The organism is Pseudomonas sp. MF6776 (genome assembly GCF_016613125.1).
GTDB classification, from domain to species: Bacteria; Pseudomonadota; Gammaproteobacteria; order Pseudomonadales; family Pseudomonadaceae; genus Aquipseudomonas; species Aquipseudomonas iridis.
In genome coordinates, this window is the sequence record NZ_JAENSQ010000002.1 from 229,565 (window position 1) to 344,907 (window position 115,343).

The 115,343-nt window shown below is 57.0% G+C and carries 85 protein-coding genes, 3 tRNA genes, 1 other RNA gene and 2 pseudogenes (2 of these 91 running past the window's edge); 37 read left to right on the forward strand and 54 right to left on the reverse strand.

Going from position 1 to position 115,343, the window contains the following annotated elements:
* On the forward strand, positions 1-1,142 hold the 3' portion of the coding sequence (locus tag JJD74_RS03125; protein WP_200611247.1) for a TonB-dependent receptor. Its footprint begins 1,168 nt before the window's first position; the window shows 1,142 of its 2,310 coding nt (coding positions 1,169-2,310); the start codon falls outside the window, past its left edge; the stop codon is at positions 1,140-1,142.
* 233 nt (positions 1,143-1,375) lie between these two features.
* Positions 1,376-3,904, forward strand: coding sequence for a PepSY domain-containing protein (locus tag JJD74_RS03130; protein ID WP_200611490.1), 2,529 nt, complete (start codon positions 1,376-1,378; stop codon positions 3,902-3,904).
* Between the two features lie 109 nt (positions 3,905-4,013).
* Here the strand turns inward: JJD74_RS03130 and JJD74_RS03135 are convergent, their stop codons facing one another.
* The 4 genes from JJD74_RS03135 to ptsP all read right to left on the reverse strand — a co-directional run bounded on the left by JJD74_RS03135 (position 4,014) and on the right by ptsP (position 11,274).
* Positions 4,014-5,555, reverse strand: coding sequence for an alkaline phosphatase D family protein (locus JJD74_RS03135; RefSeq protein ID WP_200611250.1), 1,542 nt, complete (start codon positions 5,553-5,555; stop codon positions 4,014-4,016).
* Between the two features lie 171 nt (positions 5,556-5,726).
* Positions 5,727-7,460: a PTS fructose-like transporter subunit IIB gene (locus JJD74_RS03140; RefSeq protein WP_200611252.1), complete on the reverse strand. Its 1,734-nt coding sequence runs from the start codon at positions 7,458-7,460 to the stop codon at positions 5,727-5,729.
* 11 nt (positions 7,461-7,471) lie between these two features.
* The gene (gene pfkB / locus JJD74_RS03145; RefSeq protein ID WP_042557608.1) at positions 7,472-8,413 is read right to left on the reverse strand and encodes a 1-phosphofructokinase; all 942 of its coding nucleotides are present in this window, start codon (positions 8,411-8,413) and stop codon (positions 7,472-7,474) included.
* On the reverse strand, positions 8,413-11,274 hold the full coding sequence (ptsP, locus tag JJD74_RS03150; RefSeq protein ID WP_200611254.1) for a phosphoenolpyruvate--protein phosphotransferase: 2,862 nt from the start codon (positions 11,272-11,274) through the stop codon (positions 8,413-8,415). The genes pfkB and ptsP overlap by 1 nt, the downstream gene beginning before the upstream one ends.
* A gap of 307 nt (positions 11,275-11,581) precedes the next feature.
* Between ptsP and cra the strand changes: the two genes are divergently transcribed.
* Both cra and JJD74_RS03160 read left to right on the forward strand, forming a co-directional pair.
* Entirely contained in the window at positions 11,582-12,577 is a 996-nt protein-coding gene (gene cra / locus JJD74_RS03155; protein WP_200611256.1) for a catabolite repressor/activator, read from the forward strand.
* Positions 12,578-12,580: 3 nt separating this feature from the next.
* Entirely contained in the window at positions 12,581-13,357 is a 777-nt protein-coding gene (locus JJD74_RS03160) for a TatD family hydrolase (protein WP_200611258.1), read from the forward strand.
* Positions 13,358-13,477: 120 nt separating this feature from the next.
* Here JJD74_RS03160 and JJD74_RS03165 read toward each other — a convergent pair whose 3' ends face one another.
* From JJD74_RS03165 to JJD74_RS03180, 4 genes are all read right to left on the reverse strand, one after another.
* A complete protein-coding gene (locus tag JJD74_RS03165; protein WP_042557604.1) occupies positions 13,478-15,508 on the reverse strand; it encodes a methyl-accepting chemotaxis protein in 2,031 nt (676 codons plus the stop codon).
* 221 nt (positions 15,509-15,729) lie between these two features.
* A complete protein-coding gene (gene ampE / locus JJD74_RS03170) occupies positions 15,730-16,569 on the reverse strand; it encodes a regulatory signaling modulator protein AmpE (RefSeq protein WP_042557603.1) in 840 nt (279 codons plus the stop codon).
* On the reverse strand, positions 16,566-17,126 hold the full coding sequence (gene ampD / locus JJD74_RS03175) for a 1,6-anhydro-N-acetylmuramyl-L-alanine amidase AmpD (protein ID WP_042557602.1): 561 nt from the start codon (positions 17,124-17,126) through the stop codon (positions 16,566-16,568). The genes ampE and ampD overlap by 4 nt, the downstream gene beginning before the upstream one ends.
* A 64-nt stretch (positions 17,127-17,190) precedes the next feature.
* A complete protein-coding gene (locus JJD74_RS03180; protein WP_200611261.1) occupies positions 17,191-19,377 on the reverse strand; it encodes a DUF1631 domain-containing protein in 2,187 nt (728 codons plus the stop codon).
* A gap of 393 nt (positions 19,378-19,770) precedes the next feature.
* Here JJD74_RS03180 and nadC point away from each other — a divergent pair, with 393 nt between their 5' ends.
* On the forward strand, positions 19,771-20,619 hold the full coding sequence (nadC, locus tag JJD74_RS03185) for a carboxylating nicotinate-nucleotide diphosphorylase (protein WP_042557600.1): 849 nt from the start codon (positions 19,771-19,773) through the stop codon (positions 20,617-20,619).
* 89 nt (positions 20,620-20,708) lie between these two features.
* Here nadC and JJD74_RS03190 read toward each other — a convergent pair whose 3' ends face one another.
* Positions 20,709-21,008 (reverse strand): DUF6388 family protein, encoded by a 300-nt coding sequence (locus JJD74_RS03190; RefSeq protein ID WP_042561953.1) that lies wholly within the window; start codon positions 21,006-21,008, stop codon positions 20,709-20,711.
* 274 nt (positions 21,009-21,282) lie between these two features.
* Here JJD74_RS03190 and JJD74_RS03195 point away from each other — a divergent pair, with 274 nt between their 5' ends.
* Positions 21,283-21,777: a hypothetical protein gene (locus JJD74_RS03195; protein WP_047299741.1), complete on the forward strand. Its 495-nt coding sequence runs from the start codon at positions 21,283-21,285 to the stop codon at positions 21,775-21,777.
* Positions 21,778-21,786: 9 nt separating this feature from the next.
* Here JJD74_RS03195 and JJD74_RS03200 read toward each other — a convergent pair.
* The 16 genes from JJD74_RS03200 to rlmE all read right to left on the reverse strand — a co-directional run bounded on the left by JJD74_RS03200 (position 21,787) and on the right by rlmE (position 37,342).
* Positions 21,787-21,859: transfer RNA gene (locus tag JJD74_RS03200), tRNA-Thr, on the reverse strand.
* Between the two features lie 157 nt (positions 21,860-22,016).
* On the reverse strand, positions 22,017-24,122 hold the full coding sequence (gene pnp, locus JJD74_RS03205) for a polyribonucleotide nucleotidyltransferase (protein WP_042557598.1): 2,106 nt from the start codon (positions 24,120-24,122) through the stop codon (positions 22,017-22,019).
* Positions 24,123-24,315: 193 nt separating this feature from the next.
* A complete protein-coding gene (rpsO, locus tag JJD74_RS03210; RefSeq protein WP_003177875.1) occupies positions 24,316-24,585 on the reverse strand; it encodes a 30S ribosomal protein S15 in 270 nt (89 codons plus the stop codon).
* A 142-nt stretch (positions 24,586-24,727) separates the two neighbouring features.
* Complete coding sequence (truB, locus tag JJD74_RS03215; protein WP_042557597.1) at positions 24,728-25,645, reverse strand: tRNA pseudouridine(55) synthase TruB; 918 nt, start codon at positions 25,643-25,645, stop codon at positions 24,728-24,730.
* Positions 25,646-25,649: 4 nt separating this feature from the next.
* Positions 25,650-26,051, reverse strand: coding sequence for a 30S ribosome-binding factor RbfA (rbfA, locus tag JJD74_RS03220; RefSeq protein WP_042557596.1), 402 nt, complete (start codon positions 26,049-26,051; stop codon positions 25,650-25,652).
* Positions 26,052-26,210: 159 nt separating this feature from the next.
* Positions 26,211-28,742 (reverse strand): translation initiation factor IF-2, encoded by a 2,532-nt coding sequence (gene infB / locus JJD74_RS03225; RefSeq protein WP_042557595.1) that lies wholly within the window; start codon positions 28,740-28,742, stop codon positions 26,211-26,213.
* A gap of 27 nt (positions 28,743-28,769) precedes the next feature.
* On the reverse strand, positions 28,770-30,251 hold the full coding sequence (gene nusA, locus JJD74_RS03230; protein WP_042557594.1) for a transcription termination factor NusA: 1,482 nt from the start codon (positions 30,249-30,251) through the stop codon (positions 28,770-28,772).
* Positions 30,252-30,298: 47 nt separating this feature from the next.
* Entirely contained in the window at positions 30,299-30,757 is a 459-nt protein-coding gene (rimP, locus tag JJD74_RS03235) for a ribosome maturation factor RimP (protein WP_042557593.1), read from the reverse strand.
* A 138-nt stretch (positions 30,758-30,895) separates the two neighbouring features.
* A tRNA-Met gene (locus JJD74_RS03240) sits at positions 30,896-30,972 on the reverse strand.
* Positions 30,973-31,068: 96 nt separating this feature from the next.
* Positions 31,069-31,154, reverse strand: a tRNA-Leu gene (locus JJD74_RS03245).
* Positions 31,155-31,175: 21 nt separating this feature from the next.
* The gene (gene secG / locus JJD74_RS03250; protein ID WP_042557592.1) at positions 31,176-31,562 is read right to left on the reverse strand and encodes a preprotein translocase subunit SecG; all 387 of its coding nucleotides are present in this window, start codon (positions 31,560-31,562) and stop codon (positions 31,176-31,178) included.
* Positions 31,563-31,566: 4 nt separating this feature from the next.
* Positions 31,567-32,322: a triose-phosphate isomerase gene (gene tpiA, locus JJD74_RS03255; protein ID WP_042557591.1), complete on the reverse strand. Its 756-nt coding sequence runs from the start codon at positions 32,320-32,322 to the stop codon at positions 31,567-31,569.
* A 65-nt stretch (positions 32,323-32,387) separates the two neighbouring features.
* Positions 32,388-33,725 (reverse strand): phosphoglucosamine mutase, encoded by a 1,338-nt coding sequence (gene glmM, locus JJD74_RS03260; protein WP_200611263.1) that lies wholly within the window; start codon positions 33,723-33,725, stop codon positions 32,388-32,390.
* 16 nt (positions 33,726-33,741) lie between these two features.
* The gene (gene folP / locus JJD74_RS03265) at positions 33,742-34,593 is read right to left on the reverse strand and encodes a dihydropteroate synthase (protein WP_042557589.1); all 852 of its coding nucleotides are present in this window, start codon (positions 34,591-34,593) and stop codon (positions 33,742-33,744) included.
* A gap of 8 nt (positions 34,594-34,601) precedes the next feature.
* Positions 34,602-36,509: an ATP-dependent zinc metalloprotease FtsH gene (gene ftsH, locus JJD74_RS03270; RefSeq protein ID WP_042557588.1), complete on the reverse strand. Its 1,908-nt coding sequence runs from the start codon at positions 36,507-36,509 to the stop codon at positions 34,602-34,604.
* Positions 36,510-36,712: 203 nt separating this feature from the next.
* Entirely contained in the window at positions 36,713-37,342 is a 630-nt protein-coding gene (gene rlmE / locus JJD74_RS03275; protein WP_042557587.1) for a 23S rRNA (uridine(2552)-2'-O)-methyltransferase RlmE, read from the reverse strand.
* Between the two features lie 101 nt (positions 37,343-37,443).
* On the opposite strand from rlmE, the gene JJD74_RS03280 reads away from it, so the two are divergent.
* The gene (locus JJD74_RS03280; RefSeq protein WP_042557586.1) at positions 37,444-37,752 is read left to right on the forward strand and encodes a YhbY family RNA-binding protein; all 309 of its coding nucleotides are present in this window, start codon (positions 37,444-37,446) and stop codon (positions 37,750-37,752) included.
* A gap of 9 nt (positions 37,753-37,761) precedes the next feature.
* On the opposite strand, the gene JJD74_RS03285 is transcribed toward JJD74_RS03280, so the two are convergent.
* The 8 genes from JJD74_RS03285 to grpE form a co-directional block, all read right to left on the reverse strand.
* Positions 37,762-38,166, reverse strand: a complete 405-nt coding sequence (locus JJD74_RS03285; RefSeq protein ID WP_042561952.1) for a hypothetical protein — start codon at positions 38,164-38,166, stop codon at positions 37,762-37,764.
* 28 nt (positions 38,167-38,194) lie between these two features.
* Positions 38,195-38,671 (reverse strand): transcription elongation factor GreA, encoded by a 477-nt coding sequence (gene greA / locus JJD74_RS03290; protein WP_042561951.1) that lies wholly within the window; start codon positions 38,669-38,671, stop codon positions 38,195-38,197.
* Positions 38,672-38,673: 2 nt separating this feature from the next.
* Positions 38,674-41,895 (reverse strand): carbamoyl-phosphate synthase large subunit, encoded by a 3,222-nt coding sequence (gene carB / locus JJD74_RS03295; protein ID WP_042557585.1) that lies wholly within the window; start codon positions 41,893-41,895, stop codon positions 38,674-38,676.
* Positions 41,896-42,021: 126 nt separating this feature from the next.
* Positions 42,022-43,158 (reverse strand): glutamine-hydrolyzing carbamoyl-phosphate synthase small subunit, encoded by a 1,137-nt coding sequence (gene carA / locus JJD74_RS03300; RefSeq protein WP_047299697.1) that lies wholly within the window; start codon positions 43,156-43,158, stop codon positions 42,022-42,024.
* A 257-nt stretch (positions 43,159-43,415) separates the two neighbouring features.
* Entirely contained in the window at positions 43,416-44,222 is an 807-nt protein-coding gene (gene dapB / locus JJD74_RS03305; protein ID WP_042557583.1) for a 4-hydroxy-tetrahydrodipicolinate reductase, read from the reverse strand.
* A gap of 9 nt (positions 44,223-44,231) precedes the next feature.
* Positions 44,232-45,356 (reverse strand): molecular chaperone DnaJ, encoded by a 1,125-nt coding sequence (gene dnaJ, locus JJD74_RS03310; RefSeq protein WP_042557582.1) that lies wholly within the window; start codon positions 45,354-45,356, stop codon positions 44,232-44,234.
* Between the two features lie 296 nt (positions 45,357-45,652).
* Positions 45,653-47,569, reverse strand: a complete 1,917-nt coding sequence (gene dnaK / locus JJD74_RS03315; protein ID WP_042557581.1) for a molecular chaperone DnaK — start codon at positions 47,567-47,569, stop codon at positions 45,653-45,655.
* 102 nt (positions 47,570-47,671) lie between these two features.
* Entirely contained in the window at positions 47,672-48,238 is a 567-nt protein-coding gene (gene grpE / locus JJD74_RS03320; RefSeq protein WP_200611266.1) for a nucleotide exchange factor GrpE, read from the reverse strand.
* Between the two features lie 240 nt (positions 48,239-48,478).
* On the opposite strand from grpE, the gene recN reads away from it, so the two are divergent.
* Positions 48,479-50,152: a DNA repair protein RecN gene (recN, locus tag JJD74_RS03325; protein WP_042557579.1), complete on the forward strand. Its 1,674-nt coding sequence runs from the start codon at positions 48,479-48,481 to the stop codon at positions 50,150-50,152.
* A gap of 75 nt (positions 50,153-50,227) precedes the next feature.
* Here recN and fur read toward each other — a convergent pair whose 3' ends face one another.
* Positions 50,228-50,632 carry a ferric iron uptake transcriptional regulator gene (gene fur, locus JJD74_RS03330; RefSeq protein ID WP_016771770.1) on the reverse strand — a complete coding sequence of 135 codons (405 nt, stop codon included), beginning with the start codon at positions 50,630-50,632 and terminating at the stop codon, positions 50,228-50,230.
* Positions 50,633-50,729: 97 nt separating this feature from the next.
* Between fur and JJD74_RS03335 the strand changes: the two genes are divergently transcribed.
* Positions 50,730-51,257, forward strand: coding sequence for an outer membrane protein assembly factor BamE (locus JJD74_RS03335; RefSeq protein WP_042557578.1), 528 nt, complete (start codon positions 50,730-50,732; stop codon positions 51,255-51,257).
* A gap of 60 nt (positions 51,258-51,317) precedes the next feature.
* Here JJD74_RS03335 and JJD74_RS03340 read toward each other — a convergent pair whose 3' ends face one another.
* Genes JJD74_RS03340 through JJD74_RS03350 form a run of 3 tightly spaced genes read right to left on the reverse strand, consistent with a single transcriptional unit; the run spans position 51,318 to position 53,470 of the window.
* The gene (locus JJD74_RS03340; RefSeq protein WP_200611268.1) at positions 51,318-51,632 is read right to left on the reverse strand and encodes an RnfH family protein; all 315 of its coding nucleotides are present in this window, start codon (positions 51,630-51,632) and stop codon (positions 51,318-51,320) included.
* Entirely contained in the window at positions 51,625-52,059 is a 435-nt protein-coding gene (locus tag JJD74_RS03345) for a type II toxin-antitoxin system RatA family toxin (RefSeq protein WP_016986510.1), read from the reverse strand. The genes JJD74_RS03340 and JJD74_RS03345 overlap by 8 nt, the downstream gene beginning before the upstream one ends.
* A 7-nt stretch (positions 52,060-52,066) precedes the next feature.
* Complete coding sequence (locus JJD74_RS03350; protein ID WP_042557576.1) at positions 52,067-53,470, reverse strand: sodium-dependent transporter; 1,404 nt, start codon at positions 53,468-53,470, stop codon at positions 52,067-52,069.
* Positions 53,471-53,589: 119 nt separating this feature from the next.
* Between JJD74_RS03350 and smpB the strand changes: the two genes are divergently transcribed.
* A complete protein-coding gene (gene smpB, locus JJD74_RS03355) occupies positions 53,590-54,072 on the forward strand; it encodes an SsrA-binding protein SmpB (RefSeq protein WP_007900551.1) in 483 nt (160 codons plus the stop codon).
* An 82-nt stretch (positions 54,073-54,154) separates the two neighbouring features.
* Here the strand turns inward: smpB and JJD74_RS03360 are convergent, their stop codons facing one another.
* Complete coding sequence (locus tag JJD74_RS03360) at positions 54,155-54,922, reverse strand: FCD domain-containing protein (protein ID WP_042557575.1); 768 nt, start codon at positions 54,920-54,922, stop codon at positions 54,155-54,157.
* 261 nt (positions 54,923-55,183) lie between these two features.
* Between JJD74_RS03360 and JJD74_RS03365 the strand changes: the two genes are divergently transcribed.
* From JJD74_RS03365 to JJD74_RS03430, 14 genes are all read left to right on the forward strand, one after another.
* Positions 55,184-56,878, forward strand: coding sequence for a lactate permease LctP family transporter (locus JJD74_RS03365; protein ID WP_047299695.1), 1,695 nt, complete (start codon positions 55,184-55,186; stop codon positions 56,876-56,878).
* Between the two features lie 161 nt (positions 56,879-57,039).
* Complete coding sequence (locus JJD74_RS03370) at positions 57,040-57,864, forward strand: (Fe-S)-binding protein (RefSeq protein WP_200611270.1); 825 nt, start codon at positions 57,040-57,042, stop codon at positions 57,862-57,864.
* Entirely contained in the window at positions 57,861-59,315 is a 1,455-nt protein-coding gene (locus JJD74_RS03375; RefSeq protein WP_200611272.1) for a LutB/LldF family L-lactate oxidation iron-sulfur protein, read from the forward strand. Before JJD74_RS03370 ends, JJD74_RS03375 begins: the two co-directional genes overlap by 4 nt.
* Complete coding sequence (locus tag JJD74_RS03380) at positions 59,315-59,986, forward strand: LutC/YkgG family protein (RefSeq protein ID WP_200611274.1); 672 nt, start codon at positions 59,315-59,317, stop codon at positions 59,984-59,986. The genes JJD74_RS03375 and JJD74_RS03380 overlap by 1 nt, the downstream gene beginning before the upstream one ends.
* Entirely contained in the window at positions 59,983-62,793 is a 2,811-nt protein-coding gene (locus JJD74_RS03385; RefSeq protein ID WP_200611276.1) for an FAD-binding and (Fe-S)-binding domain-containing protein, read from the forward strand. The genes JJD74_RS03380 and JJD74_RS03385 overlap by 4 nt, the downstream gene beginning before the upstream one ends.
* Before the next feature lie 129 nt (positions 62,794-62,922).
* Entirely contained in the window at positions 62,923-63,204 is a 282-nt protein-coding gene (locus tag JJD74_RS03390) for a hypothetical protein (RefSeq protein WP_047299691.1), read from the forward strand.
* A 197-nt stretch (positions 63,205-63,401) separates the two neighbouring features.
* Positions 63,402-63,677: a hypothetical protein gene (locus tag JJD74_RS03395; protein ID WP_042557568.1), complete on the forward strand. Its 276-nt coding sequence runs from the start codon at positions 63,402-63,404 to the stop codon at positions 63,675-63,677.
* 96 nt (positions 63,678-63,773) lie between these two features.
* Positions 63,774-64,166, forward strand: a transfer-messenger RNA (tmRNA) gene (gene ssrA, locus JJD74_RS03400).
* Between the two features lie 184 nt (positions 64,167-64,350).
* Positions 64,351-65,604: an integrase domain-containing protein gene (locus JJD74_RS03405; RefSeq protein ID WP_200611278.1), complete on the forward strand. Its 1,254-nt coding sequence runs from the start codon at positions 64,351-64,353 to the stop codon at positions 65,602-65,604.
* Between the two features lie 990 nt (positions 65,605-66,594).
* On the forward strand, positions 66,595-68,049 hold the full coding sequence (locus JJD74_RS03410; protein WP_200611280.1) for a DUF726 domain-containing protein: 1,455 nt from the start codon (positions 66,595-66,597) through the stop codon (positions 68,047-68,049).
* Between the two features lie 66 nt (positions 68,050-68,115).
* Positions 68,116-69,051 (forward strand): ATP-binding protein, encoded by a 936-nt coding sequence (locus tag JJD74_RS03415; protein WP_017847392.1) that lies wholly within the window; start codon positions 68,116-68,118, stop codon positions 69,049-69,051.
* Positions 69,048-69,416 (forward strand): hypothetical protein, encoded by a 369-nt coding sequence (locus JJD74_RS03420; protein WP_017847391.1) that lies wholly within the window; start codon positions 69,048-69,050, stop codon positions 69,414-69,416. The genes JJD74_RS03415 and JJD74_RS03420 overlap by 4 nt, the downstream gene beginning before the upstream one ends.
* Before the next feature lie 3 nt (positions 69,417-69,419).
* Positions 69,420-69,833 (forward strand): hypothetical protein, encoded by a 414-nt coding sequence (locus JJD74_RS03425; RefSeq protein ID WP_200611283.1) that lies wholly within the window; start codon positions 69,420-69,422, stop codon positions 69,831-69,833.
* A gap of 63 nt (positions 69,834-69,896) precedes the next feature.
* Positions 69,897-70,517 carry a hypothetical protein gene (locus tag JJD74_RS03430; RefSeq protein WP_200611286.1) on the forward strand — a complete coding sequence of 207 codons (621 nt, stop codon included), beginning with the start codon at positions 69,897-69,899 and terminating at the stop codon, positions 70,515-70,517.
* Positions 70,518-70,781: 264 nt separating this feature from the next.
* Here the strand turns inward: JJD74_RS03430 and JJD74_RS03435 are convergent, their stop codons facing one another.
* The 4 genes from JJD74_RS03435 to JJD74_RS03450 all read right to left on the reverse strand — a co-directional run bounded on the left by JJD74_RS03435 (position 70,782) and on the right by JJD74_RS03450 (position 79,039).
* Positions 70,782-76,148, reverse strand: a complete 5,367-nt coding sequence (locus JJD74_RS03435; RefSeq protein ID WP_200611298.1) for a sacsin N-terminal ATP-binding-like domain-containing protein — start codon at positions 76,146-76,148, stop codon at positions 70,782-70,784.
* 64 nt (positions 76,149-76,212) lie between these two features.
* Positions 76,213-77,361: a hypothetical protein gene (locus JJD74_RS03440; protein WP_200611300.1), complete on the reverse strand. Its 1,149-nt coding sequence runs from the start codon at positions 77,359-77,361 to the stop codon at positions 76,213-76,215.
* 358 nt (positions 77,362-77,719) lie between these two features.
* On the reverse strand, positions 77,720-78,772 hold the full coding sequence (locus tag JJD74_RS03445; protein WP_200611302.1) for an ADP-ribosylglycohydrolase family protein: 1,053 nt from the start codon (positions 78,770-78,772) through the stop codon (positions 77,720-77,722).
* A 9-nt stretch (positions 78,773-78,781) separates the two neighbouring features.
* Positions 78,782-79,039, reverse strand: a complete 258-nt coding sequence (locus JJD74_RS03450; protein WP_200611304.1) for a hypothetical protein — start codon at positions 79,037-79,039, stop codon at positions 78,782-78,784.
* A 119-nt stretch (positions 79,040-79,158) separates the two neighbouring features.
* Here JJD74_RS03450 and JJD74_RS03455 point away from each other — a divergent pair, with 119 nt between their 5' ends.
* The gene (locus JJD74_RS03455) at positions 79,159-80,034 is read left to right on the forward strand and encodes a WYL domain-containing protein (RefSeq protein WP_200611316.1); all 876 of its coding nucleotides are present in this window, start codon (positions 79,159-79,161) and stop codon (positions 80,032-80,034) included.
* 50 nt (positions 80,035-80,084) lie between these two features.
* Here JJD74_RS03455 and JJD74_RS03460 read toward each other — a convergent pair whose 3' ends face one another.
* The 3 genes from JJD74_RS03460 to JJD74_RS03470 all read right to left on the reverse strand — a co-directional run bounded on the left by JJD74_RS03460 (position 80,085) and on the right by JJD74_RS03470 (position 85,745).
* Positions 80,085-80,753, reverse strand: coding sequence for an ankyrin repeat domain-containing protein (locus tag JJD74_RS03460; protein WP_200611329.1), 669 nt, complete (start codon positions 80,751-80,753; stop codon positions 80,085-80,087).
* A gap of 45 nt (positions 80,754-80,798) precedes the next feature.
* Positions 80,799-84,200 (reverse strand): TM0106 family RecB-like putative nuclease, encoded by a 3,402-nt coding sequence (locus JJD74_RS03465; RefSeq protein ID WP_200611331.1) that lies wholly within the window; start codon positions 84,198-84,200, stop codon positions 80,799-80,801.
* A 63-nt stretch (positions 84,201-84,263) separates the two neighbouring features.
* The gene (locus JJD74_RS03470; RefSeq protein ID WP_200611336.1) at positions 84,264-85,745 is read right to left on the reverse strand and encodes a hypothetical protein; all 1,482 of its coding nucleotides are present in this window, start codon (positions 85,743-85,745) and stop codon (positions 84,264-84,266) included.
* 220 nt (positions 85,746-85,965) lie between these two features.
* Here JJD74_RS03470 and JJD74_RS03475 point away from each other — a divergent pair.
* Together JJD74_RS03475 and JJD74_RS30720 are read left to right on the forward strand one after the other, a co-directional pair.
* Positions 85,966-86,614: pseudogene (locus JJD74_RS03475) on the forward strand (hypothetical protein).
* A gap of 55 nt (positions 86,615-86,669) precedes the next feature.
* Positions 86,670-86,978: pseudogene (locus tag JJD74_RS30720) on the forward strand (tyrosine-type recombinase/integrase); the annotation flags it as partial.
* Between the two features lie 140 nt (positions 86,979-87,118).
* On the opposite strand, the gene JJD74_RS03480 reads toward JJD74_RS30720, so the two are convergent.
* From JJD74_RS03480 to JJD74_RS03490, 3 genes are read right to left on the reverse strand one after another with little or no spacing between them, the layout of a single operon-like run.
* On the reverse strand, positions 87,119-87,799 hold the full coding sequence (locus JJD74_RS03480) for a hypothetical protein (protein ID WP_200611338.1): 681 nt from the start codon (positions 87,797-87,799) through the stop codon (positions 87,119-87,121).
* Positions 87,796-88,923: a hypothetical protein gene (locus JJD74_RS03485; RefSeq protein WP_200611342.1), complete on the reverse strand. Its 1,128-nt coding sequence runs from the start codon at positions 88,921-88,923 to the stop codon at positions 87,796-87,798. The genes JJD74_RS03480 and JJD74_RS03485 overlap by 4 nt, the downstream gene beginning before the upstream one ends.
* On the reverse strand, positions 88,920-89,897 hold the full coding sequence (locus tag JJD74_RS03490; RefSeq protein ID WP_200611346.1) for a hypothetical protein: 978 nt from the start codon (positions 89,895-89,897) through the stop codon (positions 88,920-88,922). The genes JJD74_RS03485 and JJD74_RS03490 overlap by 4 nt, the downstream gene beginning before the upstream one ends.
* A gap of 412 nt (positions 89,898-90,309) precedes the next feature.
* On the opposite strand from JJD74_RS03490, the gene JJD74_RS03495 reads away from it, so the two are divergent.
* The 10 genes from JJD74_RS03495 to JJD74_RS03540 all read left to right on the forward strand — a co-directional run bounded on the left by JJD74_RS03495 (position 90,310) and on the right by JJD74_RS03540 (position 103,822).
* Positions 90,310-90,639, forward strand: coding sequence for a hypothetical protein (locus JJD74_RS03495; protein ID WP_200611348.1), 330 nt, complete (start codon positions 90,310-90,312; stop codon positions 90,637-90,639).
* A 75-nt stretch (positions 90,640-90,714) separates the two neighbouring features.
* On the forward strand, positions 90,715-91,683 hold the full coding sequence (locus JJD74_RS03500; protein WP_200611350.1) for a DUF932 domain-containing protein: 969 nt from the start codon (positions 90,715-90,717) through the stop codon (positions 91,681-91,683).
* Positions 91,684-91,764: 81 nt separating this feature from the next.
* The gene (locus JJD74_RS03505) at positions 91,765-92,769 is read left to right on the forward strand and encodes a YqaJ viral recombinase family nuclease (protein ID WP_200611353.1); all 1,005 of its coding nucleotides are present in this window, start codon (positions 91,765-91,767) and stop codon (positions 92,767-92,769) included.
* Positions 92,770-92,847: 78 nt separating this feature from the next.
* Positions 92,848-93,765: a recombination directionality factor gene (locus tag JJD74_RS03510; protein WP_200611355.1), complete on the forward strand. Its 918-nt coding sequence runs from the start codon at positions 92,848-92,850 to the stop codon at positions 93,763-93,765.
* A gap of 52 nt (positions 93,766-93,817) precedes the next feature.
* A complete protein-coding gene (locus tag JJD74_RS03515) occupies positions 93,818-94,315 on the forward strand; it encodes a JAB domain-containing protein (RefSeq protein ID WP_200611360.1) in 498 nt (165 codons plus the stop codon).
* Positions 94,316-95,036: 721 nt separating this feature from the next.
* Positions 95,037-97,382 carry an anti-phage ZorAB system protein ZorA gene (zorA, locus tag JJD74_RS03520; protein ID WP_200611368.1) on the forward strand — a complete coding sequence of 782 codons (2,346 nt, stop codon included), beginning with the start codon at positions 95,037-95,039 and terminating at the stop codon, positions 97,380-97,382.
* A complete protein-coding gene (locus JJD74_RS03525; RefSeq protein ID WP_060772756.1) occupies positions 97,382-98,128 on the forward strand; it encodes an OmpA/MotB family protein in 747 nt (248 codons plus the stop codon). The genes zorA and JJD74_RS03525 overlap by 1 nt, the downstream gene beginning before the upstream one ends.
* Positions 98,125-100,293, forward strand: coding sequence for an EH signature domain-containing protein (locus tag JJD74_RS03530; protein ID WP_200611370.1), 2,169 nt, complete (start codon positions 98,125-98,127; stop codon positions 100,291-100,293). The genes JJD74_RS03525 and JJD74_RS03530 overlap by 4 nt, the downstream gene beginning before the upstream one ends.
* A gap of 15 nt (positions 100,294-100,308) precedes the next feature.
* Positions 100,309-103,338, forward strand: coding sequence for a DEAD/DEAH box helicase (locus tag JJD74_RS03535; RefSeq protein WP_200611373.1), 3,030 nt, complete (start codon positions 100,309-100,311; stop codon positions 103,336-103,338).
* A 73-nt stretch (positions 103,339-103,411) separates the two neighbouring features.
* Positions 103,412-103,822 (forward strand): hypothetical protein, encoded by a 411-nt coding sequence (locus JJD74_RS03540; RefSeq protein ID WP_200611375.1) that lies wholly within the window; start codon positions 103,412-103,414, stop codon positions 103,820-103,822.
* A 19-nt stretch (positions 103,823-103,841) separates the two neighbouring features.
* Here the strand turns inward: JJD74_RS03540 and JJD74_RS03545 are convergent, their stop codons facing one another.
* The 6 genes from JJD74_RS03545 to JJD74_RS03570 all read right to left on the reverse strand — a co-directional run.
* On the reverse strand, positions 103,842-105,248 hold the full coding sequence (locus tag JJD74_RS03545) for a DUF7017 domain-containing protein (RefSeq protein WP_200611377.1): 1,407 nt from the start codon (positions 105,246-105,248) through the stop codon (positions 103,842-103,844).
* Positions 105,245-107,347, reverse strand: a complete 2,103-nt coding sequence (locus JJD74_RS03550) for an ATP-dependent DNA helicase (protein ID WP_200611379.1) — start codon at positions 107,345-107,347, stop codon at positions 105,245-105,247. The genes JJD74_RS03545 and JJD74_RS03550 overlap by 4 nt, the downstream gene beginning before the upstream one ends.
* A gap of 115 nt (positions 107,348-107,462) precedes the next feature.
* Complete coding sequence (locus JJD74_RS03555) at positions 107,463-110,486, reverse strand: type I restriction endonuclease (protein ID WP_234451624.1); 3,024 nt, start codon at positions 110,484-110,486, stop codon at positions 107,463-107,465.
* A gap of 227 nt (positions 110,487-110,713) precedes the next feature.
* Positions 110,714-113,254, reverse strand: coding sequence for a hypothetical protein (locus tag JJD74_RS03560; RefSeq protein WP_200611384.1), 2,541 nt, complete (start codon positions 113,252-113,254; stop codon positions 110,714-110,716).
* A complete protein-coding gene (locus JJD74_RS03565) occupies positions 113,247-114,893 on the reverse strand; it encodes a hypothetical protein (protein WP_200611386.1) in 1,647 nt (548 codons plus the stop codon). The genes JJD74_RS03560 and JJD74_RS03565 overlap by 8 nt, the downstream gene beginning before the upstream one ends.
* Before the next feature lie 85 nt (positions 114,894-114,978).
* Positions 114,979-115,343, reverse strand: partial view of a GIY-YIG nuclease family protein gene (locus JJD74_RS03570; RefSeq protein WP_200611389.1) — the 3' portion only. It continues 583 nt past the right edge of the window; only the last 365 of its 948 coding nucleotides appear in the window; its start codon lies beyond the right edge, outside the window — the gene reads right to left on this strand; it ends in the stop codon at positions 114,979-114,981.

A 115,343-nucleotide genomic window follows, 5' to 3' on the forward strand; every position in this document is an offset into this window, starting at 1 on the left:
ACAGCTTCTCCACCGGTGTCGAATACACCCGTGAGCAAAGCCAGAAGTCTTCGTACAACGTCAACACCGACACTACGCCGCGCACCACCAACGTGCCGGCCAGCAGCAACTGCACGCCGGCGATGATTGGCGCGTCGAGCGGCTACAACTGCACCTCGCTGTCGAATCCGAATCCGAACGATCCGTGGAATGGTGCGATTTCGCGCAACTACGCCGGCACCGACACCAAGGCCAACACCTACGCGCTGTATGCGTTCAACACCCTGGAGTTGTCCGAGCAGTGGCTGGTGAACATGGGGCTGCGGTACGACCACTTCGACACTGAGTACAAAACCTACACCGCCGCCGGCGCTACCACCGCCAAGGGCGATGACGTCAGCGAGTTCGTTACCGGCCAGTTCGGCGTGGTCTACAAGCCTGCGGAAAACGGCAGCATTTATGCGTCCTACGCCACTTCGGCCACCCCACCGGGCAACACCCTCGGTGAAGGCATGGACGGCAACCCATTGGGCGGCACCAAGGATCGCGCCGGCAATCTGCTGAGCAGCGACATGGAGCCGGAAACCACCAAGAACTACGAAATCGGCACCAAGTGGGACCTGCTCAATGATCGCCTGTCGCTGACAGCTGACATCTTCCGCACCGAGAAAGAAAACGCGCGTGTACAGGTCGACACCACCTCGTACGAGAACGCTGGCAAAACCCGCGTGCAAGGTGTCGAGCTGTCGGCCAGCGGCAAGATCACCGACAAGTGGCAGGTGTTCGCCGGTTACGCCTTCATGGACAGCGAACAGGTTGACGGCGGCCCGCTGAACCGCGCCACCGACGGCAACCAACTGCCTAACACGCCGAAGAACAGCGCCAGCCTGTGGACCACTTACCAGGTCACGCCGAAGCTGACGATCGGTGGCGGCGCGTTCTATGTCGACGACGTGTTCGGCAACGTGGCCAATACCACCATGGTTGATTCGTACGTGCGTTACGACGCGATGGCGGCCTACAAGCTGACCAAGAACGTCGACCTGCAACTCAACGTGCAGAACCTGACCGATGAAACCTATTACGACAAAGCCTTCGCCACCCACTTCGCCAGCCAGGCAGCGGGGCGTACGGCACTGTTGAGCACCAACTTCCACTTCTGACGATGTGGGAACCTGTGGGAGCGAGCCTGCTCGCGAAAGCGGTGAGTCAGTTAAGTGGAGGCTGACTGACACGACGCCTTCGCGAGCAGGCTCGCTCCCACAAGGAATGCGCCGCAAGGCTTGGCCCCGTTCATTCAATTGAACGGGGCTTTTGTGCGTAATCAAGAAGCTTCTCGACAACCCACGGCATAATGCGCGCCGTGAAGACAATTTCCGAACGGACGGCGAGTGACGTGTTGAAGAAAACCCTGTTCCAGTTGCACTGGTTTTTTGGCATCACCGCAGGCCTGGTGCTGGCCCTGATGGGCATCACCGGCGCGGCCTATTCGTTTCAAGACGAAATCCTGCGGGCGCTAAATCCCTCGGTATTACAGGTGGAAAAACAGGTCGCCGGCGTGCTGCCGCCCGTTGAACTGGTAGAGCGCATCGAAGCCACTTCGGGCAAGAAAGTCTCGATGCTGACGGTGGAGACCGAAAGCGGCCACGCGGCAAAAGTATTCTTCACCCCGCCCAAGGGTGAACGTCGCGGCGAGATGCGCTACTTCGATCCGTACACCGGCGACTTCATGGGCGATGCCACCGGCCAGGACTTCTTCGGCCTGATGCTGCAACTGCACCGCTTCCTCGCCATCGGTGACACCGGGCGCAACATCACCGGCGCCTGCACCCTGATCCTGGTGTTTTTCTGCCTTTCGGGCCTGTACCTGCGCTGGCCTCGGCAGTGGAACAGCTGGCGCGTCTGGTTGACCCTGGACTGGAAGAAAAAGGGTCGCACCTTTAATTGGGACCTGCATTCGGTGGCAGGCACCTGGTGCCTGTTGGTGTATCTGCTGCTGGCGCTGACCGGGTTGTCGTGGTCATACGAGTGGTACAACAAGGGCCTGACCAGACTGCTTTCCGACGCTCCGCAAAACGAACGCGTGCGCGGCGGTCGCGGCCCGGCCCCACAAGGCCCGGCGCCAACCGCCGACTACGCCGCGATGTGGAGCAGCATCTACAGCGCCGCAGGTCCGGGCCTGTCTGCCTACAACATCCGCATGCCGCCCGTGGCCGGTCAACCGGCGACGGTGTTCTACCTGCTCGACAGCTCGCCCCATGATCGCGCGCTGAACCAGATCACCCTCGATCCAGCCACCGGCATCGTCAAACGTGTCGACCGCTATGCCGACAAGAGCTTCAAGGCGCAATTGCTGACCAGCATTTACGCGCTGCACGTTGGCAGTTATTTCGGCCTCGTCGGACGGATCATTATTACCGTCGCGGCGGTGTGCATGCCGTTGTTTTTCATCACCGGATGGCTGCTGTACCTCGATCGTCGTCGCAAGAAAAAGCAGATCAAGGAGGCGCGCAAAGGCTTCGAACCGCCGACCGGCGATACCCCGGCGTGGCTGATCGGCTTCGCCAGCCAGAGCGGTTTCGCCGAGCAACTGGCGTGGCAGACCGCAGGCCAATTGCAGGCCGCCGGGTTGCCGGTGAAGGTGCAGCCGCTGGCGAATGTGAGCGAAAAGGATCTGCGTGAGTCGAGCAATGCGCTGTTTGTCGTCAGCACGTTTGGCGACGGCCAGGCACCGGACAGCGCCCGTGGTTTCGAGCGCAAGGTTCTGGCCAAAGCATCGACACTCGACAACTTGAGCTACGCCGTCCTCGGGCTTGGCGACCGTGAGTATCAGCACTTCTGCGGTTTCGCCCGACGCCTGCATCAGTGGCTGAGCGAGCACGGCGGCAAGCCCCTGTTTGCCCCGGTAGAAGTCGACAGCGGCGACCCATACGCCCTGCATCACTGGCAAACCCAACTGGGCTTGCTCACCGGGCAAGCACCGGTCGACACCTGGCAGGCACCGAGCTACGAAAACTGGACGCTGTTGCGCCGTGAACTGATGAACCCTGGCAGCAGCGGTTCGCCGGTTTATCTGCTGAGCCTGGGCGCACCGAACACCAGCAGCTGGCTGGCCGGGGATCTGGTCGAAGTGCTGCCACGCAACTGCCCGTGGGCCATCGAACACTTCCTCGACGGCCTCGGCATTCGTGGCGAGACGATTGTGAAAATCAACGGCCTCGAAGAACCTCTGGAAGTGGCACTGGCCTCACGCCAACTGCCCGAGCACCGCGCGCATCTGGTTGGCCTGCACGCACAGGCAATGGTCGATGCCATGGTGCCGCTCGCCATGCGCGAATACTCGATCGCCTCGATTGCCGCCGACGGTGTGCTGGAGTTGATCGTGCGTCAGGAACAGCACGCCGACGGCACGCTGGGCATCGCTTCAGGCTGGTTGACCGAGCATTCGCCGGTAGGCGGCAGCATCAGCTTGCGGGTACGCCGTAACAGTGGTTTCCACCTGCCGAATGAACCGATGCCAATGATTCTGATCGGTAACGGCACAGGGCTGGCCGGTCTGCGCAGCCTGCTCAAGGCGCGCATTGCTGATGCTCGGCAACGTCAGTGGTTGCTGTTCGGCGAGCGTCACCGTGAGCACGATTACCTGTGCCGGACGGAGCTGGAAGAGTGGTTGATCAATGGCGATCTGGCACGACTGGATCTGGCGTTTTCGCGTGATCAGGCGGAGAAGGTTTATGTGCAGGATCGTTTGCGGGAATCGGCTGAGGAGTTGAAGAAATGGCTGGCGGAGGGTGCTGTTATCTACATCTGCGGCAGCCTGCAAGGGATGGCATCAGGCGTTGATCAAGTGCTCAACGAAGTGCTTGGAGCTGCTGAGGTTGAACGCCTGATTGAGCAGGGTCGTTATCGCCGGGATGTTTACTGACACCCCCACTCCCCTGTAGGAGCTGCCGCAGGCTGCGATCTTTTGACCTTGTCTTTTTTTAAAACCAAGATCAAAAGATCGCAGCCTGCGGCAGCTCCTACAGGGGGTTTCAGACTGGCTGCAGTTTTTTCTCGAACACACTGACCCCATTCAAATCCCGCAACACCACGCTCATCTCCCCACTCTGCCCCTCAATATTCACCTCGCCAAAAAACTGAAACCCGGCAAACGGTGACATGTTCTGCGCCGTCGGTGCCTTCTCGAAAACCACCTCAGGCCCAAAGGTCTTATCCAGCGGATTAGGCCCGAAACTTCCGGCATTCAACGGCCCCGCGACAAACTCCCAGAACGGCTCGAAATCCTGAAACGCCGCGCGATCCGGGTGATAGTGATGCGCCGCGCAATAGTGCACATCTGCCGTGAGGAAGACGAAATTGCGCACCTGCTGCGCCCGCAGAAAACCGAGCAATTCAGCGATCTCCAGTTCACGTCCCTGCGCCGGTCCCGGGTCGCCGTTGGCCACGGCCTCCCAGCGCGCAACGCCCGGACTCACCTCGCCATCAGGCACGCCCAGGCCAATCGGCATGTCTGCCGCGATGACCTTCCACTGCGCTTTCGAGGCCTTCAACCCGCGCTTGAGCCAATCCAGTTGCTCACGCCCCAGGAACGGTTTTGCTGCGCCGAGGTTGTCGTCGTTGGCCTCGCGGTAACTGCGCATGTCGAGTACGAAAACATCCAGCATCGGCCCGTACTTGAGCTTGCGATAAATTCGCCCGCCCGCGTCAGCCGCCTGCAAACGCATCGGCGAATATTCCAGCCAGGCCTTGCGCGCGCGGCCGACCAGGGTGTGGATGTCTTTTTCCTGATAGCGCTCGTCGAGCTGCTTGCCGGGCGACCAGTTGTTGACCACTTCATGGTCATCCCACTGCCAGATCTGCGGCACTTCGGCGTTGAAGCGGCGAATGTTTTCGTCCATCAGGTTGTAGCGATAATTGCCGCGATAGTCGTCGAGGGTCTGGGCGACTTTGCTCTTGGCTTCGGTGGTGATGTTGCGCCACACCCGGCCGTTTTCAGTGGTCAGTTGCGCGGGCACCGGGCCGTCGGCGTAGATGGTGTCGCCGCTGTGGATGAAGAAGTCCGGCAAACGCAGACGCATGGCTTCGTAGATGCGCATGCCGCCGATGTCCGGATTGATGCCGAAGCCCTGGCCGACGGTGTCGCCGCTCCAGACGAAACGAATATCACGCCGCGCCGAGGGTGCGCTGCGCAAGTGGCCGAGCCACGGTTCGCTGGCGACGCCGCTGCGGGCGTCCTTGAAATACACGCGATAGAAAATCGCCTGATCGGCAGGTAACCCGGTGAGTTCGACGCGGGCTGTAAAGTCGCTGCGGGCATCCGCCAGCGCCGAGACGATACGCCGTGGATTGCGAAACTGGCTGCGGGTGTCCCACTCGACCACCATCCGGGCCGGGCGGTCGCTGCGACTCCAGATCATCGCGCGGTCGCCTTGCAGGTCGCCGGACTGCACGCCATCGGTCAGTTGTGGCCGATCCTTGACCGATGCGATCACCGCCGGCGCGAGCCCCGGCATCAGCAGTCCGGTGCCAACGACTTGCATGACACGCCGGCGACCCACATTGAAATCGCTCATGCTGTTCTCCCTGGAAAAAGGAAAACTTAAGCACGCCTATATGAACTCGCCATGACACCACTAACCATTGTGGGAGCGAGCCTGCTCGCGAAAGCTGCGTGCCAGTCAACATACATGTCGCTGGCAGATTGCATTCGCGAGCAGGCTCGCTCCCACAGTTTTAGTGCGGTGTCAGGCCTTGGCGGGTTCCATTGCCAGCTCCACCGCTTCCGGGCGTTTGACCGTCGCATACACAACGGCAGTCAACAAACTCCCCGCGACAATCGCCAGCAGATACAGCAACGCGTGGTTGATCGCATTCGGAATCGCCAACACAAACAACCCACCGTGCGGCGCCATCAGCTTGCAGCCGAAGTACATCGACAGCGCGCCGGTCAATGCACCGCCGGCAATGCTCGCAGGGATCACCCGCAGCGGGTCTTTCGCGGCAAACGGAATCGCCCCTTCGGAGATAAAGCACAGCCCCAGCACGAACGCCGCTTTACCGGCCTCGCGTTCAGTCTGAGCGAATTTGCGTCTGGCAATAAACGTCGCAATACCCAGACCAATCGGCGGCACCATGCCAGCTGCCATGGTCGCGGCCATCGGGGCATAACTCTGCGACGCCAACAGCCCCACCGAGAACGCGTAAGCCGCTTTGTTGATCGGCCCGCCGAGGTCGACGCACATCATGCCGCCGAGCAATACACCGAGCAGAATCGCGTTGGTGGTGCCCATGCTGTCGAGGAAATGCGTGAGCGCCGCCAGCATGTCCGCCACCGGTTTGCCGACCACGTAAATCATCACCAGCCCGGTGAACAGGCTGGCGAACAACGGGATGATCAGAATCGGTTTCAGTGCTTCAAGGCTTTGCGGCAACGCGACATAACGACTGATCGCCTTCGCCGCGTAACCGGCAATGAATCCGGCGACGATCCCGCCGATGAACCCGGCGCCCAGGGTGCTCGCCAGTAAACCGCCGATCATCCCCGGCGCCAGGCCCGGACGGTCGGCAATCGAATAGGCGATGTACCCGGCCAGCAGCGGCACCATCAACTTGAACGCGGTTTCACCGCCGATCTGCATCAGCGCTGCCGCCAGCGTGCCTTCTTCCTTGAACGCGGTGATGCCGAACACGAATGACAACGCGATCATCAAACCGCCCGCCACCACCATCGGCAGCATGAACGACACACCGGTCAGCAGATGTTTGTAGACCCCGGCTTTCTCGGATTTTGCCGGTGCCTTGCCGTCACCGGCGGCGCTTTCCTGCACGCCTTCCGCCAGCGCTTTTTTCAGCGTTTCTTCCGATTTTTTGAGCGCAACTCCGGTGCCGCAGCGGTAGATTTTCTTGCCGGCGAAACGCTCGGTGGCGACTTCGATATCCGCCGCCAGCAGCACCACATCAGCCTCGGCAATTGCCGTCGCGCTCAACGGTGTTTTCGCGCCGACCGAGCCTTGGGTTTCTACCTGCAAGTCATAGCCCAGACGCTTGGCCGTTTGCTGCAACGCTTCGGCCGCCATGAAGGTGTGGGCAACGCCAGTCGGGCACGCGGTGATGGCGACGATGCGCGGTGCGCGGGCCGCAACCGCCGCGGGAACAGCTTCGGTAGCGACGTAGATTTGCGCTTCTTCAGCACCACGGCGCAGTACCGCTTCGACATCCTGCAGGGCTTGCGCAGGTGCAATCTGGAAGACCCGTTTGCCGACAAAACGTGTCATGTCGACGTTGCCGGTGGCGACCAGCAACACCCACTCCGCCGCCGCGATGGTGGCTGCCGACAATTCACGTTCGGGGTGCGCAGCGTCGACCACTTCGACGCTGGTGCTCCAGCCCTGACGCTGGGCCGCTGCATCGAGCAAACGGGCGCACAGCACACTGGTGACCATGCCGTTCGGGCAGGCCGTAACAATGGCTAACTTCATGACAAACCCTCTTATTGTTCTGTCAGGGGGCGCACGCGCACGCCCTGTTCGAGCTGCGCCAGTTGCGCGGCGTCGTTGATGCCGAAACCGATCTGCGTGACCGCCAGCGCAGCAATCGCCGTGGCCGTGCGCAGGGTTTGCTCAGGCGTGTCGGCACTGAGCAAACCGTGAAGCATGCCCGCCAGCAGCGAATCACCGGCACCGACCGTGCTGGCGACGCTGACCTTGGGCGGCGAGGCATGCAGCGCCGAGCCGACGCTGAACCAGTTCACTCCGTCGGCGCCGTGGGAGATCACCACATGGTCGATGCCCTGAGCATGCAGATGCGCCGCCGCCTGGACCTCGGCCGCGCGGGAAACCACTTCGCAACCGAGTGCATCGGCCAGCTCCTCGGTGTTCGGCTTGATCAGCCACGGCCTGGCCTGCAACGCAGCGCGCAACGCTTCGCCGCTGGTGTCGAGGGCGACTCTCAGACCAAGTTGATTCAGCCGTTCGATCAGTTCACGCAACCACTGCGCAGTCACACCACGCGGCAGACTGCCAGCGACCACCACCGCATCGTGCCCCGGTGCAATCTGCACCAGACGATCGAGCAACGCCTGTTGCGCCGCAGCATCAACTATCGGCCCCGGGCCGTTGATGTCGGTGATTCGCCCGTCGCGCTCAGCGATTTTGATGTTGCTGCGTGTCTCGCCCGGTACGCGGATGAATGCGTCAACAAAACCGCGTTTGGCGAACAGCGTTTCGAATGCTTGCAGGTTGTCTTCACCCAGAAAGCCGCTGACGGTCAGTTGATGGCCGAGGTCGGCCAGCACTTGGGCAACGTTCACGCCTTTGCCGGCAGCATGGGTGTGCATTTCGTCGCTGCGGTTGACCTGACCGGCCGTCAGCACCGACAGCTCGACCGTGAGGTCCAGCGCCGGGTTGAGGGTCAGGGTGAGAATCTTGGCCATTACAGGGCCTCCACTAATGCGCGCACTTCGTTGGCGCTGCCCACGTTGAGGGCTTGTTGAGCAACGGTTTGCGCCTGGGTCAGGCTAAGTTCGCGGATGCGAGCCTTGACCTCGGCAATGCTGCGCCCGGACACACTCAGTTCATCCACACCGAGGCCGACCAGCACCGGCACCGCCAGCGGATCGGCCGCCAATTCGCCGCACACGCCAACCCATTTGCCATGGGCATGAGCCGCACGCACGGTGATGTCGATCAGTTGCAGCACCGCCGGGTGCAAGCCGTCCGCCTGTGCCGACAGGGTCGGATGACCGCGGTCGATGGCCAGGGTGTATTGCGTCAGGTCGTTGGTGCCGACACTGAAGAAGTCGACTTCTTTGGCCAATACCGGTGCGAGCAATGCGGCGGATGGCACTTCGATCATGATCCCCAGTTGCAGATCAGCCACCGGGATTTCCAGGCGCAAGCGCTCGGTCATGTCGCGGGCCTGACGCCATTCGTCGACGCTGCCCACCATCGGGAACATGATCCGCAGCGGCCGGTTATCCGCGGCCCGCAGCAAGGCGCGCAACTGCGCTTCCATGATCTGCGGACGCTGCAACGTCAGGCGAATCCCGCGAACACCGAGGAACGGGTTTTCTTCCTTGGCGATCGGCCAGTAAGGCAGCGGCTTGTCGCCGCCAACATCCAGCGTGCGCACTACCAGCGGCCGCCCGGCGAGGCCATCGAGGACGCGGCGATATTCGGCTTCCTGCGTGGCTTCGTCCGGCGCTTGCGGGTGCGCCATGAAAATCAGTTCGGTGCGCAGCAAACCAATGCCTTCGGCGCCCTGCTCCACCGCGCTGATCACGCCAGCGCTTTCGCCGATGTTGGCGAACACTTCCACGGCGTGACCATCGGTGGTGTGCGCCGGTTGATGGCGTTGTTCGGCAGCGGCTTTAAGGCGTTGCTCGCGGGTGTCACGTTCTTCGACAGCGCGTTGCAACGTTGCCGCATCGGCGTCGACATGCAGACGACCGCGTTGTCCGTCGAGCAGCAACGGCGTGCCCGGCGCCAGCAACAGCACTGCCGCGCCAGCGCCGACCAGCGCCGGAATGCCGAGGGCACGGGCGACGATTGCGCTGTGTGCGGTAGCGCCGCCGCGCGCGGTGAGAATCCCTGCGACGCGCGCCGGATCAAGCCGCGCGACGTCGGAGGGGCCAACCTCGTCCATCACCAGAATGTACGGCTGCTCAGGCTCGCTTGGCGTCTCTATCCCACATAACTGCGCCAGCACGCGACGACCGATGTCACGCAGATCCGCCGCACGTTCGGCGAGCAAGGCGTCCTGCAGCGATTCCTGTTGTTTGGCGGCCGCTTCGATCACCGCCATCCACGCCGCTTCGGCGCTTTCGCCCTGTTTGAGGCGCGTGTCGACTTCGTCGGTGAGCTCCGGATCGTCGAGCATTTCCTGGTGAGTGATGAAAATCTCGCGGATCGCTTTGGCTTTGCTGCGTTCGATCAAACCTTGAATGTCGTTGCGCACGTCGCTGAGCGCTTGCTTGAGACGCTCGCGCTCGACGGCGGCGGATTCGCCACGCAACGGGTATTCGATGGTTTGTTGCACTTGAATATGCGCCGGGCCGATGGCGATACCCGGCGCGGCGGGGATCGCGTGCAACTGAGTACCGGACGCCGGAGCGATCAACACTTCGGCGATGTCGGCGAAGACTTCGCGCTGCTGGCTCACGGCGGGCAGCGGCTCGACTTCTTCACCGAGGCCTTCCTCGATGGCGGCGAGCAGCGCAGGCAAGGCATCGGCGGCGATGCTCGGTTCGGCGATCAGTTCCAGCACCTGACCGCGACGGGCGCCGAGGCTGAGCAGTTTGCTGAGGCTTTTCACCGACACGGCGCTGTCGTCACCGTCGACGATGCGCACGCGAATCTCGCCGTCAAAACTCTTCGCCAGTTGCGCGAGGATCTTCGCCGGCCGCGCGTGCAAACCGTGGGCATTGGCCAGCGCGATACGAGCGCTCGGCCAGTCGGCCGGCAACTCACCGCCGAGCACTTCAAGGACTTTACGGCTGCTGGTGGCCCGACCCAACTCATGGCCGCGGCCTTCGATGAGCAACGCACACAGGCGTTCCAACAGGGCCTGATGCGCCTCGCCGAGACTGGCCAGACAAAACAGACCGCTCAGTGGCTGACCGAGGTAACGCATCGGTTTATCCGGGGTGACAAACGCCAGGCCCGGACGCTTCACGGTTTGCTCGCTGTGCAGCCACCACAGGCCATCGCCCAATGGCAGCGCTTCGACTTGCTGCAATACCGCGGCGAAACCGTTGCTCACGCAATCTGCCTGGCGCAGCAGACGCGCGCCACGCCAGACCAGTTCTTCAAAATCGTCAGCGGAAACGCCGAGGCCGATCATTTGCGCGTCGAGCGCAAGTTCCTGCGGTGCGCCTTGCAGCAGTTTGAGCAGCGCTTCAGGAGAACTGGCGCGACGCAGGGCCTGGCCCAGATCGGTCTCGCCGAGTGCACGGGTGAGCAGTTGCAGCAGACGCAAGTGTTCGTCGGATTTGGCGGCAATGCCGATGGCCAGATAAACGATCTGGCCATCGCCCCAATCGACACCCTCGGGGAACTGCATCAGCCGCACGCCGGTGGTAAACACCAGCTCGCGGGTTTCGGGGGTGCCGTGGGGAATAGCAATACCTTGACCGAGAAAGGTCGAGCCCTGGGCCTCACGCGCCTGCAATCCTGCGAGGTATCCGTCAGCGACCAGACCATCGGCCACAAGATGACTGGCCAGCAATTGCAGAGCAGCGGGTTTATCCACAGCCGATTGGCCCATGGATATCTGCTCTATAGTGAGCTCGAGCATGCAATCTCCTTTTTGGCGATTTATGGCGCCAGGTATTGTTTTGAATTGTTTGCAGCTTAGGCGCTGTCGGCCATCCTTTTCAGGGGCAATTTTGGCGGTTTTACGGCAGAACCGGCCAAAGGCGTCTAAAACGTAGAAAATACGCTTGCTGAAACGTTTAATCTAGATTGATCGGCACGTTACTCGATAATGTCTCATCCTTGAAGTCCAACTTGTCGGATGCGCGTAGGCAATAAGTCGTCTGCCCTTATCGGGTAGGATTGGCGAAAATCTCGCGGCATGCTCGAAATAACAAGGAAATCCCGAGTTGAAACTCAGTGATATCGCGCGGTTGGCCGGAGTGTCCGTGACCACCGCGAGCTACGTCATCAACGGCAAGGCCGAACAGCAACGCATCAGCACCGCGACCGTCGAGCGAGTTCGTGCGGTGGTCGATCTGCACGGCTTTACGCCCAACCCACAAGCCGCGGGACTGCGCAGCCGGCATACCCGCACTTTGGGTTTTATCCTGCCGGATCTGGAAAACCCCAGCTACGCGCGGATCGCCAAGCTGCTGGAGCAAGGTGCGCGGGCGCGCGGCTATCAGTTGCTGATCGCCAGCTCCGACGATGCGCCGGACAGCGAGCGCAAACTGCTGCAACTGTTTCGCGCGCGGCGTTGTGATGCGCTGATTGTTGCCAGTTGCCTGCCACCCGGAGATGACAGCTATCTCCAGTTGCAGGCCAAGGGGCTGCCGATCATCGCCATCGACCGGGTCATGGAGCCGGAGTATTTCTGTTCGGTGATCAGCGACGACCGCGAGGCCAGTCTGCACCTGACCCAGAGCCTGCTCGATCCGCAGCTTAAACAGATCGTGCTGCTCGGCGCCCGCCCGGAACTCAGCATCAGCCAGGAACGTGCCGCCGGTTTCAGACAGGCCCTCGTCGACTTCAAAGGCGAAGTGCTGGTCGAGCACGCCGAGTCCTTCAGCCGTGACTGCGGCAAGCAATTGATGGAAGAACTCCTGCAACGTCTGGGGCATTTGCCGGACGCGCTGGTAACCACGTCCTACGTGTTGTTGCAGGGGGTGTTCGACGCGCTGCATGACTTCCCGCTGAAATCGCGGCCGCTGCGCCTCGGCACGTTTGGTGACACGCAACTGCTCGACTTCCTGCCGCTGCCGGTCAACGCCATGGCCCAGCAGCATCAACTGATCGCCGACAAGGCGCTGGAACTGGCATTGGCCGCTGTCGAGCAGTCGCAATATCAGCCTGGCGTTCAGGCGATTGCGCGGACCTTCAAGCAGCGTATTCACCGGGACTGATCCGTGGAGCTGATCGACAGCCACACTCACCTGGACTTCCCCGACTTCGACGCTGATCGCTCGGCGCTGCTGGCCGAAAGCCGCGCCCTTGGGGTGCGGCGGATGGTGGTGCTGGGCGTCTATGAAGGGAACTGGCAGCGGGTGTGGGATCTGGTGCAGGGCGATTCGGATCTGTACGCGGCGTTCGGTTTGCATCCGGTGTATCTCGATCAGCATCGCCCCGAGGATTTACAGACCCTCGGCGATTGGCTGACGCGATTGCGCGGCCATCGGCAGTTGTGTGCAGTCGGCGAGATTGGTCTGGATTACTTCATCGAAACGCTGGACCGCGAGCGGCAGCAGGCGCTGTTCGACGCGCAACTGCAACTGGCGGCGGATTTCGATTTGCCGGCGCTGATCCATGTGCGCCGCAGTCACGCGGCGGTAATTGCCACGCTCAAGCGTTTTCGTTTGAAGCGGGCCGGGATCATCCACGCGTTCGCCGGCAGCCGTGAGGAAGCACGGGAATACATCAAACTCGGTTTCAAACTCGGCCTCGGTGGCGCCCCGACCTGGCCCCAGGCGTTGCGCATGCATCGGGTACTGGCGGATTTGCCACTGGATTCGATTGTGCTGGAAACCGATTCACCGGACATGGCGCCTGCAATGTTTCCGGGAGTGCGCAACAGCCCGGCGCACTTGCCGGCGATTTGCTCAGCGCTCGCCGATCTGATGAATATCTCCCCTCAACAACTTGCCGCGGCCAGCACCGCCAATAGCTGCGCCGTGTTCGGCTGGTAGCTGGAAACACTTTCCCCTGTGGGAGCGAGCCTGCTCACGAAGTCGGTGTGTCAGACGACAACAATCCCGCCGGCAGATTGCATTCGCGAGCAGGCTCGCTCCCACAGGTATTCGAGCGTCTCAAACCCGAAAGGCGCTGATCAGCTGTTTGAGCTCCACGACCTGGGCGGACAGTGCGCGGCTGGCGTCTTCAGTCTGGTGCGCACCTTGCGCCGTGCGCTCACCTGCGCGGTTGATCTCGACAATGTTCTGGTCAATGTCATGGGCCACCGCCGTCTGCTGCTCCACCGCAGCGGCGATTTGCTGGTTCTGATCGACGATCATTCCGACGGCGCCGAGGATGTTTTCCAGCGCCTGCTGGACCTTTTCCGACTGCCCGACCGTGCCGCTGGCCATTTGATGGCTGACACCCATCGCCTTGACCGCCGCACCCACGCCGCCGTGCAGTTTGGCGATCATCTGTTCAATTTCTTCGGTCGATTGCTGGGTGCGTTTGGCCAGCGTGCGCACTTCGTCCGCCACCACCGCAAAACCGCGTCCCTGCTCACCCGCGCGCGCCGCTTCAATCGCCGCGTTGAGCGCCAGCAGATTGGTCTGCTCGGCAATACTCTTGATCACTTCCAGAACGCGGCTGATCGCCTGGCTGTCACTGGCCAATTGGTTGATCACCAGCACTGACTGATCGATCTCGCTGGCCAAAGCAGCGATGCTGCCCTGCTGGGACTCGACCAGACCACGACCGCTGATGGTTTCGTCATTCACGCTGTGGGCGCTGCTCACCGCCGCTGCGGCGCTGCGCGCCACCTCAAGGGAAGTCGCCGACATCTGGTTCATCGCCGTGGCCACTTGTTCGATCTGCGAGCGTTGCCCGGCAACGGCCAGATTGCTTTGCGCCGACACACTTTCCACTTGCCCGGCCTGGCGTTCAACTTCGCCAACGGTTTGCCCGACCCGTTCAATCAAGTCGTGAATCTTCTTTACCGTGCCGTTGAACACTTCGCCCAACTCGCCTAATTCATCGCGGCTGCTGGCCTTGAAGTTGACGGTCATGTCGCCAGCCGCGACCTTGTCCATCATCGCGCCGAGGCGTTTGAGTGTGGTGCGGGTCGACGCGTAAAAGCCGCCATACAGATAGAAAATCAGCACAAACACCACTGACAGCGCCACAGCCTGCAAGACCATGTGTGTGCGGTTTTGCGTCAGGCGCTGCTGTAATTGCGTGTCGAGAAATTTCAGGGTGGCTTCGTTGAGCTGGTAGGTCTTGTCGATAAGCGCGGTAGTCTGGTCGTAAAACGCCTGCCACGGTGCATCGAGCGTGTCGGCCATCACCACTTGCTCTTCGAACAGTTCGCTCGCCTGCTTCAGCGAAGTCTTACTAATGTCAGCCGAACCGCTGAGCGTTTCGTGCGCGGCTTTGCTCGAGCCGAGGGCGTCCTGAAGTTTCAAGGCGTATTCGGCCTGGAGCTTTTCGATCTGCACCAATAACTCGTCAAAACGGGTGCTCGACGAACTGTTGAGGAAACCCTGCCCCAGCGAATACGAGCCCATGGCCCGGCCTTCACCGAGGGTTTGCGTCACAGTGGGCGTGATCAGGGTAACGAGTTCGCTGAGTTGACGGATGTCGCCCTGATTGTCGCGGCTCAGACCGGCCTGACTGGTAATGATCTGGCTGAAAATCTGCGCACTGGCCAACAATTTTCCGATCAACGCACTTTTGCTTTGCAGGGAGTTTTCCGCTTGCTGGGCCTTGAACGCCGCAATCATTTCATCGCGCTTGCCGTCGAACACCTTGATCTGTTCGGGGTCGTCGGTCATTGCCGCCAAGCCTTCCAGGCGTGCCAGTACGGCTTGTTCGAGAGTGGTGATCTGCGATTCGACATTGCCAGCCTTGCCGGACTGGCCGAGGGTGACGTTGATCTGCACCAGATTGTTCAGGGTTTCCAGATCGCGGCGCAGGCTCAGGCTGCTGCCGAGCAGATCAAGGCTTTGCAGCTCGACCCGGGTGCCCTGGAATTCACGATAGGAATCGCGCACCAGATAGAAATTGGTCACCAGCATCGGCACCAGAAACAGCACGCTGATCAGGCTGAACTTCATGCCGAAGCTCAGACGATTCATCAGCGAGACGGCGGGATAGAGCAAGCTCTTCACTGGAAGTCTCCCTTGGTTTTTCTTGTTTTTATTGGCAGGCGCGCGGGTACAGCAGATAGCCACTATCGGGCGCCATCTCTGTATAGCTCAAATCGAAGGGAGGTTTTGTAACTTAAGGTTAACGAAAAAAAAGATCGCAGCCTTCGGCAGCTCCTCCAGCAAACACAGACCCCAAAGTAGGAGCTGCCGCAGGCTGCGATCTTTTGATCTTCAGACAGGAATCAGTGAATCAGTACTGTCCACAAGGCGAACCCTGCATACCACAACACCGCCGCCCGCAGCAGCAATTCCCACAGGCAATCGAGGGTGTTGACGCCTTCCGGGCCGACCGTCGGCGGCGGAATCTCTCCCGCCGCCAACCCGACCTTGTTGATCAGTTGCGCAGCGCTGATGTTCCAGTTCAGCAATTCATGCAGCATCACCCGGCTGACCGCAACGAAGTTGCCGACCAAGGCAAAACTCGCCGCCAACAGACGCACCGGCACCCAGTCAAAGGCATGACGCAGTTGCGCGGCACGTTCGACCAGCGCCGGGTTCTGACCGTGCTCTTGGGCCAGCGCCAACAAGCGATAGGCCAATGCCGCCACCGGACCGAGCAGGAAATACCAGAAGATCACGGCGAAGAAGCTTTGATAGGCCTGCCACAACAAATGCTCCTGCACCCGATCGAGCAATTGCTCGCCGCTGTCGGCACAGATATTCAGATCGCGCTTGGCCACATGCGCCGCGGCTTGCAGATCCTCGCGCCGCCAGGCATCGCGAAACGGCCCGAGACCGCCGAGCAGGTCGCCGCGCCCCAGGCTATAAATCACCACCAGCAAATGCACCGGCAGGGCCAGCAAGCCGTACGCCACCGGCTCCAGCACCACCAGCAACAGGGCCAGCAACGCCACCGGCAGCAGCACCAGAATCGTCAGTACCAGCCATGGCTGTTTGGCCAGTCGCTCGCTGGTTTCGAGTTTGTTCAGTTCGCGAATCCATCCGCCATCGCGTTGAACCCGATGGCGCAGTGCCGAGAATTTCTCGATCCAGAGCGCCAGCAGTAACACCAGAAAACTCATTGTCCTTCCTCTTGTGCCAGGGCCGCGCGGTAACGCGCCCAGTCGAATGCCGGGCCAGGATCGGTCTTGCGCCCGGGTGCAATGTCGCTGTGCCCGCAAATGCGGGCGCCGGTGATAGCCGGAAATGCTGTCTGCAACTGACGGGTCAGCGCCGTCAACGCCTGATACTGCGCATCGGTGAACGGCAGATCATCGGTGCCTTCGAGCTCAATGCCCACGGAAAAATCATTACAGGTTTCGCGCCCTTCAAAAATCGACACGCCGGCATGCCACGCCCGCTCAAGACAGGAGACAAACTGGGTGACCTTGCCGTCACGTTCAATCAGAAAATGCGCCGAGACCCGTAAGTCGGCAATCCCTGCAAAGTAGGGATGTTCGGTGACATCCAGACGATTCTGGAAAAATTCCTGCACCTTGCCGGTGGCGAACTGCGCAGGCGGCAGGCTGATGTTGTGGATAACCAACAGGGAAATTTCGCCCGCAGGGCGCTCATTGAAATTGGGCGATGGGCAAGTCTGCACCCCGTGACACCACCCGCTAGCGGGATCCAACTGCATACCGATTCCTTCAACGCCGACTGTGTTGGCGCCCAGTATGCCGTGATCGGCCCCCGGCGCGCGATCACTTGGCGCGATTGAGTCGCCGCAGATTGCCCAACACTGACTCCAGCGCCCGATCGAACAACAAAGTGTCGTCCAGCGCACGCACCGCTCCACGCTGGAACTCAAGAGCCAGGCCGATGCGACTGCGCTCCAGCACTTTCATGCCGGTACGGTCGACAAACACGTACTTGCCCGTAGCTTCTATGATTGCCGCGAGCTTGCAGCGCAGGGTGTTGTCCTCGTCTTCCTGAAACGCAACCCAACTGCCCAGGTGCAATTGAGCCACCTGCTGCAGGCCTACGTCGTGATGGGACAGACGTGCCGAGGCTAGCGTCGTTTCACCCTCTTGCGCCATTGGCAAGACGATCTGCTGCGACACCTCGATCATCGCCGGCGCCTCGGCCTGAGCAGATCCACCGGTACGCTCGAGCACGCGCACATGCAGCGTTTCCAGCTCAGAGAAAAATTCGCTGGTGGCAAACGGATCGAATGCGCAGCGGGTCAGGCCATCGCGCAGCGACTTCAGCAACCCCGGCACCAGCGCCAGCAGACGCATACCAGCCTCAGCATCGTCGTGGCGCTGAACACTCCAGATGAGTTGCTCCATGGTCTGCACATCAGCTTGCCATTCGGCGGACTGGTCGCCATGTTTGAGGCAGGTCAGCAGCAATACCTTGCTCCAGGCGTCCTGCACGAAGGTCACCACCGACGGCGGCAAGACTTTGCCCAACAGTGCCAGATTCAACGCATGCTCGACGCGTCGCCGCGCCAGCTCGGTTTTCGCCCGCCCCTCTTCCGCATCGCGCAGACGTTGCTCGAGGAGTTCGCTGCGCCGACGCTGATCACTGGTGAAAGCGAGAAAGTCAGCCAACAGTTCGGAGAATATCGCCGGATCATCGACAAAATCGGTCAGCAGGCGCTGCACCACTTGTTCGATGCGCAGATACAGACTGTCGCGCGCATCGCTGTCGCAATCCCCCCAGCCCATGGCCGCATCGGCGATTTCATTGAGCAGACGCCGCGCCGGGTGGCTGCTGCGACTGAAGAAACTCTTGTCGAGTACCGCGACCTTGAGCATCGGAATCTGCAATCGGGCGATCAAGGCCTTGAGCGAGTCCGGCAGATTGCGGTCTTCGAGGATGCAGTCGAAGACCATGGCGATCAGGTTGATCACATCCTCATCAGCGCCTCCGACGATCCGCGACTTGCCAGTTCTGACGCTGACCCGCGTCAGCAGTTGTTCGAGCTGGTTACGCAGGTCGAAATCGTCCTGCGCCGCCAGCGCCGGCACATATTGCTGCAAATGCGAGAGCAGGCGCAGCAGGTCGCGCGTGCTGATCGGCTGGGCAGAGGCGCCTGATTCGAGGCTCGGCGCAACACTGCCGCGCACGTTCAGCAGCAACTCCTGCAACGCAGCGAAAACTTCCTGGACACTTTCGTCCGCCGTTACGGGCTCGGCGCTTTCTTCGCGACTGATACTGGCCGCCGCACGATCAATCGCGCGTCGCGCCGGGGCCGGTTTCAGCTCGGGCAACACGCCGGTGGCGCTGAGCAACTGATTGGCTTCGGAATATAACTGTTCGGTGTCGGCCAGCACATAGCGCTCGAACAGCTTGAGCAGGATCAGCTTGACCTTGATCTCAACGCCCAGATTACGGCCGGCTTGCAAAAAGAACTCACAGAGCAGCGCCGGGCCGAGGGGGTTGTGTTGATCGGCAAAGGAATTATCCAGCAATGCGTTGAGGCGCGCGGTCAGTTGCCCCAAGGCGAAGCCATCACGCTTGAGCACGCGGCCGACCATGGTCTCCACGGCGACGGTGCGTTCCATGTCGTCGGTGCGAGGCGCGCAGTCTTCGAACAGCAACGGGTGCGGCAGCGTGTTGTGCGCGGGCTGGTATTGAGTGAGGCCGACAAAGGCTTCGCAGAACTGCTCGAGAAAACCGCGCTCGATGTTTTTGCGTTTGAGGCGCAAGTCGCGCATCGCTTCAAAAAAGATGTTCTGCTCAACGTCGTTGCGTGCCCGGTCAGCCATTTCGAACAGGGTGTCGTCGGCATTATCGAACAGCTCCTGCAACCCGTGGCGCAGTTGCTGGGCAGCCTTGTCGCGAACCTGAAGCAGAATCACAGGCAGGCGGGCGAGCGGCGAGTGATTCGCCTGATCGGCAGACGCCTTGTACAAAGGCACCACTTTCCCGTCGTTGTGCATCCAAGCCTCCTGAAACGGTGATTCTTTCGGTGAGTCAGGACACCGCCCCTGTGGGAGCGAGCTTGCTCGCGAAGGCGATCTGTCGGTGACATCGCGGGCGAGTAATACCCCACATTCGCGAGCAAGCTCGCTCCCACAGGGTTCAACCCTTCAGCAAAAAAAGACGTCAAGCCTATGACGTCAAATACAAGTCGGATTATCTTGCAAAAGATGTCCGCAGCGCCATAGCCGTCAGGGTTTCCCCTATGCCCGCCCAGTCACCCTCAACTGACCACGCCCCACTGGGGTTTACTCAAAGAAATCGACCAGCTGCGGCCAGGCACGCAAGTTCTTGCCTTGGGTTGGCTCGCGCCATGCCCCTATAATCGAATCACTTTGTTTGTGGAGCCCGTTATGCCGAATCTACGTCTCGCCGATTTGACCGCCGAAATCGAAGCCAACGTGCGCCGTGCGTTGCTCGAAGACATCGGCAGCGGCGACATCACCGCGCAACTGATCCCGGCCGAACGCCTGGCCAAAGCCACCATCATCACCCGCGACGACGCCGTTATCTGCGGCACGGCATGGGTCGATGCGGTGTTTCGCCAGCTCGATCCACGGGTGGCGGTGCATTGGCAGGTAATCGATGGCGAGCGGGTCAAACCCAATCAGCCACTGTTTCATCTGGAGGGCCCGGCCCGTTCGCTATTGACCGGTGAACGCAGCGCCTTGAACTTCCTGCAATTGCTTTCCGGTGTGGCGACTCGCGCGCAGTATTTGGCAGACTTCGTGGGCGAGACTCAGGTCAAGCTGCTCGACACCCGCAAGACCCTGCCAGGCCTGCGTCTGGCGCAGAAATACGCCGTGACCTGTGGTGGTTGCCACAACCACCGCATCGGCTTGTACGACGCGTTTCTGATCAAGGAAAACCACATCGCTGCCAGCGGTGGGATCGCGCAAGCCATTGCCGCCGCGCACAAGATTGCCCCGGGCAAACCTGTGGAAATTGAAGTGGAAAGTCTGCAAGAGCTGAAGGAAGCGCTGGAGGCCGGCGCCGACATCATCATGCTCGACGAACTGAGCCTGGACGACATGCGCGAAGCCGTGCGCCTGAACGGCGGCAAGGCAAAACTGGAGGCCAGCGGCGGCATCAACGAAAACACGCTGCTGCCGATCGCCGAAACCGGGGTGGATTACATCTCGATTGGCGCGATGACCAAGGATGTGAAGGCGGTGGACCTGTCGATGCGTCTCAGCCTTTAAACAGTAGCGGCCAGTCCAGAGGTGCAAGCTGCAAGCCAAAGCTGTTCCGCTTTGACCTGTAGCTTGCGGCTTGGAGCTAGCAGCTCTCGTCAAACGACGAGATTGTTCATCTCGCAGTACTCTTCCCACTCGACGCCAAGCACTTCAGCCGCCTCCTTGTGTAGAACAAGACGCTGGGCCTCGAACTCCTCCGGCGTGCTTGTGTACTTGAGCGTCAGCTCCCACGGCTGCAAGCCCTGGGATTCAGCTTCGTCTTCGAACGCCCACTGGATCTGATCTTTCTGATCATCGGCACTCAAGTCCTTGATCTCCTCCTTCAGATCGGGCACGTCAAGAATGTACTTTTCCAGCGCTTGTTCGTGGCGTTGCTCTTGAGTTAATTCGGTCATGTCGTTCTCGCTGATCATAGGAATGGAAGATGGATCTGGATCATCAAGGATCTCTCTGACGCGGATTGTCCGGCCTTCGGAACCATTCGGGATCATCTGAAAACTGCAGGGCGATGCTCATGCAGGCACCGAATATAGGACGTTTGCATGAGGAATTACACGGCTCTTTACATCTCTCTCACAAAAAGCTGACCTGCGGAACATAAATGCCGATTCCAAGTCATAGCGATGTGCCACTTCGGCACTCATCCGCTGTTCACAAGGAAAACCAGTGATGCGCAGCTTTTTGAAAATTTCTTCTGTTGTGTCCACGACTGCTCTGATCGCCGCTCTGGCGTTGCCGGCAAGCGCAATGGCTGTTGAGTTGAGCAACAGCAGCCCGTCATATGGCGACAAGGTTCCTCTGATTCACAACGATTACGGCAAAGACGTCGTCATCCGAAGTGACATCAGCATTGATGAACTGAAAAAGATGCGTGACACCGTCAGCGATCAATCGCGCCAGATCGAAGAACTCAAGCGCAGCAGCGGCTCCAGTTCCAGCTCCAGCGGCAAGGAACTCGACGAGTTGAAGAACAAGGTCAAAGAACAGGATCGTGAGCTGGATACTCTCGGCCGCCAGGTTGAAGAGCTCAAGCGCAACAGTGGCTCAAGCTCCAATTCGAGCAGCAGTGAGATTTCGAACCTGAAGCAGAAGATCAACGATCAGGACCGAGCGATGGACCAGCTCAAACGTACCGTCGAGGATCTGAGCCGCAAGGTGAAATAAAGGGGATCGTGCCCGAGACAGGAATCGAACCTGCGACCTTCGCGTTACGAGTGCGCTGCTCTACCGGCTGAGCTACACGGGCGGTGGAGTAAACCTAGCACCGGTTTTCACAAACGCAAAGTTCGCAGCGCCTGCACGGCTCACCGCAGGCTGCGATTTTTTATGGTTTTCCACAGACAAAAAAATGCCCCGCCGTTTTCACGGCGGGGCATTTTTATTGCGCTAAAGCTTTGGGGTGATTAAACGCCCGAAGCCTTGGCCGCTGCCACGTCTTTGATGGACAGCTTGATACGGCCGCGGTTGTCCACGTCCAGTACCAGCACTTCCACTTCCTGGCCTTCTTTCAGGATGTCGGTCACTTTCTCAACGCGAGCGTCGCTCAGCATCGAGATGTGAACCAGACCGTCCTTGCCCGGCAGGATGTTGACGAATGCGCCGAAGTCGACGATGCGCTCAACCTTGCCGACGTAGATCTTGCCGATCTCGGCTTCAGCGGTGATGCCCAGAACGCGCTGACGTGCAGCTTCAGCAGCTTCCTTGGTTTCGCCGAAGATCTTGATCGAACCGTCGTCTTCGATGTCGATCGAAGCCTTGGTTTCTTCGCAGATCGCACGGATGGTCGCGCCACCTTTACCGATAACATCACGGATCTTGTCGGTGTCGATTTTCATCGCGATCATGGTCGGAGCATTTTCCGACAGCTCGTTACGCGACTGACCAATGATCTGGTTCATCTGGCCGAGGATGTTCAGGCGCGCTTCCAGGGCTTGGCCCAGAGCGATTTCCATGATCTCTTCGGTGATGCCCTTGATCTTGATGTCCATCTGCAGCGCGGTCACACCTTTGGCGGTACCCGCTACTTTGAAGTCCATGTCGCCCAGGTGGTCTTCGTCACCGAGGATATCGGTAAGAATGGCGAACTTCTCGCCTTCTTTAACCAGACCCATGGCGATACCGGCAACCGGCGCCTTCATCGGCACACCAGCGTCCATCAATGCCAGGGAAGCACCGCAAACGGAAGCCATCGAGCTCGAACCGTTCGATTCGGTGATTTCCGAGACAACACGGATGGTGTACGGGAACACGTCAGCGGCAGGCAGCATGGCGGCAATCGAACGACGGGCCAGACGGCCGTGACCGATTTCGCGACGACCAGCGCCACCCATGCGACCACACTCGCCCACCGAGAACGGAGGGAAGTTGTAGTGCAGCATGAACGGGTCTTTTTTCTCGCCTTCCAGGGTGTCCAGCAGTTGTGCGTCACGGGCAGTACCCAGAGTCGCGACTACCAGAGCCTGGGTTTCACCACGGGTGAACAAAGCCGAACCGTGAGTCTTCGGCAGAACGCCGACTTCGATGTTCAGCGGACGTACGGTTTTGGTGTCGCGACCGTCGATACGTGGCTTGCCGTTTACGATGTTTTCGCGAACGGTGCGGTATTCGATTTCGCCGAAAGCAGCTTTGACGTCGCTGGACGAAGGCTGGCCTTCTTCACCGGACAGCTTGGCCACAACCTGATCCTTCAACTCGCCCAGGCGAGCATAACGGTCGGCCTTGACTGTGATGGTGTAGGCGTCGGAGATCGCAGTGCCGAACTCGGAGCGGATAGCGCCCAGCAGTTCAGTCGCTTCGGCTTGTGGAGCCCAGGCCCAGGTAGGCTTGGCAGCTTCAGCAGCCAGTTCTTTAACAGCGTTGATCACAACCTGGAACTCGTCGTGAGCAAACAGTACAGCGCCCAGCATCTGGTCTTCGGTCAGCTCTTTGGCTTCCGATTCAACCATCAACACGGCTTCCGAGGTACCGGCAACGACCATGTCCAGGCTCGATGCTTTCTGTTGCTCGTAAGTCGGGTTCAGCAGGTAGCCGGTGCTTTCGTGGAAAGCAACGCGAGCGGCGCCGATCGGACCGTCGAACGGGATGCCCGAGATGGCTAGGGCAGCCGAAGTACCGATCATCGCAGCGACGTCCGGATCGGTCTTTTTGCTGGTGGAAACGACGGTGCAGACAACCTGCACTTCGTTCATGAAACCTTCTGGGAACAGCGGACGGATCGGACGGTCGATCAGTCGGGAAGTCAGGGTTTCCTTCTCGGAAGGACGGCCTTCGCGCTTGAAGAAACCGCCAGGGATCTTACCGGCAGCGTAAGTCTTTTCCTGGTAGTGAACGGAAAGAGGAAAGAAGCCTTTGCTTGGGTCTGCGTGCTTGGCGCCAACAACGGTCACCAGTACGGTCACGTCGTCATCAACAGTAACCAGCACTGCGCCGGAGGCTTGACGGGCAATACGGCCTGTCTCGAGGGTAACGGTCGACTGACCGAACTGGAATTTTTTGATTACCGGGTTCACGGTGTCCTACCTTCTTTGTGGCTCTTGGGGAACTGGTTTCTTGCGAAATTCTTGGGCAATGCCGGGAATCGGCCCGACGCCTGTCCAGGGTAAAACGTGTATCCAGATAAAACTTGAGGCTGGGAGCCTGCCCGAAGCCCGCGGAAAACCGCGGACGTCTGACAAACAACCAACCTCAGAGCGCAATCGCTTATTAGCGACGCAGACCCAGGCGACCGATCAGAGTCTGATAACGACCCAGATCCTTGCCTTTCAGGTAGTCCAGCAGCTTGCGACGCTGGTTTACCATGCGGATCAGACCACGACGGGAGTGGTGATCTTTACCGTTGGCCTTGAAGTGACCCTGCAGCTTGTTGATGTTGTGGGTCAGCAGTGCAACTTGCACTTCTGGCGAACCAGTGTCACCAACAGCTTGCTGGTAGTCAGCAACGATTTGAGCTTTTTCTTGAACGTCGAGAGCCATGAGGCAATCCTTTTATCAGGAAACTGTTTCAGGGAAACAGCTTCAACAGGCCAGGGACAAATCCCTGTATCTATAAATGAGTCGTGACCGTGCCTGTTAACAGCCACACTCGCCAGCCTGCTGTTACACAGGCTGGTTTCGGTCATTCTGACCGAATCAAACGACGTGGCGCGATGCGCCCGTCTTCGCTCACTTCACCGATACCGATGAAGCGACCATTGTGATCCTGTACCCGAACCATGCCGAACTTCGGAGCATCCGGGGCACGTACCGGCTGGCCGTTGAGCCAGTAGAACGCGCTCGCTTCCGAAAAGTGCAGCAGCGGCCAATCCAGCAAGCCGCTGTCCGATGGCATCAGGAAGCGGTCAACCGCTTCGTTACCGCCTTCGGCATGTACCGCTTCAAGCTCTTCGAGGGTAACGGTCTGCGCCAGGGTGAAAGGCCCGGCCTGGGTACGGCGCAATTCTGCGACGTACGCACCACAACCGAGTTGCTCACCAATATCCTCCACCAGGGTGCGAATATAGGTGCCCTTGCTGCAATCCACCGCAAGCCGCGCAGTATCGCCTTCGAAGGCCAGTAATTCCAAGCGCGCAATAGTAACAGAACGCGGTTCACGCTCCACTACTTCGCCTGCACGTGCCAGCTTGTACAGCGGCTGACCATCACGCTTGAGCGCTGAGTACATCGGTGGTATCTGACTGATTTGGCCGCGAAAATTCGGCAACGCAGCCTCGACATCGGCGCGACCAACGGTCACCGGGCGCTCCTGCAAAACCTCACCTTCGGCATCCGCCGTGGTGGTGGTCTTGCCCAACTGCGCCAGGGTTTCATAACCCTTGTCGGAATCGAGCAGGTACTGCGAGAACTTGGTGGCCTCACCGAAGCACAGCGGCAGTACGCCGGTGGCCAGTGGGTCGAGACTGCCAGTATGCCCGGCTTTCTCGGCGTTGAGCAGCCAGCGAACCTTCTGCAGCGCAGCGTTTGAGGTGAACCCCAGCGGCTTGTCGAGCAGGATGATGCCGCTGACGTTACGACGGATACGTTTGACCTGAGCCACCGAGTTACTCCTTGGTGTCTTCAGGTGCTGGAACGACAACGTGCTGATTGTCTTCAGCAACAGCGCGCTCGATCAGCGCCGACAGGTGCGCACCACGGACAACGGATTCGTCGTAGTGGAAGTGCAATTGCGGCACGCTGCGCAGCTTCATTTCGCGGGCCAGTTGCATACGCAGGAAACCTGCGGCGGCATTCAGTACCTTGATGCTTTGCGCGATGTCTTCTGCGTTGTCCTGCCCCATCACGGTGATGAAAATCTTGGCGTGACCGACGTCACGGCTGACTTCCACTGCGGTAATAGTCACCAGGCCGACGCGCGGATCTTTGACTTCACGACGGATCAGCTGGGCCAGCTCACGCTGCATCTGATCGCCGATACGTTGGGTACGGCTGTATTCTTTTGCCATGATTTGTTACCTGTTACTGCCCCACGGTGAAACCCGCAAGGTCTGAAAGCGGCAAACGCCCGGCCTGACAAAAGCCAGACCGGGCGTTGCGTTTAGAGTCCTGACGCCGTGCCGCGCATTTTCATGCGACGGCCCGACGTGGCCCTTGAAGTGCGCGAGTTAGAGGCTGCGAGCAACCTGAACCTTCTCGAAGACTTCGATCTTGTCGCCGACTTTGACGTCGTTGTAGCTCTTCACGCCGATACCGCATTCCATGCCGGCACGTACTTCGGAAGCGTCATCCTTGAAGCGGCGCAGGGATTCCAGCTCGCCTTCGAAGATAACGATGTCTTCACGCAGTACACGGATCGGACGGTTACGGTGCACAACACCTTCGATCACCATGCAGCCTGCGATCGCGCCAAACTTCGGCGAACGGAACACGTCACGCACTTCTGCGACACCCAGAATGTTCTCGCGAACATCGCTGCCGAGCATACCGGTCAGGGCTTTCTTGACGTCTTCGATGATGTCGTAGATCACGTTGTAGTAACGCATATCCAGACCTTCCTGCTCGACGATCTTCCGTGCGCCAGCATCGGCACGCACGTTGAAGCCGAACAGTACAGCGCTCGAAGCCAGTGCCAGGTTGGCATCGGACTCGGTGATACCACCGACACCGCCGCCAACTACGCGCACTTGCACTTCGTCGTTGCCCAGGCCATTCAGAGCGCCTTGCAGAGCTTCCAACGAACCACGGACGTCAGATTTGAGGACGATATTGAGCGTCTTCTTCTCTGCCTGACCCATGTTTTCGAAGATGTTTTCCAGCTTGCCGGCGTGAGCGCGAGCCAGTTTGACTTCGCGGAACTTGCCTTGACGGAACAGAGCCACTTCACGGGCTTTCTTCTCGTCGGCAACCACACTCATCTCGTCGCCAGCGTCCGGGGTACCGTCCAGGCCGAGAATCTCGACAGGGATGGAAGGACCGGCTTCCTTGATTGGCTTGCCGTTCTCGTCGAGCATGGCACGCACGCGGCCATAGTTCGAACCGACCAGAACCATGTCGCCTTGGCGCAGGGTACCGTCTTGCACCAGAACGGTTGCAACCGGGCCACGACCTTTGTCGAGACGCGATTCAACCACAACACCACGACCTGGAGCCGACGGAGTTGCTTTCAGTTCGAGAACTTCAGCTTGCAGCAGAACGGCTTCAAGCAGGTCGTCCACGCCAGTACCGAGTTTCGCCGAAACCGATACGAACGGCGTTTCACCGCCCCACTCTTCCGACGTCACGCCGTGAACCGACAGTTCACTACGGATGCGATCGAGATCAGCGCCCGGCTTGTCGATCTTGTTCACTGCAACAACCAGTGGAACGCCAGCGGCTACCGCGTGCTGAACAGCTTCAATGGTCTGCGGCATCACGCCGTCGTCCGCTGCAACTACCAGGATCACGATGTCGGTCGCCTTGGCACCACGGGCACGCATTGCGGTAAACGCGGCGTGACCAGGGGTGTCGAGGAAGGTAACCATGCCGCGTTCGGTTTCAACGTGGTACGCACCGATGTGCTGGGTGATACCGCCGGCTTCGCCAGCAGCTACCTTGGCACGACGGATGTAGTCGAGCAGCGACGTCTTACCGTGGTCAACGTGGCCCATTACGGTCACAACTGGCGCACGGGAGAACGACTCACCTTCAAACTTCAGGGACTCGGCCAGGGAATCTTCCAGGGCGGTGTCGCTGACCAAGGTCACTTTGTGGCCCAGTTCTTCGGCTACCAGTTGAGCAGTTTCCTGATCAAGCACCTGGTTGATGGTCGCTGGAGTGCCCAGTTTGAACATGAACTTGATGATTTCAGCGGCCTTGACCGACATCTGATTGGCGAGATCGCCAACAGTGATGGTCTCGCCGATCTGCACATCACGCACGACAGGGCCGGTTGGGCTCTGGAAACCGTGAGCGTTGCGCTTCTTCAGCTTGGCCTTGCCGCGACCACCACGACGGAAGCCATCGCTTTCTTCGTCGGTAGTACGTGGCGCAACACGTGGCGCTGGCGCTTTCTCTTTGACCGATGCGCGATGCGGAGCGTTTTTGCGCTCGCCATCACCACCGCCACTGCGACGATTGTTATCGTCGGCACGTGGTTTGTCCGGACGGCGCTGTTCGTTCTGCTTGTTACGAACGTCAGCAGACGGCGCTGGAGCAGCGGCAACCACCGGCGCGCTTTCACGTACCGGCTCAGCAACTGCAGCAGGAGCTGCAACGGCGGCGCTAGTCGCGGTTTGCGCAGAGCCAGGATTGCGGCGTGCTTCTTCTTCGGCGCGCTGCTTGGCTTCTTGCTCAGTCTTCTGGCGGGCAGCATTTTCTACTGCGCGACGCTCATCCAGTTCACGCTTGCGCTCGGCTTCGATTTCTTCCGGGCTGCGCTGTACGAAAACTTTCTTTTTGCGAACTTCAACGCTGATGCTCTTGCTACCAGCCACACGCAGGGTGCTGGTGGTTTTACGCTGCAGCGTGATCTTGCGTGGTTCTTCCACTTTCGCCTTGTGGCTGCTTTTCAAGTGAGTCAGCAAAGATTGCTTCTCACTGTCAGTCACATTTTCTTCGGCGGCGGTGTGCGGCAGACCTGCCTCACGCATCTGCTGCAACAGGCGCTCTACCGGTGTTTTGACCTCATCGGCCAGTTGTTTCACCGTGACTTGCGTCATGCACTTCTCTCCTCAGGCCGCGCCTAATTACTCGAACCAATGGGCTCGGGCGGCCATGATCAACTTGCCGGCACGATCATCGTCAATGCCGTCGATGTCGAGCAGGTCGTCAATAGACTGCTCGGCCAGGTCTTCGCGGGTAATTACGCCGCGCACCGCCAGTTCCATCGCCAAATCCTTGTCCATACCCTCAAGCGAGAGCAGGTCTTCGGCCGGATGGGCGTCTGCCAGCTTTTCCTCAGTAGCGATGGCTTTGGTCAACAAACGATCCTTGGCACGAGCGCGAAGCTCGTTGACGGTATCTTCGTCAAAGCCGTCGATGTTGAGCATTTCTTCCAACGGTACGTAGGCAATCTCTTCCAGGCTGGTGAAGCCTTCATCTACCAGCACCTGCGCCAGGTCTTCGTCAACTTCCAGCTCGTCGATGAAGTTGCGCAGGATGTCGCCGGTTTCTGCTTGCTGCTTAGCCTGGATGTCCGATTCGGTCATCACGTTCAGGGTCCAGCCAGTCAACTGGCTTGCCAGACGCACGTTCTGACCACCACGACCGATGGCCTGAGCCAGATTGTCTGCGCCAACGGCGATGTCCATTGCATGGGCATCTTCGTCAACGATAATTGCCGCAACCTCGGCCGGGGACATGGCGTTGATCACGAACTGAGCCGGGTTGTCGTCCCACAGGACGATATCAACACGCTCACCGCCCAACTCACCCGACACTGCCTGGACGCGCGAACCGCGCATACCGATGCAAGCGCCTTGCGGGTCGATGCGTTTGTCCTTGGAGCGGACGGCGATCTTGGCACGCGAACCCGGGTCACGGGACGCAGCCATTACTTCGATCAGACCTTCAGCAATTTCCGGCACTTCGATGCGGAACAGCTCGATCAGCATTTCCGGCGCGGTACGCGACAGGATCAGCTGCGGGCCGCGGTTCTCGGTGCGGATTTCCTTGAGCAGCGCACGCAGACGCACGCCGACACGGAAGGTTTCGCGAGAAATGATGTCTTCACGAGCCAGCAACGCCTCGGCGTTGTTGCCCAGATCGACGATCACGTTGTCGCGGGTCACTTTCTTCACGGTGCCGGAGATGATTTCTCCAAGGCGTTCGCGATAGGCGTCGACCACTTGAGCGCGCTCGGCTTCACGCACTTTCTGCACAATGACTTGCTTGGCAGTCTGTGCAGCAATGCGGCCGAACTCGATGGAATCGATTTTTTCTTCAACGACGTCGCCAACGTTGGCACCAGGATGCGTTTCGGCAACCTTGCTCGGCCAGGTTTCGATAGCCGGATCGTCAAGATCATTCTCTTCGACGACCGTCCAGCGACGGAAAGTTTCGTATGCCCCGGTGTGGCGGTTAATTTCCACACGCAGGTCAACTTCGTCTTCAAAACGCTTTTTGGTAGCAGTGGCCAGAGCCAGCTCCAGCGCTTCAAAAATTACGCTTGCCGGTACGCCCTTTTCATTGGATACCGACTCAACAACCAGCAGTACTTCTTTGCTCATCGTACGCCTCGCCTTTCGCAAGCCATTGGATCCGCGGGATCCGCGTCTCAGTCAAAACTGGGAATAATGTTGGCCTTGTCGATCATATCGATCGGCAACAGAAACTCATGGTCATCTACCTGCACCACGACATCCTGTTCTTCTACACCGCGCAGAAGGCCCTGAAAGTTGCGTCGACCTTCAAAAGGCGAGCGCAGCTTGATCTTCACTTGTGCACCGACAAACTGGGCGAACTGCTCGATAGTGAACAGTGGGCGCTCCATGCCAGGCGAGGAAACTTCGAGGGTGTATTCAACGGTGATTGGATCTTCAACATCCAGGACTCCGCTGATCTGACGGCTGACAATGGCGCAATCGTCCACCAGCACACCGCCCTCTTTATCGATATAAACGCGCAACATCGAGTGACGACCTTGAGCCGAAAACTCAATACCCCAGCATTCATAGCCTAGGGCCACGACCACCGGGGCCAGCAAGGCCTGCAACTCTTCTAGCTTGCTCGACACCTGAACCCCCTAGTGCATGTATGTGCATGCTATGCAGAATAAAAAAATGGGCGAAACGCCCATCCTTGAAACGCCGTCGAACAGCGGCGTTGAAAGTGTCCAGCTAACAAAAAGCCCCTTAAAAGGGGCTCTTTAAACTGGTTGCGGGGGCCGGATTTGAACCGACGACCTTCGGGTTATGAGCCCGACGAGCTACCAGACTGCTCCACCCCGCGACAAAGCTGGGGCGGAAGTATACGACCGATCCCTTATAGGGTCAATCTACCTTCCACCTGCAAGAAAGCCCGCAACAGCGGGCTATCCTGACTAATTGGTACCGAGAAGGGGACTCGAACCCCTACACCCTATGGGCACAACCACCTCAAGGTTGCGTGTCTACCAATTCCACCACCTCGGCAAAACTACAATGAAACCCTTCTTACTTTTGCTCTTGAGCTGGAGGTACGTCAGTCGCTGGAGAAGCCGACTTTTGCTCTTGAAGCACCGGGACATCATCAGAAGCCGGTTGTTGTTGCTTAGGTACTTCCAACACTGCTGGATCTGGCAAACCTGCTTGAGTCAGCTGATGAGCTTTCTCTTTAGCAAAGTAACCTAACCCCAAGCTGGTTATGAAGAAACCGGCGGCAAGTATAGCAGTAAACTTACTAAGAAAGGTAGAGGAACCTTGGCTTCCGAAGACAGTATTTGAAGCACCTGCTCCGAAAGACGCGCCAGCGTCCGCACCCTTACCCTGCTGCAGCAAAACCAGAGCAACTACGCCCAATGCACCCAGCAGATGAAAAACGACTACGACTGTTTCCAGCATTTTTTCAGTTTCCCGCGGCGCGACAGATCGCACCGAACTCATCTGCATTCAGGGAAGCTCCACCAATGAGCCCCCCATCGATATCCGGCATGCCGAACAGTTCGACCGCATTGGCCGCCTTCACGCTGCCGCCGTATAGAAGCCGCACACCTCGTGCGACTTCAGAATTCTCTGCCGCCAACTGCTCACGAATGGCTTTATGCACATCCTGAGCCTGCTGCGGCGTTGCGGTCAGCCCGGTACCAATGGCCCAGACCGGCTCGTAAGCTATTACCGCCTTGGCAAAAGCACCTACACCCAGCTCCTCAATAATGCTGCCCAGCTGACGCCCGACAACCTCAAGAGTTTTACCGGCTTCGCGCTGCTCAAGGGTTTCCCCTATACACAACACCGGAATCAAGCCACATGCCTGTGCCGCTGCGAACTTGCGATTCAGCATTCCGTCTCGCTCGCCCATTATCTGACGGCGTTCGGAGTGCCCGACAAGCACCAGGGAACAACCTGCATCCACCAACTGACTCGGTGCAATCTCACCGGTCAACGCACCTTGCATGGATTCCACCGCAGAATTCTGCGCGCCGACCGAAATCGACTTGCCTTTCAAGCCATCAATCACTTGATTGATATGCAAGCAAGGCGGGAATACTGCGACATCAACACCGCTTGGCAAGGCCAGATGACGAAGGCCATTGATCAGCTCAGCGACGCTGGCGCGGGTACCGTGCATCTTCCAGTTACCAGCTACCATAGGGCGACGCATGCTGTACCTCGTCGGTCAAAGTGGGCGCAGATGTTACCCAACACAATCATGGCTTGCAAGCCGTATCAGGCAGAAACTTCAGTTACCAGTTTCGCCAGTTCTTCGGCATAGCCGCGAACAAGGGTTTCGTCCTCGCCTTCAACCATCACGCGCACCAGAGGCTCTGTGCCGGACTTGCGCAGGAGCACACGCCCACGCCCCGCCATTGCCTGGGTTACGCGCGCACTGGCTTCCTTGACTGCCGGATGTTCCAGAGGGCTTTCGCCACCGCCGAAACGCACATTGATCAGCACCTGAGGACACTTGCGCAACGCTTGGCGAGCTAGCGCCAGGCCTTCGTTACGCGTTTTGAGCGCCATCAGCACTTGCAGAGCCGCAATGATCGCGTCGCCCGTCGTGGTGTGATTGAAGCAAACGACATGTCCAGAGTTTTCACCACCGACCAGCCAATTACGCTCCAGCAATTCAGCGATCACATAGCGATCGCCGACATTGGCACGAATGAATGGAATCGAAAGATCGACGAGCGCCAATTCCAGACCAAGGTTACTCATCAGGGTGCCGACCACGCCGCCCTGCAGCTTTCCACGCTCATGCAAATCACGCGCAATGATGAACAGCAACTCGTCGCCATCGACGATGGCGCCGGTGTGATCGACCATCAATACTCGATCGCCATCACCATCAAAGGCGATGCCCAGGTCAGCGTGCTCTGACAATACTGCCGCCTGCAGCTGACCCATATGGGTCGAACCGCAGTTGTCATTGATATTCAGGCCATTGGGTTGGGCCGATAGAACGACAACGTCTGCACCAAGCTCACGGAAAACGCTTGGAGCAACCTTATAGGTGGCGCCGTGGGCGCAGTCGATGACAATTTTCAGCCCGGAAAAAGTGGTGCCGGTAGGCACACTGCTCTTGCAGAATTCAATGTAACGGCCTGACGCATCGTTGATCCGCGACACCTTGCCGATCTTGCTCGACTCGACCACGGTCATCGGGGTGTCGAGCAGCTCTTCGATCATCAACTCCAGCTCGTCCGGAAGCTTGGTGCCTTTTCCGGAGAAGAATTTGATGCCGTTATCATCATGCGGGTTGTGCGAAGCACTGATCACAATACCGGCCTCAGCCTGGAACGTGCGCGCCAGGTAAGCGATGGCGGGCGTCGGCATTGGACCGAGCAACATGACATCGGCACCTGCCGATGTCAGACCAGCCTCGAGCGCCGACTCGAACATGTAGCCGGAAATTCGCGTGTCTTTGCCGACCAGTACCTTGCAGGTACCCATCTTGCGGAACGCCATGCCGGCAGCCCAGCCAAGCTTGAGCATGAAGTCAGGAGTAATCGGATATTCACCGACTCGACCACGAATGCCGTCAGTACCAAAATATTTCTTGCTCATAAGTGCTCCATCATTCTTATTCGGCTGATTCGACGGCCGCGATCATTCGCACGACATCTATCGTTTGCGCCACATCATGGACACGCAATATACGCGCACCCTTGACCGACGCCAGTGCAGCCAGAGCCAGACCACCATACAAACGTTCGCCCACAGGACGATTCAATGCATGCCCGATCATGCTCTTGCGCGAAACACCCACCAGCAAGGGGCGGCCCAGCGCATGCAGGGCTTCCATATGCTTGAACAAGCTTAGATTGTGCTGCAGGGTTTTGGCGAAGCCAAAGCCGGGATCAAGGATGATTCGATCAGCCGGAATACCTGCCAATGCACATCGCGCCATGCGCTCGGCGAGAAACTCGCCCACTTCCCGAGTGACATCATCGTATTGAGGATTGTCCTGCATATCACCCGGCTCTCCGAGCATATGCATCAGGCAGACCGGCAAACCGGTTGCCGCTGCCGCGTCCAGTGCCCCATCACGCCGTAGCGATCGCACATCGTTGATCAACCCTGCCCCCAGCCGCGCGGTTTCGCGCATCACGGCAGGTGTCGACGTATCGACCGAGATGATCACGTCGAGTTCGCGATTGATCAGCTCGACAATAGGCGCCACGCGCTCGAGCTCTTCCAGCGGTGACACCGCGCGGGCGCCAGGGCGAGTGGATTCGCCGCCAACATCAATTAACGTCGCGCCAGCCGCAACCATGGCTTCGGCGTGACGCAGGGCCTCGTCGAGCTGGTTATATCGGCCGCCATCGGAAAAGGAATCGGGAGTGACATTGAGAATGCCCATGACATGCGTCTGGGCCAAATCAAGAACCCGGTTGCCGCAAGGCAACCGGGTCAGGGACTGAACAGAAGTCATTTCAAACCTTAAACGTCAGCAGCCGGGCCGCCGATCGGTGTTTCCGGACGCTCATCCTGGACAACTGGCGGCGGCGGTGTACCGGTACCACCCGACCAATCGCGAGGCTCGCGAGGCGTACGGCCAGCCATGATGTCGTCGATCTGTTCAGCGTCGATTGTCTCGTACTTCATCAAAGCATCAGCCATCGCATCGAGCTTGTCACGGTTGTCCGTGAGGATCTGCTTGGCCGTGCCGTAGCACTGATCAATGATGCTGCGTACTTCGGAGTCGATCAGCTTGGCGGTATCACCAGAGAAGCTGGCAGCCTGGCCACCACCGCCGCGACCGAGGAACACTTCTCCCTCTTCTTCGGCATACATCAGCGGACCAAGTTTTTCCGACAAGCCCCACTTGGTCACCATGTTTCGCGCAATCTGACTTGCACGCATGATGTCGTTGGAAGCACCGGTGGTAACACCGTCGAAGCCCAGGGTCATTTCTTCAGCGATACGGCCGCCGTACAGCGAGCAGATCTGACTGATCAACGCACGCTTGGACAGGCTATAGCGATCCTCTTCCGGCAGGAACATCGTCACACCCAGTGCACGACCGCGTGGAATGATCGAGACTTTGTAGACCGGATCATGCTCAGGCACGACGCGACCAACAATAGCGTGGCCAGCCTCGTGATAAGCGGTGTTCTGCTTTTCTTTTTCGGACATGACCATCGATTTGCGCTCGGCGCCCATCATGATCTTGTCTTTGGCCAGCTCGAATTCCTTCATCTCGACGATGCGCTTGCCGCTGCGAGCAGCGAAAAGCGAAGCTTCGTTGACCAGGTTGGCCAGATCGGCACCGGAGAAGCCCGGGGTACCACGCGCGATAACACCTGGAGCGACGTCGTCACCCATCGGCACTTTACGCATGTGAACCTTGAGAATCTGTTCGCGACCACGGATGTCCGGCAGACCAACCACAACCTGCCGGTCGAAACGGCCCGGACGCAGCAGCGCAGGGTCGAGTACGTCAGGACGGTTGGTTGCAGCGATCACGATGATGCCGTCATTCATTTCAAAGCCGTCCATCTCAACCAGCAGCTGGTTGAGAGTCTGCTCACGCTCATCGTGACCACCGCCCATGCCGGCACCACGGTGGCGACCGACGGCGTCGATTTCATCAATGAAGATGATGCAAGGAGCGTGCTTCTTGGCCTGCTCGAACATGTCACGGACGCGGCTCGCACCGACACCAACGAACATCTCGACAAAGTCGGAACCGGAAATGGTGAAGAACGGCACCTTGGCTTCGCCGGCAATTGCCTTGGCCAGCAAGGTTTTACCGGTACCCGGAGGACCGACCATCAATACACCGCGAGGAATTCGACCGCCCAGACGCTGGAACTTGCCCGGATCACGGAGGAACTCAACCAGTTCACCAACTTCTTCCTTGGCTTCATCGCAACCGGCAACGTCAGCCAAAGTGGTTTTCACCTGATCTTCGGACAGCAGGCGCGCCTTGCTCTTGCCAAAGCTCATCGGCCCGCCCTTGCCACCGGCACCGCCCTGCATCTGGCGCATGAAGAACATGAACACCGCGATGATCACCAGGATCGGGAAGCTGGCCACCAGAAGCTGGGTCCAGATGCTTTGCTGCTCAGGCTGCTTGCCTTCAACCACAACGTGGTTGTCGACCAGATCGCCGATCAGGCCATTGTCCTGAATAGCCGGACGAATGGTCTTGAAGCTGTCGCCATCGCTGCGTTTGCCGGTAATCACATAACCATCAACGGCTACGCGCTCGACCTTGCCATCCTTGACCTGCTGGATGAAGTCGGAATAGTTGAGGGTCTGCGGCTCGTTAGGGCTGGAGAAGTTGTTCATCACCGTCACCAGGACAGCCGCGATGATCAACCACAGGATCAGATTCTTTGCCATATCGTTCAATTAACTACCCTCTGAAGCAAGCTCCGCTACTGGCGCGCGCTTCGCATGATATTCACCGGCCTAACTTACTACATTACCTACAACTCTGGCAGGCGCCGTCTGTAACCCTTTGTGAAACACTTTCTACACAATATTCGTTAATGCGTCCGGAGCAAAATGCGAAAAACCTATCGCCCTGGTCGAATCACGTCACTTTACTCGCTGCGGCCGCGATATCCCCAAGCCAGCATGTATTGCTCTCTGGAGCTGCCCCGTGACGAGTCCGGCTTGATCATCTGGATCTTGTCGAACTTCTTGCGAGCGTCCTTCAGGTAAACATCGAAACCTTCGCCCTGAAAGATCTTGATAACAAAATTACCACCCGGCTTGAGTATCCGCTCCGCCAAATCAAGAGCCAGCTCGCAAAGGAACATGGCTTTGGGCATATCCACTTCAGGCGTACCACTCATATTGGGGGCCATATCGGAAATCACAAGGTCCACCTGCGAATTACCCACGGCTTCAAGGATGCGCGCGAGCACTGCGTCTTCGGTGAAGTCCCCCTGGATGAAAGTCACGTCAGGAATACTGTCCATCTCCAGGATGTCCGAGGCGATCAGACGCCCCTGACCACCGATCAGTCGGCTAGTGACCTGAGACCAGCCACCAGGCGCCGCACCCAGATCGACAACGCTCATGCCAGGACGGATCAGCTTGTATTTCTCCTGGACCTCCAGAAGTTTGTAACTCGCACGCGAACGGTAGCCATCCTTCTGCGCCTGCTTCACATAGGGATCATTGACATGTCTTTTCAGCCAACCAAGGCTTGTCTTGGAACGCGCCATTGGGCACCTCGATGATAAGGGTCGTGATTAGTTGGGCGGATCCACGAACCCTCGGGTAAAATGGCCGCCATTTTACAGAATCCAGACGAAAGGGTCAGATTATGCCGCTCACTCCAGAGCAGAAGAAACAGTACAAATCCATTGGCCACCATCTGAAACCAGTTCTGACTGTGGCTGACAACGGTTTGACTGAAGGTGTGTTAGCCGAACTTGAACGCGCTTTGGCGGATCACGAGCTGATCAAAATCAAGCTCAACATCCTCGATCGCGAGTCGCGCCTGGCGTCCATTGCAGAACTGTGCAAGGTCGGCAAGGCTGATCTGGTTCAGGTCATCGGCAAGATGGCACTGCTTTACCGCAAGAACTTCAGCGTCAACAAGCAGCTGTCGAACGTTCATCGCTTCAAGTGATGACAAGGGTCAAGGGTGTGCTTCGCGCACCCTGCCACTCCATCCCGGTACCGGTTGCATCACCAGCACCAGCCCGGAAAACCCCAGCACCAGATAACTGAACACCTGCCAGCGCTGCGCATCCGGCCAGCCGACACGCACTGCGACATACATCGCACACGCGTACAACGCCATCAACAGCACCTGCCCGCGAAAATCCCGCCATAGACTGGCAAGGCCTTCGGCCTGCAAAAGCACCAAAGCCTGAAATATCACGCATGCAGCGGAAAAACCCACCACCAGCACTTCAAATGCACTGGCAACTTCGTCGATCAACAGCGGCGCCAGGCCAATCTTGACCAACGCCGGCTGCAAACCGAAATGAATCAGCCAGAGACCGCCAACCCACAACATCTGGGTCAGCTGCCAAAGCATGGCGCCCGCATGCAGCGGGCGCCCGGTTTCAAATGTGACGGACTTCGACAATCTCGTACTCGATAACGCCGCCTGGCGTTTTCACGGCGACCGTATCGCCCTCTTCCTTGCCGATCAAGGCGCGGGCCAGAGGCGAACCGACCGAAATCTTGCCGAGTTTGAAGTCAGCCTCATCCTCACCCACGATGTGGTAAGTGACGCTTTCATCAGTCTCGACGTTGGCGATTTCGACGGTGGTACCGAAGATCACTTTGCCGGTATGAGGAATGGTCGTGACATCAATGATGACCTGATTCTGAATCCGGCCTTCGATGTCACGAATCCGCGCCTCGACCATGCCCTGCTGTTCGCGGGCGGCATGGTATTCCGCGTTCTCTTTCAGGTCACCCAACTCGCGGGCCGTCCCGATGTCCTGGCTGAGCTTCGGACGGACGACCTTGGTCAGGTGAGTGTGTTCTTCTTCCAGGGCTTTCGCGCCCTGAACTGTCATTGGGTACTTGGTTATGCTCATGCCTTCAATCCTGCGTGTAGATCCTGCAAGCGACGCACGGTCTTTTCCGGACCGAATTTCAGCGCTTCACAGATAGCTTCGCCAGCAGCAATGGTGGTGGTGCAGTAAATCTTGTGCTGCAAGGCATTACGACGAATGGAGTAGGAATCGGCGATCGACTGGCGACCTTCGGTGGTGTTGATGATCAGCGTGACTTCGTCATTCTTGATCATGTCGACCACGTGCGGACGACCCTCGGTCACCTTGTTCACACGACGCACTTTCAGGCCTGCGGCTTCGATCAGCTTGGCAGTACCGGCAGTGGCAACCACTTCGAAGCCCAAGTTGATCAGATCACGGGCCACGCCTGCAACCAGTGGTTTGTCATCGTCACGCACACTGATGAATGCAGTGCCACCGGTTGGCAGCACTTCGCTCGCGCCCATCTGGGCTTTGGCGAATGCTTCACCGAAGGTGTCGCCGACACCCATCACTTCACCGGTCGACTTCATCTCTGGGCCGAGGATCGGGTCAACGCCAGGGAATTTGGCGAACGGGAAGACCGCCTCTTTCACGCTGTAGAAGTTCGGGATGATTTCTTTGGTGAAGCCGATTTCTTTCAGGGTTTTACCCGCCATCACGCGAGCCGCGATCATGGCCAGGGAAACACCGATGCACTTGGATACGAACGGCACGGTACGGGAAGCGCGCGGGTTGACTTCGATAACGTAGATATCTTCGCCTTGTAGCGCCAATTGCACGTTCATCAGGCCGACAACGCCCAGTTCCAGGGCCATTTTCTTGACCTGTTCGCGCATCTCGTCCTGGATGTGCGCCGGCAGCGAGTACGGCGGCAGCGAGCAAGCGGAGTCACCGGAGTGAACGCCAGCCTGTTCGATGTGCTGCATGATCGCGCCGATGACCACGTCTTTGCCGTCGCAGACCGCATCCACGTCCATCTCGATGGCGCAGTTGAGGAAGTGGTCGAGCAGCACCGGGCTGTCGTTGGACACTTTCACTGCATCACGCAGATAGCGCTTGAGCTCTTCTTCTTCGTAGACGATTTCCATCGCACGGCCGCCCAACACGTAGGACGGGCGAACCACCAGCGGATAACCGATCTTGGCCGCAGCGCGAATGGCTTCGTCTTCGCTGCGCACGGTAGCGTTTGGCGGCTGACGCAGGTTCAGGCGCTCAACCATTTGCTGGAAGCGCTCACGGTCTTCGGCACGGTCGATGGCGTCAGGGCTGGTGCCGATGATCGGCACGCCAGCGGCTTCCAGGGCGCGAGCCAGTTTCAGCGGGGTCTGGCCGCCGTACTGGACGATGACGCCTTTCGGCTTCTCGACGCGGCAGATTTCCAGCACGTCTTCCAGGGTTACCGATTCGAAGTACAGACGGTCGGAAGTGTCGTAGTCAGTGGAAACGGTTTCCGGGTTGCAGTTGACCATGATGGTCTCGTACCCGTCTTCGCGCAGAGCGAGGGCGGCGTGTACGCAGCAGTAGTCGAACTCGATGCCCTGACCGATACGGTTTGGACCACCACCGAGGATGATGATCTTGTCGCGACCCGACGGCGCTGCTTCGCATTCTTCCTCGTAGGTCGAATACATATAGGCGGTATCAGTGGCGAACTCGGCAGCGCAAGTGTCAACGCGCTTGTAGACCGGGAACACTTCCAGCTTGTGACGATGAGTCCGCAGGTTCTTCTCGGTAACACCCAGCAGCTTGGCCAGACGCTGATCGGAGAAGCCTTTGCGCTTGAGCTTGAACATCAGGTCGCGGTCGATCGAGGACAGACCGAGGGTCTTGACCTTCTCTTCTTCCTTGATCAGATCTTCGATCTGCACCAGGAACCACGGATCGATCATGTTCATGCCGAAGATGTCTTCGACCGACAGACCGGCGCGGAATGCGTCAGCCACGTACCAGATGCGCTCGGCGCCCGGCACGGTCAGTTCGCGCTTGAGGATGCTCATGCTTTCCGGGTTGCTCAGGTCGAGCTTCTCGTCCAGGCCGCAAACGCCCACTTCCAGACCACGCAGGGCTTTCTGCAGGGATTCCTGGAAAGTCCGGCCGATGGCCATAACCTCACCCACCGACTTCATTTGCGTGGTCAGGCGTGCGTCGGCTTTCGGGAATTTCTCGAAGGCGAAGCGTGGCAGCTTGGTGACGACGTAGTCGATCGACGGCTCAAAGGACGCCGGGGTCTTGCCGCCGGTGATGTCGTTCGACAGTTCGTCGAGGGTGTAGCCCACAGCCAGTTTGGCGGCGACTTTGGCGATCGGAAAACCGGTGGCCTTCGAGGCCAGAGCCGAGGAACGCGATACACGCGGGTTCATCTCGATCACGACCATACGGCCAGTGTTCGGGCAGATACCGAACTGCACGTTGGAACCGCCAGTCTCGACACCGATCTCGCGCAGTACCGCCAGGGAGGCGTTACGCAGGATCTGGTATTCCTTGTCGGTCAAAGTCTGAGCCGGGGCAACAGTGATCGAGTCACCGGTGTGCACGCCCATCGGGTCGAAGTTTTCGATCGAGCAGACGATGATGCAGTTGTCCTTTTTGTCACGGACAACTTCCATTTCATATTCTTTCCAGCCGATCAGCGATTCGTCGATCAGCAGCTCTTTGGTCGGCGACAGGTCCAGACCACGGGCGCAGATTTCTTCGAACTCTTCACGGTTGTAAGCAATACCGCCGCCGGTGCCACCCATGGTGAACGACGGGCGGATGATGCACGGGAAACCCAGGGTTTCGAGAACCGCGTTGGCTTCTTCCATGCTGTGGGCGATACCGGAGCGCGGGCACGCCAGGCCGATGGATTTCATCGCCTTGTCGAAACGCGAACGGTCTTCAGCCTTGTCGATGGTGTCGGCGTTGGCGCCGATCATTTCCACACCGAACTTCTCCAGAACGCCTTCGCGCTCCAGGTCGAGGGCGCAGTTCAGAGCGGTCTGGCCGCCCATGGTCGGCAGCAGTGCGTCTGGACGCTCTTTCTCGATGATCTTGGCAACGGTCTGCCATTTGATCGGTTCGATGTAGGTCGCGTCGGCCATCGACGGGTCGGTCATGATGGTGGCAGGGTTGGAGTTCACCAGGATGACGCGGTAACCCTCTTCGCGCAGGGCTTTGCAAGCCTGGGCACCGGAGTAGTCGAATTCGCAGGCCTGGCCGATAACGATCGGGCCAGCGCCGAGAATCAGGATGCTTTTAATGTCTGTACGTTTTGGCATGGGTTTGTCACTCAAATCCGCAGGTCAGTCGGCAAGCCGTCTTGATCGATTTCTGAAGCCTCGAAGGGGCCGCCGGTAGCGGGGCCACCCTCGAGGGGCTTCTCTCTACAGTCTCAAGGCGAACGCTTAGCGTCGCTTGGCCATCTCGTTGATGAAGCGGTCGAACAGTGGCGCCACATCGTTCGGGCCCGGGCTCGCTTCAGGGTGACCCTGGAAGCTGAACGCGCTCTTGTCGGTGCGCTCGATACCTTGCAGGGTGCCGTCGAACAGCGATTTGTGGATCGCGCGAACGTTGGCTGGCAGGGTTTCTTCGTCTACCGCAAAACCGTGGTTCTGGCTGGTGATCATCACGACGCCAGTGTCCAGATCCTGTACCGGGTGGTTGGCACCGTGGTGGCCGTGGCCCATTTTCAGGGTCTTGGCGCCAGAGGCCAAAGCCAGCAACTGGTGACCGAGGCAGATGCCGAATACCGGAATTTCGGTTTCCAGCACTTCCTTGATCGCCTTGATGGCGTAGTCGCATGGCTCCGGGTCACCAGGGCCGTTGGACAGGAACACGCCATCCGGTTTCAGCGCCAGTACGTCGGCAGCAGGCGTTTGCGCCGGCACGACGGTGACGCGGCAGCCGCGCTCGACCAGCATGCGCAGGATGTTGACCTTGACGCCGTAGTCGTAGGCAACCACGTGGTATGGCAGCTCGGAGGCTTCGATGGTCGCGTGGCTGTCGGTTTTCAGATCCCAGACTGTCGAGCGCCATTCGTATTGCTTCTTGGTGCTGACGACTTTCGCCAGATCCATGCCCTTCAGACCCGGGAAGCCTTGCGCTGCGGCAATGGCGGCTTCTTCAGAGATGTTGTCGCCGGCCATGATGCAGCCGTTCTGGGCGCCTTTTTCCCGCAGGATGCGGGTCAGGCGACGGGTGTCGATACCGGCGATTGCCACAACATTGTTGGCTTTCAGGTAATCGTCCAGGGACATCGTGTTACGCCAGTTGCTCGCCACGAGCGGCAGGTCGCGGATGACCAGACCGGCAGACCAGACGCGATCCGACTCGGCATCTTCCGGCGTGGTGCCCGTGTTGCCAATGTGCGGGTAGGTCAGGGTAACGATCTGTTGGGCGTAGGAAGGATCGGTAAGGATTTCCTGATAGCCGGTCATTGCGGTGTTGAACACCACCTCACCAACGGTTTGACCGTCGGCACCAATGGCTTCGCCGCGAAAAATGCTGCCATCAGCAAGGGCAAGTATGGCTGGCTTAGTCAAGAAGACCTCCCGTAAATAACGCATGAAAGGGCGATCGCAGGTTGTAAAAAAGCGGAATGACGTATGGACACGTCACCCCGCTTGTTCACTGAATTATTCTGCGCGCTTTTAGTGGACACACTAAAGCTGTAGCTTACAGAAAAAGGCTTTTTGGGTCTACCGCCAATAAGCCCGAAAGGGCAGAGAATGCGACAGGGCGTCGCTTGGCGGATAAAACCGGGCTCAAACATGTGGTTTGAACCCGGTTTCTGTAGCACTTAATGCAGGTCGAGCACGTCTTGCATGTCGTAAAGACCCGGCGCGCGACCATCCAGCCACAACGCAGCGCGAACCGCACCCTTGGCGAACGTCATGCGACTGGAAGCCTTGTGCGTGATCTCGAGCCGCTCACCTTCACAGGCGAACAGCACCGTGTGATCACCGACTACATCCCCACCGCGCACCGTGGCAAAACCAATGGTTTCACGCTCGCGTACACCGGTGTGACCTTCGCGCCCATAGACCGCAACCTTCTGCAGATCACGATCCAGCGCGCTGGCAATCACTTCACCCATGCGCAACGCCGTACCTGACGGCGCATCGATCTTGTGCCGGTGATGCGCTTCGATGATTTCGATATCCGCATCATCACCCAGCACACGCGCAGCCATATCAAGCAGCTTCAGCGACAGATTGACCCCGACACTGAAGTTGGCAGCGAACACGATGGGAATATCCTTGCCCGCCTCGGCCAACAGATGTTTCTGCGCGGCATCCAGCCCGGTCGTGCCGATGACCATGGCCTTGCCTGCCTTACGACAGAAGGCCAGGTTTTTAAGCATGACTTCAGGCAGCGTGAAATCGATCAGCACATCGAACTCATCCGCTACTGATTCGACATGACCAGACAACGGCACGCCGATTCGCCCCAGCGATGCCAACTCACCAGCATCGACGCCGATCAGCGTGCTGCCCGGGCGAACGATCGCAGCAGTCAGCCCGGTCAGCGGCGCGCGCTGCTGCACGGCCTCGACCAGAATCTTACCCATGCGCCCGGCGGCGCCCATCACTGCAATACGTCGCATGCCGACTCCTTACAAATCGCCGAAGAAGCGCTTTACACCGTCGAACCAACCGGTGGTTTTCGGCGAATGACTGTTGTCATCAGCCAACGAGCTGCGGAACTCTTCCAGCAATTCACGCTGACGACGGTTCAAATTGACCGGGGTCTCGACGGCCACACGGCACATCAGGTCGCCCGCACCACCGCCACGCACTGGCGCCACGCCTTTACCGCGGACGCGGAATTGTTTGCCGGTCTGCGTGCCTTCGGGGATTTTCAGTTTGACGCGACCGTCGAGGGTCGGAATCTCCAGCTCGCCGCCCAACGCTGCATCGACAAAGCTGATCGGCACTTCGCAGAACAGATGCTTGCCGTCACGCTGGAAGATGTCGTGTTCGCGGACATTGATGACCACGTACAGGTCGCCAGTCGGGCCACCCTGAGTCCCCGCCTCGCCTTCACCAGACAGACGGATGCGGTCGCCAGTATCAACGCCGGCCGGTACTTTGACCGACAGGGTTTTGTACTCTTCGACACGACCGTCGCCATGGCAGGAATCGCACGGATCGGAAATGATCTTGCCTTGGCCATGGCAGCGCGGACAGGTCTGCTGAACCGAAAAGAAACCCTGCTGCATGCGCACCTGACCGATGCCGCCGCACGTCGGGCATGTCGAAGGCGACGAGCCTTTCTTGGCGCCCGAACCATCGCACGGCTTGCAATTGACCAGTGTCGGCACGCGGATATTCACCGAGGTGCCGCGCACCGCTTCTTCCAGATTCAACTCCAGGGTGTAGCGCAAATCGCTGCCACGCTGGGCGCCGCCACGAGAACCGCCGCGACCACCGCCGAAGAAATCACTGAAGACATCGCCAAAGATGTCAGAGAAGTTCTGACCGCCGAAACCGGCACCGCCGCCACCCATGCTCGGATCAACGCCAGCATGACCGTATTGGTCGTACGCCGCGCGCTTGCTCGAATCGGATAGCACTTCGTAGGCCTCGTTGGCCTCCTTGAACAGTTCTTCCGATGCTTTGTCATCGGGATTACGGTCCGGGTGATGCTTCATCGCCAGACGACGATAGGCCTTTTTCAGGTCCGCATCAGTTGAGCCACGCTCAACACCCAACACTTCGTAATAATCACGCTTTGCCATAAGTTTTTCGCACTCTTGAGGACGTTCGGCAAACCCCTCCTGAGGTGGCCAAACTCGTTGAGCCCCAATACAGGCCCGGACCCAACTCACGTCAATTCAACGATCCTGGTCTTTGATTCATGCGGTACTTTCGGCGCGAAAAGCAGGAGCATTCCCGGCCATACCACCAACACGCGAACCTTGTCGCATGCTGTAAAAATTCGCGTATTCCAGATACGCCAACGCGGGAGCAAGCTCCCGCGCGGCGACATCCTACCAGTCACCGCCTGAAGGCAGTCAACCGGCCGACCAACAACTTACTTGTGGTCTTTAACTTCTTCGAACTCAGCATCGACAACATCGTCGGCTTTTTCAGCTTTGTCGTCCTGCGGTGCTGCGCCTTCAGCAGGCTGAGCCTGTTCGGCGTACATCTTCTGAGCAACCGGAGCAGATACTTTCGACAGCTCTTCGACTTTCGCTTCGATGGCAGCCTTGTCGTCGCCTTTCACAGCGGCTTCCAGAGCAACCACGGCAGCTTCGATCGCGGTCTTCTCTTCGGCGGTAACTTTGTCACCCGCGTCAGCGATCATTTTGCGAGTCGAGTGAACCAGTGCATCACCCTGGTTACGGGCGCCAGCCAGCTCTTCGAACTTGCGGTCTTCCTCGGCATTCGCCTCGGCGTCACGCACCATGCGCTCGATTTCTTCGTCGGACAGGCCGGAGTTGGCCTTGATCACGATCGACTGAGTCTTGCCGGTCGCCTTGTCTTTCGCGCCAACGTGCAGGATGCCGTTTGCGTCGATGTCGAAGGTTACTTCGATCTGCGGCACGCCACGTGGTGCAGGTGGAATGTCGGCCAGGTCGAACTTGCCCAAGGACTTGTTCTGCGTGGCTTGCTTACGCTCGCCTTGCAGGACGTGGATGGTCACGGCGCCCTGGTTGTCGTCGGCAGTCGAGAACACTTGCGATTTCTTGGTAGGAATCGTGGTGTTTTTCTCGATCAGCGCGGTCATCACGCCACCCATGGTTTCAATACCCAGGGTCAGCGGGCTGACGTCGAGCAGCAGAACGTCTTTCACGTCACCAGCCAGAACGGCGCCCTGGATGGCAGCACCCATGGCAACAGCTTCGTCCGGGTTAACGTCTTTACGCGCTTCTTTACCGAAGAAATCGGTAACCAGCTTCTGTACCAGCGGCATACGGGTCTGACCACCGACCAGAATCACGTCGTTGATCGCGCCAACGTCCAGACCTGCGTCTTTCATGGCGATGCGGCAAGGTTCGATGGTGCGCTGAACCAGGTCTTCAACCAGTGCTTCGAGCTTGGAACGCGAAATTTTCACGTTCAAGTGCTTAGGACCGGTGGCATCTGCAGTGATGTACGGCAGGTTGACGTCGGTCGACTGAGCAGACGACAACTCGATCTTGGCTTTCTCAGCGGCTTCTTTCAGGCGCTGCATGGCCAGCGGGTCACCTTTAAGGTTCATGCCGCTTTCTTTCTTGAATTCGTCAACGAGGTAGTCGATCAGACGAATGTCGAAGTCTTCACCGCCCAGGAACGTGTCACCGTTGGTGGCCAACACTTCGAACTGGTGCTCGCCGTCAACTTCAGCGATCTCGATTACGGAGACGTCGAAAGTACCGCCACCCAGGTCGTAAACGATCACGGTGTGATCGCCCTTGGCCTTGTCCATACCGTAAGCCAGAGCAGCTGCGGTTGGTTCGTTGATGATACGTTTAACGTCCAGACCCGCGATGCGGCCGGCGTCTTTGGTTGCCTGACGCTGGCTGTCGTTGAAGTAGGCCGGAACAGTGATCACTGCTTCAGTGACTTCTTCGCCGAGATAATCTTCGGCGGTCTTTTTCATCTTTTTCAGGATTTCAGCCGAGATTTGTGGCGGTGCCATTTTCTGGCCGTTCACCTCAACCCAAGCGTCGCCGTTGTCAGCCTTGGCGATCTTGTAAGGAACCATCTGGATGTCTTTCTGCACAACTTCTTCGTCGAAACGACGACCGATCAGACGCTTTACTGCGTACAGAGTGTTGTGCGGGTTGGTGACTGCCTGACGTTTGGCAGACTGACCAACCAGAATTTCGCCATCGTTGGCGTAAGCGATGATCGACGGCGTGGTACGCGCGCCTTCAGCGTTTTCAATAACTTTTGCTTTGCCGTTTTCCAGCACGGAGACGCAGGAGTTGGTAGTCCCCAGGTCGATACCGATAATTTTGCCCATGTTAACTCTCCCGAAACTTTGGATTTGGATGCCGCAGCAGTGGTGGCTGACTGCGGTAGCACTTAAACGCTTGACTTCTAAATGGGGGCCTTGCGGCTAATTTCAAGCCTGCTCATCAATAGAAGGCGAAACTGGCGCCGGCGCCTTGCTGACCACGACCATGGCCGGGCGCAGCAGGCGACCGTTGAGCTGATAGCCCTTCTGGAACACCTTCAGAACACTGTTCGGCTCGACGTCTGCGCTTTCCTGCATGGCCATTGCCTGATGCTGAACGGCGTTGAACGGTTCGCCATGCGGATCGATCGCTTCAAGCTGATAACGCTTGAGGGTGTCGTGGAACATTTTCAGGGTCAGCTCGATACCTTCGCGCATCGGACGGATGCTTTCGTCGTCCGGCTTCGACAACTCGAGGCCGCGCTCCAGGCTGTCGACGATCGGCAGCAGGTCGCTGGCGAATTTTTCCAGCGCAAACTTGTGCGCCTTCTCCACGTCCTGCTCGGCACGACGACGGACGTTCTGCAGATCGGCAGCAACACGCAGAGACTGATCCTGCGCGGCGGCCAATTGCTCTTCGAGCACTTGTACACGGGTCGCCAGGTCGTCACCCGAACCCTCGGGCGCCTGATTGGCTTCTGGGTTTTGCTTATCTACTGTCTGTTCGTCAGCCATAGAATTCTCCTTTCAATATCGTCCGCGAGTTCGACTCGCGCTTCTGCCCCGATATATGGGGCCGCAAAATCAGTCTTCAAGGGGCTCAAGCATTAACCCTACAAAAAAGTGCTGCTTTTTTCATTCCTCGATGAGCTAAGCATTTGCATTGCTCAAGCGAAACGACCTAAGTGAGGGCATTGTCAGCCCCGAACAAAACACTGTATAAATAACCAGACCTAAAGCCTGGGAGCGGCCTTTATGCTGGTGCACCTGTCCGTACATAACTACGCCATCGTTGAACATCTCGATCTTGAACTTGATCGCGGGATGAGCGTGATCACAGGGGAAACAGGCGCCGGCAAGTCGATCATGCTTGACGCCCTGGGCCTGACCCTTGGCGATCGTGCCGACAGCGGCGTAGTCCGCCCGGGCGCCGACAAGGCCGATATCCTGGCAACCTTCGACCTGGCCGATATTCCCGAAGCCAGCGCTTGGCTGGCCGAGCGCGATCTGGACATCGACGGGCCGTGCATCCTGCGCCGGGTCATCACTTCGGAAGGACGCTCTCGTGGCTATATCAACGGTACGCCCTGCCCGCTTGGCGATTTAAAGTCACTAGGCGAATTGCTGATCGATATCCACAGCCAGCACGAACACCAGTCTCTTCTGAAAACCGATACTCATCGTCGCCTGCTGGACGAATACGCAGGGGCGACCGACCTCGCCCGCCAGGTACAACTGGCGGCGCAGCGCTGGCGTCAGACTCGCCAGGAGCTGGAGCGTCTCTCCAACTCCGGCGACGAACAGCGCGCTCGTCATCAGCTGCTCAGCTACCAACTCGAAGAACTCGAAAACCTCGGGCTCGGCGATAACGAACTCGAACAGCTGGAGCAGGAACACAAGAACCTGACCAATGCTGAAACCCTGCTCGGCATTTGCCGACAAGTGGTCGAACAATGCAGCGAAAGTGATTCCGGGAATGTGTTGAATGCGTTGACAGCCAGCCTTAATCGCCTGTCGAGCGTGAACAACTCCGTTGGCGCCCTCGGCGAGGCCAGCAGTTTGTTGACCAGCGCGCAGATTCAGGTCGAAGAGGCTGTCGGCGAACTTAATCGCTTCCTTGATAACTTCGATGCCGACCCGGCACGCCTGCAATATCTGGAAGAGCGCCTCGACGCCATTTACACGCTGGCGCGCAAGCATCGGATCCAGCCGACCGAAGTCAGTGAAATGCAGCAAAAACTGCTGGATGAAATCGAAACGCTCAATGCCAATGACGAATCCATTGAGCGATTGGGCGAAGAGCTGGCCTCCTATGCCCGCCACTACCAGGAAAAGGCACGGGAGCTGAGCGATTTGCGCCATCAGGCCGCTGACAACCTGGCCAGTGCGGTGGAACAGGAGATTCAACGGCTGGGCATGCCGGGCGGTCGATTCACCATCGAACTGCGCGCCAACAGCAGCGACGAACTCTTGCCTAACGGCCTCGAACAAGTCGAATTGCTGGTGAGCGCCAACCCCGGCCAACCGCTGAAGGCGCTGGCGAAAGTAGCATCTGGCGGTGAACTATCAAGAATCAGCCTGGCAATCCAGGTGATCACCGCACAGACCTCTCGCGTTCCAACCCTGGTGTTCGACGAAGTCGACGTGGGCATTGGCGGCCCGACGGCTGAAATTGTCGGCCAGTTACTGCGCCGACTCGGTGAGCGCGGTCAGGTATTGACCGTCACGCACTTGCCGCAAGTGGCAGCTCAGGGGCATCAGCATCTGTTCGTACACAAAGTACGCGGGGAAGAGGCAACACACACCGCCGTCTCCAAGCTGAGCAAGAACGACCGTATAGAAGAAGTCGCAAGGATGCTGGGCGGTATCGATCTGACCAAAGAGTCTTTGGCACACGCGAAGAAGATGGTCGTCACCGCGAAAGTTTAACAATGGCAGAAAGCACGAAGGCGACCCTTGGGTCGCCTTCGCTCGTTTCGCGAATCTGAAATTCGCGCGACATGCTTACTTTTTCTTGCGTACGTATAGCACCAGATTGTGATCAACCATCTCAAAGCCATGCTTTTCGACGATCGACTTCTGAAGCTTTTCGATTTCTTCGTCGAAGAACTCGATCACTTCACCGGACTCCACGTTGACCATATGGTCGTGGTGGCCACCGTCGGCCAATTCAAACACAGCGTGGCCGCCGTCGAAGTTGTGACGGACCACCAGGCCAGCGGCTTCGAACTGGGTCAGAACACGGTAAACCGTGGCCAGACCGACGTCCTCGCCCGCTTCCATCAACGCCTTGTAGACGTCCTCGGCACTCATGTGACGCTGCTCTGTAGAGTCGAGCATTTGCAGGATCTTGACCCGTGGCAGGGTCACTTTGAGGCCAGCTTTGCGTAGTTCGCTATTTTCAACCATGGTCAGCTTTCTCGCGATGCTGCTTCGCAGCTTCTCTTAATACGGGTATGATCGGCGTTTACGTTGTCCCAGCCAAGATAGTGGAAGTCGCCCACCGATGCAAAACACCAAGCTCTTGCTAACCAGTTTCACCTTTGTGGGACTGCTCGCACTCGCCGGTTGTTCATTCCCCGGGGTTTACAAAATCGACATCCAGCAGGGCAATGTCGTCACGCAGGACATGATAGACCAGTTACGCCCGGGAATGACCCGGCCGCAAGTACGGTTTATCATGGGTAACCCTCTGCTTGCCGACACGTTCCATGCCGATCGCTGGGATTATCTGTATAGCCTGCAACCTGGTGGCGGTGAACGTCAGCAGGAACGCATGAGTGTTATTTTCAACTCAAACGACCAGCTCGTCAGCCTGTCCGGTGACTTTATGCCGGGCGTGAGCCGTGACGAAGCCATTCTCGGCAAGGACAGTGGCACCAACGTGACCGCTCCTGCTGAAAACGCCGAGAAGCCAACACCGGAAAAACCGGTGAAACCAGGTTCCTTGCTGGATCAGATCCAGAAGGACGTCGATGGTGTAGAAACCGTTCCGGTTCCGACGCCAGAGCCGCTGGACACCTCGCCGCAATAATTTGCGACGCAATAAAAAACCCGGAAATTCCGGGTTTTTTATTGCCTGCCGTTTGGCTTCTTACTGATTTCGAGCTTTCGCCTCAGCTGCCTTGGCAGCACGCAAACGCCGCACCTCTTTCGGATCGGCGAGCAACGGCCGATAAATTTCGATGCGATCCCCCGCCTGAATCAGGCGAACCTCTGGATCAGCGATTACTTTGCCGAAGATCCCTACCGGGCATTCGGCCAGATCAAGCTCAGGGAATTCGTCGCCAATCCCGGACTTGAACAAGGCATCACGCACAGTCGCCCCTTCGGGGACACTGACCGCGCGCAAGACCTGACGATCAACGGCCGCATACACGACCTCTATCTCGATCACCGACTCAACCATGCATCTGTTTGGCACGCTGACAGAATGCATCCACCAGCGTGTTCGCAGCCTGATTGAACAGCGGCCCCAGCGTGGCTCGCACCAACGGCCCGGCATAGTCGAACGACAGATCCAGGCTGATCTTGCAGGCCTTCTCGTTCAGTACCTTGAATACCCAGACGCCGTGCAACTGATTGAACGGGCCTTCTTCAAGGTTCATCTCGATGGATTGCCCCGGTACCAGCGTATTGCGCGTCACGAAATGCTGACTGAGGCCACCCTTGGCCACGCCGACACTTGCACGCATATGCTCAGGCGAGCTCTCCAGCACCTCGGCAGACGAGCACCACGGCAGAAATTCCGGATAACGCGCCACGTCATTGACCAGGTCGTAGAGAAATTGCGCCGGGTAAGGCAGCAGCGCCGATCGTTGAATATGTGTCGTCATGTAAGCGTTACTTCCAGAGCTGAGCGGCAAACACTACAAGAATGCCGATGGGCGCCACATAGCGCATCAAGAACAGGGACAGGGCGAACAGCGCCGGATTGCGGATCGACAACTCGTCGCGCACTGCTTCACGGCCCATCACCCAGCCTGCAAACAACACGAAACACAAACCACCGAGTGGCAACATGATCCGCGAGGTGAAGAAATCGATCACGCCGAAGAAGTCCAGACCGCTTGCCGCACCCCATTGATAGAGGTGGAACATCCCGCCTTCGTTCACGAAAAACTTGGCTTCCTTCCAGATATTGAAGGAAAACACCGTGCCCAGACCGACGAACCAGCAGGTAAAAGCCAACCAGAATGTCACCCAGGCGCGGCTGATTTTCGTGCGTTCAACCAGGTACGCGACCATCGGCTCCAGCAGGGAAATCGCCGAACTCCAGGCGGCAACCGCCACCAGCACGAAGAACACTACCCCCATCAACTGGCCGAACGCTACGTTACCAAAGGCAAATGGCAGACTGACGAACATCAGGCCAGGGCCTTCGCTCGGGTTCAGGCCCGCGGCAAACACGATAGGGAACAAGGCCAGACCGGCCACCAGCGATACAAACGTATCGAGCAGCGCCACACCGACGACCGTGCCAGAGAGCGACGAATTCTTCGGCATGTAAGCGCCGTAGATCATGATCGATCCGACGCCCACGCTCAGCGAAAAGAATGCGTGGCCCATCGCCGGGAGTAATCCGTCGAGGACTTTTTCCGGGTGGAAGTCGAACATGAAATGCACGCCTTCCATGAAATGCCCAGTGGTCATGCTGTAGCCGAGCAGCACCAGAATCATCACAAACAGTAACGGCATCATGATTCGCAAGCTGCGTTCAAGCCCGGCGACCACGCCTTTGGCGATCACCAGCGCTGAAAGCAGCATAAAAATCGTGTGCCAAAGTGTCAGGCGCCATGGATCAGCGATCACATTACCGAAGTAGGCACCGACCTGAGCGGCCGTGGCACCTTGAAAGTCGCCACGCCCCATATCGATGATGTAATCCAGCGACCAGCCGCCGACCACACTGTAGAAAGACAGGATCAACAACGCCGTGATCATCCCGGCGAACGCGCCCCACGACCACTTGCCCGAATGCCCGGCTTCTACCGCCAGCACCTTCAAAGCGTTGGCCGGACTCTGCCGCGCACGCCGCCCGATCAGGGTTTCAGCCAACATGACCGGGATCCCGATCAACGCGATACATGCCAGAAACATCAGCACAAAGGCACCGCCGCCGTAGACCCCGACCATGTACGGGAACTTCCAGATACTACCCAGTCCCACGGCCGAACCGGTCGCGGCGAGTATGAATACCCAGCGGCTAGCCCAACTGCCGTGGACAGAAACCTTGTCTGTCGACATCGTTTATCACGCCCAAGCGTTAGAAAAAGAGGCCGCATTGTCCGGGATTCACTCAACCTGCTCAAGCACGCAGCATCACCGTAGCCGACAGCCGTTTATCTCCATATAATGCCGCCCCTATGGCTAAACAGAAGAAACACCCAACAGGGACCATCGCGCAGAACAAAAAGGCGCGACACGATTACTTCATCGAGCATAAGTTCGAGGCTGGTCTGGTCCTGGCCGGCTGGGAAGTAAAAAGTCTGCGGGCAAGCAAGCTGCAACTGGTCGACAGTTACGTGCTGCTCAAGGATGGCGAAGCATGGCTGCTCGGCAGTCATATCACGCCTCTGATGACCGCCAGCACCCACGTCATCGCTGACCCGACGCGCACGCGCAAGTTGCTGCTCAACCGCCGAGAGCTGGAAAAGCTCGCCGCGGCAGTGCAGCAAAAGGGTTACGCCTGCGTATGCCTGTCCTGGTATTGGAGCAAGCACATGGTCAAGTGCGAGATTGCTCTGGGCAAGGGCAAGAAGGAATACGACAAGCGTGACACCGAGCGCGAACGCGACGCCGGTCGTGAGTTGCAGCGTGCTGTACGTAACAAGGGCAAGGAAGACTAGTCTTCCCCCCAAAAAGCAAAGATCGTCCGATCGCGGCCGCCGCAGGCTCGGGCCGTGGTCGGACGATTTTTTGCTTTAAAAATCACATCCCCTTGCGCCGCTCCGCCCGAGCCATGCGCTGAACTTCCTGCCGCACCTCTTCCAGCACTTCCTGCACATACAAAATGTGTCGACTGGAAACTTCCCGCGCCTGCTCCGCACGCCCCTCAATAATCGCCAGATACAATTCCCGATGCTGGGTGATCAGCATGTCGCGGGTTTCCGTGCGTTGTTTGTACATGCCGCCGATGTTGGTCACGACGTTACGCTTGAGCAAATCAAACAACCCGCGAATCGTGTGCAACAACACCGCGTTATGACTGGCCTCGGCAATCGCCAGATGAAACTTCGCATCCGCCGCGCCCTCTTCCACCCGACTCACTTCGTCATGACGCGAATAGCAGTCCTGTAACTCTTCGAACGCCGCAGTCAGTCGCTCGCGATCCACATCGGTTGCGCGCAATGCAGCGTAATAGGCGCACGATGCCTCCAGGGTATGCCGGAACTCCAGCAAATCGCGCTGCGCCTCAGGGTTGCTTTCGAGCAGTTGCAGCAGCGGATCGCTGAAGGTCGAACCGAGCGATTCGACCACGTAGTTGCCACCGCCCTGCTTGCTGACCAGCAACCCCTTGGCCGCCAGTTTCTGAATCGCTTCGCGCAACGATGGGCGTGAAACCCCGAACTGCTCAGCCAGCGCGCGCTCAGCCGGCAGCCGCTCACCGGACTTCAGCGTACCTTCAAGGATCATCCCCTCGAGCCGCTCGACAATATCGTCAGACAAACGGCGCTGACGTATCTGATCAAACCCCATAACTCACTTCTCCACGAGCCCGACCGCTCGCCGGGCTCTCTATTCTGGCCTATTGGCGCCATCACGACACCTACCAGACGACACCGCCCGAACCGAATCAGATGACGTCTGCACCGCTCATTCGACAAAAGTTTCAGGGCGACAAATTGACACACCCACATCAAGGCTTTTACCCTAGCCAACAGCGATTGTAAATTGGTATTACCAATTAACCAAGAACGCTGACAGTGCCTGACCAACAACAATTAGGGGCCACCCCATATGCAAACCTGGCAACAGATCTACAGCCCGCTCGGCAGTCTTGGCGTTTCCGCTCTCGCGGCCGTCATTCCCATCGTTTTCTTCTTCCTCGCGTTGGCGGTGTTCCGCCTCAAAGGTCATGTGGCCGGCAGCATCACGCTTGCCTTGTCCATCGCTGTGGCTATTTTCGCCTTCCAGATGCCGGTCGACATGGCGTTTGCCGCTGCCGGGTATGGCTTCGCCTATGGTTTGTGGCCGATAGCCTGGATCATTGTCGCGGCGGTGTTCCTGTACAAGCTGACAGTCAAAAGTGGTCAGTTCGAAGTTATTCGCAGCTCCGTACTGTCGATTACTGATGACCAGCGCCTGCAAGTGCTGCTGATCGGTTTCTGCTTCGGTGCATTCCTGGAAGGTGCCGCCGGCTTCGGTGCGCCGGTCGCGATTACCGCTGCACTCCTTGTAGGCCTGGGCTTCAACCCGCTGTACGCCGCAGGCCTGTGCCTGATCGCCAACACCGCGCCGGTTGCGTTTGGCGCTCTGGGGATTCCGATCATCGTGGCCGGCCAAGTCACCGGTATCGACGCTTTCAAAATCGGCGCCATGACTGGTCGCCAGCTACCGCTGCTGTCGCTATTCGTGCCGTTCTGGCTAGTGTTCATGATGGACGGCATGCGCGGCGTACGTGAAACGTGGCCGGCCGCGCTGGTGGCGGGCCTGAGCTTTGCCATCACTCAGTACTTCACTTCGAACTTCATCGGCCCGGAACTGCCGGACATCACCTCGGCCCTGGCCAGCCTGATCTCCCTGACCCTGTTCCTGAAAATCTGGCAGCCAAAACGTACCGCCGGCGCGCAAATCGCCGGCGCGACTTCCAGCGCCGCCATCACCGGCAGCGTCGGCGGTTTCGGCCAGAAGCGCGCCACCGCGGTTTCGCCTTACAGCCTCTGGGAAATTTTCATCGCCTGGTCGCCGTTCCTGATCCTCACCGTGCTGGTGACGATCTGGACGCTCAAGCCTTTCAAAGCAATGTTCGCTGCCGGCGGCTCGATGTACGCGTGGGTGTTCAACTTCGCGATTCCGCACCTTGATCAATTGGTGATCAAGACTGCACCCATCGTGGCCGCACCAACCGCCATTCCAGCCGTGTTCAAACTTGATCCGATTTCCGCGACCGGCACGGCGATTTTCTTCTCCGCACTGATCTCGATGCTGGTGCTGAAGATCAATTTCAAAACTGGTCTGACCACTTTGAAAGAGACCTTCTACGAACTGCGCTGGCCTATTCTGTCGATTGGCATGGTGTTGGCGTTCGCGTTCGTCACTAACTATTCCGGCATGTCCTCGACCATGGCTCTGGTGCTGGCGGGTACTGGCGCAGCGTTCCCGTTCTTCTCACCGTTCCTGGGCTGGCTGGGCGTATTCCTCACCGGTTCCGACACCTCGTCCAACGCCCTCTTCAGTTCGCTGCAAGCCACCACCGCGCACCAGATCGGCGTCAACGACACCCTGCTGGTCGCGGCAAACACCAGCGGCGGCGTCACCGGCAAGATGATCTCGCCACAATCGATCGCCGTGGCCTGCGCCGCGACCGGTCTGGTCGGCAAGGAATCGGATCTGTTCCGCTTCACCCTCAAGCACAGCCTATTCTTTGCAACGATCGTCGGTCTGATCACGCTGGCTCAGGCCTACTGGCTCACCGGCATGCTGGTGCACTAAACCTATAAGAAGACTGCAATCGACATTGAAATAACCGACGCCGGTTCGTGATTCCGGCGTCAGCAATTCACAACCCGGTCTGTAAGGCTGCTGAAAGCAACACTCTTTATATTCAGCAGCCTCAGCGGACGGATAACCGGGACAACCCGGAGACACGCCTGATGAGCGAGCTTTTTTACAACGCCGTGCCGAACGCGACCCGCGTGGCACCGCCACTGCCCGAACCTCGGCAATACCCCAGCGAGAAACCGTCGCGGGTCTATCTGTTCGGGACGTGCGTGGTCGATCTGTTCTACCCCGAAGCCGGGATGGACGCGATCCACTTGCTGGAGCGCGAAGGGATTCGGGTCGAGTACCCGCAAGGGCAAAGTTGCTGCGGACAACCGGCCTACACCTCCGGTTACACCGAGCAAGCGCGGACGGTGGCGCGCTCGCAACTGGCACTGTTCGCCGGGGATTATCCGGTGGTGGTGCCATCGGGCTCCTGCGCTGGCATGTTGCGCGAGCACTACGCCGACTTGTTCAAGGAAGAGCCAGAAACCTTGAAACAGGTTCAGGCCCTCGCGGCACGAACCTACGAATTGGCAGAGTTTCTGCTGTTCGTCTGCAAAGTGCAGCTCAAGGACGGTGGCGAGCCGGTAAAAGTCGCGCTGCACACGTCGTGTTCTGCGCGTCGCGAGATGAACACCCACCTGCACGGTCGCGAGTTGTTGGCGCAGTTGAGCAATGTGGAACGGGTCAACCACGACCACGAAAGCGAATGCTGTGGCTTCGGCGGGACATTCAGCGTCCGAATGCCAGACATTTCCGGCGCGATGGTGGCTGACAAGACCCGGGCGTTGAAGGAATCCGGCGCACACAGGATTTTGAGTGCCGACTGCGGCTGCCTGATGAACATCAATGGCTCGCTGGAGAAACAACAGGAAGCGTTGCGCGGCCAACATCTGGCCAGTTTCCTGTGGCAACGAACCGGAGGTGCGCAATGAGCACTTCCGCGATTATTCCTACGGTCGCCGTAGAAGAAGATTTCCGCACCCGGGCGCACAACGCTCTGGGTGACCCGCAGTTACGGAACAATTTCCGCACTGCCATGGATTCACTGATGACCAAGCGGGCAGCGGCTTTTGGCGATGCCCACGAAAGAGAACATTTGCGCGCACTGGGCAACTCGATCAGAGCCCGCGCGCTCTCCAAGTTGCCCGACCTGCTCGAGCAACTGGAACAGAACCTGACCCGCAACGGTGTGACAGTGCACTGGGCGGAAACGGTGGACGAGGCCAATGGCATCGTCTTATCGATCATCCGTGCTCACGAGGCGCGGCAAGTGATCAAGGGCAAATCGATGGTCAGCGAAGAGATGGAGATGAACCATTTCCTCGAGGCTCAAGACATTGAATGTCTGGAGTCCGACATGGGGGAATACATCGTCCAGCTCGACCACGAGAAGCCTTCACACATTATTATGCCGGCGATCCACAAGAATGCCGGTCAGGTCGCGTCCTTGTTCCACGACAAACTTGGCGTGGAATACACCAAGGACGTTGACCAACTCATTCAGATCGGTCGCAGAGTCCTGCGGCAGAAATTCTTCGAAGCGGACATCGGCGTTTCCGGCGTCAACTTCGCCGTGGCCGAAACAGGCACCCTGCTGCTGGTGGAAAACGAAGGCAACGGCCGGATGACTACCACCGTGCCGCCGGTGCACATCGCCGTCACCGGCATCGAAAAAGTCGTCGAAAATCTGCGCGACGTGGTGCCGCTGCTATCGCTGCTGACCCGCTCGGCGCTGGGCATTCCGATCACCACTTACGTCAACATGATCTCCGGCCCGCGCAAGGAGCATGAACTCGACGGTCCGCAAGAAGTGCATCTGGTGCTTCTCGACAACGGTCGCAGCCAGGCCTTTGCCGACAGCGAATTGCGTCAGACCCTGAACTGCATTCGCTGTGGCGCCTGTATGAATCATTGCCCGGTCTACACGCGAATCGGCGGCCACGCCTATGGGGAGGTTTACCCCGGCCCTATAGGAAAAATCATCACCCCACACTTGGTCGGCCTGGCCAAAGTGCCGGATCATCCGAGTGCGTCTTCGCTGTGCGGTGCCTGCGGTGAAGTGTGTCCGGTAAAAATTCCTATCCCCGCGCTGCTACGTCGCCTACGCGAAGAAAACGTCAAAGCCCCGGACAGCCCTCATCAAGTGATGCGCGGTCAGGGCAGCAAGTATTCGCGCAAGGAACGCTTTATCTGGAACGCCTGGGCCAGGCTCAATAGCTCGCCAACTCTGTATCGGCTGTTCGGCTTTTTCGCCACGCGCTTGCGCGCCCTCACGCCCAACAAAGTTGGCCCATGGACGCAGAATCACAGCGCCCCCAAACCCGCCGCCCGCTCACTGCACGACATGGCCCGCGAGCACTTGGCCAAACAGGGAGACCGCTGATGAGCGCCAAGCAAAATATCCTCGGCAAACTGCGCAAAAGTCTGATCGGCGCCACGCCGATTTCCGACGATTTCGATGTAGAACTGGTAACTCAGCCGTACACCTACAGCGCCGAACAGCGCATTCCGCAATTGCGCAAATTGATGGAAGCGGTCCATACCGAGATCCATCTGACGTGCGATGAGGAATGGCCTGCACTGCTCGCACAATTGCTGCACGACCGTCAGTTGCCAAGTCTGTTGATCGCGCCGACGACACCTCACGGTGCAAAAATCACCCAACACTGGGCGAACAATCCTGATCTGCCGGCGTTGAAATCCTACGACCGGCCGATGGAAGAATGGAAAGCCGAGCTGTTCAACGACACCCCGGCCAGCCTCACCGGCACCCTGGGTGCCATTGCCGCCACGGGCAGCCTGATTCTCTGGCCAACCCGCGAAGAACCGCGCCTGATGAGCCTGGTGCCGCCCCTACATTTTGCCCTGCTCAAGGCCAGCGAAATCCGCGACAACTTCTACCAGGTGCAACATGAACTTCAATGGGCCCAAGGCATGCCGACCAACGCGTTGCTGGTGTCCGGCCCGTCGAAAACCGCTGACATCGAGCAAGTGCTGGCCTATGGCGCCCACGGCCCGAAAGACCTCGTCGTGCTGATCCTGGAGGACCAATGACGCTTCCGGCGAATTTCCTGCGTGATGTGCAACAACTGATTCCGGCGGATCGCCGCTTCGACGATCCGCTGTCGACATTGGCCTTCGGCACCGACGCCAGTTTTTATCGACTGATTCCGCAACTGGTGATACGCGTTGAATCCGAAGATGAAGTGGTGAAGCTGTTGCAATTGGCACAGCGCGATCATGTGCCGGTGACCTTTCGCGCGGCCGGCACCAGTCTCTCCGGTCAGGCGATCAGCGATTCGGTGCTGATCGTGCTTGGGGATAACTGGAACGCTCGCGAAATACGTGGCCAAGGCACACAAATCCGTCTGCAGCCGGGGGTGATCGGCGCGCAGGCCAATGCGTGGCTGGCGCCATTCGGACGCAAGATCGGCCCGGACCCGGCCTCGATCAACGCCTGCAAAATCGGCGGCATCGTCGCCAACAACGCCAGCGGCATGTGCTGCGGCACCGCACAAAACACTTATCACACGCTGGCCGGCATTCGCTTGGTACTGGCCGACGGCACGCGACTTGATACTGAAGACGCCGCCAGCGTCGCGGCGTTTCGTGCAAGCCATGGTGATCTGCTTGATCGCTTGGCGACGTTGAGCCGCGAGACCCGCGCCAATGCCGAACTGGCTGCCAGAATCCGCCACAAATATCGTCTGAAAAATACCACCGGCCTGTCGCTCAACGCCCTGGTGGATTTCGACGAGCCTGTGGATATCTTGAGCCACTTGCTGGTCGGCTCCGAAGGCACACTCGGTTTTATCAGCGCGGTGACTTACGACACCGTCATCGATCATCCGCACAAGGCTTCTGCGCTGATCGTATTCCCGGATGTGGAAACCTGCTGCAACGCGGTCACCGTGCTGAAAAGCCAGCCAGTGTCAGCGGTAGAACTGCTGGATCGACGCAGCCTGCGCTCGGTGCAGGACAAACCGGGCATGCCCGCTTTCGTACAGCTGCTGTCGAACAATGCCTGCGCTCTGCTGATCGAATCCCGCGCCGCCTCTTCCACGTTGCTGCAGGAACAACTGGCGCAGATCATGGCGTCGATCAGCAGTTTCCCGGTAGAAAAGCAGGTCGACTTCAGCGAAGACCCCGTTGAAAACGCACGCCTCTGGGCGATCCGCAAGGACACCTTCCCCGCCGTCGGCGCCGTGCGTAAAACCGGCACCACGGTGATCATCGAGGACGTGACCTTCCCGGTTGAACAACTGGCGATCGGCGTAAACCGCTTGATCGAACTGTTCGAAAAACATTCCTACGACGAGGCGATCCTTTTCGGACATGCGCTGGAAGGCAATCTTCACTTCGTCTTCACCCAAGGCTTCAACAACCCGGAAGAAGTCGCACGCTATCAAGCGTTCATGGACGACGTCGCGCAACTGGTGGCGGTGGAGTTCGGCGGCTCGCTCAAGGCCGAACACGGCACCGGGCGCAACATGGCGCCGTTTGTTGAGCTGGAATGGGGCAGCGACGCCTACCAACTGATGTGGCAGCTCAAACGCCTGCTCGACCCTAACGGTATTCTCAACCCGGACGTGGTGCTCAGCGAAGATCCGCAGATCCACCTCAAGCATCTGAAACCGCTGCCGGCGGCTGACGAGATTATCGATAAGTGCATCGAGTGCGGCTTCTGCGAACCGGTCTGCCCGTCGAAAGGCCTGACCCTGAGCCCGCGCCAGCGCATTGTGATCTGGCGCGACATTCAGGCGAAAAAACGCGCAGGGATCGACACCACTGAACTGGAAAAAGCCTACGAGTACCAAGGCATCGAAACGTGCGCCGCAACGGGTCTCTGCGCACAACGCTGTCCTGTAGGCATCAATACCGGCGAGCTGGTGAAAAAGCTTCGCGGCCGACACGCAACGCACAAGAAAACCGCTGACTGGATCGAAGGAAATTTCGCCAAGACGCTGCAAGGCGCGCGCTTCACGCTGCATGTGGCGAACGGCGCGCGGATGCTGCTGGGGGCGCCGCGTCTGGCGAAGTTATCGGCAACGCTGACCCGCTTGTCCAAGGGCCAGGTGCCGTTGTGGACGAACGCGATGCCACAACCGGAAAGAGCCATTCGCTTCAGTCCGAATGTGTCGGACGAACGCCCTCGAGTGGTTTATCTGGCTGCGTGCGTCTCGCGGGTCATGGGGCCGGCGGCGGGTGACAAAGAGCAGATGTCGCTGTACGACAAAACCCGTGGACTGCTGGAAAAGGCCGGTTACCAGGTAGTCTTCCCCGACAATCAGGACAATCTTTGCTGCGGCCAACCATTCGCCTCCAAAGGCTATGCCGAACAAGCCGAGCATAAGCGTCAGGAGCTGATCAGCGCGCTGCTCCACGCCAGTCGCGGCGGGCTCGATCCGATTTATTGCGACACCAGTCCGTGCACGCTGCGGTTGGTGCAGGACGTGGGAGATGTTCGCCTGGATCTGTACGACCCGGTGCGTTTCATTCGTACGCATCTGCTCGATCGGCTGGATTTCACGCCACAGGAAGCACCGATCGCCGTCCACGTGACGTGCAGCACTCAGCATTTGGGCGAGAGCCAGGCGTTGATTGATCTGGCGCGCAAGTGCAGTAAGAACGTGGTGATTCCGGAAGGCATTCATTGCTGCGGTTTCGCGGGGGACAAAGGCTTTACCACGCCGGAACTGAACAGCCACTCGCTGCGCACGCTCAAGGACGCGGTGCAGCATTGCAGTGAGGGGATTTCCACGAGCCGGACGTGCGAAATCGGACTGACGCAACATGGCGGGATCGACTATCACGGCCTGGTTTATCTGGTGGATCGGGTCACCCGAGCGAAGGCCTGCTGAAGAAAATCAGAACCCTTGAGCGGGACGGTAGTCCACAGAACAGGCCTCGAACAGTCGGGGCCTGTCCTTCTTTCGTTGACCCTACTCACGGTCAGCGAAGTCCGGATTCCTCAGTGCAAGGAGATTCCCATGAAGCGTTCTGTACTGTTCGGTCTGTTCGTTACAGCCTCGATGATGGCGTCCACTTCGTTCGCTGATAGCAAACCGTCCAGCTTGTGCGATGCGAATTTGCAGACAATCGACAACTCCAAGGCCCAATACCAGACGTCACCGGATCTGAATGCGCGCGTCTCGGCGAGTGTCAGCAAAGCACAGGCTCTCAAGGCCCAAGGCAAAACAGACGAGTGCCTTGTTGAAACCCAGCAGACCCTTCTGGAAATCCAGAAGTCTACGGGTGACACCAAGAAATGATCACGGACCGACTGGGTCGGCCTCATCGACATGTTTTGGTGAACCAACCTTTTCATACCATGTGTAAAAAAAAACCGAATTCCTGAGCGCAGCTATAGTCGATTGATCAAGCCCCAAGCAAACGAGGCTTGTAGCGACCTCGGAATAGCCGCCAGACCGCCCGGCAGCACCGAGACCAACCGTTCTAGGAGATACCTATGAAGCATTCTGCAATTGCTGGATTGTTCATCGCTGGTGCCCTGCTAACGTCGCCGGTATTTGCGGCAGACAAAGACCTTTGCGCCGGGAATCTTCAAATTATCAAGGACTTCGAGACCAGCCAGCCGGCTCTTTCGGAAAATACCGACGACAACATCAAAGCCGCCCGGGAAAAAGCTGAAATGGCTCAAAAAGCCGGGAATGACAAGGAATGCGTTGCGATCACTTCCAACGTAGTCACCAAAATACAAACTCGTAATCCTGAAAATAAATGACGTACCAGAAGGCCAACCTTCGGGTTGGCCTTGTCCGCCGATTGGCGTACACTGCGCAGGCTTGTTGCTCACCAAGATGTACAGAGCAATGAGTTCGGGGCCGTTTAGGATTCGACGCCGGTTGCGAAACTTTAGGTGCATGCCGAGTTGGTAACAGAACTCGTAAATCCACTGTTGCAACTTCTTATAGTTGCCAATGACGAAACCTACGGGGAATACGCTCTCGCTGCGTAAGCAGCCTTAGCCTTCCCTTCTGGTACCTTCGGGTCCAGCAATCATCAGGGGATGTCTGTAAACCCAAAATGATTGTCATATAGAACAGAATCGCCGTGCAGTACGTTGTGGACGAAGCGGCTAAAACTTACACAACTCGCCCAAAGCACCCTGCCCTTCGGGTCGCTGAGGGTTAACTTAATAGAAACGGCTACGCATGTAGTACCGACAGCGGAGTACTGGCGGACGGGGGTTCAAATCCCCCCGGCTCCACCAAATACACATCTAAAGACGTCCACGGACGTCTTTTTTTGTGCCTGAAATCCAGTGAATACAGGGGCTTAGAGTCCACGTGCGTCCACCAGCATCCGTGACCATCTACGATTTCGTGTATTCCAAGTGGTATTCCAAGCCCTCACCTGCTATTTTTTGGAATACATAAACAGCACTGGAATACACCATGGGGGCCCAAGCCACGCGCCTTTCAGACGTAAAAGTCAAAGCCGCGAAGCCAAAGGAAAAGGACTACATACTCACCGATGGCAACGGCCTTCAGATGCGAGTGAGAATCAATGGCTCAAAGCTATGGAATTTCAACTACATCCAACCCGTGACGAAAAAGCGGATAAATATGGGTTTGGGCACCTTTCCTGAGGTAAGCCTGGCTCAAGCACGCAAGAGAACCGTGGAAGCGAGAGAGCTCGTCGCCCAGGGGCTGGACCCTAAAGAGAAACGCGACGCAGAGAGGCACGCGAAAAAAGCAGCCACGGAACACACTTTCGCAAATATCTCGACAGCGTGGTTCGAGCTCAAAAAGGATTCAGTCACCCCAGCGTACGCCGAGGATATTTGGCGCTCTCTCACGCTGCATGTTTTCCCTGATCTGGCCACCACCCCAATATCTGCTATCACTGCCCCTAAAGTCATAAATTTGCTTCGCCCCCTCGAGTCGAAGGGCAGCCTCGAAACAGTTAAACGTCTAACCCAACGCCTCAATGAGATCATGACCTATGGTGTCAATTCGGGATTGATTCACGCGAATCCGCTCAGTGGAATCCGCTCCGTCTTCAAGAAGCCCAAAAAGAAAAACATGGCGGCCCTTGCGCCCGATGAGCTGAAGGAGCTTATGGTGGCGATTGCCAACGCCAGCATAAAGAGAACTACACGCTGCCTAATCGAGTGGCAACTTCACACCATGACTCGACCAGCCGAGGCTGCTACCTCACGTTGGGCTGACATCGATTTCGAAAAGAAGATATGGACGATACCGGCGGAGCGCATGAAAAAACGTCGGATACACATCATTCCGCTCACGGAACAAGCTTTGACGCTCTTGGAAGCGATCAAGCCCTACAGTGGACATCGGGAGTACGTTTTTCCCGCAGATCGGGACCCTCGCACTCACTGCAACAGCCAGACCGCCAACATGGCACTGAAGCGTATGGGGTTCGAAGGGCGCCTGGTAAGTCACGGTATGCGTTCAATGGCAAGTACCATCCTCAATGAACATGGTTGGGATCCTGAATTAATCGAGGTTGCGTTAGCCCACGTCGATAAAGATGAGGTACGCAGCGCCTACAACCGGGCCGACTACATTGAGCGCAGACGCCCGATGATGGCCTGGTGGAGTGAGCACATTGAGCAAGCAGCTACAGGCAGCCTGTCCGTCTCAGCATTTCATGCAACCCGAGGCTTGAACGTCGTATCGATGTAATCGACCGATTAGTATCTAGCCACTAGAATTTTTTATTTATTAGAGGCTATCGCGGGGCTCTAACGACCGTTACTTAATACTTGGATTGCGCCGCCGAGTCATGCGGCGCAATCCAAGCGCCGCTGCGTGCGCTTGTCCGACCAGCTCGTTCATTGCAAGGGCTAAACTGGTACCCGCTCGATAAACACTTCATTCCAACGTAGTTTATAGAGCGCATAGAGTGCAACTGCGTAGACAACACAATGAACGGGCGCCATAACTATCGCGGAGGGCAACAGCAAGATAAACATTATAACTAGCAGCCAGATATATAGTTCCATGAGTGGATTAAGGCCGCCCTTCTTCTTTATCCTGTATATGGCCAGTCCAATTCCAGACAAATACACACCCAATAAAAACATGATTAATCGCCCTACAGATCTTACACCGACTAGGCCTGTGCCGTGATCGTTACTTAGCGCAGACGGTCCAAAAATTAGAATACCTACAATCATTATGGAGAAGGAGCCTATCCCCCCGAAAAGGAAATAGGTTTTGAAAAAGCCAAACTCCCCCTTACAGAGTTTACTGTTGAAGAAGCCTTTGGATAGCAAGGCGACCAATAGAACCAATACGTAACCCATGAGCATAGCCCTTAGCGAATGATGGCCATATCATATCAACAAAAAAGGACGCCCTTGCCAGGCGAAGACTGCAGAAATTCGCGAACGTACTGCAGCGTAGCAAAGGCGGATTGTAGATTTGACCCGCTTCCAGCACGCCCTGCCGGGTGAGGCGTTTGATTTCAGCGAAGCGAAACTGCCGGAAGCTGCGGCGGTTCCCGTCGAGGAATTCACAGAAAGCCTCCTCTTTCGAGGCCGCAGCGCGATATATCTGGCCCTTGATGTCGATGCATCATCATGCTGGCGAATCGCCTTAAAGTTTAGGACCCAATGGCCGATATACGGATGTTCATGATCCCGGATTGCGTTACTGAATGGAGTCTCATCGTTGGAAACAAAGCACTTCAGTTTCACGACCCAGTCCTTTTGTGCCAGCACTACAGCCAATGTTTTCATCCATGGTTACTCCGCCGGCCATAATCTTGGTGATCGCACCCTCTTGGGCAACCAGATACCGCAGGGCCTGAGTGGTGACATCAACCTTCTGGCATTCTGGCAGTCCAGTCACTACTCCTTGGTCGGCACTATTTCACGCAATGTCATTCTTGGTGCTTCGCGATTGCATCCCGCCGCCGGCGTTGCTGCATTTGCCGCTGACCGAGCGGTGCATTTCGCCCTGATTCGCAAACGCGCAAATCGTATCGGCGAGGCTCTGCTTGAGGAGCTAGAAGCTCACCTACTGGAGCACTACCCCTATGTCACCCACGTCAACCTGGCCGGCCATTCCTTGGGCGGACGGGTCGTGGTCAGTGCACTTCGCAAGCTGGCCAGTCATCCCGAGTCCTGTGAACTGATCATCGGCGACGTGCTGTTGATGGCCGCAGCGGTGGAAGTGTCGGCAGGAGAAGCTCAGGCCTTGAAAGGCTGCACCGCAGGGCGTTTGATCAATGCCTATTCAAAATCAGATGCCGTGTTGTTGATGAACGTCGATGAGACCTGTCTGGGGCGGCATGAAGTGCCGCACTTTGAAAACGTTGCAATGGCCGAGTTTGGTCATAGGGATTATTGGCCAAAGCTGCATGATGTATTGCTGCGTACGCGGTTTGCAGGCTTTGAAGGCCAGCAACTGGGGGCGGTGACACAGCAAGACCCGGTTCGCAATGACACCCTGCTTTATGGCCTGCTCCAGAGCGCACCGAACGAGGTGCTGGAGCAAGGGATTAAGCATCTCAAGACCAGCAGCTGGATTTCCTTCGACGACAAACAGCCACTGTATTCCTTCACCCAGGAACTCCAGCTCTTGGGAGGCCACTGCCTGGCCAACTTCACGCGCGGCCGAGGCATTGCATACGCCGAAGTATTGGACATGTTGGTAAGCCATTTCGATCTGGGCAACGATCGACAAACCTGTGCCGCAGTCGTGGAACTCGAAGCACTGCTGATTCGCCAAGTGTTCGATAACGCGTTTCCGGATGGCCATGCATTCAGCCGCTCGCCCATTGCCGCAGTAAAGGCCATGTCGGCTGATACTTATTTCAGGCACGTGGACGCACTGGCAGAACGATTGACCTTGGCTTCCTACCTCAAGACCCCGGCATCGCCACTCGAGGTCGAGACTTCGCAAGGGTTGGTTGTTACCCCTGGTGAGTTCAAGTTTCCCGAGATCACTTCATGGAACGTGGTTTCAGCATTGCCGGATTTGCTGAGCAAGAGCGCAGTGGGGCGTTGGGTGACCAATTTGAAGACAGCCTTGAAGCCTGGCTATTCGGCGCTGGTACCGGCGGTGGCGGTGGTGTTTTTCGCGCGCGTTCATTGGGGAAATGAGCGCGGATTCAAGCTTTGATTACTGGTGCTACTCAGCCGTAGCTGAATAGGGGCACCCGATTGATTTTGTAATTCTGGAGTAGATATGCCGATCGGAAAACCAGTGGGTGAGAACAAGGTCGAACCACAGAGCAAGGAGCTAGCGCCCGCAACAGGGTCGCATGACTTTGAAGTCATTGTTCCGAAATACAAACTCGACGACGTGGTGGTCAACAGCCACACAAAAGACGAAATTCTCTCGGCCATTGCCCTACGCAAAGACAGTGAGTTTGTTTATAAGGTGCTCGGCTTCGCCAGTACGCACAAAATGTCAGACAAATTCGTCCTGAATTTTTATGGTGAGCCGGGTACCGGCAAGACGATCACGGCACATGCGGTTGCCCAGGCCTTTGGAAAAGACCTGCTGGTAGTCGACTATTCGCAAATTGAATCGAAGTACGTGGGCGATACACCGAAAAACCTGAAAAAGGTTTTCGATTTTGCTAAGGAAACGGACTGTGTCATTTTCTTCGACGAGGCCGATGCCATTCTGAGTCGGCGGGTCACCAACATGACCAGCGCCACCGATACCAGTGTCAACCAGACTCGCTCGGTGCTGTTGAACATACTGAATGACTTCAGCGGCATTCTAATTTTTGCCACGAACTTCATTTCCAACTACGACCCTGCCTTCATGCGCCGGATCGCCAAGCACATCCACTTCAAGCTACCGGATCACGATAACCGCGTTGCGCTTTTCAAACGGTATATCCCGCAAGCGTTGCAGGCGGGCCTGGACCTTGAAGCCTATGCAAAAGCGGCGCACGGGCTGAGTGCCGCTGACATCGAAAATGTGACGTTAATGGCCGCCTTCAAGGCCGCTTACAAGCAGTCCACCTGCCTCAGCGAAGAGGACGTGCTGAGAGAAATAAGAAACACGCTTGCCAGCAAGCAGGCAAACGTAAAAAACGAATACACAACTACAACCAAAGTGGTCTCCAAGGACTACGTCGAAAAGCAAACGGGGATGGTGCTGGAATGATTCCATTTATTTTGTTGGGCGCGGCGCTTTTCGCCGGTGCCGTGGTGGTCACGGCGTTTTGGGACAAGATAAAGAGCTTTCTGGAGGCCTCCGTTAAGCACGTGCGTCAGGTGGTCAAAGCGACCATCGTCGGCCTGACAGCCTACGTGAAGACTCAGAATATCGCTGCTGGCATTGCCGCAGGGCTGCAGGCGCTGAACAAGTTCTACTCGAAAAACGAAAACCAGCAGTGGGAAGAAACCATCACCACGCGCACGATCTCCGAGTCGGATGTGCCTGAGCATATTCGTCGCAAGCTGGAAAGCACCCGAGGCCCGGTCGACATCTCGGAAGACATTGCTAAAGAACTCAAGCTGGAGCTGTAACTCATGAATCAAGATGATAAGTCGTTGGGTGGGGCGCTGTTGGATGACTTCAAGAAGGCCGTCAAGCTTGGTTTGAGGGAGCTGCTCAAAGAGGGCGAGAAACTGATCCAGGAGGGCCAGGTGTCGCTGGAGGATTATCTGGCACAGAAAACCACCGGCCTCGACCCATATATTCTCCATGAACAGTCTGCCCGGCAGCTGGATTTTGTCTCGGGTGAAGTTTTTGTCGCGTTGCAGGATGAGGACAAATTTGTGTTTGGCGTGGATCTCTATTTCACTGACGCCAATAAGCAATGGGTTAAAAGTGCTCACGCCGATGCACCAAAACCCTTGAGCCTTTACTTCCTGAAAGAGGATCAAGCGCGTATCCGCGCTGAGAAAAAAATCGCCTACACATACGATAAGCCGAATGCCTGATGCTTGAGCAGAGCGTGCTTGTGCACGCTCTCTACTTTTTTATTGTCGGATAGTAGTGCTGCCATGATTATTATTGTGTACGGGTTTCTATTGCTGCTGGGGATCGGCTTGGCGGGTGTCATATTGAAAGGCGCCTGGTCCGCGGCCAAGTGGCTGTTTATCTGCGCGCTGGGCATCGCGACCCTGCCAATCAGCATCCCTTATCTGATCATCAAAGCCTTTAGAGACGGTGTGAAAGACCGGGAATTGCTCAAAAAAATTCCGATCGCGCTGGAGCGTCGCAATTTCCTGGAAGCGCTGCGACTCATCAAGGAACATAACGCAGAAGACCTGAAGGCAACTATAGAGCTACTGATCTACGACGGCATCGATCTGCGTGAGATGAAGGCGGATTTGAAGGTGCGCTATACCCAGGCGATTGAAGCCGATATCAAGAGTCGACTGGACGCCCTGGAGGGCAGTAATTTTATTGAGCTTTCCAGTTTGCTGCAGCCGCTGATGCCCATTTACCAACAGTACCTACTGGAAAAAGGCGATTTCCCTACGCCCCAAAAAATGGTCGAGGCGAAGTTCAAAAGCAAAGAACTTGAGCTGGAAAAACCACGTACTCAGGATGAAGAAAAACCGGTCTATCTGGTGCGCCGATGCATGCGGGATGAGTTCGCGGATGCCATCGAGATTTGACTCGCGGGAACGGGAGTCAAAGGGTAGTCGTATTACCTCTCGGAGTTTACGCACGGATAAATACTCCTTGACGACCTCTTTGCTTCGAGAGAAGAGGTCGGTTGTAGCGAAAAATCCTGCGTTGCTATCAGCCCGTCATCATTAATGCTTTCTGCGGTACACCGTGCAAACAGCCCTACACCTGCACCAACAATCTGCATTAGGGTATTATTCGCGGCAAAGCCTGACTGATGCCGGCTCTGCCGAAACTGTGCTGTTACACGCTCAATCACTAGGCTCGAAAGCGTATGTCACGCTACCTCGACCCACAATGCGCAGTTTTTTCCTGCCGCGACTTGAGAACGGATTGTCGATCAACAGCGGTTGTACACGATCCGGATCGGTCGCGTTAGAGATGTAGAGAATCCTGTATTTATTTTTGGTATCAGTACTGTATCGCTGCGCGGCGACGAGTTCAGTTGGACCAAGCTCGAATCGGCAGGGATTGCCAGAACTAGCCTTGACCTCGTAGTAATAAGTAGTCTGTTTGTCCCTTACCACGAAGTCGTAGCCCAGACTGTCGTCTCCGTTTTTGGTAGCGAGCATGATGTCGCGGTACCCCGACACCCAGCAGTTCTCATCCAATTCCATCGCATGCTTTTGTAGATGATGCTGCTTGATCCATTCGAACGCCCAAAGCTCGCCAATAAAACCAATAGCCTTGCGCTGCTCTTCCGACATTTGCGTATCGGGTGCAGGCCGACTCCCTACTCCACCACCTCCAGCGCCTGAAGTAGTGTTAACAGGGGACGGTGACACATCGGCAAGCGAACAAAACTCCGTCGAATCGCTAGACAAACGAGATGCCTCACTCAATCTGGCACGCAGCGCGTTCGCTAATTCAGCGTAATTTTCCGTTAGCGCAGAAAACGAGTCGCCCGCAAAAGTGATCTGGGTTCTCAGGCGACGCTGTTGCTCTTTCGCTTGTTTGGCTGCCTCTTGTGCGTCATGCACGGCAGTTAGAGATATTCCCCAGTCTTCAGGGCTTTGACTAGCCAGCTTCCCACTCGGCCAAGCACCGTCCTGGGTAAGCCATTGGACGACAAGATCATCATTGAGCAAGCGGAAGTCATTCCAGCCGCACTGCTGGGCCTGCACTGGCAACCTCAGTTTAGCGGCGCCCGGATCTTGCCAAAGCGATCGACAGGCCTGCGCAACCTGCTCGTGAGTTGAGCTCAGCCAAGCCGATACCAGCTTGCCATAGCGCAGCGCAAAACTTTGCAGGAACTGGATATTCTGTTCGCGACATCTGCTTAGCGCTAGCGTTTGAACCGGTAAATCCGTAACTAACTGTTGTTGCTGCAGCCAACCCAGCACATATTTTTCAACCACCAGGTCTGGCAGGTCATCGTACGATTCGAACCAATGAGGGTCAGGGGGCAGAGCCGCCAGCTCAGCGCGAAGCTGCAGATAACGCGCCAGGGAGCCCTGACTATCGAAGTGACCGAGAAAGTTGGACCGTAAATGCTCGACGTAATGAAATTCGCGGTGTTTGAGGTGTGCTTGAAACTGCCGCGTATGCAGTTCTTTGTTGTTGATCGGAGGGTAGTACTTGCCCAGTCTGCTCAGAGTGCCATTGAGCATGGCGAAATCCAGATTGAATGCACTCTGGAGCCCGCGAAAGTCAGCTATCTGGCTCAAACGAGTCAACAGCTCACGCGGTGCGACACCGAAGATGACTGCCAGGTCGTTGCAGCACTCCAGCAGCACCTCCTCTCCTACGTCATCGCGCTCTGGTAGCGCCACCAGCTGTTGCGCCACTTCATCCCGGTTGTGTAAGACCGCCAGAACATGGGCAAAACGGATCTGCGCAGAAAGGTCTGCCTGAGACAAATGGCGAACGGCATGGACCGAAGACACCTCCATTCCCAGGATATCTGCGATTTCATCGTTGCTCGGCACTACTTCCCCATCAGGGAAACGCATCATCAGGCGAAGAAAAGCCGCCTCCAGTCCAGCGGCGAGGCCGGGTTGATTCAGCGCCGCAGCCAACTGTTCATGGATCTCTGCGAGCAAACTGAAATCGGGGGCCCGAGCACTCTGCGCAACTAGAATGACTTGGTTACCTATTCGCGTAGTCAATGCGCCCCGCAGTCCAGCAGGGAGCGAGCGAGGCTGCCCACCCATGGAAACGGAAATGCGTTGCCCGACGAGGAAGCGCAACGAACTGGTGTTTTGTCGCAGCTGGGCAAAGCTTTGCGGTGTTCGCTGGAAGTGCCCGCCGCCCTTGGACTCGGCGGCGCAAAGAATGAATTCAACCAACCACGCGCCATACAAGTCCGGCAGCAAGGGCAATGTCTGGACCTGGTCAATGGGAATGCCATCAATGTGCACTTCGAGCGTCTGCTCGCTGACCCGTATGAAGCGTCCAGGTGCTTGAGTCTGGAGATGCGTCCAGGCGCCCTGGCGGTCCTTTATGTCGAACTCGAAGAGGGGATCTCCGAGTTCTTCCAGGAGCCGGGTCTTTGCCGAGTTTTCTTCATCGATGAAATAGACGGGTTGGGCTGAAGCCTCCAGTGAAGTGTCCAGCGTCACTGGAACAGCAGTGATCTGCCCCCCGGAGGAAACCGGAATCACTTTAATCTCGGGGTAGCACCCCCTTCGCGCGACCTCATTCCACGCCTTGCTGAACAGCTCTTTAAACCGGCGCACGTCCCGCGACTCGGCAATGCCCTGCTCTGCAGCCGCTGCATAGACCTGGAGCGCACGCTCAGCGTCGTCAGGATCATTCAAAATACCCAAGCCGGCGGCACGCATCCGCCGGGTATAGCCCTCATTCAGCAGCTTTGCTATCGGGCGCGCAACGAGCGGCATGAATCGGGGTTTCTGATGATCATCGTCGCTGGAAAAATGCCATGCCTCCTTCGGAGTGACGAATACCGTGTGGTTGGCATTGTCCACCACAGGCACCCACGGCACTTGCGTCAGAAATGCCTGAAGTGGTGTTGGCCATTCTACGTGGCCCCATGATGCGCCCCGGGCCGACATGATGAAGCCAAAATACTCCTTCGAAAGGTTCTGAACTGCACGCAAAACCTGTACAGCAAAGTCGCGACGCAATTCTGGCGGAAACTGGAGCGAATCGGTCTGGCCTGGCAAACGCCAAGCGCGTAGTTCGCAGTGATAATTCGTGTAGGGGTGGGGAATTTTTTCAGCGAGTTGACTGAGCACATTTCGCCACACTTCACTGCTCTGCTCATCCAGATCAGTGACTGCCGAAGTGATCAAACGCACCATCGGCCAGGCTCTCACCTCCTGTTGTATCCGCCTCGATGAACCTGTCGGCTGCAAGCAATCGCGGACACCCAAAGCGCCAAGAAAGTGGTGCCACTGCGCCACGTCTCCGCCACCTTCCCACTCCTTGAAATCCGGTAGCAGCCGGCCTGATGCCGCTGCCAGTTCAGCAGATAGCGCGCCGCAACGCTGCAACAATGTTTCCAGCGCTTTACCGTTGGGGGAAGTCCAACCATTCCCAAACATCGCCTCGGAGGCAGCAACCCATCCTTGCCTGGCGGGAAGGAAAAACCTGAGTTCACCAATCTCAGGAGTCGAGACCAACCAGAAGCGCAATGCCGCTTCGAGTGCCGCCATCTTCGTGCTGTGCGCCGCCTGACTGGAGGTAATGCCTGCCAGTGTTCTCATCACACTGCGGGTGTCGTACTCACGAACCAGTTTTCCATTAACCAGGAAGGTATGAGCGGGTCGGTACCCGTCCTTGGTCAACCAAGGGATCTGCGGGCTGACGAAGGCAAACCACTCACGCAGCTTCTTTGGCAGGCTGGCTAAAGGTGCGTGTTCGCCATCGTTTTCATCCTCTGCACCCACCCGGGCGGCAGGAGGGAAGTAGATGTCGGTGGTTCTGGTTTTCCTCTTCGATTTAATCCGGGAGCTTGCAATCAGCTCGCCGTCCTGCCCCAACAGGAAGCGCTTGTCGAACAAGGCAGAGGGACTTTCCTTGAGACTAGTCGCAACCTCGTCATAGAAAAGTGCCCACGTTTCTATCGATACCTTTTTTTCGTAAAGACGTAGAGCAACTGCCTCCACCCATTGCGCCATAGTTTCGGGCGCAGGATCGAAGTCCTTGTCAATCAGGTCGAAAAACGCGACAAATGCATCGCGCTGAAGAGCCGTCACGCTGGACGTAAAGATGTCCGCCAATGTGGCCGAGACGATCGCTTCGCTGGAAAACATGGCCCCAGGCGCTGTGTCCCATAGATGAGTACTGGTCGCTGGCGCCCAACGAACACTACCGGCGGCTGTCACTGGAAGGATGGGTTGTTCCAGGAACGATGAATCACTTTCGCTGAATGTCCGCCTGATAATTTCGGCATAGGGTTCACGCCAACACATCAAATCGATCACTGCACCAGGTGACGTCGGCCAGTCCCGCTCAATAAGGAACTCAATTCCCGGACGCACAAGTTTTGCTGCTGACTGAATGAAATACTGGTTCAGACCAACGCTTTCCTTGATCGAACGACGATTCATGTTCGTATAAAAATTGGCATTGATGTAACCAGCGAAGGGAGCAACGGCCTCTGCGCCAAGCGGGAGAAAACAGTACAACAAACCTTTTTCGGCAGAGGCATCCAGGCGCACCACAACAGTAATACGGGCCGAGCCTTGCCAGTCCTGCCATTTAGCAGGTAGCTCTCCCTTGCCGACGCTGTCGTCGAGTTGCTGGCGAAACTCCACGGCGTCAAGATCTGCACTCAGGAAGAGAAACTCCTGCTTGTCACCGACCGCAACACGCTGGATATCCACCTGGTCGCGTTTCCAGGACTGGCGCACCGTGCGACTGAGCGTATGCACCTGCCCAGGCTCACGCTCAATGGTGATGCACGCCAGGCGCTCGAGAAAGAGATGAAGCGGTGTCTGCAACTTGCACAACCATTCAATCTGCTCGAGGACGGATGCTCTTGCTTGCGCAGAGTCCAGCGGCATACGAACAACCGATGCGAATCCTTCGCACGCAAACCTCGGAACCAACCCCGGACGATCCTCTGCAACAACAGGCAGGAACCAGCACGGCATGTTCCGCAGGATTTCTCCCGCAAGTACAGGATCCTCACCTGTCTCCGTCAGAATGGTCTCGATATCGCTTTGCTCAGCGAAGCGAAAGCAGTAACCGTCAAAACTATTGCCGCCCGCACTATCACTGACGGAATAGACCTGCGGCCATTGGCAAATTTGCAGCACACTGCGAAAACCGAGCCCCTTGTTACCGATGCTTTCGTTTACAGATTTACTGCTCAGCGCGATTTGCGTGATGGACTCAAAGTTTCCTGCGCGAAAACCGTTCCCCCGGTTAGCAACGTAGAGGCAACCATGAGGCAATTCGTCCGGGGAGAAAACAATGGCGACCTCACCATCATTGTGTCCATGCGGATGAGCGTCATGAGCGTTCTGGATGAGTTCGACAAGAAAGCGATTTCCGTAGTCGTCAGAGACGTTCAGCGAAAGGTTACGGGCACTCTTGTGAACTTGAGTCTTGCCGCGGCTGAGAAGGTACGCCTCAATTTCCGCGCGTGTCTTGGACTCGATATCCCGCCGGGCTTCCACTGATTTGGAAGGCACTTCGAACTTGCTCATGATTGTCTCCGACAATTATCCATCTCGGCGTACCCTGTCCAGCGACCAGGCAGGCAGTGTCATATCACCGCCAGATCTGTGCATGCAGGATATGGAACAAGTATTCGACGATTTTCCCGGCCGAGGCATTCGGATCAGTATTCAGGTCCTGCGCTGCGAGCGGACTATGTCCACGGTAGAAGGTGTCTTGTAGTCGAGGTAATTCCTGCCGCTGTAATCGAGCGGGCATGCATGGAGCTGTACAGGACAGCAGTAGGCAGAGGATTACCTTTTCGCGCAAGGTTCCCCTTGGTCGGTGATCGCCGGATCTGGCCATGGCCTCGAACAATTTATGCATGAAGCACGAGAGATGGAACATCTCGTCCTCACTCATGACAAGCCGTTGATTGAGAGCGACACTGACATGGCAATCGAATCGTATTTGATTGTTGACCGATGGCAACGCACGTCCAGGCCAGAGGAATTCGCTGGCGGCTTCAAGCACATCTGGCTGTACGCCATCGACAACAAACGCAAATCCCTCGCGCTCGTACTCTTCGCCATCAAATGGTTGGCTGCGATGCAGCACGACCGAAGGAGCAATCGGTTCTCGAGACGAAGCGTCCCATAACTCCACTTCGATGAAAAAGCCGAGATGCTCCAGATCTGCCAGTGCGTTCAGGATGATTTCGACCAGTTGCTTACGGTAGTCCCTGTTTAGCTGTCCCTGGTGTTCGAAAATAGCCCCTTCGATCTCCTTGATTTCCCAGAGGATGCGATGCAGGGGAGGTGTAGTGCGGTTGTACCAATCGCGCAGTTGCTGCGCGATATCGGATACCGGCTCAACCAACACGGCATGAGCCCTGGTTTGCCGAAGCGCTTGTAACTCGCTCTGCAGCGTCACGATTTCTAATCGGGCAGCTTTGAGCGAAGTTTGAAGCTGCCTGTCACGTGCCTTGAGGCTTTTGACTAGTTCATGACCGGCAGCGAGATTAGTAAGCCTGGTTTGTCCTGCAATCGGTCCATCGAAACGAGCCACCGGCACGCGCGTGCCCTGCCCAAGCAGTTGATCACACCATGTGGCAAAGGTCAGATCTTGTGCAGCTGCTGCTGGTATGCCGCCCTTGAGCGCGCGATCAAGTTCCGCGTCTTCCAGCGCGGAAAAATCTGCCAGGACACCATATTTGCTCAGCACGCTTAGTTGTGCTGCTTTAGCTTTCTTCTCCAAACCCACGTTTGCGCTCCTTGGCACGGCAGCATCTGCTGACGGATGGTCGAGAGCATGCCAGCAGGCAGGGCAAACTGCCAGCAGTCCAATCTACCTAGCTATGCCCTTGGGAAAAGTTCGCTGAAGCGGCTTTGGGTGACTTCGGAATGCGTATTGATTTGCCCCCAATCAAGCGCGACCCCTTTACCACTTGAGCTTACCGCACTCTGATCTTGGCAAGCTTGTCGGTAATCTCCGGGACTAGAAATGCGAAAAGCCGATCAAATTACTCCAACCATACTCGTCACATACACGTAAAGGACCTGGGTTTTATTGGCACTGCTGCTCTCCTAAGTACTTGTCCCGATTCATTACCATCTGCCTCTCAACTACCGGGATACGCCAGTTCGATCTGCTGATCAAACTCTCCGTCATACCCACAATACTCACGCGGAATGCGCTCAATATCCTCGGCAATTTGCACAATCACCTCACGCAGCTCCAATTGCTCGAACCACCGAGCAGGAATCGCCGCAGCACCATACTGAACACCTAACAAATGCCCGGTGATGAGCCCGGTACTGTCGCTATCGCCACTGTGATTCACCGCCGTGATCACGCCTTCCTCGAACGAAGGCGCTGCCAGGGCGCACCACAAGCCAATAGCCAGCGTTTCTTCGGCGACCCATCCGCCACCGAGCTCGCCTATTCGTTGCGGAGTGGGCTGGTAGCCCTCGTAAAAGAAGAAAAGTACGCGTTCAATGAGGCTCCGTGTTTCTTCCATACCCGGCGTTTGTCCATATTTGGCCAAGCTCTGAGTAACCGCGTGCTCCAAGCTGTCTTGCCGATCGACAATGCGCTGGAGAATATCGGCAAACAACCCGGCCGCCAGGTAGCCCGTAGGATGCCCGTGAGTCAGGCGCCCTGACTGGGCAGCGTAGTCAAAGGCGTTAGCAAAGAATGCGCAGGGTGCAACGCGCATCAAGGCGCCACAGCCTTTGCTGTTGTTCTCGGCAACTGCGCCCAGCCGCGGACTGGCCTTGAGTGCACCTAGGCAAGTAGTGCCAGGGGCGCGCCGAGACCAGAGCTCCGACTGCTTGATCAGCCAGCCGTCCACGCCGATCGGCATCGCCGTAGGGAAGTCCTGGGTTATCAGCCAGCGCAGCAACGAATGGTGAATAATGCTGGGGACGTGGCAAGTCCCTCGTGAGCTGCCGCACACATAAGCCCGCAGCAAGCCCTCTGCGGTGAAAAGCATCATCTGAGTGTCGTCGGTGATGGCGCCGGTGGTACCGAAAGCAGGGGCAAAATCAACGATACCTTGTGGACCGAACTTAGCTTCAATAGATGACCATTCGAGAAACTCCACTGGGGCGCCTAGCGCATCACCGACGGCTCCGCCGAGCAGGCAACCCTTGATCCGTTCAAGTCTGTTCATGTCCGTTCCTCATCCCTCTGCAGGGATCAACTCCTGCAGAATCACCAGCTTTCTTTGCAACTGCTGGACGTGCTCTTTCTCAGCTCGCAACGCCGAACGCAGTTCGCGGTTTTCCACTTCCCAGATCCGCGCCCAGCGCACATTTTTTTGGCAGCCCCTAGCCATCTGCCAGAGCTCACGCAATCTCAGACACTGATGCAGTAACACCAGCAGGATTGCTCCCATCATCAGCAATACACCCGTCGAAACCGCTTCCGACATACTCATGTCCACTTCCTTTCGTGACTTCAATTCATTTCGAAGACAGACACACGATATGTAGTGTTAAACGACAGGTCTAGAATGTAGACTTATACAGGTAAAGTATTCGCGCACATGGAGAGGGTATGAAACGCAAGCAATCCATCGAACAGGTCCGCTGGGATCTGGCACTTCGCTATCGTTTGATTGAGACCGTTGCCTGGTGGGAGGGCCGGTTGACCACGGGACACTTGATGCAGAGCTTTGGCATCAGCCGTCAGCAGGCGTCCAAGGACATCAACACCTACATCACAGAACATGCGCCTAAAAATCTTACATATGACAAAAAAATAAAAGGCTACGTGCCCAGCAAGACGTTCACGCCGCTGTTCATCGACGACAGCGCCAGCGCCTATTTGCATCTGCTTTACCAGAACAACGAACGCGCTCCGCACATCGATGGGCTCGCTCTGGCCTACGCCCACACCAAGGTGCTGGAAGTCCCGGATCGTCCGATTCGGCCGGAGGTCCTGCGCCCATTGCTCAAGGCCTGTCGCGATGGCCTGCGTCTGGAAACCGAGTACGTGTCGCTCAATACTCCGAACGTGGAGATTCGCCTCATCGCCCCTCACACGCTGGTCTACACCGGTATGCGCTGGCATGTGCGGGCTTACTGCGAGAAGAACGGCCAGTACCGCGACTTTGTGCTCAGCCGTCTACGGGGCCAGCCAGATTTGCTCGACGAATCGCCGAACACTCGTGAGCTGGATGAAGACTGGAACACCGAGATACCGGTCATCTTTGCAGCCGATGGGCGATTGAACGCGGCGCAGAAGTCAATCATCGAAACCGACTTCGGCATGATTGATGGCCAGCTAGTGGTGCCCAGTCGCAGGGCGCTGGTGAAGTATGTATTGCAACGCTATCAGATCGATCCGAGAAACCAGGCCACTAACCCCGAGGCACAGCAAATCGTGGCAACCAACCTCAAGGAGCTGCGCCCCTGGCTCATGCATGATTGATCGTCAATCCTTTGGGCGAAGGCGTGTTGCCCCGAGTCGATCGCTGTCTGTCAGGCGTTTCGATTCGGCAACATCCATGTCCACCCGGCCGACATCTCGTGCCAGATACGCGCAGCGCTGATGCAGTTGTTGATCTCCCGAATCAGCAGTTGCTCAGCGATGTCGTGATGGCCATAGAGGATGGCCAGATTTCGAGCGGTATTGCCCTCATTGTTCTTCGCGTTCATATCAAGTTCGAACATATTGTAGTTGTCAGTGAAGTACTTGACGGCCTTGAAGTGGCCGTTTATTGCGAGCCAATGGATAGGCGTATTTCCGCCCACATCACGATGGTTGAGACTCCCGCCTAGCCGGAAACGCGTTTCAAGAGTATTTATTTTTCCCTGCCTGGCGGGAAGATGCATGTATTTATCGTGCGGCATGAAGCTGCCGAGGCCTTTCCAGTCCCGCAGTTGCTTGTCCCCCACGGCACCGAGTGCCTCCAGCTTCTCGATCAGGGCGATTCGGTTCAGCCGATAGGCGATGTCCAGTGGGGTGTCCCCCACAAGATTCTGGTCATTGAACGCCAGCGGATCAAACGACGACAGATACTGCGTATTGTCGAGAAGCACTGAAGCGTGCCAGTCCCCCAAGCCGAGCCCCTCCATGTCGTCAACGCAAAAGCTCGTCGAGGCCAAAGCCTTCTGCAGCAGAGGAAGCAAAGCGGGCGTGTATGGCATTACTGTCTTCCCTGTTACGGATAGATGACAAAACCCTTGATGGCGCTACACACACCGGGCGAGAGCATTGGCAGCCGTCCCGTACCTGACAGCCATGCACAAACCGTTGACCAGGCTCATGTCGTGCGGAGTCAGGCAGCGTATGGCCGTCAGATCAGGGCTGGCGACGATACAGGCCAACGATTTCGCCCGGCTGACGGCCACGTTCAAACGGTTTTTTGAGTACAGGAAGCCAATATCTCTGGGTAAAAAGTCTTCATTCGAGGTCGCCATCGATACGATGACAATCTCCGCTTCCTGCCCCTGAAACTTGTCCACCGTGCCGACACGAGCGCCCGCTGGCAGCACCTGTTTCAACAACTGCACTTGCAGGTTATAGGGAGCGACTACCAGGATGTTCTCGAGGCAGATCGCGTGCTCTACACCCTTGTCATCCACATAACGCTGGCGCAAGAAGTATGCGTAAAGCGCTTTGACCTGTGCCGCCTCTTCGTCCGAACTCTGGCTATTGCCATCGTGCTCCACAGGGTAAAACATCAGTCCGCTGTCCGGCACTTCCGGTCGTTTACCATCGAGTAACAATACGCGTCGCTCGGTACCTGGCGCCGAAGAAAGTTGCCCTTCGTACACGGCTTGCGAAATGAATGAGCAAACGTGGGGGTGCATCCGCCAGGTTTGCGCCAGGAACACCCCACGATCAGGCGCGATGGTAGGCGTACCATCCAGCAGATAGTCGAGGATGGAATCGCCGGAGCGACCCGGATGCACGCCTTGCACCGGTTGCGACAATTGCATCTGATCGCCCATCAGGACGATGTTGCGCGCAGCCATGCCCATCGTGACCAGGTTCGCCACACTCACCTGGCCAGCCTCGTCGATGAACAGATAGTCCAATTGCTCGGTGAAGGTGGGATCGGCAAATAGCCAGGCGGTACCGGCCGTCAAGGCAATGTTCGCCCCCCAGGCATCAAGGAATTCGGTTTTGTCCTCGATGGAACGAATGCAGCGGCCGGTGAACTCCGTGCCATCTCCCTCTGTGGACTTTTTCAAACCCTTGAAAGTGAAGTCCTCTTCTTGCGCACGAGATTCAACGGCCGCCAGCAGGTTGTTAATGGCATGGTGCGAATTGGATGTCACGCCGATGCGTTTGCCTGCTTTGAGCAAGTCAACGATGACGTGTGAACCGGTGTAGGTCTTGCCGGCACCCGGCGGCCCCTGAATAAACAGCACACTGTTCTCGAGGTTGCGCACCACCTGCTTGATGGCATCGATAGTCGGCAGACGTGCATCAAGCAGTGGAGATCCAGGCTCGACGTCTTTCACCCGCGGAGCGCGTCGATGAAGGAAGTCCGCAACTGCCTGGAAGCGCTGTTCGCCGGCCAAGGCGCTGTCGGCGTAACGGAACATCGCCTTGCGCAGCGGCGTAGACGGGATCGGCCTGCCGGGAATCATATCGAAGTATTCGGGCGGGGCATTTCTCTCGGTAGCCTTGAATGTCGCCAAGCACTTGTCATTGTCCAGGTGGAACAGCTGCACAGTCTTCAGGGACTCGGTGATGACGCCCTGAGAACCGCTGCGTAATTTGCTTTCTTGAGGGTCGAAACTGTACTCATACAAAAAGGAATTCCTGATCGGTTCGGGCGGTGTTTGCGTGCGTCGCAAACCGGCCAGGCTCTCGATATCCTCCAGCAGCTCCTCGGTTGTCATGTCCTGCCGACTGAACAGCTGCCACCACGTCGGCTTCTCTGCACGGCGGTGGAAGTCGAGTAACTGGAAGGTGAGCAACGTGACCTGGTCCTCGTCACTCATGGCCTCTTCGTCGGTGCGCATACCACCCAGCAAACGATCGCGATAATCTTCCAGACGAATTTCGATCTCCTTTTGCTCCGCCATGGATTTCTCGCTTTCGGCTTCAGACCCGAGAAAAGCGCCTGCATCCGACGGCTTAATTTCCAACAGCCAGTTACGCAGAAGATAGGTCGATAGCACGTCGTCTTCGTTGTAACGCTCGATCTGCTCAAGCAACGCCGATTCGCCGGTCTCTTTCCACCGCTCATAAAACACGATGCTCGCGCCGGCATTGGTGACGTCGCCGTCGCGCTGATCCATGTAAAAGTGCTCGATATTCTTGATCGAGTAGCTGGGCTCGGACACCCGGATCGCTTCGCGCACAACCTTGTACAGATCGATCAGTTTGCCGTTGCGCAGCAACCAGTCCACTTGTGCTTCACGCGTCCCGTGCTGGCTCATCAGGCGCTTGATAGCTGTCTCTTCGTAACTGGCGTAGTGGTAAATATGCGCGTCGGGGTAACGCTTAAAATGGCTGGTGACCCAGTCGATGAACTGCTCGAAGGCGACCTTTTCTTCTTCTCGGGTATGCGCCCAGAAGGGTTTGAAGATTCGCTGCCCACCCTCGTCGATGTAAAGACCGAAGAGGTATTCCAGGCCACCCTCTTCCAGCGGATTGCCCTCCATATCGAAGAACAGGTCGCCCTCGACCGCCTTGGGCATCCGATAAAAACCACGTCGCTCACCCGACACGGGAAGCAGCTCGAATAGCGGGACATCACTGGAACGCCCCTGGAACTGCAAACGCGCCTGATGCCGCAACTTGCTCAATGACTCTGTCTGCAGTTTTGGAATGCGCAGGTCGTCAGTACTGTCCGCCAGCTGGTGCAATGTGGTCACGCCAGCACTCTGTAACTTCTGGATTTGCGAACGACTGATACCAGCTACCGCCGAGAGGTGATCGTCCTGCAGTCGTTGTTCGTCGCAGCGATCACGCCAGGCGCAGAACCCACAATGCCCGCATGGCTCCGGGTAGGTAACGGGTCGCTCGGCACCGTTCACGAACGCTTCGAAACGCTGTAGCACATGCTCCAGATAATCGGCGTAGTCGGCGACCCGAAATGCCTGCTCGGTACACGCAGCATCACCGAGTACGACGTACATGAACTGTGGCTGTACGCCCTGGATCGAGATCAGCATTCGTGAATAAAGCGCAACCTGTACAAGGAACTTGGCCTTGGCCGTTTTCGCCAGCTTGGTGTCGATCACCTCATAGCTGTGGTCGCCCAGCGCCGACACCCGCGGCACTTTGCGCAGGAAGTCGGCATGACCAATAAAGGCGCCTTCCTGAAGCGACGCCTGGAAGATGATATCGGCGCCGGCCTTCATGGCCTGGATGGTCAGTTCCACCCGGCGCGCGAAACTCGGATTGCCCTCGGCAATGTCGACAACGTTGGCGTATTGGTTTTTGAGCCGTTCGAAAAAGGCCGCTTCATGGGCCAGACCTTTGTCCTGGATCAAACGGTTCTGTTCGCTTGCCGCCGCTTTCTCCATAGGGATGACAAGGTTCTGAAGATCCAGCGCCGTGAGGTGCTGGCACTCAAGAAAACCGCAGATGTCTGAGGCGGAGTACAACTGAATTCCGTTTCGGGTTTGCATGGTCGTTTCCAGTCCGGTGAAGCGCCCAGGAACGCTTCACGCTAATTCAATGTCGTGTGGGAGTCAGACGTCGAGCGAGCATCCGCGGAAAAACTGCTCGAACAAGGTCGTCGGCAAATGTTGTGCATCGAGCAGGCCGAAGTGCTTGCCCACGTTACGCCCCAACGCCATCAGCGTCCTTGCAGAGTTCTCTGTACCGGCATATCCGGCGCTCAAGATGTAATCGGTTCGCTCCTTGTCGGTCGTCGCCCGCCGATACGCATTGCCCGTGATCAATACATCCACCAAACAGACACTTACCCGCTCATCACCCACGGTGAACTGCTCTAATGTCTCGCTTGCCAGTGCCGCACACAGTCCATCCTTGCCACCCGCGACGATTCGCTCAAGCTCTGCGAGCGGCCGGCCGAACAGGTCGAACTCCTCAATGGAGAACGCGAAACAGTAGCCCTGCGCCGTAGCACGCGTGAGCGGGTTCTCGTTACGCGGGTTCGTCAACAGCCAGGCAACGAAGGACGCTTTATCGTCGAGCGAACCGCTGCGGCGGAAGGCCAGATAATCCTTGAGGACCTGACTGAAGGGGTGCCCGGTAGGCACCCAGCCGGTGGCGTCACGTTCACTTTTCTGCGCGTCGATCTCTGGCACTGCTGCCTTCGGATCAGTCGCCAGAGTTACACCAAAGCACCGCAGGTCATAGCCGAGCATAAACAGGCTGGCCTCGAAGGCGTGGCATCGCGCGGGCAGAGCCCCTTGTTCGGCAAACCAGCCGGTACGCTCGAGCAGGGCTCGGATAATCCACCCCAACCGCACCTGCCAACGTGCCCATGCGGCATAATCGATCGCCGCAAATTGCGGCGCCGCCAGTCCGTTCAAGAACGCTCCCGGGTTGCGGATCTGGCTGCCACGAGCGCCTCCAGACGGGAAAGCCAGCAGAGGTTTGCCGCTCCCCGTCCATTGCTGGCGAAACAGCGAATACAGCATGCCTATCGCTGCGCCGACGCGACTGTCATAGATGGGTGACCCCGACGGATCGAGCAAGGCGTGAATCTTGGTCAGGCCAGCATCGAAACGCTCGACGCTGCTTGCGTCGAGCTCATTCAGATCATTGTCACCATCGAGCGACATGAGCCCGGCCATCTTTTGCAGATAGCTCGACAGCTCGCCCTGTGCGGCCAGCCGATGCAAAAACGGAATGGCTCCCCGGACACCACCCCAACGAAGAATCTGCAAACATGCCTGAAGCGCTTGCTGTTCATCCCCCAGGTTGACCGCACTCGTCACCCACTCGCGAAGTTGCCCGAGAGAGCGTTGAGTTTCAGCCCAGGTTTGTGAATCCACCGAGCTTTGGTTGGTATCTTGCCAGCTTGCCTTCCAGCGATATTGCTCAAGAACCTGCTCGATGCCCTGGACATCAGCCGTTAAACCGCCAGGCACAAATTTGCTCGACTTGAAGCGCAGCTTGAAAGTCAACGTCGGCAAGTTCGTTGCAAGCCATGCGATGAAGGACTCAACTTCAGGTTGCGCCAGGAACTGTTCGCGCTTCATGCAGACCACCTTGCAGGTAATATCGAATGGCCATACCCTAAGCAAAACCACAGCCCCCGTCCATGTTGTTTGTCCGTACAGGTAAACAAATGGAGCAGGTTCTCAGGCCCTGGATAGACACTTCTCTACCAACGTCTGGGTTTAGTCAAAATATATGTAAAGTTTTCAGACGCTCCTATTCTGTTCACGTACTGCCCATGACCTCAAGGATCGGCACCCCATGGACCATCAAGCACTCAAGACCCGTCATCGACAGGAACGTGAAAGTCATCACCCCAACCCTCACCTTGCGTGTTCATCGGGCGCTGAGTTGGCTCAATCGTGCCGAGCAAGCTGACGATGTCGATGGGCGTTTTATCTTCCTGTGGATCGCCTTCAATTCGGCCTACGCCACCGATATTGACGAACAGTACCGCATTTCCGAACAATCCACGTTCAAGGCGTTCCTGGACAAACTCTGTGCGCTCGACACTGTCAACCTGATCGAGAATCTGGTCTGGTCCGAGTTCTCTGGCAGCATCCGCGCGTTGTTGGACAACCCCTTCGTGTTCCAGAGCTTCTGGGATCACCAGAACGGCAAGATCAGCGAGCAACAGTGGACCGACCGCTTTTCCAGTGGTCGGCGAGCAGCGCAGCAAGCGCTGGCCAACCGCAATACCCCAGCAGTGCTCGGCGTTCTGTTCAATCGAATTTATACATTGCGTAATCAGGTAATGCATGGGGGCGCAACCTGGAACAGCAGTGTGAACCGGGATCAACTGCGCGACTGCTCGAACCTTCTAGGCAAGCTGGTGCCGGTAATTATTTTGCTGATGCTGGATAACCCAGAAACGCTATGGGGTGATGCTTGTTATCCGGTTATTGCTTAGGTAGTGCACTTTCCAATCCCGCGATCACAAACGAAGTGATTCCGCTGGCTGCTCACACAGCCAAACCGCCAACATGGCGCTGAAGCGTATGAGTTTCGAAGGGCGCCTGGTAAGTCATGGCATGCGCTCAATGGCGAGCACCATCCTCATCGAGCACGGCTGTGATCCTGAATTGATCGAGGTTGCGCTTGCTCATGTCGATAAAGACGACGTACACAGCGCCTACAACCGAGCGAACTACATCGAACGCAGACGCCCTATGATGGACTGGTGGAGCAAGCACACTCAGGAAGCTGCCACTGGGAGTCTGTCAGTGTCAGCACTCTGTCAGAACAAAGATCGAAAAGTCGTCTATATACGCTAACGAGTGGCTTCAACCAGTGATAAGCAATCACTCGACCATGACCGCCGGCTGCCTGGACTGTGCATCGGGCTCGCCCCCGCACTCTCAGTGTATATGTCAAGCAGTCGATACAAGCGATAGAAGCACCTAAAGGAATTGTTTCAGCTGTCGCCGCGAGGAAAGGAAACGCGTAAATGACGAAGAAGATCGTTCGGTAGCACAGCGGGGAGCTTCGCAGTGCCGTTATTGGACAGCTGAATGGCGACGGTCTTATTAAGGCCGGCGAATTTCACTTGGACTTTCTCCAGCACATGTTTGCGGCCGGCTAGTAGGATATCAGTGGCTTCGCGCACATCCTTTACCCCTTTGAGCAATATTTTTCCCGTTACCCCTTCGTCTATTTCGACGCCCGAGACCTGGAGCGAGTCGACAGTGATGTCCTGATCCACGGCAACCTGCAGAGCCGAGACCCACTCAATCAGGTTAACCGTAGGAGGCGTTACTACTAGGTTGAAACTGCAAGCTTCAAGCAGGCGACTGATCAATTCCTTGATACTGCGCTGGTAGCTTCTTAGTTCGATGTGGGGCGGCGAATCAAAAAGAGTGAACTCTGTCGTCCGGTACCCAATCCGATCAAACACCTCGTCACTACCAAAAGGAGTCGAGATCACCTCCTGGTAATTGTACTTTTCGATGTAACGTCCCTCGATGAAATCATCCCGGATTCGCTCTATAGCGAAGCCATCCATTCTTTCATCTGTAAATGGCATCTCGATGAGCCTCTTCCCAACAGCTCGAATCGACGAGGGCCATTGGGCATTCAGCCATCTCACCCTATTCATGTCGGTTCTCCTTGCGGCTCAACGCCCGCTTGAGCTTGCGCTCTCAGCTCCCTGATAACCTTCGCAGCGGTTTCTTCGATGATGCCCAGATAGGTTTCTTTGTCTTCGGCGCTGACCGGTCGGATCGTCTTGGTGTACTGAAGCTCAACGATCCGATAGGCGCCTCGGACGAAGTACTTGAAACCTTTCCCTTGTACCGGATCCTCAAAAGCGGCCTCAAACTCCACCATAGGTTGTGGTGCCTTGTTGAGCACCGAGCGCCAGATGATCGACGTGATGAAGAAGCCCTTCCGGGTCAGACTCTGGTACTCCTCAGACGCCAGAAGTGTCTCACCTTTCAGTGCGACGTTCTTGACCAGAGCCAACGCCTCCTCTTTGGCCACCTCGGCTTCCTGGTCATCGTCCAGGTCGAGCTCGTCTTCCTCAGGCTCCTGGGACAAGCGCTCAACCTTCACGCTAGTGACGTTCTTCAGCGAGAAACCAGTGAGATCTCTGATCAGGGACGTAAAGAACTCTGTGCGCAAGGCTGATGACTGAAACTCGCCGAGTTCGATGCGGATGGTGGGAATCTCAGCCTTAGCCTTCGTATCCAACTTGTCCTTGAGCTTCGAGTAGATAGCCTTCACACGGTCGTTGGCAGGCATCCGAATAACCGTCTTGTCCGCCGAGACGTGGAACTCGATCGAGGCTTCCTTGGGTGTGCGCTGGACGAGTCGCGTCTTGCCATAATCGACGTCGGAGTACTTAATGTTGGCGACCACTTGGTTGCCGTCCTTGATCTGCTGAGTGACCTTCTCGTCCTCAGGAGATTCCTCAATGTATTCCCGGAGGACCTCCCGGATTCCTTCCACGGTCAGCGCGGTTGGCAGCGTTACCGAAGTGAGTTTTTCCTGTCGACCAGAGTGCTCCCGCTGTTCCAGCAGAGTGTTCAGATCATGATAATCGTGTGGGAGGAGCGAGATGGCACTGACCAAGTCATCCCGGCTGTCCTTGGCAGAGTAGAAGATCCCCCTATCCTTCGCGAGTTCAAGCAGAACCTTTTCGTTGATTTTCTGCTTAGCCGACATCAAGGCGTCGTAGATTTCCTTATCCGTAGCACAGTACTGAAGCGCGTTTTTGCTCATTGCCGAGACAGCTCCAGTCCACAGAAGGTGGTGCGTACGTGTTCAAGTTTGCCGAAGTCAATGGAGTCTAGGATCTGCCTAAGGTCGCCTCCGCCCTGATAGTCTGCGATGTACTGGTCTTTGGCTTTGGCGAAATTGGCCGATGCATTCTGATGCGGGTCGACCATGCGGATCGTGACCTCCGTTTCGGCCTTTATTACCTGGTAGTGCATCAGGTACTCGATGAGGTATAGAAATTCATCGGTCGTGAATCCCCGCTTACGCATGAAGATCACGAAGCCCGGCTTGCTCCCATTCTTGGGGTTCACATAGGACAAGATGATCCAAGGCGCGGTCAGCATATCCAGCGTCGCAGCTTTGGCGTGCTCCAATTGGACATTCTTCCTGCGAACCAGATGGGGGTAGTAGAACTTGCAGTAATCCCGTTCCGGCACGAGACCTGCACCTCCGCGCAGGTGGATGATTTCGTGGTGAACGTTGTTCAGCCAGTAGATATCCTCAGGCCCCATCACAACGATCTTAGAGCCCTTCGGGATGTCCAAGTCGTCGCACTTCACCTTTTCAAGGATCTTGGCGAAGTCCTTGTCATATTCATTATCGTGGTTGTAGACGAAAAGCAGACCCTGGATATTCGCCGACACATCCGGATGGATGTAAGTGTCGCTAAACTCCTGGCTGATCTCGGCGCATCGCAGACTCTTGGCCAGACTCTCGATCGCCTCCCGGATAGCCTTCGTTTTGATGGTGCCCTTCGCGTAGCTCTTGAGGTCGCAATTCACATAGGTGCGGGACTGCGAATAGGGCTCGTTGTACCAAAAGACGACATCAGAGGGATGGGTCTTGACCTCATGTGCCTCCTGGTTCTCGCACGGCCAATTGATGTTGGTATGCTCCATGCGACCCCAGAGAAACTCGTTGAAAATCCCCTTCGACAGCTTCTCTGCCATCTTTGCGATGTTTATCGTCTCGGCCATGATTCCCTGGGCTCTTTATGTTGATCAAAGCAGCGCTAGCGCCATGATGGCGCTAATAATGGCACAGTAAACACGATGGTCGAGCCAGCTACAAGGTGATCCCCTGTTTGACCTTGGCACTATACCTTCCCGCGGGAACATCTCTAGGACGAAGTGGCTTCAACATGGACAAGACTGCTTGGGAGAAATGAGCAACACCTAGAGTAGCCGGGCATCGCAAACAGCCGTCTAATGTCGGTTCGCAAAATGGGCCTGGTAAAGGATGTCTATCCAGATCGCTGGTGAGTTCCCGCGTCGGCTCGACTGCAGTCCGTCGCACGCGTGGGCGAGCTGCTAGCAACAAAGACTTTCGAGTAAAAATATTTCAGTCCTACATAACCGTAATGACATCAACACCTAGAAGGTTCGTCCCATGTCATTACAGTGCCCTCGCTGCCATTCCCCCAAAGTTGCCTCTTTCCATCACGCCATGAAAATCGGGGCTGCCATCGGCACCGTAGGCGGTGCAGCCCGTGGCGTCAGCGCAGCTTTAGCAGGTGGTCAGGCTGGTGCGCTTATCGGCGCTATCGCCGGGCCGGTCGGCATCACCCTCGGCTCAGTGTCAGGTGCCATCCTAGGCGGCCTGGCCGGCGGTGTCGGCGGCTGTGTGCTAGGCGCCCAATTGGGTGATTCGCTCGATCGCCATGTGCTTGCCCACAACCTTTGCCTCGCCTGCAATCATCGCTTCAACCTAACAGCCTAATCCCCTTACAAAATTCTCCGGCCAGTGCTGCGCTCGCGCAGCACTTATGCTGGCACGTCCAAAGGAATCACTCCCATGGCTCATCTTGTCGAACAAATGGCATACGTAGGCGCTACCCCTTGGCATGGTTTGGGTAACCGTCTGACGCAAAAACAACCACTTGAGGTCTGGCAGCGAGAAGCCGGTATGAACTGGCAGATCCAGGACAGCCCAGTGCATTTCAAGGCCGACACTGTCGGCAACCTAGGCACGATTCACACCTTTCCGGAACAGAAAGTGCTGTATCGCTCCGACACCAAGGCCCCCTTGTCGGTGGTTTCCAACCGCTACCAGATTGTGCAGCCTCGTGAGGTGCTGGAGTTCTACCGGGATCTGACTGAGGTCTCCGGCTATGAGTTGGAAACAGCTGGGATACTCAAAGGTGGCCGCAAGTTCTGGGCTCTGGCCAGAACGGGACAGACAACCGCGCTGAAGGGAAATGATCAGGTCAATGGCTATCTACTGTTAGCCACCTCCTGTGACGGTACGCTGGCCACCACCGCGACCCCGACCACCGTGCGTGTAGTTTGCAACAACACCCTGACCATCTCCTTGAACGGCGCTACCCGCGCAATCAAGGTGCCGCACAACACCCGCTTTGATCCGCAGGCCGTGAAGAAACAACTGGGCATCGCCGTCTCGCATTGGGATGAATTTATGTACCGCATGCGCGCACTGGCGGAGCGCAAGGTGCAGTGGCATGAGGCGATGGGCTTCTTCATGAATGTGCTGTGTGACGTAGCTCCCAATAGCAAACTGCCAGAAGTACTTCCGAATGAGCGAGCACTGCGCAAAGTCCAAGGGCTGTACGAAGGCCAAGGTCGTGGAGCGACGCTTGAATCTGCTCAAGGAACTGCGTGGGGCTTACTCAACGCCGTGACGGAGTATGTCGATCACGAGCACCGTGCACGCAGTACTGAGAATCGCCTTGATTCTGCGTGGTTCGGTAATGGCGCGGTCCTCAAAGAGCGCGCACTGAACGCAGCGCTGCAACTCGCCGCCTAGCCCCACTCACCTAATCAACTATTAAAACGCCCGGGTAGCTTCTGCTGGCCGGGCGTTTTTTATGCCGGATAGGAAAACATCATGGAAACGCAATCGCTGCAACAATCCTGCAGTAAACCCCGCCCCGCCTTGCGCCTGGTGGGGACCAAACAACTTCCCCGAGAAGACTGGCTGGCTGTGCGTAAACAAGGCATTGGCAGCTCGGATGCCGCCGCTGCTGTAGGTCTTAACCCTTACAAATCCCAGTTGGAGCTGTGGATGGAAAAAACTGGCCGTGACGAATCACTGCCCAAGCTCGATCCGCAGGATGAAGAGAGTCCAGCCTATTGGGGCAATGTGCTGGAGCCCATCGTCGCCTGGCATTACAGCAAGCGTAGCGGTAACCGAGTACGACGTATCAATGCAGTGCTGCAGCATCCGGATCCTAAACTGCCCTGGATGCTGGCCAACATCGACCGAGAGGTGTTCGGTGCAGACGATGTACAAATCCTTGAATGCAAAACAGCCGGCATTAACGGCGCTCGCCTCTGGAAAGAAGGCGTGCCTGAGTATGTGCAGTTACAGGTCATGCACCAGTTGGCGGTGACCGGCAAGCAGGCGGCGGATGTGGCGGTACTGCTGGGTGGCCAACACTTGGAGATCCACCGCATCGAACGCGACGAGTCGATGATTGCTCGGCTGATCGACCTGGAGCGGCTGTTCTGGGATTACGTGGTCAGTGATACCCCGCCACCGGCCGATGGTACGGAGTCAGCGGAAGCCGCACTACGCTGCCTCTACCCCGAGGACAACGGTCAGACTCTGGACTTCAGCCAGCACCCGGAGCTGGCCACCACCTACCGGGAACTCAAGGCTGTTCGCCAGAGCATTGCCCAACAGGAGACGCGTGAGGCGCAGCTCAAGCAAGTCCTGCAGCAGGCCATGGGCGCAGCAACTCGCGTCGAATTTTCCGAAGGCTATATCAGCTGGAAGAAATCCAAGGACAGCACCGGGCTGGATGTCGAACGCATGCTCAAGGACAAACCCTACCTGCAGGCCCGCTACTCCAAGATCAATACAGGCAGTCGCCGCTTTCTGATCATCTGAACCATTACTCGTCGCCCAAGCCACCTGGACCGTTTACGTCCTGGTGGCGTTTTTATTTCCAGATCAAGGATAACCGCCATGCTCAAAGGTTTAGCGATCACCCCTCCTATACTGGGGCGTATTTCCATCGGCAAGGTCGTCGAAAAAAATGGCAAACGTCTGCCGGAAAAAGACGATCAATTCACCATCACCTCACAGGTACAAAGCCGCGACGGCTGGCTGCTGCACCCACTCAATGAGGAACTGCGTAATGGCCAGGAGGGAAAACTGCGCAGCATTCCGATCCGTTTACTGTTCAACGAGCCGGAGCTCAACTTTCGGGCTGACTACAACCTGTTCGACCGTAACACCGGCCGGCCGCTGTGCGTCGGCGATGGTGAGACCTGCAAGCGTTTGACCAAGGACGGCATCCAGTCGTTGCCCTGCCCTTCACCGGATGGCTGCTCACTAGCCCAAGGCAATACCTGCAAGCCTTACGGCCGGCTGAACGTGGTGATTGGCGATGATGATCCGCTGGGCAGCTTCGTCTTCCGTACCACCGGTTTTAACAGCATCCGCACCCTGGCGGCACGCCTGCAGTACTTCAGCGCAATCTCCGGCAATCGCCTGGCCTGTCTGCCGCTGGAGCTGCGTCTGCGTGGTAAGTCCACTCGGCAGAGCCACGGTACACCGATTTTCTACGTGGACATCACGGTGCGCAGTGGCCTGAGCATGGAGGACGCCTTGCTGGAGGCCAAGCAATTGGACGAAGCCCGGCAATCCTCCGGCTTTGCCCAGGGAGCACTGGATCACGCGGCCCGTTGGGGCTTTAACAATGGAGCCTTTGAGGACAGCGAGGAGGACACCGGTGCCGTCGTCGAGGAGTTCTTCCCCGTCATTGAAGATCAGCCCAGCCGTGTAGAGCCCCAAGCCCAACGGGCAGCGCCTGCCAAACCCTCACTCGCCCAAAAGCTGGAATTGCAACGCGCGCGGCACAACAGCAGGCCCGCCCAGTAATGCCCTTCTCAACCTCCCCAGCATGCTCCCTGATTCGTACAGGAATACCGTCATGAAATATCACAAACTCAAAGCCGGTGAAACGAGCGGTACTTATGGCTTGGAATCCCCCATCACCGAAGCCGACATTCTGCAGATGGCTCAACAACTGGCGATGAGTCGTCTTACTAAAGGACGAGCTTTGACTGAGCCGAAGCACGTATTCAGTCATCTAAAAACACTGCTGCAGTACCATGAGCACGAGGTCTTTGGATTGCTGCTGCTCGACACCAAACACCAGGTGATCGGCTTCAGAGAGCTACTCGGAGGCACCCTGGAAGGTGTCAGCGTGTACCCACGGGAAGTGGTCAAGATCGCCCTAGAGCAGACGGCCGCAGCCGTGATTCTGGTCCACTATGATCCGTCTGAGGTCCCCGAACCTAGTCAAGCCAATCGCATGCTGTCCACCACACTCAAGAATGCCCTCAACATGATTGGCACCCCATTATTGGACCATGTCGTCGTAGGCTATCGAGGCTACGTGTCGTTGGCTGAACGAGGTTATTTGTAAAACGATGGCTAACCGCCCCTATGGCTGCCTTTGGCTGAGTCCAAAGGACGCCACTGAGGTGGCTGACTCGGCATTTCATTTTTTTGCGTTAAATCCGACTAATATCCAATGAGTGCGAGATGGCCTCAGTTGTCCAGAGTCAGAAGTCCGCGGACAAATTTTTCGGAGGGTGCTATGCCCTCAATAAATCAAAACATCCGAGCTCATCTCTATACGCGCTTGGTTTTCTCATGCAGCGACAGGTTATGTACTCCAGGGTCACTTTTCGGTCAGCTGCAACATCTTTTGCATCATTAAATGAGATAGCCTGCTCGAAGAAAGGACGCAGCCTGCCCAACCGTTTCGTCACAAAGCAGCCGAGATGAAGGGCTGGTAGGAATCTCGACCAAGCCACTGACAGCCTCTACCAATATGCTCAGACCACTGGCCGTGCATCGAAGGCTCCCTGGCATTACTATGCTCCCTTCTGCTCCAGCAAACGGAAGTGCCATGGATATCTTGATAGTAAATGCCGCATTGGAGACCATCGACCGCTACAAGCTCGGACGACGGAACACTCCAAACGCAGAGCAGCCTTTGCACTAAAAACATCTCCCTGCCACCAGCTTAAAACCTATCTCAGTCATGTCCACCTGCTCACTGACCAGATGGACTGCACCTTGGTGGAACAGGGCCGCGCCTGAATATTAAACGTTTCGAATGACCTAAGAGACTAGCCGTAATGGACTTGTTAAAACTGCTCTGGCCGGACTTCAGCTTGCTGCTGACTGGTAACACCAATGGCATCAGCGCCTGGTTCTGGCTGCTGACGGCGGGCATCTTTACTATCGCGCTGTTTGCTCTACTGGTGCACTTAGTTCATTTCAAAGCAAGGTTGCAGGCGGTTAACAGCCTGCTAGCCGGACAGACAAGGGAGCAGCTTGCCCTCAATCGGCGGGAAACCGTGCAGCGCGCCCAGGCGTTGAAAAACACCGGCATCAGCATGCTCTGGCGAGAATTCGACGAGAGCTTGGTCAGCTCGGGCGACCAAAAGCTGTTGTTCAACACTCTAGATGCCGAGCACTTCTTTAACGCCCGCACCCTGGCGCCGGGCCTTACCGCCAGCCGGTTGCTGGCCGCCACCCCAGGTTTTTTGGTGGCGATTGGTGTGTTAGGCACCTTTGTCGGTTTGACCATCGGCCTGGTGGGGCTGGAGTTGAGCAGCTCTTCGGGTGTTGAAGCGTTGCGCAAGGGCATCGACGGGCTGATTTCTGGCGCGGCTGTAGCTTTTATGACCTCAGTGTGGGGCGTGACCTTCAGCCTGCTGCTGAACTTTATCGAAAAAATGTTCGAGCGCTCGGCACTGGCCCAAGTACAGTCTTTGCAGAATAAAATCGACGGCCTCTATCCAAGAATTTTGGCCGAGCAGTCGCTAGTGCATATCGCTGACTATAGTCGGGAAAGCAGCACTGCCTTGCAGGAGTTGCACGAACGCATCGGCGACCGGCTGCAGGAAAGCATGGCGGGGATGAACGAAGCCATGCAAACGGCACTCGCAGATACGCTGAACAACATCATGGGCCCGGCCATTCAAACCTTGGTCAGTGGCGCCAGCCAGCAGTCCACCCAAGTATTGGACAAACTGGTCGGCAGCTTTATGGAAGGTATGACGTCGGTAGGCCGAGAGCAGGGCAACCTGATGCAGCAGGCAGCCGCCGATATAAACAACGCCGTAGGCGCAATGAGCGGTCAGCTCAATCAACTGTTCCATAGCCTCAGCGATCAGCAGGGCCGTCAGCAAGAAACCGCTCAGCAGCAGAGCCGTCAGTTTGAGGAACAGTTGCAGCGTGTCGTGAGCAGCGCCGAACAGCGAGAGCAACATTTGGAGCAGCGTTTCAATCAGCTCATGTCCGGACTGGGTGGGCAACTGGATGGCCAGTTGAGCGCCGCCCAGCGCCGCGATGACGAGCGCCAGACAATGTTCGAGCGGGCACAGGCCGAGGCCAATCAGCGCCAGCAGGAACTGCTAACGCAAGTCGCCAGTAGCACCCGTGAACAAATGCAGACGATGGCCGACGCGGGTAACGAGCGGCACAACAACCTGGAGAACGTCTTCTCGCGCTTGATGATGAGCCTTAACACCCAGCTCGATTCGCAGCTATCGTCTTCGGAGCAACGTGAGCAGGCGCGCGCCGAACGTCACGAACAACAATTAGTGGCCGCCACTGCGCAACAGCAACAGCTGATCGGCAGCCTGAGTCAGACCACTCAGCAGCAATTGACTGCAATGGTTGAAGCGGCATCCGCCCAACAGAGCAACCTGGAATCGGCCTTTGGCAAATTGCTCGGCAATCTCAACGAGCAAATGAGTGACCACAGCGCGAATGCCGAACAGCGTGAGCAGTCGCGCCAACAGCGCCAAGCCGACCAGATGGAAAACATGGCCAGCCAGCAACAGCAGTTGCTGGAAAGCATTGCCAAGGCAGTGCAGAGCACCCAACAGCAAAGCCTGCAAATGTCCGAGCAACATCAGCAGTTGCTCGGGCGCTTGCAGCAAACCAGCGAAGCTGCTGCAGCTAGCAGTAAGCACATGGACAGCAGCGCCAACCAACTTGGTCTACTGTCGACCAACGTGCGCCAAGCCTCCGAGCTATTGGGCCAGCGGCTGGAGTCGGTGTCTGAGCGAATTGAAGGCGCCAGCGCGCAAAATGCCGAGCTGGCCGCGCAGCTCAAGGGCCAATCAGCCTCGCTCTCGCAGCTGCAAGAGGCGCTACTGGAAGGCGCCCAGCGTTTCGAACAGGCCGCCAGTGAGGCGCGTAATGGCTTTGGTGAGATGAGGGCCCATCAACAAGAGTTTCTCGTCGGTATACGCACCGAGTTCACCGCTTTGGGCGAAACACTGCGCACGCAGGTTGCGGGTGTCGAGAAGCAGGCTGAAGAATGGCTACGTAGCTACTCGGTTGAGGTGCATCAGCAAGTACATGAGCGCATGGATCAATGGAACAAGCAGACCTTGAGCTTTGCCGACCAGATGTATGCCGCTGTGCAGGCCATCAGCAACGTTGTCGATGAGTTGGAGTCCCGCTGATGCGCTGGCGCAAATCCAACGAGGTATCCGTAGATGAGGAGAATCCGTACTGGATGTCTTTCTCGGACATGATGTCAGCGCTGTTGGTGATTTTCATCCTGGCGGCAGTGATCCTCATCTTGCAGTTGATGGAGCGGCAGAAGGACTTTGATCAGAAGGTTTCCCTTCTGGAGCAGGCCGAGCAGGTGCGTCGTACCATTCTAGATGAGGCGGTGGATGAGCTGCGCCAGCGCGGCATCAAGGTGGAGGTCAGCGAAAACCATACGGTGCTGCGTATCCCCAATGCGCTGCTCGGTTTTGACACCGGCGCTTATGAAGTGTTGCCACGCTACCAGCCAACGGCGCTGGAGATCGGCGAGGTGATTAACAAGGTGATCAGCAAAGAACATCGAGTTGACTTTCTGGATACGATTTTTATCGAAGGCCACACCGACAACCGACCTTATAACAATGCACAGATTAAGGGTAACTGGGGGCTGTCGACCTTTCGCGCCATCTCGCTGTGGCAATTCTGGAGTAGCGAACTGCCGGAAGCCGAGCGGCTTAATCGGTTGAATAACCAGGATGGCGACCCCCTGTTCTCGGTCAGTGGCTATGGCGAGACCCGACCGGTGAACGACCAGCAATCAAGCGAAGATGACTACCGGCTCAATCGCCGCATCGACATTCGCTTCACTATTCGCCGGCCATTGAGCGCCGAATATGAGGGTGTGCGAGAGGTGTTGGGGGGAGGCACTACCAAATGAAGGTGCCGCCGATAGATAACCGTCCTGGGGAATGGCCGCATGGTGTCATTGAAAACTGGACGCGCTTGCTTGCGCGCGCTCAGCACCTGGAGAGCAAGGCCGGCGGTAGTGATGCCTTTGAACAGATGTTGGCTACTTTTCGCGAGATGATGCGCACCGGCCGTTTTGACGGTTTTAAAGCGTTGCTGACCAGGCGCCTGGCCGCTCGCGCACTGACCTGGCTATGGTTGCACGATGACGTGATTGGACCCCGGCTGTTGAATGTACGGCTCCTCAATACGCTGATAGAAGCGCAACAACCACGCCTGACGCGAATCACGTTGGTGCAAATGGTTCAGTTGTATTTCCGCTTTTTTGATCGCTTGGATGACCGCGACAAAACTGCCGAGCAAAGCTTGCGGGCTGTGCTCGAGGCACATGTGCATGCCCAGTTGCGCTTGCTCCCCGAGCCGCGCATGCAGTCCCTGCGGCCGGATGCCTTAACCCAACTCAAGCAGCACGGGTATTGGTTGTTGGGGCTTGAAGGCCCTTTGGCCTTGGCTAAGCACGTTCGCGAGCAGGGCCAAGAGCTGGCCGCTACGTTTGAGGCGTATGGCTTGGCAGGATTGAGTACTAGCCGTTACGGCGATGTTTGCCGCGCGCACTTTTATCTCGAAACTTTGCGCCAGCTGGTGCCAGGGGAATGGGACGAGGTACTGGAAGAACTTCTGAAACCTTCGGTAAGCAAAGCACCCTACGAGGGTGACAAGCGCATTGGTCACGCGGCCTTAGAAATCATAATCGACCGCGCGGGTGATGCGCCGAGCGATATTTGGCAGAGTTTCATCCTCAATCTGGCAGGCGATCCACGCATTGCCAGCTCATCGCCTAACTACCGGCAATGGTGGTTACCTTTGGGTGAGGCGCGTATTAACCAGGTGCGCGGCTGGCTGTCCAAAGAAGACTTGCGGCTATTCCTGCAAGCTGTTGAGCAGTACGGCAACGAAAGCGGTAAAGAAGACTTGCAGCGGATGTTTCCAGCACGGAAAACCTTCCTTGAGGGGCTGTTCAAGCTTGGGTTCATTCGCCATACACGCTTGATGCTGGGCGGCATCGCGCAGCAGTCGGTGCGGCGAATTCTAGGGGAAGAGGTAAAGACCAACTTTGCCAAAATGGAAGGATCCATGAACGACAAGGCTGCAATCTACTTGGATTGCGGTGACTTCCATTTGGTTGAGGGCTCGCACAGCTTCAAGATTTGGGTGTATTTGGCTCAGCCTGGGCCGGCAATGAAATCGTACGAAAAAAACCTGTTTAGCCATTCAGATCTTACGATTGAGCTCCCTAAAGTATACAAAAAGCTCTATCCGGGGCTAGGTTACGAGGCGGTAACCCACAATGGCACCTGGCAGCGCAAAGTCTTCGATTTTTTGGCTGAGAATGGCATCGGCGTGGACATCGAGAAGCTACTGAGTAAGCAGGAATACCGTAGTTATTTGAATCGCCACGGGGTGCCAGTGGTACGGAGCAACAAGGTCATCGTACCGCCAGCGATACAAAGTTCAATGCAAGCCGCAAAGCCTGAGCGTTTACCTGAGCCAGGGAGCAATGCATTTGAAACAACCAGCTATGCCATTGGATCTGCATCAGCGGCATCAGCGGCATCAGCGGCATCAGCGGCATCAGCGGCATCAGCGGCATCAGCGGCATCAAGGCCGCTGACCGAACCACGAACAGTAGGTGCCGCGGTGGAGGCTTCAGTCGTCAATTCTATTCGTGCGCAGAATAACGCCATCGCCGATGCCGGCTATTCAGGAAGTCGGCAGTTATTTGGTAAAGAACCTGATGTTGGTACTGCGCTTGCACCCGTCGATAGTGCTTTGCCCTCGGTAGTCGCCGCCGTCGCGGAATCGGCATCTGCACCTTTGGTGGTAAACGAGCTGAGTGGCACCGCGTTAGCTGGCAGCATCACGCGGCTGCCTAAAAGTGCCATTGCAGTCATGCATTACTTTGCCTCTAACCCAGGTGATAAGGCTCGCTACGCCAGTAACGTTCTCGAAATTGAAATACGTGAGGTTAATCGTCTGTTGCATGGGCCGCTAAGGACTTTTTGTAAGCAAGATGAGTCTTTTGGCTGGAGTGTTTCCGGCCCTGCTTTAGCGGTTCTGAATAAACTTTTCCCCTGACTCGGTAAGCCTCCTATGGCATTTGTAGACGTTATAAAAGGCCTGCTCGGCAAGGCCGGTGAAGAACTAGCGGCGCAGCCTGGGTTTGATTTTCAGGCCGATAGCCATGGGCTGAATTTTTACCTGCCCAAAGCGGCTTTCGTTGCATTGCAGGAAGGCCGCGGCAGCACGCTGCAGAAAGTCCAGCTGATTACCTTGCGTATGCTTGAAGAGCAGGGCCTGGCCAATCCCCTGCCTAATGGCTTCATGGTGTTGGAGGCTGACCTTGCCGGTCTTGAGGCCGAGCAAGCTGACTTACTCCGACTGCCGCCTCGCTTGCCCGGCTCGTTTGCGGCCCAAATCAGTGGCCGTACCGGTAACAGCAGTTTTCGCGTTGCGCTGCATTTGAAGATGACTGACGGCGATGCGCCTTTTACCCGCAAGGGCCCGCTGCTCTATTTGACTTCAATCGAGGCTTACCGGTTGACCCCCGCAGAGTTGATGGGGCTATTGGCCTGGGAACATCATCAGGAGCTACAGCCCGAGCAGCGAGGCGAAGCGGCCAATCTTCGCCTGATGGCCGAGCTGCAAACGGCCGCACGCAGCGGTATGCGTATCGATCTCAGCCATTTCGAGCGCTTGGACGTGGTGGTGCCGCAAAACGTCGGTGTAGTGGCTACACGTTTGCCCGATGGCAGTTTATTGCTGTGCCCCAGCCTGGGGAATGGCACCACGCCGGATCAGCTGGAAAAACGTTGGTCGCAGTTAGATATGGGTGCCAATGATGGCGTACTGCGTATCGACAATCGGGTCGTACTGCTTGATCCACAGAAGATGGCGGCCATTAAGGAAGTCCTGAGTAATAAGCGTATTCCCGCGGATAAAGTCGCCGAATTCTTGACCACGCCAAGCGCTTTTCTCGATGCCGCGCTAGTAAATCTGGATATGGGGTTTTCCATCAGAGTAGTGGGTATCGGCAAGCTGCAGCATATGGATTTTGGAGACCAAGACAGCCAGAAAAATGATTGGTTTGCATTGGATAAACGTCCAGCATCTGTCGCCATCATCCAGAAGTTACTGCAAACGCCGGAAGAGCTGGCCAGATTTCAGGAGGTTTATGCGTCCGCCAAGGAGCAGGGCGCAACAAGCCTGACTTTTGCTGGTCAGGTTATTGATGTCTCCAATCCAGAACAAGTTGATGAGCATATTCAAAAGGTCCAAGAGATCTTTGAAGGTGCAACGGTTGCACCCGTTGTCGAGCCTGATGAACCTGATGAGTTGAAAGAAACAGTCAGTGTCCTGCTGCACGATGCCGACGATATTCACCAGGGCTTGCTGCGTAAGGCCTGTGAGGCCAAGCTATTCGGGGAACCGGACTGGGATGCCTATGCTCGCCAGCCATTTCCGCACCAGAGGGAGGGTGTGGAGTGGATGATGAAGTTGCTGGGGGCAGCCATTCAAGATGACCACGCCAACCTATATCGGCTGCAGGGCGCTTTGCTGGCAGATGACATGGGGCTGGGTAAAACCTACATGTCGCTGGTGACTGTGGGTGAGTACCTGGCTCAGCAAAAGGCGGCCAATAAGTCGCAAAAACCGATTTTGGTAGTCGCGCCGTTGAGTTTGCTGGAGAACTGGGAGGACGAGGTTGATCACACGTTCAAAAGCATTCCGTTTCGCGACATTGTGGTGCTGCAAGCCGGGCGTGACCTCAATCGCTTCCGCGTAAAAGGCGCAGAGCGTGAGTCCGTGCAATTAGCATCACTGGCGGATGAAGATGGTCAGCTGGATGGCGAGACCATACGTTATGCTCTGACCATCGGGCCTGAAGCCGGCGCCCAGCGCCTGGACATGGACCGGCGGCTGGTGCTGACCACCTATCAAACCCTTCGCGATTATCAGTTCTCGATGTGCATGATTGACTGGGGCATGGTGATCTTCGATGAGGCGCAGAACATCAAGAACCCTAACGCGCTGCAAACCCAGGCAGCCAAAGGCTTAAAAGCTGACTTCAAGCTATTGGCGACCGGCACCCCGGTGGAAAATAGCCTTGGCGATTTCTGGTGTTTGATGCATACCGCGCAGCCCGGTGTTTTAGGCGGTTGGAGCCAGTTTCGTGACAATTGGATAAAGCCGATTCTGCATGCGCCAGAGGATGAGCGTGATGCGGTGCGGCGCAAGGTTGGGGCTGAACTTCGTGATGCTGTAGGGATTTTTATGCTGCGCCGGGTCAAGGAGGACCAGCTCAAGGGCTTGCCAAGCAAGACCATTCACAGCGGCGTCGCTCAGCCGACAGGTGGTTTGTTAGTGCATACGCCACAGCTTTCGCGAGGGATGAAAGGCATTCAGCTAAAGGCCTACGATGCGATTTTGTCTGACTTTCGTGAACGACGAGCCACTGAGGATATGCGCGGCACGGCGCTTATAGCGCTCTCCCAGTTGCGTGAGATATCCCTCCATCCGCGCCTGCGTGAAGAGACGCAGCTCATGACCAACACAGCAAAGGATGCACGCGAGGTTATGGCCGAGTCTGGCAAGTTGACTGTGTTGCTGGAGCTGCTCGATCAGATTCGCCAGAAAAACGAAAAGGTCATCTTGTTCATGGTAACAAAGCGGCTGCAACGCTTGCTCAAGCTGTGGCTAGATCAAATTTATGGCTTAAATGTGGCCATCATTAATGGTGACACCGCTGCTGTTGCCAAGAAAGCCGACATCCTGACGCGCAAGCAGTTGATCACAGCTTTTGAGGCCAAGCCGGACTTCAACCTAATCATCATGTCACCGGTTGCAGCAGGGGTTGGTTTGACGGTGGTAGGCGCTAACCATGTCGTCCATCTGGAGCGCCATTGGAACCCGGCCAAAGAGGCCCAGGCGTCTGATCGCGTGTACCGCATTGGCCAAACCAAGGAAGTACATATCCACCTACCAGCAGTCCTGCATCCCCAGCATGATTCTTTCGATGTACATCTTGATCGCCTACTGCGCGGCAAATTAATGCTCAAAGACGCCGTGGTGACGCCAGAATCAGTAAGCGAAAACGAGATGATTCAGTCGTTGGGGTTGTAGCCACGTTGCCGAGTGAAATGCCTTTCACGTATATGAGTCAGACGACACCTTCCTTGGGCGATGGAATCGATCTGTGAAGTATATCGTTGTCGCAACGAAAGCAGCTGATCGTGACATGGCCTGCCGCAGACTCGCCCGGATGTTCCCGGTTTGTTTGCGGTCGAACACGACGATTCGCATTGATACGATCTGGTTCGCTACCGACCCCATGCACACGCGTGCCAGTATCCAAACCTCGCAGGCCAGAGTCGTGAGTGTGTTCGGTGTGGCGCACGCACACTACGCTTATCTGTTTTCCTATCGCCGCACAACGCGCATCAAAGTGTTGGGGCATGATGGTCTGGAATCTGCTTGGCGGCTCGGCAAAATCAGCGGCATGATTACGCTTCCAAGTATCGACCGATTAAACCCTGAACAACTGCGCCGCTATAGCGCGCAGTTTGTACACCGCGTCGAGAATCTCGATCAAAAAATCGAGCAATAGACGACCGCCGACGCTTCTGCTAAATGAACTTCACCACACGCCAGCGGGCCTTGCCTTGTTTGTTGGTACGCCTGATGGCGAGACAAGTAACTTCTTGGGCATGACCGGGAATAAAGGCTTTGGCCAGCACTGGCGGAACGAAAATATCGTCTCGGACACTGCGAATGAAAGCGAAATCCCTCCCCTCCTGACGCTCCAACGTGCCGGTCAGCTTTTCACACAGTCCCGGCAGCTCCCCAACTTCCGAAAGTCGCCAATCGAGCGGCGGCCCCTCGGTCTCAATATGTCCGATTTCTACGATGGTGCCTGGCAGCAATTCCGCCACATTGGGAAACTTGCGATGCAAGAGGCCGAAGCCAGTGTCAGCATTAATTGCCGCATAACTGAGTGCTTTTTCACTATTGACGTGGTCGATGACGCCCCTAGTGTAGGTAAGGCTCGGCCGGGTTAACTGCTGAAGCAAGGCGTGAGCCGCCCCTTCCACTGGGGGAAGAGGTTGCAGGCTGTGATTGGCTACCGCCTGTTTATACCAGTCGCTGGCGACTAGTTGCTGCAGCTCCTCTGGAACTTTAAAACTCTGCCGTTCCCGGTACTGAAAAGCCAGGCTCGCCTGATGTGCAGCATCATTGAAGCGCCCGAGCAATGCCAAGCGCTGTGCAAGGTGAATACGTATCTTTGCCACCTCCTGCTCTTCCCGCGCCAGCTGGGTGGCATGCACGTAGCAGGTCAGCGCGTCCTCTGACTGCGTGGCTTCGAGGATTTCTCCCAGTAGCGCCCAGGTCCAGGCCGCGCGCGACTGGCGTCGCAGCACGGGTGCCAGGCACTTGATCGCCTGCTCCGGCTCACCCTGCGCCAAATGCAATTTGCTTTGGTAATAGTTGAGCCATTGATCATTAGGCTCATCCTTTAGCGCCTGTGTCAGAGTACCCTTGCCCCATTCGATCCACTCCGGATTTATTCGAACGTTGGCTGCACCGATTGCTACTTCCCGGCAGATGGCGCGAATGAAGCGCTTCTGCAGGCTATCAACTGTTTTGTCCTGATTATTAACGAAAGGCTTTTTGTCTTCGTCGGGGAAATCTTCGATGCCCGCCCAACGGGCAAAACCCAGAAACTCCGACCAATCCCTGGATGCCTTACCAGCTAGGCGGAGCATCTGCGAGAAAGCACTATCGCCCCGCAGTGAGTCGGCCATCCGCGCAAATTCGCGCATACAGGGAGACAACTGGCCCGACAATGCTGCGGGTGAAAGTTGCTTTGCCTCGTAGCGATCAACGAGTGCTTTCACTTGGTCGTATAGTGCCCAAGCATAAGCTCGCAAGAACCAGATATCAGCAGCGCTCTGCAGGTACTCGGCGCGCGCCATTTCCAATGCCTCGGCAGAGCGCCCCTGTTTGCGTAGGGCAAAAATTTCACTTGAGCTCACCGCAACGTCTCCGGATGAGCCTTCAACAGTCGCTGTACTTCAACGTAAAGACCAAGACTACTGCCCGGGCTGCCGACTTCCTGGGCAGCTGTCCACGTTTGCTTGCCATCGTAGGTAAAGTCGATCTCGCCCGTGCGCTGGGAATCTGCAAAGCTCACCCGCACGCGATAGGGCATAGATTTATGGCCAGTTCGCTGAATGGATGAGTTACTTATGGCAGCATCCAAACGATCAAAAAATTCTTGAATAAACTGGTCGGGCCACTCTCCACCCTGCTTGTTTGCCAGTGCTTGGAGCGAGGTCAGCGCATCATCAGCTAATTGGGTATCGGACAGCGCATTGGGCACGGCACCTGCACGACTCAAACGATGCTTTTTATCGTAGTAGTACTGCACCGAGGCGCGCTTGCCATCACGCCCGAGGGTGTAACGCTCGCAGTACTGCAGGTGTTGCAGTTGCTCAATGACGATGTCCTGCGCCAGCCACACAGCGCGCAATTGCAGGTGCGTCGGCATCAGTGGCGCGTTAGAAACAGAGAAAGAAAAGCGATTCCAGTCCGGGTCAGCGCTCAAGTCCTCCTGACTGGACTGGCTTGGTGTGCTGATAGCTTCTGTTGTTTGCGTCCAGACCATGGTGCTGACTGCGGTGAAGTCTGGCGGATTGACCACGATCAGCTTTTTCGCAGCACGGGTAATGGCTGTATAGGCCCAACGGAAAAAATTTGCATTGCGAACACCCGTTTGAGACGAAAAATCAACAATGGCAGTGTCCCACTCGCCGCCCTGGGCTTTATGGCAGGTCATGGCGTAGCCGTACTTAACCTGAAGCGCATTGAAGTATGGGTCGACCCGGATGGTACGGCGAAATTCCGCCGCCTTGGGATGTAGATCTGGGTGGCGCTTGCGGAAGTCCACCAGCAAGGCTCGCTGCTCCAGAGGTGCCAACTCCCGATGCGGTGAATCGAGTAAGTTTTCCAGCACGAAACAGGAGGACTGGATGATGCTGCCATCCCCCGCGCGGAATACTACGGTGACGTCACGGAACGATAGTTCAACGTGATGCCCTCCCTTAAGGCTTACCGGAATTCGTTCCGCTTCTGCTTGAACTTGAGTGACCTTGACCAGATCCCCATTGCTCAGCTCGTGCAATGTGGAGTTTCTGTTAACCAACAAGATATCACCCACCCGGATGGGTAGTTTCGCATCCCCCCATAGACGTTCACGGATGCTGCGGTTGTATTCGAGTGCCGTGGCGTTCGAGTGCACGACCGTCACGTTGGACTCCTTATTTCGCAGCTTCTGAACGATTAGATCGAGCACGCTGGTTGCATCAGACTGCTGGATATCTTGCTCATTGGGCTGCAAGGAGAAGGTATTGAAACGTTCGGTCAGCAACGCGTCACGCAATTCGGTGGCGCGATCAAGGATGGCGCTGCCCTGAGCTTGGCGCATCACTGCTTCCAGATCGAACGACCGAACTCTCAGGTTGAACTCACGCTGTAGGTAGTCTTCCGACAACGCTGGGGAAGAGACTGCACCAACGGGAGGAAGCTGAGCGGGATCCCCGACGAAGAGTAACTTGGTAAGGTGGTCTTTTTCTCGCCCTGGCCGTTTGGCACGAGTAAAGGTCACTATGTCTTTGAGTATTCGGCCAGAACCAAAATGCACAAAGTCACCATGAGTCTCCTTGTCGCCCACCATTGATGACTCATCGATCACGAAGAGAGACACTGAGGCCTCTTCCTCTTTTAGCGGAAATATCATCCGGAGGCCGGGATCGTTTGCTGTTTCAGCCTCTTCATTGACCTCGACCTGGCTGAGTTGGTAGATCGCTCGATGAATCGTCGAGCCTTCATATCCACTCTTACCGGTGATCTGACGTATCTTGTTGCCGAGTATACGAGCCGCGCGCCCTGTCGGTGCGAGGAGCGCGCAGGATAGATTCATCTCCTCCAGCGTGGTGACTAGCTTGGCAATGAGCGTGGTCTTTCCTGTTCCGGCACTACCACGCAGTACGAACGCGTCGACAGAGTCGTCGCGCAAGAACATCTTGATGGCAGCGAGTGCCGCGGTTTGCTCGGAGTTCAGTTGTAGTCCCATACGGTTCAATCCATTCCTTTACACATATAGAGGGAGACGGTCGTAGGCGCTGCGGAGCAATACGAATGCGTGTAAACCCTGCGCAAAACCAAGTCTCTAGCAGACCGAACTTCACTCACGCCCTAGTCGAGCTCAGCAAGTCCCCACCCGCATCCTTCTTCAGCAATTCATACACTACCGTCAAGAACACATCACGAGTTGCCTCATCGCTCAGCAGCTTGGTCGCCATGCTAGTGTGGCTGGTCATGGCGCCTGCAATAGCTTGGATGGCCTTCATCGGTAGGTCGGCCTTCATGGCCTGACCCATAGTGTTGTTCTGCACCTGGGCCATGACCACTACATCGTCACGAAGCTTTTCGGAGACATGCACAGCGAAAGCCACCTGATCCGTGTCAGTGATGTCCTTGCCGAAGGCGTTGTTGAGCTTTTCGATCAGGTCAGCGAGGTATTTTTTCTCGCGGTCGCGTGCGTCGCGCAGGCCGTTATCGGTGATGCCATACAGCTCGGGGGTTTCACCCACGGCTGAAAGCCCGGTCAGACCTTCACCGCTCTTGATCTTGTAGTGGCTGAGTTTGAGATCACCCAAGTCCACCTGCTCGGCGCTTATGCCCTTCAAGCGTTTACGCAGCAGCCGCGCGTAGCTGGCGAACGACTCCAGTGCGGGGTCACCAAATTCCACCAACTGAGCAATATACTCATAAGTGCGGACGAACTTAGTCAGGCTCTCGCTGAATATCATCAATTCATCTCGAGCCTTGCAGTACTCTGCCCGTTGCACGTCTGCATACTCCATTCCCTTTTCGTCACCGTCGTCGTGGGCGGCCTCCCAGGCCTTTTCCCACTGTTCGATGGCATCGTTGAGCGTTTTCAACTTGCCGTTGAAACGGTCGGTGGCCGATTGGGTCAGCGAGTAAAGCTTCTGATGAGTAACATTTCGGTCCACGATGGCCTCGCCAAAAGCATCCACCTCTGCGGCCTCATAGATGAACATGCCATCCAAGCGCTGCTTGATGTCATAGACGATATTTGGGTCCTGAATATCGGCCACTTGAGCATCGCGGTAGAAGGTCTTGAAGGACGCCAGAATCTCTTCTGCCTCGTTAGCGAAGTCAATGACGTAGGTTTTGTCTTTGCCTGGGAAGGTGCGATTCAACCGCGATAGGGTCTGCACCGCTTCCACTCCAGAGATTTTTTTGTCCAGGTACATCGCCAGCAACTTGGGCTGGTCGAACCCAGTCTGGTATTTGTTGGCAACGATCATCACCCGGTAGTCCGGGGCATCGAACACTTTGCGCATGTCGCGGCCATGCAGACCAGGATTCAAGTTGGTTTCGCTGAACTGATGATCGCTGGGCAGGCTACCTTCCTGAACGTCGGTATTGGGCACCTCGCCGGAGAACGCCACCATCGCCAGCACATTGTCGTAGTCATTGCGCTGGCAATAGTCCTGCAGCGCTAGGTGGTACTTCACTGCTGCCGCACGAGAACTGGTCACCAGCATAGCCTTGGCCTGGCCACCCAGCAGGTGTGCAACGTTTTTGCGAAAGTGCTCGACTATCAGCTCGACCTTCTGCCCCACGTTCACCGGATTGAGTGACAACCACCTGGCCAGCGAACGCTTAGCGTTCTTCTCATCCACACGCTTGTCATCAACAAACTCGCTGCCGATTTTGAACGCTACGTTGTAACTGGTGTAGTTCTTCAACACATCTAGGATAAAACCCTCCTCTATGGCCTGCTGCATGGTGTAGAGGTGAAACGGTGCCGGTGGATTTTCTTGGCTCGCCGGCAGAGCCCCGTTACGTGGGCGGCCAAAAAGACTCAGGGTTGAATGCTTAGGCGTGGCGGTGAAGGCAAAGTAGCTGGCATTGCCTGGTCGGCTGCGTGAAGACTGCCAGACCGACAGACGCTGCTCCTTGCTCAGTTTGTCCCACTCTTCCTCACTTTGGCCGGTCAATACATAGCGCAGGTCATCGGCGGTGCTACCGCCCGTGGAGCTGTGCGCTTCGTCAATAATGATGGCAAATCGACGGTTGCGCAGGCTGGTCTCGCCGAGGATCACTTTCTGTGCGTAGGGAAAGGTCTGCAGTGTGCAGACGATTATCGGCACGCCATCGAGCATCGCTTTGGCCAACTGCTGGCTCTTCGGCAAACTGGATTGCTGACGATCAATGGCGCACACCACTCCTGCCTGGTGTTCGATCTGCTGAATGGCCTCCTGCAGCTGCTGATCCAGCACCTGGCGATCGGTGACCACGATGACGCTGTGAAAGTAGGGTTCGCCATCTGGCCGGCGTACGCGAATCAGTGAATGCGCTGTCCAGGCAATGGTGTTGGTTTTGCCAGATCCGGCGCTGTGCTGGATCAGATAAGGCTGCCCAGCACCCTCGATGCGAACGGCGTCGATCATTTTGGTTACGCCTTCCCACTGATGGAAACGCGGGAAAATCAGACCTTCCTTGAAGTAGGTCTTGCCGTTCACATCCTGGGCCTCCTTACGATTCTGCAGCACAAAGCGATGGAAGATGTGCAGCCAGTTATCTTTGTGTAGGACCCGCTCCCAGAAATAGCTCACTGGATAGCTGTTGTTGTCGCCGGGCGGGTTGCCCGCTGCGCCATCGTTGCCCCTGTTGAACGGCAGGAAGAAAGTAGAATCACCAGCCAGTTTAGTGGTCATGCGGATGTCGCTATCGCTCATGGCGAAATGCACTACTGCACCACGCCTGAAGGTCAGTAGCGGCTCAAGACCACCGCTCTTGCGCTCGGGCTTGCGATCCATGCGGTACTGCTGCATGGCAGCCTCGACCGATTGAGTGAAGTCAGTCTTCAGCTCCACTGTGGCCACGGGAATACCGTTAATAAAGAAGGCCAGGTCAACCTCATCTGCCTTGTCCAGCGAGTAACGCAGCTGCGGCAACACGCGCAGGCGGTTAGCTTCGTAGCGTTGGATCACCGTCTTGTTGCGATCGTCCTCGGGCAGGCCTTGGCTCATCGCCAGCGTTCCTCCACCGGCCACAGCAAAGCCATAACGCAGCACGTTGACCGTGCCGCCCTCGACTTTATTTTCCAGTTGCTTGACCAGCCGATCCAGAACCACATCGCGAGTACCCGCTCCATTCATGGCCTGCAGCTTGGCCATAGCTTGCGGCTGGCTTTCTTCCAGCCAACCAAGCACATCCTCGGAGAACAGCGCACGCGCCGCGTCATAGTCAGCGGACTTGCCGACCAACCAACCAGCAGCAGCCAGCTGCTCGACGATATGGCGTTCCAGTTCGCACTCGTGGTGGATATGGCTCATGTGTTTCTTCTCGCGACTAATTTATTGGGCCCTACGCCGACATTCGACCCAGGACATCAAGCTCTGACTTAATGAGCAGGCACCAGCGCAATCACGCGCCCACGCTCAAATTTCCGCACCTTGTCGAAATCCCAGAAGCCCACCACATCCTGACTAAGCTCAAGAATTATCCGTGGTTCGTCGAACAAGCCAGGAACTCGGCAGTAACCGCCAACCTCCATCTGCTCAGACTCTACTTCACCCACCGTCCATGAGGAGCCATAGATCATATGCAGCCCCAGCCATTTCTCGGCCTGCATGGAAGCAACGGGAGTGCTTTTGACTGTCCGCTGGATGCTGTCACGTAGCTCTGTAGTGCCTTGCCGATCAGCCGCAATAGCAGGCAAAAGCGCCAGAAACAATGCATTCGCTTGCAGCTTGCAGCGTTTTTCGTCCGCATCCCAGATGCGGCTGACCTCGCCCGTCAGCTCATCCCCCAGGTCCCACGCGAGCCAGACAAGCAGAGTGCGCAACTGCATCGTTTCATCAGCGGAGTCGCCAGCGGCCTTATCAATCACGTCGAGCAGACGCGATTGCGATCCAAGCAGATACCTGACGCTCTCATCGAGCAGATAGCGGCGGTCGCACTCTTCGACGAGAGGCTGACCCGTGGCCAGCCAGCGTTTCTGCTTATCCAGGTGGCGCAACTCTCGAATCAAAGCCAATACCGCAATCAACTGGATAGGAGCAACGACCTGTCGCGACTCCTCATGACTTGCCAGTTCAAGTTGCTGGACCATTTTCCTGCACAACGACCGTGCTTTTCTGGCGACAATCTGTACGATTTCAGCATCTGAAAGCCTGGTCTTTTCAGCAGGGTTGTCAACGTAGTCATCTGGCGTTTCGTCTTCCTGCCCTACCTGCTCTTCTTCGGTCCTCCCAGCGCGATCAACCTCAATACCTTGCACCTCAAGACCCTCGCTCAAGCGCCGCATCAGCACATCGATCAAATAGGCCAAATCACCGGATTTCAGCAGACGCTGTTTGTGATTACTTCTAGTCATCTCATTTACATTGATTACTAGCGACTCCGGAGCTGCACCAGCTACCGGCCTGTCCAACCTTCCGTGATGCTCACGGATGGCCTCCTCGATCTCGTGGTCCGTCTGCTCAGCAAAAATGACTCGTTCGACGCTCGCGATGAGCTTGGAGATATCAGCATCACTGGACCCCAACTCGCTAAGAGCCGAACGAATCTGATAATGCCTGGAGGATTGCGCGTTCGACTCGATGATGGAAGGATGCAGAATCATGGCGCGAGCGACAGGGTAGCCATCCTCCTCCAGCAGACAGGAGCGAATGTCTGTTGGCTCGACTGTCGTTCTGAACGCGACTTCATCGTCGCTGCAGTCGATCACATCGACCCGCTCCAGCTCCTCCTGGTTAGGACCGAGCAGTACCGCCCTGGTGACAACCAGAGGGTTTCCCCGGCAAGTGATACGTACCAGACCCTGTTGCACGATGGAAAAACCCATGAGGATCGGCAAACCGCCCTCGGGATACTTGATCTCGCCGACCGCATTGCGCTGCCGGATATCGACTAACGTCTCATGATCAAGATCAGGTAGCTCGAAAAGATCGCGCATCGAAGTTGCCTCAGCGGCCTTGCGGGCGGCATTACCGACCTGCAGCAGAACCGCTTCGACGTTGCCACTCCCGGAGCGGCCCATCCAGGCAGGGCGGCTTGGATTCGCACTGCCACTGACAAATACATCGGCGGCAGCCTGATCGGACTCGAAGTAGAAAACCTTCGCGTGCAGATAGCCCGCCTCCTTGCTCCAAAGCGAACGTGCATCAACGTGCCGTGCCGCTTTGACATCACTGATTCCGGGATGCTGGACCGTCTCGGGGTCGATGCCAATTACCACTTGGGTCTCAGGCCAGCGAGCCTTCAGCTCCCGAACCAGAAGTAGCTCGCGGTCGAAGAAGGCGCCCAGCACTGCGATCCTTCTGACCGGCGCGGTGATATGCGCGGCAACTTGATCAATAAGTGATGGCGCTCCTGCCCACTGTCCTAAAACGGTCGGCGTGGTCATAGGACCAGCCCTGGCGATCAACGGAGCGATGAAGCGGTCGATAGCCAGAGCTGATTCCAGTAACGGCGCAGGCACTTTGCCGTGCTCCAGATTGATCCATTCCCGGAGCATCTGCCAGACCGATCTGAGAATGGCTGCGCCCTCTCCATCCTTAACGCCGCCAACCTCAACCCAGTTGGTAATCTCGCGGTTGAAGCCCAGTCCGGACAGAGTGAGGTTGTGGCTGCCGATCAGGATCGAAGCTTTCTTCGCCCCTAGCAACAGGCAGATCTTCGGGTGAAAGGCCCCATTCACCCCAATGGGCAAAAGCGTGTAAGCATGCCCAGCCAAACGAGGTCGGGTAGCCTGGCTTCCCCAAGCGACGGCGCATTGCTGGCGATCCATCAGAACCACATTATGCCGGCATCCAGCACCAACCAACTTTCGGAGCAAGACCTCCTCGTAAAAGGGCAGCGTCGCGTTGAATGTGGTGATCAACGAAGCCTCGTACCCCCCTCGCTTGATCACCTCGAGAAGAGAGACGGCTTCAGACACTGGCCACCTCCATCAGCTCTCGGCCCAAATCGGTCAGCCGGATCTTTGGTTGGTCATCGCACGTAAACACTCCTAGGTCACGCAGGATCTGCACTGCCGGTCTAAAGCGCGGGGTCGTCTGGGAAGGTGGCGGGATCTGATCGCACACCACTTCTAAGCCACGCTCCGAGGGACGTAATTGGAAAGTCGATCGACTTGACTGCCGAAGTTTGCGCAGTGCCACACGCAGATGTGTATCCAAGCTCCATAGAACCAATTCGCTAACCACCTGCTGGAGGGACATCGACTGCCAGTCGGCACAGCGATTGCGGAAGCTCATCAGATTGATCGGGTAGTCCCTAAGCGACTCTGGAGTAATCGCTAGCCCCGAATAAGGCAACTTACTCAGATCGTCGCGGACGACAAGCATCGCCAGTAACCTAAGGCTCTGAGCCAGTAAGGGCTTGATCTCAGCTTCGGGCTTCCACCCGTCAATCAGCTGCCTACCAAGTTGGAACTCATGCGCAATGTTGCCCCAGTCACCAAGGCCCGGACCCTGATGTCTTGAGTGAGTTACAAGTGCATCGAAGCTGCCCAGCCCCAGATCGCTCAACACTCCAGCAACCTTTTCCGAGCTAGCAAACCACTCGGCGAACGCTTCAATCGAGCTGAACATCTGTCGCTGACCGGAGAACTGTGGCTGCAGCTCCTTTAAGCAAATAGCAAGGATGGTCTGGAAGGCCACTGATAGCAGGTCGTTACGCACGTATACGACCCAATGCGCACAGGTGTTTCGCAAGGCTTCAGGAATAACCCACGGCATACCCCCGGGCAGTGCGCCGGTATATACGCACGCGCGAAACGTTGTCTCAGAAAGATCCCAGTCAGCAGGAAGGGAATCAGCCAACTGCTGGATCAGCGCCAGGCTCCGGCGGCGCTGCTCGCCCTCCTCCGCGTATGCACTGCTACTATCGAAGAAGATATCGATGAGCTGTTGGCACTCTGCGGGGCTTGAAGGAATATTGCAGCCACAGAATCCACTGAGCTCATCCAAGGCCGCCAGCGTTACTTCGTCGCTCTCGACCATCTGCCAGAAACGCTCGCCAGGAATACCCGCATCGAAATTCTTCGCCAGCAGTGCTCCATACTCCTTGCTATATCTGACCCAGGACTGCGTGGACGACTGCATGATCATCAGATCGGCCAAGGTGCCTGCGTAATACTGCGACAGACCACCTAGCCTGTTCATGAAGTAACGGTCCGGGGAGTCCTCGGTCGTTGCGTACTGGGATAACCGCAGAGATTCACTGCCTTTCAAACTGGCCAATGCGGGAACGAGCTTGCTGCGGCCTACCATCGCGACGCCATGCAGCTTATTTTCTTGATCGCTTGTCTGTGAATGCCGCTCGGCGATCAGGGTAAACAGACAATCCGCTCGCCGGAATAGCTCGACGAAGTTGGCATAATCATCCTTCGCGTAGCGCTGATCATAGGACCACACCAGCCAAGGATAGAAAGAGTAGTAGCGCGCGCGATCAGTTACGTTGGTAATGCCCGGCAGCAGCTGGCCATAGATCATCACACAGGGAGCTTGTGTGCCGAGGTGATCGATCCCCGAACTCGCGTAGGGCGGTTTCAGCCAGCTTGTGGTGAGTTTCATCGACGTTTAATCCTTCAAATACGCCTGATAGATTCGACTGCTCACCCGACTGGTGGCGCCCTCTCAATCAATGTTCTAGTTGCTGTCAGTCTCCGGCCAGAGCTGGCGCTTGCATGTTGAGTTGCCGATCTTGCCAAACGGCATAGGTTTCGCCGCTGCCTTCCACCAACCAGGACGTGCGTCCGTTTGCTGCCCGACCGCAGACCACTGCTGCCGCTGCGCTGGGGCTGCTGAAGGCGTAGTCGTCGCTGAACAACATGTGCTCTCCGCCATCGGCCACCAGTACGCCTTCGTCGATTAGATGTTTGAACAGGCCCTGATAGCCACGCTCGGTTCCCACCCATTCGGCACGGCTTTTTGAGCCCTTGAGCACGAAGAACTCACCGTCAACCTCCTGGCCCTGAGCACTGATACGGTAGCGCGGCACCTCAAGGGTGAAGCGGGGTGAGC

What these genes read in the sequence shown, in the direction of transcription:
- JJD74_RS03135 (WP_200611250.1), bottom strand. Translation starts at nt 5,555, where the DNA reads ATGAGCGATTTCAATGTGGGTCGCCGGCGTGTCATGCAAGTCGTTGGC.
- JJD74_RS03140 (WP_200611252.1), bottom strand. Translation starts at nt 7,460, where the DNA reads ATGAAGTTAGCCATTGTTACGGCCTGCCCGAACGGCATGGTCACCAGT.
- pfkB (WP_042557608.1), bottom strand. Translation starts at nt 8,413, where the DNA reads ATGGCCAAGATTCTCACCCTGACCCTCAACCCGGCGCTGGACCTCACG.
- ptsP (WP_200611254.1), bottom strand. Translation starts at nt 11,274, where the DNA reads ATGCTCGAGCTCACTATAGAGCAGATATCCATGGGCCAATCGGCTGTG.
- ampE (WP_042557603.1), bottom strand. Translation starts at nt 16,569, where the DNA reads ATGAGTTTTCTGGTGTTACTGCTGGCGCTCTGGATCGAGAAATTCTCG.
- ampD (WP_042557602.1), bottom strand. Translation starts at nt 17,126, where the DNA reads ATGCAGTTGGATCCCGCTAGCGGGTGGTGTCACGGGGTGCAGACTTGC.
- JJD74_RS03180 (WP_200611261.1), bottom strand. Translation starts at nt 19,377, where the DNA reads ATGCACAACGACGGGAAAGTGGTGCCTTTGTACAAGGCGTCTGCCGAT.
- nadC (WP_042557600.1), top strand. Translation starts at nt 19,771, where the DNA reads ATGCCGAATCTACGTCTCGCCGATTTGACCGCCGAAATCGAAGCCAAC.
- JJD74_RS03190 (WP_042561953.1), bottom strand. Translation starts at nt 21,008, where the DNA reads ATGACCGAATTAACTCAAGAGCAACGCCACGAACAAGCGCTGGAAAAG.
- JJD74_RS03195 (WP_047299741.1), top strand. Translation starts at nt 21,283, where the DNA reads ATGCGCAGCTTTTTGAAAATTTCTTCTGTTGTGTCCACGACTGCTCTG.
- rpsO (WP_003177875.1), bottom strand. Translation starts at nt 24,585, where the DNA reads ATGGCTCTCGACGTTCAAGAAAAAGCTCAAATCGTTGCTGACTACCAG.
- rbfA (WP_042557596.1), bottom strand. Translation starts at nt 26,051, where the DNA reads ATGGCAAAAGAATACAGCCGTACCCAACGTATCGGCGATCAGATGCAG.
- infB (WP_042557595.1), bottom strand. Translation starts at nt 28,742, where the DNA reads ATGACGCAAGTCACGGTGAAACAACTGGCCGATGAGGTCAAAACACCG.
- nusA (WP_042557594.1), bottom strand. Translation starts at nt 30,251, where the DNA reads ATGAGCAAAGAAGTACTGCTGGTTGTTGAGTCGGTATCCAATGAAAAG.
- secG (WP_042557592.1), bottom strand. Translation starts at nt 31,562, where the DNA reads ATGCTGGAAACAGTCGTAGTCGTTTTTCATCTGCTGGGTGCATTGGGC.
- tpiA (WP_042557591.1), bottom strand. Translation starts at nt 32,322, where the DNA reads ATGCGTCGCCCTATGGTAGCTGGTAACTGGAAGATGCACGGTACCCGC.
- glmM (WP_200611263.1), bottom strand. Translation starts at nt 33,725, where the DNA reads ATGAGCAAGAAATATTTTGGTACTGACGGCATTCGTGGTCGAGTCGGT.
- folP (WP_042557589.1), bottom strand. Translation starts at nt 34,593, where the DNA reads ATGACTTCTGTTCAGTCCCTGACCCGGTTGCCTTGCGGCAACCGGGTT.
- ftsH (WP_042557588.1), bottom strand. Translation starts at nt 36,509, where the DNA reads ATGGCAAAGAATCTGATCCTGTGGTTGATCATCGCGGCTGTCCTGGTG.
- rlmE (WP_042557587.1), bottom strand. Translation starts at nt 37,342, where the DNA reads ATGGCGCGTTCCAAGACAAGCCTTGGTTGGCTGAAAAGACATGTCAAT.
- JJD74_RS03280 (WP_042557586.1), top strand. Translation starts at nt 37,444, where the DNA reads ATGCCGCTCACTCCAGAGCAGAAGAAACAGTACAAATCCATTGGCCAC.
- JJD74_RS03285 (WP_042561952.1), bottom strand. Translation starts at nt 38,166, where the DNA reads ATGCTTTGGCAGCTGACCCAGATGTTGTGGGTTGGCGGTCTCTGGCTG.
- carB (WP_042557585.1), bottom strand. Translation starts at nt 41,895, where the DNA reads ATGCCAAAACGTACAGACATTAAAAGCATCCTGATTCTCGGCGCTGGC.
- dapB (WP_042557583.1), bottom strand. Translation starts at nt 44,222, where the DNA reads ATGCGACGTATTGCAGTGATGGGCGCCGCCGGGCGCATGGGTAAGATT.
- dnaJ (WP_042557582.1), bottom strand. Translation starts at nt 45,356, where the DNA reads ATGGCAAAGCGTGATTATTACGAAGTGTTGGGTGTTGAGCGTGGCTCA.
- dnaK (WP_042557581.1), bottom strand. Translation starts at nt 47,569, where the DNA reads ATGGGCAAAATTATCGGTATCGACCTGGGGACTACCAACTCCTGCGTC.
- grpE (WP_200611266.1), bottom strand. Translation starts at nt 48,238, where the DNA reads ATGGCTGACGAACAGACAGTAGATAAGCAAAACCCAGAAGCCAATCAG.
- recN (WP_042557579.1), top strand. Translation starts at nt 48,479, where the DNA reads ATGCTGGTGCACCTGTCCGTACATAACTACGCCATCGTTGAACATCTC.
- fur (WP_016771770.1), bottom strand. Translation starts at nt 50,632, where the DNA reads ATGGTTGAAAATAGCGAACTACGCAAAGCTGGCCTCAAAGTGACCCTG.
- JJD74_RS03335 (WP_042557578.1), top strand. Translation starts at nt 50,730, where the DNA reads ATGCAAAACACCAAGCTCTTGCTAACCAGTTTCACCTTTGTGGGACTG.
- JJD74_RS03340 (WP_200611268.1), bottom strand. Translation starts at nt 51,632, where the DNA reads ATGGTTGAGTCGGTGATCGAGATAGAGGTCGTGTATGCGGCCGTTGAT.
- JJD74_RS03345 (WP_016986510.1), bottom strand. Translation starts at nt 52,059, where the DNA reads ATGACGACACATATTCAACGATCGGCGCTGCTGCCTTACCCGGCGCAA.
- JJD74_RS03350 (WP_042557576.1), bottom strand. Translation starts at nt 53,470, where the DNA reads ATGTCGACAGACAAGGTTTCTGTCCACGGCAGTTGGGCTAGCCGCTGG.
- smpB (WP_007900551.1), top strand. Translation starts at nt 53,590, where the DNA reads ATGGCTAAACAGAAGAAACACCCAACAGGGACCATCGCGCAGAACAAA.
- JJD74_RS03360 (WP_042557575.1), bottom strand. Translation starts at nt 54,922, where the DNA reads ATGGGGTTTGATCAGATACGTCAGCGCCGTTTGTCTGACGATATTGTC.
- JJD74_RS03365 (WP_047299695.1), top strand. Translation starts at nt 55,184, where the DNA reads ATGCAAACCTGGCAACAGATCTACAGCCCGCTCGGCAGTCTTGGCGTT.
- JJD74_RS03370 (WP_200611270.1), top strand. Translation starts at nt 57,040, where the DNA reads ATGAGCGAGCTTTTTTACAACGCCGTGCCGAACGCGACCCGCGTGGCA.
- JJD74_RS03375 (WP_200611272.1), top strand. Translation starts at nt 57,861, where the DNA reads ATGAGCACTTCCGCGATTATTCCTACGGTCGCCGTAGAAGAAGATTTC.
- JJD74_RS03380 (WP_200611274.1), top strand. Translation starts at nt 59,315, where the DNA reads ATGAGCGCCAAGCAAAATATCCTCGGCAAACTGCGCAAAAGTCTGATC.
- JJD74_RS03385 (WP_200611276.1), top strand. Translation starts at nt 59,983, where the DNA reads ATGACGCTTCCGGCGAATTTCCTGCGTGATGTGCAACAACTGATTCCG.
- JJD74_RS03390 (WP_047299691.1), top strand. Translation starts at nt 62,923, where the DNA reads ATGAAGCGTTCTGTACTGTTCGGTCTGTTCGTTACAGCCTCGATGATG.
- JJD74_RS03395 (WP_042557568.1), top strand. Translation starts at nt 63,402, where the DNA reads ATGAAGCATTCTGCAATTGCTGGATTGTTCATCGCTGGTGCCCTGCTA.
- JJD74_RS03405 (WP_200611278.1), top strand. Translation starts at nt 64,351, where the DNA reads ATGGGGGCCCAAGCCACGCGCCTTTCAGACGTAAAAGTCAAAGCCGCG.
- JJD74_RS03415 (WP_017847392.1), top strand. Translation starts at nt 68,116, where the DNA reads ATGCCGATCGGAAAACCAGTGGGTGAGAACAAGGTCGAACCACAGAGC.
- JJD74_RS03420 (WP_017847391.1), top strand. Translation starts at nt 69,048, where the DNA reads ATGATTCCATTTATTTTGTTGGGCGCGGCGCTTTTCGCCGGTGCCGTG.
- JJD74_RS03425 (WP_200611283.1), top strand. Translation starts at nt 69,420, where the DNA reads ATGAATCAAGATGATAAGTCGTTGGGTGGGGCGCTGTTGGATGACTTC.
- JJD74_RS03430 (WP_200611286.1), top strand. Translation starts at nt 69,897, where the DNA reads ATGATTATTATTGTGTACGGGTTTCTATTGCTGCTGGGGATCGGCTTG.
- JJD74_RS03435 (WP_200611298.1), bottom strand. Translation starts at nt 76,148, where the DNA reads ATGAGCAAGTTCGAAGTGCCTTCCAAATCAGTGGAAGCCCGGCGGGAT.
- JJD74_RS03445 (WP_200611302.1), bottom strand. Translation starts at nt 78,772, where the DNA reads ATGAACAGACTTGAACGGATCAAGGGTTGCCTGCTCGGCGGAGCCGTC.
- JJD74_RS03450 (WP_200611304.1), bottom strand. Translation starts at nt 79,039, where the DNA reads ATGAGTATGTCGGAAGCGGTTTCGACGGGTGTATTGCTGATGATGGGA.
- JJD74_RS03455 (WP_200611316.1), top strand. Translation starts at nt 79,159, where the DNA reads ATGAAACGCAAGCAATCCATCGAACAGGTCCGCTGGGATCTGGCACTT.
- JJD74_RS03460 (WP_200611329.1), bottom strand. Translation starts at nt 80,753, where the DNA reads ATGCCATACACGCCCGCTTTGCTTCCTCTGCTGCAGAAGGCTTTGGCC.
- JJD74_RS03465 (WP_200611331.1), bottom strand. Translation starts at nt 84,200, where the DNA reads ATGCAAACCCGAAACGGAATTCAGTTGTACTCCGCCTCAGACATCTGC.
- JJD74_RS03470 (WP_200611336.1), bottom strand. Translation starts at nt 85,745, where the DNA reads ATGAAGCGCGAACAGTTCCTGGCGCAACCTGAAGTTGAGTCCTTCATC.
- JJD74_RS03480 (WP_200611338.1), bottom strand. Translation starts at nt 87,799, where the DNA reads ATGAATAGGGTGAGATGGCTGAATGCCCAATGGCCCTCGTCGATTCGA.
- JJD74_RS03485 (WP_200611342.1), bottom strand. Translation starts at nt 88,923, where the DNA reads ATGAGCAAAAACGCGCTTCAGTACTGTGCTACGGATAAGGAAATCTAC.
- JJD74_RS03490 (WP_200611346.1), bottom strand. Translation starts at nt 89,897, where the DNA reads ATGGCCGAGACGATAAACATCGCAAAGATGGCAGAGAAGCTGTCGAAG.
- JJD74_RS03495 (WP_200611348.1), top strand. Translation starts at nt 90,310, where the DNA reads ATGTCATTACAGTGCCCTCGCTGCCATTCCCCCAAAGTTGCCTCTTTC.
- JJD74_RS03500 (WP_200611350.1), top strand. Translation starts at nt 90,715, where the DNA reads ATGGCTCATCTTGTCGAACAAATGGCATACGTAGGCGCTACCCCTTGG.
- JJD74_RS03505 (WP_200611353.1), top strand. Translation starts at nt 91,765, where the DNA reads ATGGAAACGCAATCGCTGCAACAATCCTGCAGTAAACCCCGCCCCGCC.
- JJD74_RS03510 (WP_200611355.1), top strand. Translation starts at nt 92,848, where the DNA reads ATGCTCAAAGGTTTAGCGATCACCCCTCCTATACTGGGGCGTATTTCC.
- JJD74_RS03515 (WP_200611360.1), top strand. Translation starts at nt 93,818, where the DNA reads ATGAAATATCACAAACTCAAAGCCGGTGAAACGAGCGGTACTTATGGC.
- zorA (WP_200611368.1), top strand. Translation starts at nt 95,037, where the DNA reads ATGGACTTGTTAAAACTGCTCTGGCCGGACTTCAGCTTGCTGCTGACT.
- JJD74_RS03525 (WP_060772756.1), top strand. Translation starts at nt 97,382, where the DNA reads ATGCGCTGGCGCAAATCCAACGAGGTATCCGTAGATGAGGAGAATCCG.
- JJD74_RS03530 (WP_200611370.1), top strand. Translation starts at nt 98,125, where the DNA reads ATGAAGGTGCCGCCGATAGATAACCGTCCTGGGGAATGGCCGCATGGT.
- JJD74_RS03535 (WP_200611373.1), top strand. Translation starts at nt 100,309, where the DNA reads ATGGCATTTGTAGACGTTATAAAAGGCCTGCTCGGCAAGGCCGGTGAA.
- JJD74_RS03550 (WP_200611379.1), bottom strand. Translation starts at nt 107,347, where the DNA reads ATGGGACTACAACTGAACTCCGAGCAAACCGCGGCACTCGCTGCCATC.
- JJD74_RS03555 (WP_234451624.1), bottom strand. Translation starts at nt 110,486, where the DNA reads ATGGCCAAGCTGCAGGCCATGAATGGAGCGGGTACTCGCGATGTGGTT.
- JJD74_RS03565 (WP_200611386.1), bottom strand. Translation starts at nt 114,893, where the DNA reads ATGAAACTCACCACAAGCTGGCTGAAACCGCCCTACGCGAGTTCGGGG.